Source organism: Pseudomonas sp. UBA6753 (assembly GCF_002453565.1).
In the GTDB taxonomy this organism is placed as follows: Bacteria; Pseudomonadota; Gammaproteobacteria; order Pseudomonadales; family Pseudomonadaceae; genus Aquipseudomonas; species Aquipseudomonas putida_Z.
The window spans coordinates 37,239-146,255 of sequence record NZ_DKHD01000023.1; the positions used below are offsets into that span (position 1 = coordinate 37,239).

The 109,017-nt window shown below is 61.9% G+C and carries 124 protein-coding genes, 1 tRNA gene and 1 pseudogene; 87 read left to right on the top strand and 39 right to left on the bottom strand.

The annotated features are described in order from the left end of the window. Positions 1-41 precede the first annotated feature (41 nt). Complete coding sequence (locus tag B2790_RS08590) at positions 42-1,334, bottom strand: virulence factor family protein (RefSeq protein ID WP_025340272.1); 1,293 nt, start codon at positions 1,332-1,334, stop codon at positions 42-44. Next, positions 1,334-3,976, bottom strand: a complete 2,643-nt coding sequence (mprF, locus tag B2790_RS08595) for a bifunctional lysylphosphatidylglycerol flippase/synthetase MprF (RefSeq protein WP_286918633.1) — start codon at positions 3,974-3,976, stop codon at positions 1,334-1,336. The genes B2790_RS08590 and mprF overlap by 1 nt, the downstream gene beginning before the upstream one ends. A 706-nt stretch (positions 3,977-4,682) precedes the next feature. Here mprF and dinB point away from each other — a divergent pair. Continuing rightward, positions 4,683-5,741, top strand: coding sequence for a DNA polymerase IV (dinB, locus tag B2790_RS08600; protein WP_286918685.1), 1,059 nt, complete (start codon positions 4,683-4,685; stop codon positions 5,739-5,741). A 168-nt stretch (positions 5,742-5,909) separates the two neighbouring features. On the opposite strand, the gene B2790_RS08605 is transcribed toward dinB, so the two are convergent. The 3 genes from B2790_RS08605 to B2790_RS08615 form a co-directional block, all read right to left on the bottom strand. Next, positions 5,910-6,863: a hypothetical protein gene (locus tag B2790_RS08605; RefSeq protein ID WP_084785247.1), complete on the bottom strand. Its 954-nt coding sequence runs from the start codon at positions 6,861-6,863 to the stop codon at positions 5,910-5,912. A 20-nt stretch (positions 6,864-6,883) separates the two neighbouring features. After that, positions 6,884-8,599: a proline--tRNA ligase gene (locus B2790_RS08610; protein WP_286918634.1), complete on the bottom strand. Its 1,716-nt coding sequence runs from the start codon at positions 8,597-8,599 to the stop codon at positions 6,884-6,886. A gap of 160 nt (positions 8,600-8,759) precedes the next feature. Beyond that, complete coding sequence (locus tag B2790_RS08615) at positions 8,760-10,025, bottom strand: OprD family porin (RefSeq protein ID WP_075046061.1); 1,266 nt, start codon at positions 10,023-10,025, stop codon at positions 8,760-8,762. A 692-nt stretch (positions 10,026-10,717) separates the two neighbouring features. Between B2790_RS08615 and B2790_RS08620 the strand changes: the two genes are divergently transcribed. Beyond that, positions 10,718-11,137, top strand: a complete 420-nt coding sequence (locus B2790_RS08620) for an HIT family protein (RefSeq protein ID WP_025340267.1) — start codon at positions 10,718-10,720, stop codon at positions 11,135-11,137. Between the two features lies 1 nt (position 11,138). Continuing rightward, complete coding sequence (locus B2790_RS08625; protein WP_025340266.1) at positions 11,139-11,345, top strand: SlyX family protein; 207 nt, start codon at positions 11,139-11,141, stop codon at positions 11,343-11,345. Positions 11,346-11,408: 63 nt separating this feature from the next. On the opposite strand, the gene B2790_RS08630 is transcribed toward B2790_RS08625, so the two are convergent. Next, a complete protein-coding gene (locus B2790_RS08630) occupies positions 11,409-12,002 on the bottom strand; it encodes a cold-shock protein (protein ID WP_286918635.1) in 594 nt (197 codons plus the stop codon). 279 nt (positions 12,003-12,281) lie between these two features. On the opposite strand from B2790_RS08630, the gene B2790_RS08635 reads away from it, so the two are divergent. The 17 genes from B2790_RS08635 to queC all read left to right on the top strand — a co-directional run bounded on the left by B2790_RS08635 (position 12,282) and on the right by queC (position 25,897). Continuing rightward, the gene (locus B2790_RS08635; protein ID WP_025340264.1) at positions 12,282-12,755 is read left to right on the top strand and encodes a Dps family protein; all 474 of its coding nucleotides are present in this window, start codon (positions 12,282-12,284) and stop codon (positions 12,753-12,755) included. 273 nt (positions 12,756-13,028) lie between these two features. After that, positions 13,029-13,358, top strand: coding sequence for a ribbon-helix-helix domain-containing protein (locus tag B2790_RS08640; RefSeq protein WP_024087590.1), 330 nt, complete (start codon positions 13,029-13,031; stop codon positions 13,356-13,358). Between the two features lie 92 nt (positions 13,359-13,450). After that, positions 13,451-13,672 carry an FmdB family zinc ribbon protein gene (locus tag B2790_RS08645; protein ID WP_003254776.1) on the top strand — a complete coding sequence of 74 codons (222 nt, stop codon included), beginning with the start codon at positions 13,451-13,453 and terminating at the stop codon, positions 13,670-13,672. A gap of 95 nt (positions 13,673-13,767) precedes the next feature. Continuing rightward, entirely contained in the window at positions 13,768-15,543 is a 1,776-nt protein-coding gene (gene aspS, locus B2790_RS08650) for an aspartate--tRNA ligase (protein ID WP_025340263.1), read from the top strand. Between the two features lie 114 nt (positions 15,544-15,657). Then, positions 15,658-16,404: a YebC/PmpR family DNA-binding transcriptional regulator gene (locus tag B2790_RS08655; RefSeq protein WP_013973810.1), complete on the top strand. Its 747-nt coding sequence runs from the start codon at positions 15,658-15,660 to the stop codon at positions 16,402-16,404. A gap of 193 nt (positions 16,405-16,597) precedes the next feature. Beyond that, a complete protein-coding gene (ruvC, locus tag B2790_RS08660; RefSeq protein WP_004375291.1) occupies positions 16,598-17,122 on the top strand; it encodes a crossover junction endodeoxyribonuclease RuvC in 525 nt (174 codons plus the stop codon). Between the two features lie 109 nt (positions 17,123-17,231). Further along, positions 17,232-17,849 carry a Holliday junction branch migration protein RuvA gene (gene ruvA, locus B2790_RS08665; RefSeq protein ID WP_015271473.1) on the top strand — a complete coding sequence of 206 codons (618 nt, stop codon included), beginning with the start codon at positions 17,232-17,234 and terminating at the stop codon, positions 17,847-17,849. Next, complete coding sequence (gene ruvB / locus B2790_RS08670; RefSeq protein WP_004375289.1) at positions 17,846-18,892, top strand: Holliday junction branch migration DNA helicase RuvB; 1,047 nt, start codon at positions 17,846-17,848, stop codon at positions 18,890-18,892. Before ruvA ends, ruvB begins: the two co-directional genes overlap by 4 nt. A gap of 125 nt (positions 18,893-19,017) precedes the next feature. Next, the gene (gene ybgC, locus B2790_RS08675; protein ID WP_015271472.1) at positions 19,018-19,470 is read left to right on the top strand and encodes a tol-pal system-associated acyl-CoA thioesterase; all 453 of its coding nucleotides are present in this window, start codon (positions 19,018-19,020) and stop codon (positions 19,468-19,470) included. 2 nt (positions 19,471-19,472) lie between these two features. Then, entirely contained in the window at positions 19,473-20,168 is a 696-nt protein-coding gene (tolQ, locus tag B2790_RS08680) for a protein TolQ (RefSeq protein ID WP_015271471.1), read from the top strand. A gap of 14 nt (positions 20,169-20,182) precedes the next feature. Beyond that, positions 20,183-20,635 (top strand): protein TolR, encoded by a 453-nt coding sequence (gene tolR, locus B2790_RS08685; protein WP_003254760.1) that lies wholly within the window; start codon positions 20,183-20,185, stop codon positions 20,633-20,635. After that, complete coding sequence (gene tolA, locus B2790_RS08690; protein ID WP_038408274.1) at positions 20,635-21,732, top strand: cell envelope integrity protein TolA; 1,098 nt, start codon at positions 20,635-20,637, stop codon at positions 21,730-21,732. Before tolR ends, tolA begins: the two co-directional genes overlap by 1 nt. Positions 21,733-21,758: 26 nt before the next feature. Then, positions 21,759-23,030 carry a Tol-Pal system beta propeller repeat protein TolB gene (gene tolB / locus B2790_RS08695; protein WP_038408273.1) on the top strand — a complete coding sequence of 424 codons (1,272 nt, stop codon included), beginning with the start codon at positions 21,759-21,761 and terminating at the stop codon, positions 23,028-23,030. 53 nt (positions 23,031-23,083) lie between these two features. After that, positions 23,084-23,584, top strand: a complete 501-nt coding sequence (pal, locus tag B2790_RS08700; protein WP_003254755.1) for a peptidoglycan-associated lipoprotein Pal — start codon at positions 23,084-23,086, stop codon at positions 23,582-23,584. Positions 23,585-23,590: 6 nt separating this feature from the next. Beyond that, positions 23,591-24,397, top strand: coding sequence for a tol-pal system protein YbgF (ybgF, locus tag B2790_RS08705; RefSeq protein WP_004375252.1), 807 nt, complete (start codon positions 23,591-23,593; stop codon positions 24,395-24,397). 160 nt (positions 24,398-24,557) lie between these two features. Continuing rightward, positions 24,558-25,205 carry a 7-carboxy-7-deazaguanine synthase QueE gene (queE, locus tag B2790_RS08710; protein ID WP_015271468.1) on the top strand — a complete coding sequence of 216 codons (648 nt, stop codon included), beginning with the start codon at positions 24,558-24,560 and terminating at the stop codon, positions 25,203-25,205. Positions 25,206-25,222: 17 nt separating this feature from the next. After that, positions 25,223-25,897, top strand: coding sequence for a 7-cyano-7-deazaguanine synthase QueC (gene queC, locus B2790_RS08715; RefSeq protein WP_013973801.1), 675 nt, complete (start codon positions 25,223-25,225; stop codon positions 25,895-25,897). 280 nt (positions 25,898-26,177) lie between these two features. Here the strand turns inward: queC and B2790_RS08720 are convergent, their stop codons facing one another. The 4 genes and pseudogenes from B2790_RS08720 to B2790_RS08730 all read right to left on the bottom strand — a co-directional run bounded on the left by B2790_RS08720 (position 26,178) and on the right by B2790_RS08730 (position 30,775). Beyond that, on the bottom strand, positions 26,178-27,137 hold the full coding sequence (locus tag B2790_RS08720; protein ID WP_075046059.1) for a cation diffusion facilitator family transporter: 960 nt from the start codon (positions 27,135-27,137) through the stop codon (positions 26,178-26,180). A 155-nt stretch (positions 27,138-27,292) separates the two neighbouring features. Next, complete coding sequence (locus tag B2790_RS24975) at positions 27,293-28,048, bottom strand: methyl-accepting chemotaxis protein (protein ID WP_414708576.1); 756 nt, start codon at positions 28,046-28,048, stop codon at positions 27,293-27,295. Positions 28,049-28,150: 102 nt separating this feature from the next. Then, a pseudogene (locus B2790_RS24980) lies at positions 28,151-29,356 on the bottom strand (HAMP domain-containing protein); the annotation flags it as partial. Positions 29,357-29,422: 66 nt separating this feature from the next. Then, complete coding sequence (locus B2790_RS08730) at positions 29,423-30,775, bottom strand: APC family permease (RefSeq protein WP_075046057.1); 1,353 nt, start codon at positions 30,773-30,775, stop codon at positions 29,423-29,425. A gap of 445 nt (positions 30,776-31,220) precedes the next feature. On the opposite strand from B2790_RS08730, the gene B2790_RS08735 reads away from it, so the two are divergent. Both B2790_RS08735 and nadA read left to right on the top strand, forming a co-directional pair. Continuing rightward, positions 31,221-32,729, top strand: coding sequence for a YdgA family protein (locus B2790_RS08735; RefSeq protein WP_286918637.1), 1,509 nt, complete (start codon positions 31,221-31,223; stop codon positions 32,727-32,729). A gap of 297 nt (positions 32,730-33,026) precedes the next feature. Continuing rightward, positions 33,027-34,085, top strand: coding sequence for a quinolinate synthase NadA (gene nadA, locus B2790_RS08740; RefSeq protein ID WP_003254747.1), 1,059 nt, complete (start codon positions 33,027-33,029; stop codon positions 34,083-34,085). Positions 34,086-34,164: 79 nt separating this feature from the next. On the opposite strand, the gene B2790_RS08745 is transcribed toward nadA, so the two are convergent. After that, positions 34,165-35,601, bottom strand: a complete 1,437-nt coding sequence (locus B2790_RS08745) for a M48 family metalloprotease (RefSeq protein ID WP_025340255.1) — start codon at positions 35,599-35,601, stop codon at positions 34,165-34,167. A gap of 122 nt (positions 35,602-35,723) precedes the next feature. On the opposite strand from B2790_RS08745, the gene B2790_RS08750 reads away from it, so the two are divergent. Further along, a complete protein-coding gene (locus B2790_RS08750) occupies positions 35,724-35,963 on the top strand; it encodes a sulfurtransferase TusA family protein (protein ID WP_004375233.1) in 240 nt (79 codons plus the stop codon). Between the two features lie 19 nt (positions 35,964-35,982). Next, positions 35,983-37,053 carry an AI-2E family transporter gene (locus tag B2790_RS08755; protein ID WP_075046054.1) on the top strand — a complete coding sequence of 357 codons (1,071 nt, stop codon included), beginning with the start codon at positions 35,983-35,985 and terminating at the stop codon, positions 37,051-37,053. Between the two features lie 124 nt (positions 37,054-37,177). Here B2790_RS08755 and B2790_RS08760 read toward each other — a convergent pair whose 3' ends face one another. Both B2790_RS08760 and B2790_RS08765 read right to left on the bottom strand, forming a co-directional pair. Continuing rightward, positions 37,178-37,651 carry a peroxiredoxin gene (locus B2790_RS08760; RefSeq protein ID WP_286918638.1) on the bottom strand — a complete coding sequence of 158 codons (474 nt, stop codon included), beginning with the start codon at positions 37,649-37,651 and terminating at the stop codon, positions 37,178-37,180. 11 nt (positions 37,652-37,662) lie between these two features. Then, on the bottom strand, positions 37,663-38,223 hold the full coding sequence (locus B2790_RS08765; protein WP_013973793.1) for a glycine cleavage system protein R: 561 nt from the start codon (positions 38,221-38,223) through the stop codon (positions 37,663-37,665). A gap of 259 nt (positions 38,224-38,482) precedes the next feature. On the opposite strand from B2790_RS08765, the gene dapA reads away from it, so the two are divergent. The 8 genes from dapA (at position 38,483) to B2790_RS08805 (ending at position 45,322) form a co-directional block, all read left to right on the top strand. Further along, positions 38,483-39,370: a 4-hydroxy-tetrahydrodipicolinate synthase gene (gene dapA / locus B2790_RS08770; protein ID WP_025340253.1), complete on the top strand. Its 888-nt coding sequence runs from the start codon at positions 38,483-38,485 to the stop codon at positions 39,368-39,370. Between the two features lie 15 nt (positions 39,371-39,385). Then, complete coding sequence (gene bamC / locus B2790_RS08775; RefSeq protein ID WP_004375223.1) at positions 39,386-40,507, top strand: outer membrane protein assembly factor BamC; 1,122 nt, start codon at positions 39,386-39,388, stop codon at positions 40,505-40,507. Continuing rightward, a complete protein-coding gene (locus B2790_RS08780; protein WP_012273748.1) occupies positions 40,508-41,266 on the top strand; it encodes an MBL fold metallo-hydrolase in 759 nt (252 codons plus the stop codon). A gap of 30 nt (positions 41,267-41,296) precedes the next feature. Then, positions 41,297-42,007, top strand: a complete 711-nt coding sequence (gene purC / locus B2790_RS08785) for a phosphoribosylaminoimidazolesuccinocarboxamide synthase (protein ID WP_004375217.1) — start codon at positions 41,297-41,299, stop codon at positions 42,005-42,007. A 90-nt stretch (positions 42,008-42,097) separates the two neighbouring features. Next, positions 42,098-42,187, top strand: a tRNA-Ser gene (locus B2790_RS08790). A 110-nt stretch (positions 42,188-42,297) separates the two neighbouring features. Next, positions 42,298-43,275 (top strand): integrase, encoded by a 978-nt coding sequence (locus B2790_RS08795; protein WP_286918640.1) that lies wholly within the window; start codon positions 42,298-42,300, stop codon positions 43,273-43,275. A gap of 138 nt (positions 43,276-43,413) precedes the next feature. Then, positions 43,414-44,688 (top strand): AAA family ATPase, encoded by a 1,275-nt coding sequence (locus tag B2790_RS08800; protein ID WP_286918641.1) that lies wholly within the window; start codon positions 43,414-43,416, stop codon positions 44,686-44,688. A gap of 64 nt (positions 44,689-44,752) precedes the next feature. Then, a complete protein-coding gene (locus tag B2790_RS08805; RefSeq protein WP_286918642.1) occupies positions 44,753-45,322 on the top strand; it encodes an RloB family protein in 570 nt (189 codons plus the stop codon). Here B2790_RS08805 and B2790_RS08810 read toward each other — a convergent pair whose 3' ends face one another. From B2790_RS08810 to B2790_RS08840, 7 genes are all read right to left on the bottom strand, one after another. After that, entirely contained in the window at positions 45,323-45,571 is a 249-nt protein-coding gene (locus tag B2790_RS08810; protein WP_286918643.1) for a helix-turn-helix transcriptional regulator, read from the bottom strand. Next, positions 45,568-45,975 carry a hypothetical protein gene (locus B2790_RS08815; RefSeq protein WP_286918644.1) on the bottom strand — a complete coding sequence of 136 codons (408 nt, stop codon included), beginning with the start codon at positions 45,973-45,975 and terminating at the stop codon, positions 45,568-45,570. Before B2790_RS08815 ends, B2790_RS08810 begins: the two co-directional genes overlap by 4 nt. Further along, a complete protein-coding gene (locus B2790_RS08820; RefSeq protein WP_176393867.1) occupies positions 45,972-46,115 on the bottom strand; it encodes a hypothetical protein in 144 nt (47 codons plus the stop codon). The genes B2790_RS08815 and B2790_RS08820 overlap by 4 nt, the downstream gene beginning before the upstream one ends. Further along, positions 46,112-46,672, bottom strand: coding sequence for a hypothetical protein (locus tag B2790_RS08825; protein WP_286918645.1), 561 nt, complete (start codon positions 46,670-46,672; stop codon positions 46,112-46,114). The genes B2790_RS08820 and B2790_RS08825 overlap by 4 nt, the downstream gene beginning before the upstream one ends. Next, positions 46,659-46,886, bottom strand: a complete 228-nt coding sequence (locus B2790_RS08830; protein WP_286918646.1) for a YlcI/YnfO family protein — start codon at positions 46,884-46,886, stop codon at positions 46,659-46,661. The genes B2790_RS08825 and B2790_RS08830 overlap by 14 nt, the downstream gene beginning before the upstream one ends. Then, positions 46,876-47,067 (bottom strand): carbon storage regulator CsrA, encoded by a 192-nt coding sequence (csrA, locus tag B2790_RS08835; RefSeq protein WP_086976773.1) that lies wholly within the window; start codon positions 47,065-47,067, stop codon positions 46,876-46,878. Before csrA ends, B2790_RS08830 begins: the two co-directional genes overlap by 11 nt. Before the next feature lie 91 nt (positions 47,068-47,158). Continuing rightward, entirely contained in the window at positions 47,159-47,539 is a 381-nt protein-coding gene (locus B2790_RS08840; protein ID WP_019438270.1) for a LuxR C-terminal-related transcriptional regulator, read from the bottom strand. A gap of 158 nt (positions 47,540-47,697) precedes the next feature. Between B2790_RS08840 and B2790_RS08845 the strand changes: the two genes are divergently transcribed. Next, entirely contained in the window at positions 47,698-48,015 is a 318-nt protein-coding gene (locus B2790_RS08845; protein ID WP_019438271.1) for a DUF1654 domain-containing protein, read from the top strand. Between the two features lie 36 nt (positions 48,016-48,051). On the opposite strand, the gene B2790_RS08850 is transcribed toward B2790_RS08845, so the two are convergent. After that, positions 48,052-48,882 carry an XRE family transcriptional regulator gene (locus B2790_RS08850; RefSeq protein ID WP_286918647.1) on the bottom strand — a complete coding sequence of 277 codons (831 nt, stop codon included), beginning with the start codon at positions 48,880-48,882 and terminating at the stop codon, positions 48,052-48,054. Between the two features lie 91 nt (positions 48,883-48,973). Between B2790_RS08850 and B2790_RS08855 the strand changes: the two genes are divergently transcribed. From B2790_RS08855 to B2790_RS08925, 15 genes are all read left to right on the top strand, one after another. Then, on the top strand, positions 48,974-49,273 hold the full coding sequence (locus B2790_RS08855) for a Cro/CI family transcriptional regulator (RefSeq protein WP_019438273.1): 300 nt from the start codon (positions 48,974-48,976) through the stop codon (positions 49,271-49,273). 318 nt (positions 49,274-49,591) lie between these two features. Next, complete coding sequence (locus B2790_RS08860; RefSeq protein WP_019438274.1) at positions 49,592-49,939, top strand: hypothetical protein; 348 nt, start codon at positions 49,592-49,594, stop codon at positions 49,937-49,939. Positions 49,940-49,947: 8 nt separating this feature from the next. Then, positions 49,948-50,181 carry a hypothetical protein gene (locus tag B2790_RS08865; RefSeq protein WP_286918648.1) on the top strand — a complete coding sequence of 78 codons (234 nt, stop codon included), beginning with the start codon at positions 49,948-49,950 and terminating at the stop codon, positions 50,179-50,181. Next, entirely contained in the window at positions 50,178-50,474 is a 297-nt protein-coding gene (locus B2790_RS08870) for a hypothetical protein (RefSeq protein ID WP_019438276.1), read from the top strand. Before B2790_RS08865 ends, B2790_RS08870 begins: the two co-directional genes overlap by 4 nt. Further along, entirely contained in the window at positions 50,471-51,067 is a 597-nt protein-coding gene (locus tag B2790_RS08875) for a hypothetical protein (RefSeq protein ID WP_103469969.1), read from the top strand. Before B2790_RS08870 ends, B2790_RS08875 begins: the two co-directional genes overlap by 4 nt. After that, positions 51,064-51,294 carry a hypothetical protein gene (locus B2790_RS08880; RefSeq protein WP_103469968.1) on the top strand — a complete coding sequence of 77 codons (231 nt, stop codon included), beginning with the start codon at positions 51,064-51,066 and terminating at the stop codon, positions 51,292-51,294. Before B2790_RS08875 ends, B2790_RS08880 begins: the two co-directional genes overlap by 4 nt. Positions 51,295-51,298: 4 nt before the next feature. Further along, positions 51,299-52,096, top strand: coding sequence for a helix-turn-helix domain-containing protein (locus tag B2790_RS08885; RefSeq protein WP_286918649.1), 798 nt, complete (start codon positions 51,299-51,301; stop codon positions 52,094-52,096). Continuing rightward, complete coding sequence (locus tag B2790_RS08890; RefSeq protein WP_286918650.1) at positions 52,077-52,877, top strand: ATP-binding protein; 801 nt, start codon at positions 52,077-52,079, stop codon at positions 52,875-52,877. The genes B2790_RS08885 and B2790_RS08890 overlap by 20 nt, the downstream gene beginning before the upstream one ends. After that, the gene (locus tag B2790_RS08895) at positions 52,874-54,256 is read left to right on the top strand and encodes a replicative DNA helicase (protein ID WP_286918651.1); all 1,383 of its coding nucleotides are present in this window, start codon (positions 52,874-52,876) and stop codon (positions 54,254-54,256) included. The genes B2790_RS08890 and B2790_RS08895 overlap by 4 nt, the downstream gene beginning before the upstream one ends. After that, the gene (locus B2790_RS08900) at positions 54,253-54,597 is read left to right on the top strand and encodes a Lar family restriction alleviation protein (RefSeq protein WP_280093910.1); all 345 of its coding nucleotides are present in this window, start codon (positions 54,253-54,255) and stop codon (positions 54,595-54,597) included. Before B2790_RS08895 ends, B2790_RS08900 begins: the two co-directional genes overlap by 4 nt. Next, positions 54,594-55,928, top strand: coding sequence for a tyrosine-type recombinase/integrase (locus tag B2790_RS08905; RefSeq protein WP_286918652.1), 1,335 nt, complete (start codon positions 54,594-54,596; stop codon positions 55,926-55,928). The genes B2790_RS08900 and B2790_RS08905 overlap by 4 nt, the downstream gene beginning before the upstream one ends. Then, complete coding sequence (locus B2790_RS08910) at positions 55,921-56,208, top strand: hypothetical protein (RefSeq protein ID WP_009685280.1); 288 nt, start codon at positions 55,921-55,923, stop codon at positions 56,206-56,208. Before B2790_RS08905 ends, B2790_RS08910 begins: the two co-directional genes overlap by 8 nt. Continuing rightward, positions 56,205-56,594, top strand: a complete 390-nt coding sequence (locus B2790_RS08915) for an antiterminator Q family protein (RefSeq protein ID WP_161551353.1) — start codon at positions 56,205-56,207, stop codon at positions 56,592-56,594. Before B2790_RS08910 ends, B2790_RS08915 begins: the two co-directional genes overlap by 4 nt. A gap of 225 nt (positions 56,595-56,819) precedes the next feature. After that, positions 56,820-57,329 (top strand): acyloxyacyl hydrolase, encoded by a 510-nt coding sequence (locus B2790_RS08920; protein WP_016489223.1) that lies wholly within the window; start codon positions 56,820-56,822, stop codon positions 57,327-57,329. Between the two features lie 348 nt (positions 57,330-57,677). After that, positions 57,678-57,923 carry a hypothetical protein gene (locus tag B2790_RS08925; protein ID WP_103462085.1) on the top strand — a complete coding sequence of 82 codons (246 nt, stop codon included), beginning with the start codon at positions 57,678-57,680 and terminating at the stop codon, positions 57,921-57,923. Between the two features lie 376 nt (positions 57,924-58,299). On the opposite strand, the gene B2790_RS08930 is transcribed toward B2790_RS08925, so the two are convergent. Continuing rightward, positions 58,300-58,533 carry a DUF6555 family protein gene (locus B2790_RS08930; protein ID WP_103462139.1) on the bottom strand — a complete coding sequence of 78 codons (234 nt, stop codon included), beginning with the start codon at positions 58,531-58,533 and terminating at the stop codon, positions 58,300-58,302. Positions 58,534-58,819: 286 nt separating this feature from the next. Between B2790_RS08930 and B2790_RS08935 the strand changes: the two genes are divergently transcribed. From B2790_RS08935 to B2790_RS09070, 28 genes are all read left to right on the top strand, one after another. Further along, positions 58,820-59,143, top strand: coding sequence for a phage holin, lambda family (locus B2790_RS08935; RefSeq protein ID WP_015271432.1), 324 nt, complete (start codon positions 58,820-58,822; stop codon positions 59,141-59,143). After that, the gene (locus tag B2790_RS08940) at positions 59,143-59,481 is read left to right on the top strand and encodes an HNH endonuclease (protein WP_137109089.1); all 339 of its coding nucleotides are present in this window, start codon (positions 59,143-59,145) and stop codon (positions 59,479-59,481) included. The genes B2790_RS08935 and B2790_RS08940 overlap by 1 nt, the downstream gene beginning before the upstream one ends. 158 nt (positions 59,482-59,639) lie before the next feature. Continuing rightward, positions 59,640-60,131: a terminase small subunit gene (locus tag B2790_RS08945; RefSeq protein ID WP_085600383.1), complete on the top strand. Its 492-nt coding sequence runs from the start codon at positions 59,640-59,642 to the stop codon at positions 60,129-60,131. A 3-nt stretch (positions 60,132-60,134) separates the two neighbouring features. Then, positions 60,135-61,814 (top strand): terminase large subunit, encoded by a 1,680-nt coding sequence (locus B2790_RS08950; protein WP_286918653.1) that lies wholly within the window; start codon positions 60,135-60,137, stop codon positions 61,812-61,814. A gap of 2 nt (positions 61,815-61,816) precedes the next feature. Then, entirely contained in the window at positions 61,817-63,031 is a 1,215-nt protein-coding gene (locus B2790_RS08955; protein WP_137188604.1) for a phage portal protein, read from the top strand. After that, positions 63,018-63,659: an HK97 family phage prohead protease gene (locus B2790_RS08960; RefSeq protein ID WP_102084464.1), complete on the top strand. Its 642-nt coding sequence runs from the start codon at positions 63,018-63,020 to the stop codon at positions 63,657-63,659. The genes B2790_RS08955 and B2790_RS08960 overlap by 14 nt, the downstream gene beginning before the upstream one ends. Next, entirely contained in the window at positions 63,656-64,852 is a 1,197-nt protein-coding gene (locus B2790_RS08965; protein ID WP_102084465.1) for a phage major capsid protein, read from the top strand. Before B2790_RS08960 ends, B2790_RS08965 begins: the two co-directional genes overlap by 4 nt. Before the next feature lie 49 nt (positions 64,853-64,901). Beyond that, positions 64,902-65,120, top strand: coding sequence for a DUF7302 family protein (locus B2790_RS08970; protein WP_236183396.1), 219 nt, complete (start codon positions 64,902-64,904; stop codon positions 65,118-65,120). Further along, positions 65,120-65,419: a head-tail connector protein gene (locus B2790_RS08975; protein ID WP_236183397.1), complete on the top strand. Its 300-nt coding sequence runs from the start codon at positions 65,120-65,122 to the stop codon at positions 65,417-65,419. The genes B2790_RS08970 and B2790_RS08975 overlap by 1 nt, the downstream gene beginning before the upstream one ends. Next, positions 65,419-65,745, top strand: a complete 327-nt coding sequence (locus tag B2790_RS08980) for a phage head closure protein (protein WP_137188607.1) — start codon at positions 65,419-65,421, stop codon at positions 65,743-65,745. The genes B2790_RS08975 and B2790_RS08980 overlap by 1 nt, the downstream gene beginning before the upstream one ends. 8 nt (positions 65,746-65,753) lie before the next feature. Next, on the top strand, positions 65,754-65,924 hold the full coding sequence (locus tag B2790_RS08985; protein WP_173585850.1) for a hypothetical protein: 171 nt from the start codon (positions 65,754-65,756) through the stop codon (positions 65,922-65,924). Positions 65,925-65,927: 3 nt separating this feature from the next. Next, positions 65,928-66,503, top strand: coding sequence for an HK97-gp10 family putative phage morphogenesis protein (locus B2790_RS08990; protein ID WP_102084469.1), 576 nt, complete (start codon positions 65,928-65,930; stop codon positions 66,501-66,503). Continuing rightward, positions 66,496-66,882, top strand: a complete 387-nt coding sequence (locus B2790_RS08995; protein WP_085600399.1) for a DUF3168 domain-containing protein — start codon at positions 66,496-66,498, stop codon at positions 66,880-66,882. Before B2790_RS08990 ends, B2790_RS08995 begins: the two co-directional genes overlap by 8 nt. 55 nt (positions 66,883-66,937) lie before the next feature. Then, positions 66,938-67,438 (top strand): hypothetical protein, encoded by a 501-nt coding sequence (locus B2790_RS09000; RefSeq protein WP_286918654.1) that lies wholly within the window; start codon positions 66,938-66,940, stop codon positions 67,436-67,438. Between the two features lie 40 nt (positions 67,439-67,478). After that, a complete protein-coding gene (locus tag B2790_RS09005; RefSeq protein ID WP_016715881.1) occupies positions 67,479-67,808 on the top strand; it encodes a hypothetical protein in 330 nt (109 codons plus the stop codon). A gap of 284 nt (positions 67,809-68,092) precedes the next feature. Beyond that, positions 68,093-68,599: a hypothetical protein gene (locus B2790_RS09010; protein WP_286918655.1), complete on the top strand. Its 507-nt coding sequence runs from the start codon at positions 68,093-68,095 to the stop codon at positions 68,597-68,599. A gap of 56 nt (positions 68,600-68,655) precedes the next feature. Then, positions 68,656-71,841 (top strand): phage tail tape measure protein, encoded by a 3,186-nt coding sequence (locus tag B2790_RS09015; protein ID WP_102084473.1) that lies wholly within the window; start codon positions 68,656-68,658, stop codon positions 71,839-71,841. 45 nt (positions 71,842-71,886) lie between these two features. Then, positions 71,887-72,471, top strand: coding sequence for a hypothetical protein (locus B2790_RS09020; RefSeq protein ID WP_103462142.1), 585 nt, complete (start codon positions 71,887-71,889; stop codon positions 72,469-72,471). Continuing rightward, positions 72,471-73,076 carry a hypothetical protein gene (locus B2790_RS09025; protein ID WP_286918656.1) on the top strand — a complete coding sequence of 202 codons (606 nt, stop codon included), beginning with the start codon at positions 72,471-72,473 and terminating at the stop codon, positions 73,074-73,076. The genes B2790_RS09020 and B2790_RS09025 overlap by 1 nt, the downstream gene beginning before the upstream one ends. 2 nt (positions 73,077-73,078) lie before the next feature. Continuing rightward, the gene (locus B2790_RS09030) at positions 73,079-73,477 is read left to right on the top strand and encodes a DUF6950 family protein (protein ID WP_286918657.1); all 399 of its coding nucleotides are present in this window, start codon (positions 73,079-73,081) and stop codon (positions 73,475-73,477) included. Beyond that, on the top strand, positions 73,474-77,127 hold the full coding sequence (locus B2790_RS09035) for a phage tail tip fiber protein (RefSeq protein ID WP_286918658.1): 3,654 nt from the start codon (positions 73,474-73,476) through the stop codon (positions 77,125-77,127). The genes B2790_RS09030 and B2790_RS09035 overlap by 4 nt, the downstream gene beginning before the upstream one ends. Continuing rightward, positions 77,127-78,146 carry a hypothetical protein gene (locus B2790_RS09040; RefSeq protein ID WP_286918659.1) on the top strand — a complete coding sequence of 340 codons (1,020 nt, stop codon included), beginning with the start codon at positions 77,127-77,129 and terminating at the stop codon, positions 78,144-78,146. The genes B2790_RS09035 and B2790_RS09040 overlap by 1 nt, the downstream gene beginning before the upstream one ends. Beyond that, a complete protein-coding gene (locus B2790_RS09045; protein ID WP_286918660.1) occupies positions 78,103-78,960 on the top strand; it encodes a hypothetical protein in 858 nt (285 codons plus the stop codon). The genes B2790_RS09040 and B2790_RS09045 overlap by 44 nt, the downstream gene beginning before the upstream one ends. Next, positions 78,960-79,553, top strand: coding sequence for a tail fiber assembly protein (locus tag B2790_RS09050; protein WP_286918661.1), 594 nt, complete (start codon positions 78,960-78,962; stop codon positions 79,551-79,553). Before B2790_RS09045 ends, B2790_RS09050 begins: the two co-directional genes overlap by 1 nt. 57 nt (positions 79,554-79,610) lie before the next feature. After that, positions 79,611-80,042 carry a lysozyme gene (locus B2790_RS09055; protein ID WP_286918662.1) on the top strand — a complete coding sequence of 144 codons (432 nt, stop codon included), beginning with the start codon at positions 79,611-79,613 and terminating at the stop codon, positions 80,040-80,042. Positions 80,043-80,095: 53 nt separating this feature from the next. Beyond that, positions 80,096-80,401 (top strand): hypothetical protein, encoded by a 306-nt coding sequence (locus B2790_RS09060; RefSeq protein ID WP_414708574.1) that lies wholly within the window; start codon positions 80,096-80,098, stop codon positions 80,399-80,401. Further along, positions 80,398-80,739, top strand: a complete 342-nt coding sequence (locus B2790_RS09065; RefSeq protein ID WP_414708575.1) for a hypothetical protein — start codon at positions 80,398-80,400, stop codon at positions 80,737-80,739. Before B2790_RS09060 ends, B2790_RS09065 begins: the two co-directional genes overlap by 4 nt. A 33-nt stretch (positions 80,740-80,772) precedes the next feature. Beyond that, on the top strand, positions 80,773-80,997 hold the full coding sequence (locus B2790_RS09070; protein WP_286918664.1) for a hypothetical protein: 225 nt from the start codon (positions 80,773-80,775) through the stop codon (positions 80,995-80,997). A 39-nt stretch (positions 80,998-81,036) separates the two neighbouring features. Here the strand turns inward: B2790_RS09070 and B2790_RS09075 are convergent, their stop codons facing one another. The 6 genes from B2790_RS09075 to B2790_RS09100 all read right to left on the bottom strand — a co-directional run bounded on the left by B2790_RS09075 (position 81,037) and on the right by B2790_RS09100 (position 84,459). Beyond that, positions 81,037-81,489, bottom strand: coding sequence for a hypothetical protein (locus B2790_RS09075; RefSeq protein ID WP_286918665.1), 453 nt, complete (start codon positions 81,487-81,489; stop codon positions 81,037-81,039). Between the two features lie 353 nt (positions 81,490-81,842). Next, positions 81,843-82,193 carry an addiction module antidote protein gene (locus tag B2790_RS09080; RefSeq protein ID WP_274079744.1) on the bottom strand — a complete coding sequence of 117 codons (351 nt, stop codon included), beginning with the start codon at positions 82,191-82,193 and terminating at the stop codon, positions 81,843-81,845. After that, complete coding sequence (locus tag B2790_RS09085) at positions 82,190-82,498, bottom strand: type II toxin-antitoxin system RelE/ParE family toxin (protein ID WP_274079743.1); 309 nt, start codon at positions 82,496-82,498, stop codon at positions 82,190-82,192. Before B2790_RS09085 ends, B2790_RS09080 begins: the two co-directional genes overlap by 4 nt. A 340-nt stretch (positions 82,499-82,838) precedes the next feature. Then, the gene (locus B2790_RS09090) at positions 82,839-83,111 is read right to left on the bottom strand and encodes a DUF3077 domain-containing protein (protein ID WP_025340252.1); all 273 of its coding nucleotides are present in this window, start codon (positions 83,109-83,111) and stop codon (positions 82,839-82,841) included. A gap of 136 nt (positions 83,112-83,247) precedes the next feature. Beyond that, the gene (locus tag B2790_RS09095) at positions 83,248-83,511 is read right to left on the bottom strand and encodes a hypothetical protein (RefSeq protein WP_025340251.1); all 264 of its coding nucleotides are present in this window, start codon (positions 83,509-83,511) and stop codon (positions 83,248-83,250) included. Between the two features lie 330 nt (positions 83,512-83,841). Next, positions 83,842-84,459, bottom strand: coding sequence for a LysE family transporter (locus B2790_RS09100; protein WP_286918666.1), 618 nt, complete (start codon positions 84,457-84,459; stop codon positions 83,842-83,844). Between the two features lie 257 nt (positions 84,460-84,716). On the opposite strand from B2790_RS09100, the gene B2790_RS09105 reads away from it, so the two are divergent. The 4 genes from B2790_RS09105 (at position 84,717) to B2790_RS09120 (ending at position 88,397) form a co-directional block, all read left to right on the top strand. After that, on the top strand, positions 84,717-84,908 hold the full coding sequence (locus tag B2790_RS09105; protein WP_003254720.1) for a YhfL family protein: 192 nt from the start codon (positions 84,717-84,719) through the stop codon (positions 84,906-84,908). Between the two features lie 329 nt (positions 84,909-85,237). Continuing rightward, positions 85,238-86,875, top strand: coding sequence for a malate dehydrogenase (quinone) (mqo, locus tag B2790_RS09110; RefSeq protein ID WP_075046052.1), 1,638 nt, complete (start codon positions 85,238-85,240; stop codon positions 86,873-86,875). Between the two features lie 260 nt (positions 86,876-87,135). Further along, complete coding sequence (locus B2790_RS09115) at positions 87,136-87,780, top strand: hypothetical protein (RefSeq protein ID WP_286918667.1); 645 nt, start codon at positions 87,136-87,138, stop codon at positions 87,778-87,780. Beyond that, on the top strand, positions 87,780-88,397 hold the full coding sequence (locus tag B2790_RS09120) for a helix-turn-helix transcriptional regulator (RefSeq protein ID WP_286918668.1): 618 nt from the start codon (positions 87,780-87,782) through the stop codon (positions 88,395-88,397). The genes B2790_RS09115 and B2790_RS09120 overlap by 1 nt, the downstream gene beginning before the upstream one ends. A gap of 119 nt (positions 88,398-88,516) precedes the next feature. On the opposite strand, the gene B2790_RS09125 is transcribed toward B2790_RS09120, so the two are convergent. Beyond that, positions 88,517-88,852 carry an ArsR/SmtB family transcription factor gene (locus B2790_RS09125; RefSeq protein WP_085590625.1) on the bottom strand — a complete coding sequence of 112 codons (336 nt, stop codon included), beginning with the start codon at positions 88,850-88,852 and terminating at the stop codon, positions 88,517-88,519. A gap of 50 nt (positions 88,853-88,902) precedes the next feature. On the opposite strand from B2790_RS09125, the gene xenA reads away from it, so the two are divergent. Further along, a complete protein-coding gene (xenA, locus tag B2790_RS09130; RefSeq protein ID WP_286918669.1) occupies positions 88,903-89,994 on the top strand; it encodes a xenobiotic reductase XenA in 1,092 nt (363 codons plus the stop codon). Positions 89,995-90,129: 135 nt separating this feature from the next. Here xenA and B2790_RS09135 read toward each other — a convergent pair whose 3' ends face one another. The 5 genes from B2790_RS09135 to B2790_RS09155 all read right to left on the bottom strand — a co-directional run bounded on the left by B2790_RS09135 (position 90,130) and on the right by B2790_RS09155 (position 96,905). Beyond that, positions 90,130-91,377: an NAD(P)/FAD-dependent oxidoreductase gene (locus B2790_RS09135; protein ID WP_286918670.1), complete on the bottom strand. Its 1,248-nt coding sequence runs from the start codon at positions 91,375-91,377 to the stop codon at positions 90,130-90,132. Between the two features lie 2 nt (positions 91,378-91,379). Then, the gene (locus B2790_RS09140; RefSeq protein WP_286918671.1) at positions 91,380-92,957 is read right to left on the bottom strand and encodes an aldehyde dehydrogenase (NADP(+)); all 1,578 of its coding nucleotides are present in this window, start codon (positions 92,955-92,957) and stop codon (positions 91,380-91,382) included. A 263-nt stretch (positions 92,958-93,220) separates the two neighbouring features. Next, positions 93,221-94,168, bottom strand: a complete 948-nt coding sequence (locus B2790_RS09145) for a dihydrodipicolinate synthase family protein (RefSeq protein WP_013973780.1) — start codon at positions 94,166-94,168, stop codon at positions 93,221-93,223. A 45-nt stretch (positions 94,169-94,213) separates the two neighbouring features. Next, on the bottom strand, positions 94,214-95,140 hold the full coding sequence (locus B2790_RS09150) for a 4-hydroxyproline epimerase (protein ID WP_286918672.1): 927 nt from the start codon (positions 95,138-95,140) through the stop codon (positions 94,214-94,216). A 148-nt stretch (positions 95,141-95,288) separates the two neighbouring features. Then, the gene (locus B2790_RS09155) at positions 95,289-96,905 is read right to left on the bottom strand and encodes an APC family permease (RefSeq protein WP_286918673.1); all 1,617 of its coding nucleotides are present in this window, start codon (positions 96,903-96,905) and stop codon (positions 95,289-95,291) included. A 378-nt stretch (positions 96,906-97,283) separates the two neighbouring features. Between B2790_RS09155 and B2790_RS09160 the strand changes: the two genes are divergently transcribed. Then, positions 97,284-98,066: an AraC family transcriptional regulator gene (locus B2790_RS09160; RefSeq protein WP_286918674.1), complete on the top strand. Its 783-nt coding sequence runs from the start codon at positions 97,284-97,286 to the stop codon at positions 98,064-98,066. Here B2790_RS09160 and B2790_RS09165 read toward each other — a convergent pair. Continuing rightward, a complete protein-coding gene (locus tag B2790_RS09165) occupies positions 98,054-98,941 on the bottom strand; it encodes a LysR family transcriptional regulator (RefSeq protein ID WP_085665272.1) in 888 nt (295 codons plus the stop codon). The two genes, B2790_RS09160 and B2790_RS09165, sit on opposite strands and share 13 nt — an antisense overlap. A 140-nt stretch (positions 98,942-99,081) precedes the next feature. On the opposite strand from B2790_RS09165, the gene moaB reads away from it, so the two are divergent. Next, positions 99,082-99,621, top strand: a complete 540-nt coding sequence (gene moaB / locus B2790_RS09170; RefSeq protein ID WP_003259533.1) for a molybdenum cofactor biosynthesis protein B — start codon at positions 99,082-99,084, stop codon at positions 99,619-99,621. Positions 99,622-99,734: 113 nt separating this feature from the next. Here moaB and B2790_RS09175 read toward each other — a convergent pair whose 3' ends face one another. Both B2790_RS09175 and moaA read right to left on the bottom strand, forming a co-directional pair. Next, positions 99,735-100,634 (bottom strand): bestrophin family protein, encoded by a 900-nt coding sequence (locus B2790_RS09175; protein ID WP_286918675.1) that lies wholly within the window; start codon positions 100,632-100,634, stop codon positions 99,735-99,737. Positions 100,635-100,654: 20 nt separating this feature from the next. Continuing rightward, on the bottom strand, positions 100,655-101,659 hold the full coding sequence (gene moaA / locus B2790_RS09180) for a GTP 3',8-cyclase MoaA (RefSeq protein WP_075046042.1): 1,005 nt from the start codon (positions 101,657-101,659) through the stop codon (positions 100,655-100,657). Between the two features lie 348 nt (positions 101,660-102,007). On the opposite strand from moaA, the gene B2790_RS09185 reads away from it, so the two are divergent. Beyond that, complete coding sequence (locus B2790_RS09185) at positions 102,008-104,338, top strand: FdhF/YdeP family oxidoreductase (protein WP_286918676.1); 2,331 nt, start codon at positions 102,008-102,010, stop codon at positions 104,336-104,338. Between the two features lie 117 nt (positions 104,339-104,455). Here B2790_RS09185 and B2790_RS09190 read toward each other — a convergent pair whose 3' ends face one another. Next, positions 104,456-104,917 carry an Lrp/AsnC family transcriptional regulator gene (locus tag B2790_RS09190; protein ID WP_039613985.1) on the bottom strand — a complete coding sequence of 154 codons (462 nt, stop codon included), beginning with the start codon at positions 104,915-104,917 and terminating at the stop codon, positions 104,456-104,458. A gap of 92 nt (positions 104,918-105,009) precedes the next feature. On the opposite strand from B2790_RS09190, the gene B2790_RS09195 reads away from it, so the two are divergent. Next, positions 105,010-106,191, top strand: coding sequence for a trans-sulfuration enzyme family protein (locus B2790_RS09195; protein WP_085590603.1), 1,182 nt, complete (start codon positions 105,010-105,012; stop codon positions 106,189-106,191). A gap of 123 nt (positions 106,192-106,314) precedes the next feature. Here the strand turns inward: B2790_RS09195 and B2790_RS09200 are convergent, their stop codons facing one another. After that, a complete protein-coding gene (locus tag B2790_RS09200; protein WP_075046038.1) occupies positions 106,315-106,551 on the bottom strand; it encodes a YdcH family protein in 237 nt (78 codons plus the stop codon). A gap of 116 nt (positions 106,552-106,667) precedes the next feature. On the opposite strand from B2790_RS09200, the gene B2790_RS09205 reads away from it, so the two are divergent. Continuing rightward, a complete protein-coding gene (locus B2790_RS09205) occupies positions 106,668-107,033 on the top strand; it encodes a 5-carboxymethyl-2-hydroxymuconate Delta-isomerase (protein WP_286918677.1) in 366 nt (121 codons plus the stop codon). 165 nt (positions 107,034-107,198) lie between these two features. Next, on the top strand, positions 107,199-108,836 hold the full coding sequence (locus B2790_RS09210) for a phosphoethanolamine transferase (protein WP_286918678.1): 1,638 nt from the start codon (positions 107,199-107,201) through the stop codon (positions 108,834-108,836). Positions 108,837-109,017: the final 181 nt, after the last annotated feature.

Sequence of the window (109,017 nt, forward strand, 5' to 3'; positions counted from 1 at the left end):
TGTGGGAGCGGGTTTACCCGCGAATGGGCCGCAAGGTCTTATCAGTTCTGCTCAGCCACGCTGGACTTGCCCTGGCGCGTCTCGATCTCGCCGATCAAGCGCTTGGCCAGTGCCGGGTAGTTTTCGTCGAAGTGGTGGCCCCCCGGCAGTTTCAGGCGTTCACCCACCGCAGTCTTGTCGGTGCAACCGCTCTCGTCGGTTTCTTCCACACCATACACGCACACCACCTTGGAGGCCGGCAGCCTGGCCATTTCCGGCCCGGTTGGCGCTTCCTGGCCTTCCTTGCCCAGCCAGCCCTCGACTTCGATCTCGAAACTGCCGCTGCGGGCAAAGGCCAGCAGCATCACCGCGTCGATACGCTGCTGGTCCTCGGCCGGCAGGCGGTTGTATATCGCCGGCAGCACGTCGGCACCGAACGAATAACCGGTCAGCACGAAGCGCTTGGTGCCCCATTTCTGCCGGTAGTGCTGCATCAGCTCGGACAGGTCGGCGGCGCTTTGTTCCGGGGTCTTGTGCTGCCAGTAGTAGCGCAGCGTATCGATGCCGACCACCGGGTAGCCAAGCTTGGCCATTTCCCCGGCCACGTCGCGGTCCAGGTCCCGCCAGCCGCCATCACCGGAAAGGAACAGGGTGACCGTGTCGGTGGTCTGCCCGGCTGGCACCTCGACCACCGGGATGGCCAGGGCGTTGCCGTCGTGGCCGACCAGGGCCTGGGTCAGCTGGGCCTTGAGCACTTGTGGCAGGTGAATGTCGTAGTCGCTGATACTGGTTTCGGCATTGGCCTGGTCGCGCACGAAGGCGGCGCTGGCGTCATCCGGGTTGTCGTTCCAGGCGACGTTCCAGTGGCCGTGGGCGGCCGACTTCGGCAGCGCTGCCTGGCAGCCGGGCTGTTCCAGGCTGAAGTCCACGGAAATCGCCCGTGCCTTGTCGTTGTTCTGGCTGGCCAGCCAGCGCCACGCCTGAGAGGCGCCAGGGCCGATACCGGCGACCAGGGTCGGTTTCTCCGGCAGCTGGCCCATGGCCTGGTCCAAGGCCTGTTGCTGCTTGCTGCAGTCATTGGGCGGCAGGATCACCTGCACCAGTTGCGCTTCGCCGGCCTGGGCCAGATCCAGCAGCTGCCTGTCGGTCAGCGCCTGGTCCTGGGGTACACCGATGGCCACTCGGGCCTTGGGGTGCACGCCTGGGGTCACACGGGTGATGCGGGTGTCATTGATGCTCAGTTGTTCCAGGCGTGCCTCGGGGGCAGGGCGCGTCCATAGCCAGAACGCCAGCGCCCCTCCCAGGGCGGCCAACAGCAGGGGAACCAGCAGGTACAGCCAAAAGCGTCGGGTCATCAACGTTTCACCAATCCAGTCAGGCCGCCTGCGATCAGGGCGGCGGTGTCGGCCAGTGCCACCAGCGGGTCGAGCCCGGCCGGCACGGCCATGTAGCGGGGTTCCCAGTCCGGTTGGAACTTGTCCTTGAAGCGTCGAAGCCCCTGGAAGTTGTACAGCTGCTCGCCACGGCGGAACACCATCGAGCCCAGGCGCTGGGTCAAGGGCGCGCCACGCCGCGGCTGCAGGCCGGAAAGCGGCACCATGCCCAGGCTGAAGCGGGCGTAGTCATGGCTTTTGTAGTGCAAGATCAGGCCGATCATCATGAATTCCATGGTCAGCTTCGGGGCCTCGGGGTGCGCACGCATCAGGTCGAGGCTGGCCAGTTCGTTGCCATGGGTTTCCAGCAGGTTGGCGAAAGCCACCGGGCGGCCCTGGAAGCGGATCAGGGCAATGCGAAAATGCTGCAGGTATTCAGGGCTGAAGCGCCCCAGCGAGAAGCCTTTCTCGCGCACGTTCTTGCCGCCAAGCCAGGCGTCGGATATTTCCTTCAGCTCTGCCAGCGGGGCATGCCCGGGTTCGTGGATTTCCAGGCTCAAACCGTCACGGCCGCCGCGGTTCCAGGTGTAGCGCAGGTCCTTCATCTCCTTGCCCTTGGCTTCGAGGTCGAAGCGGCGCAAGTCGACCCGGGCTTCTTCGCCCAGCTTCAGCGCGGTCAGGCCGATGTCCATGTAGAACGGCAGGTTCTCGGCGCGCACCTGATAGAACACCGGGCGGGCATGGTGCAGGTCGCACAGGTCGCGGAATTGCCAGATCATCTCGGCGCGCTCCTGGGCCGGGCCGATCGGGTCGTACAGCGCCACCAGGCTGCGGCCGCGACGGGCGTACATGAGGAAGGCGTTGTCGCGAGGGTGGAACAGCAGCGCCTTGTCACCGGTCAGGGCCAGGCCGCCATCGGGCTGGTCGGAGGCCAGCAGAATGCGGTTGGCACGCAGCAACTCCTCCTCGTCAGGCAGGTGAATCACCGGTGGTGCAGTGCGCAGCAGCCAGGTCAGGGCCACGGCCGCCAGCAGCACTGCGCTGCCCATGGCGGCGCGCAGGCCACGCGGGGCATCGGCATCGAGGGTGAACTGCCACCACAGCTGATGGCTGTAGGGCACATCCTGGTAGGCGAACAGCAACAACCACACCGATGCGCCTACCACACAGGCGCTGGCCACCAGAAACACCGGCGAGAATGGCAACTCGAGCAAACGGCTGGGGCGGTAGAAGGAACGGCGGAACAAGGCGAGCAGGGCGGCAGTGAGGGTCAGCAGGCAGGCCTCTTCCCAATCGAAGCCCTTGAGCAGTGACAGCAGGGCGCCGACCAGCAACAGCACGGTGGTCAGCAGCCAGGCGGCGGACAGGCGCCGGCGCAGGCCCTGGGCCAGCAGCAGGCACAGCACGCCGATCAGGCTGGCGCCGAAGTGCGAGGCGTCGATCAGGCGGTGCGGTACCAGGAAACCCATGTGCTCCAGGCGGGTGTCGATCTCGGGCGTGGCCCCGGAGAACAGCAGCACCACCCCGGACAGGAACACCAGGATCGACAGGATCGGCGCGGCCAGCCCGGAAGCGGCCTTGATAGCCTGTTGCGCGAACAGCAGGCGCCGGGCCTCGTTGGCCAGCAGCAGCACGCAGGCCAGCAGCAGCGGCAGCACCACGTAGATCAGCCGATACAGCAGCAGGGCCGCTGCCAGCGGCGCGGCGCCGAGTTGGTCGGCAAAAGCCGCCAGCAGGATCGCTTCGAATACCCCGACGCCGCCCGGTACGTGGCTGAGCACACCTGCGGCCAAGGCCAGCAGGTACACCAGGACAAAGGCACCGAACGGCGGTGCTTCGGGCAGCAGCAGATACAGCACGGTGGCGGCAGCGGCGACATCCAGTGCGGTGATCAGCAATTGCAGGGCTGCCAGGCGTGCGCCAGGCAGGCGCAGCGTGCGGCGGCCCAGTTGTACCAGCAGGCTGTTGGCCAGTGGTTGCTCAGCCAGGCGCCGGCGGTACAAGCCGAACACCAGCACGCTGCATACCAGCAGCACGGCTATTGCGACACCCGCCAGCAAGCCAGGCGCCAAACCCAGTGCGGCAGACGCCGCCGGCAGGTCGCTCAAGGTCGCCAAGGCGGCCAGGGGCGGCAGCGCGCAGCCCAGTGACAGGCTGGCAAAAACGGTCATCCGTGCAACTTCACCTGCGCCAACCCCCTGGCGTGCATACAGGCGGTAGCGCACCGAACCGCCCGAAAGCATCGACAGGCCGATGGCGTTGCCGATGGCAAAGGCGCTGAAGCCGCCCAGCACCAGGCTGCTCGCCGGCAGCTTCACGCCGGCATAGCGGCTGGCAGACCACTCGTAGCCCAGCAGGACAACGAAACCGAGCACAGTAGCCAGCAAGGCGCCAAGTAACGACTGGGTCGGCACGCTGAGCATGGCATCGTGCAAGGCATAGATGTCCAATTCGCTCAACAGGTGGCGGCAGGCGACCAAGGCCATGGTGAACAACACCAGGGTCACTACCAGGCCGATGGGCTGGCGGTAGCGGCTCAAGCGTTCGAGCAAGGGCAGGCGTTGCACCGCGCCGGGTAGCGCCGAGGCAAGCGGCACCGGGGGTTCGGGATTGTGCGAAGTCATGGATTGCCCCGGGCTTGCAGCGCGAGGTGAGGGAGAGGTGTGGCCAAGTGAAAGTCCCTTAGGAAAACGTATCCAATGTTACTCCGGCCTCAAGCGTTTTCAGCCGCCTGGCAGGGTTAAAGATAGTTCATGCTGGGAGCGACCTTTCAAGCCTGCGGGTTGGCTGGAGGGCGGGAAAATGGGGGGCAACGAAAATCAGGAGGGGAAAAGCAACAAACCCCGCGCTGCTGTTACACAGGCGGGGTTTGTTCTGACGAATATGGTTGCGGGAGCCGGATTTGANNTACCAGGCTGCTCCATCCCGCGTCAGTGGGGCGCATTCTACAGTTTCCAGAATGGGTGTCAAGCGCTACTCATTGATTTTTTTGAAATTTCTTTCAACGCATTATTTGACGCAAAAGAAAAAGGCCACTGTGTGAACAGTGGCCTTTTCTCGAATCTGGTTGCGGGAGCCGGATTTGANNTACCAGGCTGCTCCATCCCGCGCCTGTGAGATCGAATTCTACGGATTTACCCATGGGTGTCAAGCTTTTTTCTGAAAAAACCTTTCCTGTTCAAACTCTTAGCGTTTGAATATGGCGCGCAGCTCAGGCGCGACGGGGCTTTCAGGCCGATTATCGACCAATGCCGCGCACAGGCTGCATGCCCCGAAGGCACATGCGATACTATCTGTATGAATTTACAGTGCTGACGGTCATCCATGTCCTTGCGCAAGATCATCCACGTCGACTGCGATTGCTTTTATGCCGCGATCGAAATGCGTGACGACCCGCGCCTGGCCGGGCGGCCCATGGCGGTGGGTGGGTCGGCCGACCACCGTGGGGTGATCGCCACCTGCAACTATGAAGCGCGTGCCTACGGCGTGCGTTCGGCCATGTCGTCGCGGCACGCCCTGAAGCTGTGCCCGGACCTGCTGATCGTCAAGCCTCGCTTCGAGGCCTACCGTGAGGCCTCGCGGGAAATCCACACGATCTTCCGCGACTACACCGAGTTGATCGAGCCACTGTCGCTGGACGAGGCCTACCTGGATGTGAGCGACAGCCAGTGGTATTCGGGCAGCGCCACGCGCATTGCCGAGGATATCCGCCGGCGCATCGCCCGCACCCTGCATATCACTGTCTCGGCCGGTGTGGCGCCGAACAAGTTCCTTGCCAAGATCGCCAGTGACTGGCGCAAGCCCAATGGCCTGTTCGTGATTACCCCGGGCGAAGTGGAGGCATTCGTCGCCGCCCTGCCGGTGGCCAGGCTGCACGGGGTGGGCAAGGTAACGGCAGACAAGCTGGCGCGGTTGGGTATCGAAACCTGCCTGGAATTGCGCGAATGGTCGCGCCTGGCGCTGGTGCGCGAGTTCGGCAGCTTTGGCGAGCGTTTGTGGGGGCTGGCGCGGGGTATCGATGAACGTGCGGTGCACAATGACAGTCGCCGGCAGTCGGTCAGCGTGGAAAACACCTACGACACCGATCTGCCGGACCTGGCCAGTTGCCTGGCACGGCTGCCCGAGCTGCTGGAAAGCCTGAACGAGCGTATCGCCCGCATGGACAGCAGTTACCGGCCGGAAAAACCCTTCGTCAAGGTCAAGTTCCATGACTTCAGCCAGACCACCATGGAGCAGGCGGGGGCGGGCAGGGACCTGGAGAGTTATCGACAATTGCTGGGGCAGGCGTTTGCCCGTGGTGGCAAGCCGGTGCGCTTGCTGGGGGTAGGCGTGAGGTTGCGCGACTTGCGCGGGGCGCATGAGCAGCTGGAGCTGTTCCCGCCTCAATAAATGGCCTGGGCCTGGCTGCACGGCCCCCTGTGGGAGCGGCCTTGTGTCGCGAAAGGGCCGCGCAGCGGCCCCAGGATTTCAGCAGTGATGCATCAATTGTCGGGGCTGCTCTGCAGCCCTTTCGCGACACAAGGCCGCTCCCACAGGGGGGATGCGTTGCCGCAGCAGTTACTGCGCGCCCGGGTCGGCCACCAACCGGCCAGTGGCCTTGGTCAGCGACTGCAGAAACTCCTGCTGCAACTCCGGGTCGTTGCGGGTCAGTTCGATCAGGCTCTGTTCCATTTCACTGGCTTCCTCTTCCAGGCCCAGTTCGGACAAGCGCTTGACCCGGTGTACCCATTGGCCGACATCGTCATCTTCGAGGTCATCGAAGATCAGTTCATGGGCTTCGAGCAGCTTGTTGCGCAGGGTTGCGCTGACCAGCAGGCTGGCATCGCCACGTACCGCGTTGTCCTCGTCCAGCACCTGCAGGTGCAGGGTGCCGATGTGGTTGAGGTTCTGCTCGGAGAACGGGCTGTCGAGCAGGTTCAGGCGCAGCACGCCGTTCCTGTCGGTGGTCAGCTCGTGGGTCATCTTGCCGGCCTTGACCTCGACCAGGCGCTCGCTCCAGGGCACGCTGGTAGATTCCTCGCGCTTGCCTTTCTGCACTTCGCTGATCCTGGCCAGGTTCTGCTGGGCACGGCCGTTGGACGGCACGTTCATGAACGGGTTGAGCCCGTCCACGCCATAGCTGAGCCAGTCGTGGGTGATGCTGTCCGGCAGGTTGCCCAGGGCGAAGACATTGACCACGTTGGCACCCACGCCTGCCACCACGGCCACCGCACCCAGCGGGATCTCGTAGATTTCCCGCCAAGGTTGGTAAGGCGTATAGCGGTCATAGCTGCGGGTGACTTCGAATTCGGTGACTTCGAAGCGCTTCTGCTCATGCACGCGCACACGTCGTTGCGGAAGCTCCATCACCTTCGGCTCGCCGACATCGATCTGCAGGGTGTGCTCGAGCAGTTTGCGCTCGACGCGCTCCTCATGGTCGCTGCGCTGGGACATCTGGTTGGCGCAGCCGCTGACGAGCAGGGCGCCGCACAGTGCGGCGCCCCCCAGGGGAAAGGTACTTCGCTTGAACATGATCACTCGTGCATTGGTTATCAGCGGCGAACGCGGGCCTGCAGGAAGGTCAGCACTTCATTGAGCGGCAACGACTGGGCGTCCTGCTCGGTGCGGTGCTTGTACTCCAGGTTGCCTTCGGCCAGGCCGCGATCGCTGACGACGATGCGGTGCGGGATGCCGATCAGCTCCATGTCGGCAAACTTGATGCCTGGGCTGGTCTTCTTGTCACGGTCGTCCAGCAGCACTTCGTAGCCGGCAGCAGTCAGCTCGGCGTACAGCTTGTCGGTCGCCTCGCGAACTACCTCGGTTTCGTAGCGCAGCGGTACCAGGGCGATCTGGAACGGGGCCAGGGCGTCGTTCCAGATGATGCCCTTGTCGTCGTAGCTCTGCTCGATGGCAGCTGCCACCACGCGGGACACACCGATACCGTAGCAGCCCATGGACAGGGTTACCGGCTTGCCGTTCTCGCCCAGTACCTGGCACTTCAGCGCCTCGCTGTACTTGGTGCCGAGCTGGAAGATGTGGCCCACTTCGATGCCGCGCTTGATCACCAGGGTACCCTGGCCGTCCGGGCTCGGGTCGCCTTCGACCACGTTACGCAGGTCGGCGACCTGTGGAACCGGCAGGTCGCGCTCCCAGTTCACGCCGAAGTAGTGCTTGTCGTCGAGGTTGGCGCCAATGCCGAAGTCGCTCATCAGGGCAACCGAGCGGTCGATAACGATTTCCAGCGGCAGGTTCAGCGGGCCGAGCGAGCCGGCGCCGGCACCGATGGCCTCGCGCAGTTCGGCGTCGGTGGCCATGACCAGCGGGTCGGCAACCTGTTCCAGCTTGGCCGCCTTGATTTCGTTGAGCTCATGGTCGCCACGCACGATCAGTGCTACCAGCTTGCCTTCTTCGGCACCGCGCACGATCAGGGTCTTGACGGTCTTTTCGATCGGCAGGCCGAAGTTTTCCACCAGCTGGGCGATGGTCTTGGCGTTTGGCGTGTCGACCAGGCGCAGCTCCTCGGTAGGGGCCGGGCGCACGGTTTCACGCGGGATGGCCTCGGCCTTCTCGATGTTGGCGGCGTAGTCGGAGCTGTCGCTGAAGATCACGTCGTCTTCGCCGGACTCGGCCAGTACGTGGAATTCGTGCGAGTAGCTGCCGCCGATAGAGCCGGTGTCGGCCTGCACTGGGCGGAAGTCCAGGCCCAGGCGGGTGAACACGTTGCTGTACGCCTGGTGCATGCGGTCGTAGGTTTCCTGCAGGGAAGCCTGGTCGGCATGGAATGAGTAGGCGTCCTTCATGATGAACTCGCGGCCGCGCATCAGGCCGAAGCGCGGGCGGATCTCGTCACGGAACTTGGTCTGGATCTGGTACATGTTGAGCGGCAGCTGTTTATAGCTGGACAGCTCGTTGCGGGCCAGGTCGGTGATCACTTCTTCGTGGGTCGGGCCGACGCAGAAGTCGCGCTGGTGGCGGTCCTTCAGGCGCAGCAGTTCGGGGCCGTACTGTTCCCAGCGGCCGGATTCCTGCCACAGTTCGGCGGGCTGGATGCTGGGCATCAGCACTTCCAGGGCGCCGGCGGCGTTCATTTCCTCACGCACCACGGCCTCGACCTTGCGCATCACCCGCAAGCCCATCGGCAGCCAGGTGTACAGGCCGGAGGCCAGTTTGCGGATCATGCCGGCACGCAGCATGAGCTGATGGCTGATGACCACTGCGTCGGCAGGGGTTTCTTTCTGGGTGGCGAGCAAATATTGACTGGTGCGCATGGTGAGCCGTGTCGATTGCCTAAGACATTGAAATGACCCCGCATTGTACGGGGGCGAAACGAAGGCGTACAGGATGCCCCAGGGCGTGACGCTTGTCAGCCAAGAAAAAGCCCGGCGTGATCGCCGGGCTTTTTCAGGTGCGGGGCACTGCAAGCCAGGCTTACAGGATGCTCAGCGGGTACTCCACGATCAGGCGCAGTTCGTCGATCGATGGGGAATCGTAGTAAACGCCATCGGAAGAGCGGTAGGTGGCCTGACGTACGCGGAAGCTCAGGTCTTTCGCCGGGCCGCTCTGCAGTACGTACTTGATATCGACATCGCGTTCCCATTCCTTGCCGTTGCTGGTGCCGGCGACGTTGGCGTCGGTACCGCGTACATAACGGGTCATGAAGGTCAGGCCCGGGATGCCGTATTCGGCGAAGTTCAGGTCGTAGCGAGCCTGCCAGGATTTCTCGTCTTCGGCGTTGAAGTCGGAACGGGCCACGGAGTTGGCCAGGAAGATGGTGCCGCCACCGTCGATGCCATAGCCATAGTCGCCGTCGCCGGTGACTTTCTGGTAGGCCAGGGTGAAGGTGTGAGCGCCGATGTTGTAGGCGCCCGACAGGCTGAACGCGCGGTTGTCCAGCTTGTCGCCATCGAATGCGAGGTAATCGGCCGAGCCTTCGCTCTTGGTGTCATAAATGTTGAAGTCGAACACCAGGCCTTGTTTGTCCGAGATCGGCAGTGCCCAGTTGACGTTGGCGTAGTACTTGCGCCAGTAGTCTTCAACCTTCGAGTAGTACAGGCTGGTGCTGAGGTTGTCGGTGAAGGCGTAGGTACCACCGACCACGTTGGCTTCCTTCAGGCCGAAGCTGTCGCGGTTGGTCTGCTCCTGGGCGGTCAGGCTGGTGAAGTGACCAGCATGCAGGGTCAGGCCCTCGATCTCGTTGCTGGTGATCAGGGTGCCCTGAGCGATTTCTGGCAGCAGGCGGCTGTCGTCAGTGGCGAAGACCGGCAGAGCGGTGAACTGGTCACCCACTTTCAGCACGGTGTCGGAGATGCGGAACTTGACCGCGCCGCCGCCCTTGGAATATTCATCCTGCGCACGACCGTCGGAGTCGTTCGGGAACAGGCCGGTATTGACGCGGCCCCTGCCGCTGTCCAGTTTCAGGCCGAGCATGCCGATGGCATCCACACCCACACCCACGGTGCCCTGGGTGAAGCCGGACTCGAAGGTGCCGAGGAAGCCCAGGCCGGTTTCTTCGCGACGGCTCTGGCCGCCTTCGTTGTTACGGAAGTCACGGCTGAAGTACAGCATGCGGGTCTTGACGTTCAGCTTGCTGTCTTCGATGAAACCTTTGGACTCGTCCTGGGAAGAGGCCAATGCCAACTGCGAGGTCCCTGCCGCAACGGCCAGGGCGATCATGCTCCACTTCATCACGCGCATCGTGATTTGCTCCTTTGGTTTTTAGGAAGAGTACCGCTGCGTCCAAGTGTTTTAGTTATATGGGGCAGCTCTTTCTTGTTATGTCGGCGAAAATGTATAGCACGCTGACTGTTGTTGGCGATATGGGTATAAACATCCTTTTCGGAACTTTTTCACCATGTCGCTTTTAAGTATTTCCATGTCGCAAATCACGCCCCGGTTTAAGGGCCGTACAACACCAGCGCTGTTTCTTTCACCGTAACGAACCTGTAACTACCGATTCCGGTTGGGGAAACTCCCTGGTAACCAATGCCGCTGTTGTTATTTGTCGCGTACACCTGTCGATGCAGATGTCGTGCCGACTTGGCGTGAAAGGAATGCAACAAGCGTGCTCAAAATTCGCAACGCTTCATGAAATTTTCACAAAACCTGCTACCGGGGGTCGGAAAGTGCCGTAAACACGGGGCGGGAGCCGCCTGGCGGGGTGTCACAGTCAAGAATCATTAAAATTTGAAAAGCTGTCATGAAAGTCAATGTGTTACCGCAACTTGTTCATGCAGCGTCACCTTTGGGGTGGCAAGTGTGGTGCGAGGTGTACGGGCGGCCTCATTTTGGTGCGAAAAGTAGCGCTGTGTTACCGGGAACGTGCAGGGTATCCTTGCAGGCCTGTTTTCCGCGTGACGCGGGTTGGTTCTGCCTGAAGGAGATTTGCCGTGTTCGTCCTCGATTCGCGTTTGCAGCAGGATTCGCTGGTGCTGGGGGAGTTTGCGCTGTGCCAGTTGCTGCTGAGCAAGGATGCCAACTATCCATGGTTCATCCTGGTGCCCAAGCGCGCCGGTATCAGCGAACTGTTCGAGCTCGATGCTGCGGAGCAGCAGCAGTTGTGGCAGGAAACCACCAGCTTGGCCGAAGCGCTGAAAGCCAGCTACAGCGCCGACAAGATGAACGTGGCCACCCTGGGCAATGTGGTCAGCCAGTTGCACATGCACGTGATCGTGCGCCAGCGCGACGACGCCGCCTGGCCGGCACCGGTGTGGGGCAAGTGCCCGGCGGTGGCCTACACCGACGACCAGGTGCAAGCCATTCGCCAGCGCCTGCGCGGGCTGCAGCTCGCCGGTTACCAGGAGGCCTGACATGTCGCTTGAATCGCGAGTGGTCGAACTGGAAACACGCCAGGCGTTCCAGGATGACACCATCCAGGCGCTGAATGACGTGGTGGTCGAGCAGGGGCGGGTGATCGAGCGGCTACAGTTGCAGATGGCCGAGCTGATCAAGCGTTACGAAGAGATGGTTGGCCAGTACGGCAGCGAAGGGGACGAGGCGCCACCGCCTCATTATTGATACCTGAACCCCTGCAGGAGCGGGCATGCCTGCTCCTGCAGGGGGTGGTTTCTGCAAGTTGGATCAGCGGCGGGTTACCGCAACCACATCCTCGGCCTGCAGGCCCTTGTCGCGGTGCATCACGGAAAACTCCACGCGCTGGCCTTCCACCAGGATGCGGTGGCCTTCGCCGCGAATGGCGCGAAAGTGCACGAAGATATCATCGCCCGAGTCGCGGGAGATGAAGCCGAAGCCTTTGGACGTGTTGAACCACTTCACGGTACCGGTATCACGATTGCCGGCATCCTGCGCCGCGTGCTGGTTGGCGCGTGCCTTGCGCGGGCTGCGGGCAAAGCCCACGGCCAGGTGCACGGCCACGGCCAGCGCAGCGCAGACCAGTGCGACCAGGTTGCCCATTTCCGGGCGGGCCAGTAGTGTCAGGGTCTGCAGCACCACGGCCACCACCAGCAGGGCACAGGCCAGGTGCTGCAACTGCTGCCGCGCGCCGCGGTAGTACAGTGGCACGACCGGGGCCAGCACCAGGTTGAGCAGGCCGAGCAGGGCAAGGTAGACCGCGTCGGGTTGTTGCAGGAAGGGTGTCGCATCGGTTTTCAGGCTGGGTATGAGCGATAGCAGCAAGGCTGCCACGCCCGTCACCAGATGGACGATCTTGAACATGGGGTTGGCTCACAGTTGATAAGGCCGATCACAGGAAGAGCTGGCAGCACGGTGCGCATGAGGTGTAGAGCGCGAACACGTGGCAGGCCAGCCTATGCACCCGGCAATGACAATCCGCACGGGTGGCACCATGCCTATTTAACAGTAAAGCCGCAGGCTACTCAAACCGCAGGCCGCGACGGGCGATGTGTTGCGCCATGTCACATGCGGCGTGTACCAAGTGTTGCTACAGTGGTCGTCACCTGCTTGGGTCTCAAGCCTTATGGAAAGGGGAACTTCATGGCAATCGATATCGGTATCAGTGAAGAAGATCGCAAGTCCATCGTCGATGGGCTGTCCCGCCTGTTGTCGGATACCTACGTGCTGTATCTGAAAACCCATAACTTCCACTGGAACGTCACCGGTCCGTCGTTCCGCACCCTGCACCTGATGTTCGAAGAGCAGTACAACGAACTGGCGCTGGCGGTCGACTCGATCGCCGAGCGCATTCGCGCCCTGGGCTTTCCGGCGCCGGGGGCTTATGCATTCTATGCGCGGCACTCCTCGATCAAGGAGGAAGAAGGGGTGCCGCCTGCCGACGAGATGATCCGCCAGCTGGTCCAGGGCCAGGAAGCCGTGGTGCGTACCGCGCGCAGCATCTTCCCGGTGGTGGACAAGGTCAGTGACGAGCCGACCGCCGACCTGCTGACCCAGCGCATGCAGGTGCACGAGAAAACCGCCTGGATGCTGCGGGTGCTGCTCGACGGCAAGTAATTGACCAGGGCTGTCACATGGCAATTTGAATGCAGCTTTCTTGTTCAAAATCCGAAAGCTTGCACAAACCTTGTGGGAGCGGGCATGCCCGCGAACACCGGCAAGGCCGGTGCCATCCACCGCGTCGCCTGCTTCGCGGGCTCGCCCGCTCCCACAGGTTTTCCGTCACGCTTACCCATCGAGTGTTTGTGCGGGAAGATTTTGCCGCTGCTTTAAGCTCGTCCATCAGCGCTTCATAGGCCACCTGGTACCTGTGACGAGGAAGTGTGGCGCATGATGCAAGCAAGCAAACGTGTGGCTGGCCAGGGGCGTTGGCCGGGTAAACAGTGCATCGACCCGTTCAAGGCGGATTTCGACATGTTGCAGACCCAGCCGGTGTCACGCTCGGTGCGGCTCAACGGCTTTTCCACCTGCCTGCGGCTGGAGGCCGTCTACTGGGGCATCCTGGAGCGCATCGCCGCGGCCAATCGCTGCTCGGTCAGCGCGGTGCTGTCCTACGTCGACCGCGAGGTACACCTGCGCCAAGGTGGGGTGCGCAACTTCAGTGGGCTGATCAGGGTGATCTGCGTCGCCTGGCTGCTGGACCCGCCAAGTGTGCGCTGATCGCCTGGCGGGCTGCGCAGTGCTTGCTAACCATATATAATCCCGCTTTTTGCTGCCCCGGCAGCCAGCGTTGTGGTTGACGAGAGACACCCATGCCCCTTTATGACTATCAATGTGCATCCTGCGAGCACCGCATGGAAGTGCTGCAGAAGATCAGCGCCGCGCCGCTGACCGATTGCCCGGCCTGCCAGGCGCCGGCGCTGAAGAAGCTGCTGTCGGTGCCAGGCTTCCGCCTGAGCGGTAACGGTTGGTACGAAACCGACTTCAAGACCGGGGCGAAAAAGAATCTGGCAGGCGGCGACAAGGCCGACTGAGTTGAATGCTGTGACCGGGTCTTGCAGTATTAGCCCTCTCCGGGCGGCCAAGGCCTCCACCGAATACACGAATCACGAGAAGCGAAACCACCATCATGATGCGCAGCCATTATTGCGGCCAACTGAACGAGAGCCTGGACGGCCAGGAAGTCACCCTTTGCGGCTGGGTCCATCGTCGCCGCGACCACGGCGGGGTGATCTTCCTCGACATCCGTGACCGCGAAGGCATGGCCCAGGTCGTGTTCGACCCGGATCGCGCCGAAACCTTCGCCGCTGCCGACCGCGTGCGCAGCGAATACGTCGTGCAGATCACCGGCAAGGTCCGCAAGCGCCCTGAAGGTGCGGTGAATGCCAACATGGCTTCCGGCGCCATCGAGATCCTCGGCTACCAGCTGAACGTGCTCAACGAAGCGGAAACCCCGCCGTTCCCGCTGAACGAATACTCCGACGTCGGCGAGGAAACCCGCCTGCGCTACCGCTTCATCGACCTGCGTCGCCCGGAAATGGCCGACAAGCTGCGCCTGCGTTCGCGCATCACCAGCAGCATCCGTCGCTTCCTCGACGAGAACGGCTTCCTCGACGTCGAGACGCCGATCCTGACCCGTGCCACCCCGGAAGGCGCGCGTGACTACCTGGTGCCTAGCCGTACCCACGCCGGCAGCTTCTTCGCCCTGCCGCAGTCGCCGCAGCTGTTCAAGCAGCTGTTGATGGTCGCCGGCTTCGACCGCTACTACCAGATCGCCAAGTGCTTCCGTGACGAAGACCTGCGCGCCGACCGCCAGCCGGAATTCACCCAGATCGACATCGAGACCAGCTTCCTCGATGAAAGCGAGATCATGGGCCTGACCGAAAGCATGATCCGCAAGCTGTTCAAGGAAGTGCTGGATCTGGAATTCGGCGAATTCCCGCACATGACCTTCGAAGAGGCCATGCGCCGCTACGGTTCCGACAAGCCGGACCTGCGTATTCCGCTGGAACTGGTCGACGTTGCCGACCAGCTCAAGGATGTCGACTTCAAGGTGTTCGCCGGCCCGGCCAACGATCCGAAGTGCCGCGTTACCGCCCTGCGCCTGCCAGGCGGCGCCAGCATGCCGCGCAGCAAGATCGACGAGTACACCAAGTTCGTCGGCATCTACGGTGCCAAGGGCCTGGCCTACATCAAGGTCAACGAGCGCGCCAAGGGCGTCGAAGGCCTGCAGTCGCCGATCGTCAAGAACATCCCCGAGGCCAACCTCAACACCATCCTCGACCGCGTTGGCGCCGTTGACGGCGACATCGTGTTCTTCGGTGCCGACAAGTTCAAGGTGGTCAGCGAAGCCCTGGGCGCGCTGCGTATCCGCCTGGGTCACGACTTCGAGCTGCTGACCTGCGAGTGGGCACCGATGTGGGTGGTCGACTTCCCGATGTTCGAAGAGAACGAGGACGGCAGCTTCACCGCGCTGCACCACCCGTTCACCGCGCCGAAGTGCACCCCGGAAGAGCTCGAGGCCAACCCGGCCGTGGCCCTGTCCCGTGCCTACGACATGGTCCTGAACGGTACCGAACTGGGTGGTGGTTCGATCCGTATCCACCGTAAAGAGATGCAGCAGGCCGTGTTCCGCCTGCTGGGCATCGAGGCGGCAGAACAGGAAGAGAAGTTCGGCTTCCTGCTCGACGCCCTGAAGTTCGGTGCACCGCCTCACGGTGGCCTGGCCTTCGGCCTGGACCGCCTGGTCATGCTGATGACCGGCGCCCAGTCGATCCGTGAAGTGATCGCCTTCCCGAAAACCCAGAGCGCCGCGTGCGTCATGACCCAGGCCCCTGGCATGGTCGACGCCAAGGCCCTGCGCGAGCTGCACATCCGACTGCGCGAACAGACCAAGGTCGAGTAAGCAGTCCCCGGGCGCATCCACATGGATGCGCCTTTGCGTTTCGGCGCAGGCAATTTCCCGTCCCGCCCCGTACAGGGGCGGGGCTGTTTGTGATTCAAAGGATTCGGAGTCGTTATGGCTGGTCATTCCAAGTGGGCGAACATCAAGCACCGCAAAGAGCGCCAGGATGCCAAGAGAGGCAAGATCTTCACCAAGTGGATCCGCGAACTGACGGTCGCTGCCAAGCAGGGTGGTGCTGACCCGGCATCCAACCCGCGCCTGCGTTTGGCGCTGGACAAGGCCCTGGGCGCCAACATGAGCCGCGACATCATCGATCGTGCCGTGGCCCGTGGTGCCGGCACCAACGAAAGCGACAACGTCGAAGAGCTCAGCTACGAAGGTTACGGCCCGGGTGGCGTGGCGATCATGGTCGAGGCCATGACCGACAACCGCAACCGTACCGCCGCTGCCGTGCGTCATGCCTTCACCAAGTGTGGTGGCAACCTGGGTACCGACGGTTCGGTGGCCTACCTGTTCGAGCGCAAGGGGCAGATCAGCTTTGCCCCGGGCGTGGAAGAAGACGCGCTGATGGAAGCGGCGATGGAAGCCGATGCCGATGACGTGGTGGCCAACGACGACGGCTCGTTCGACGTGTTCACCTCGTTCAACAGCTTCTACGCCGTGCGCAATGCCCTGGAAGAGGCGGGCTTCAAGGCCGCTGACGCGGAAATCGTCATGCAGCCGACCACCAGCGCCGAACTCGACCAGGACGGTGCCGAGAAAGTACTCAAGCTGATCGACATGCTCGAAGACCTGGATGACGTGCAGAACGTCTACTCCAATGCCCAGATTTCCGATGAGATCATGGAAAACCTCGGCTAAGGTGTCCTGAGCATTCGGGCCAGGCAGGTAGCTTTATTGGGGCTGCTGTGCAGCCCATCGCCGGCAAGCCAGCTCCCACAGGTACAGTGCCACCCTCAAGTCTTGCACTGTACCTGTGGGAGCTGGCTTGCCGGCGATGGGCCGCGCAGCGGCCCCAATGGTGTTAAAACATGAGCTTTGTACGACGGGCACTATGACTCTGATTCTTGGTATCGACCCCGGCTCGCGCATCACCGGCTATGGCGTGGTACGCCAGACCGCCCGTGGTTGCGAGTACGTGGCGTCGGGCTGCATCCGCACCGGCAGCGGCGAGCTGCACGAGCGGTTGCAGATCGTTTTTCGTGGCGTGGGTGAAATCATCGCCCAGCACGGCCCGGTAACCATGGGCATCGAACGGGTGTTCATGGCCCGTAACGCCGACTCGGCGCTCAAGCTCGGCCAGGCCCGTGGCGCGGCCATCGTCGCCGCCGCCGAAGCCGGCCTGGAAATCGCCGAATACAGCGCCACCCAGGTCAAGCAGGCGGTAGCCGGTACCGGTGGGGCCAACAAGGAGCAGGTGATGATGATGGTCATGCACCTGCTGAAACTGACGCAAAAGCCGCAGATCGACGCCTCCGACGCCCTGGCCATCGCCCTGTGCCATGCCCATACCCGCTCCAGCCTGGTGCCGCATGGCCTGGCCACGGCAAGGCGACGCGGCGGGCGCTTGCGTCTGTAGGCGCTTCATGCGCTGATACACATTTTGTTCGGGTGATGCGTTCACCCGCTGCATTTGCTGATAGGGTTGAGCGGTCTTTGACCGGCTCCCCGAGAGGAAGGATCGGAACGTGATTGGACGTTTGCGCGGCACCCTGGCGGAAAAACAGCCGCCGCACCTGATTATCGACGTCAACGGCGTAGGTTACGAACTGGAAGTTCCCATGACCACGCTGTACCGTCTGCCCAAGGTGGGCGAACCCGTAACCGTGCACACCCACCTGGTGGTGCGCGAGGATGCTCACTTGCTCTACGGTTTTGCCGAAAAGCGCGAGCGCGAACTGTTCCGCGAACTCATCCGCCTGAATGGCGTAGGGCCGAAGCTGGCCCTGGCGCTGATGTCCGGGCTGGAAGTGGACGAGCTGGTGCGCTGCGTGCAGGCTCAGGACACCTCGGCCCTGGTGCGTGTGCCCGGTGTTGGCAAGAAAACCGCCGAACGCCTGCTGGTCGAGCTCAAGGACCGCTTCAAGGCTTGGGAAACGTCCCCGGCCATGTTCACCCTGGTCTCCGACGGGCCGCTGCCGGTCGCCAGCGCATCCACGGCCGAAGCCGATGCCGTCAGCGCCCTGGTTTCGCTGGGCTACAAGCCGCAGGAAGCCAGCAAGGCGATCGCCGCGATCAAGGACAAGGCCGGCCTGAGCAGTGAGGAGCTGATCCGCCGCAGCCTGAAAGGGATGATTACCAAGTGATCGAAGCCGACCGCCTGATCGCCGCCAGTGGCCGCGACCGTGAAGAAGTCCAGGACCGTGCGATCCGTCCGCTGCGGCTGGACGAGTACATCGGCCAGCCGGTGGTGCGCGAGCAGATGGCGCTGTTCATCCAGGCCGCCCGTGGCCGCAGCGAGTCGCTCGACCATACGCTGATCTTCGGCCCGCCCGGCCTGGGCAAGACCACCCTGGCCAACATCATCGCCCAGGAAATGGGCGTGTCGGTCAAGAGTACCTCGGGGCCCATCCTCGAGCGCCCGGGCGACCTCGCGGCCATGCTGACCAACCTCGAACCGCACGATGTGCTGTTCATCGACGAGATCCATCGGTTGTCACCGGTCGTCGAAGAGGTGCTGTACCCGGCGATGGAGGACTTCCAGCTCGACATCATGATCGGTGAAGGGCCAGCGGCGCGTTCGATCAAGCTCGACCTGCCGCCGTTCACCCTGGTCGGTGCCACCACCCGTGCCGGCATGCTCACCAACCCGCTGCGGGACCGTTTCGGTATCGTCCAGCGCCTGGAGTTCTACAGCGACAAGGACCTGGCCACCATCGTCAGCCGTTCGGCCGGCATCCTCGGCCTGGCCATCGAAGACCAGGGTGCCTACGAGATCGCCCGCCGCGCCCGTGGCACGCCACGTATCGCCAACCGCCTGCTGCGCCGCGTGCGCGACTACGCCGAAGTGCGCGGCAAGGGCCAGATCACCAAGGCTGTGGCCGACATGGCGCTCAACCTGCTGGACGTCGACGAGCGCGGTTTCGACCACTCCGACCGCCGCCTGCTGCTGACCATGATCGAGAAGTTCGACGGTGGCCCGGTCGGCGTGGACAACCTGGCCGCGGCCATCAGTGAAGAGCGTCACACCATCGAGGACGTGCTCGAGCCGTACCTGATCCAGCAAGGCTACATCATGCGCACGCCGCGCGGCCGCGTGGTCACCCGGCATGCCTACCTGCACTTTGGCTTGAACGTGCCCGGGCGCCTGGGGGAGGGTGGGGATTTTTCCGAAACGGGCGATGAGTGACAGATCGAAAACGGCTTTTCGTGGTCCTACCGCTGGCATGCCGAGGGTGCGCTGGCAATAAGACATTAATGAAGAAAAAACAGTTGCCACAGCGGATTGGCAAGCTGAGGAGTAAGCACTAGAGTATGCGCGCGCAAAATGGCCTGGAACCGTTCGCACACCGTTGTCGCGTCTATTACGAAGATACCGATGCCGGTGGCGTGGTGTATTACGTCAATTACCTGAAATTCATGGAGCGCGCGCGTACCGAGCGGCTGCGGCACCTGGGCTTTTCCCAGGCGCAGCTGGCCGAAGACAACCTGCTGTTCGTGGTCCACTCCAGCGAAGCGCGCTATCACGCGCCGGCGCGGCTGGACGACGAGCTGCGGGTCACCGCGCAAGTACTTGAACTCAATCGCGCCAGCCTGCGCTTCGTGCAGCAGGTCTGGCGGGAAAAGGATGAAACGCTGCTCTGCGAAGGGCAGTTCCTGGTGGCTGCCGTGCGCGCCGACACTTTCAAACCCCGAGCCATACCCCCGGAGCTGCGTGACGCCTTTGCGGCGGACGGCTCGGGTACTCAATCGAATGCAGGAGAATAAGCGTGGAAGCTAACGTCGTCGACCATACCTCCATGTGGAGTCTGGTCAGCAATGCCAGTGTGCTGGTACAGCTGGTAATGCTGACCCTGGTGGCCGCCTCGGTCACCTCTTGGGTCATGATCTTCCAGCGCAGCACCATGCTGCGCGCCGGTCGTCGTGCGCTGGATGCCTTCGAGGAGCGCTTCTGGTCGGGCATCGACCTTTCCAAGCTGTACCGCCAGGCAGGCAGCAACCCAGACCCGGATTCCGGTGTCGAGCAGGTCTTCCGTGCCGGCTTCAAGGAATTCTCGCGCCTGCGCCAGCAGCCGGGCGTTGACCCGGACGCGGTCATGGAGGGTGTTGCCCGTGCCATGCGCGTAGCCATCTCGCGCGAGGAAGAAAAACTCGAGCAAAGCCTGCCGTTCCTGGCCACCGTCGGTTCGACCAGCCCCTACATCGGCCTGTTCGGTACCGTATGGGGCATCATGAACTCCTTCCGCGGCCTGGCCAGCGCCCAGCAGGCCACCCTGGCCACGGTTGCCCCGGGTATTGCCGAAGCGCTGATCGCCACCGCCATCGGCCTGTTCGCGGCAATCCCGGCGGTTATCGCCTACAACCGCTTCTCGGCCCGCAGCGAAGTGCTGATCGGCCGTTACTACACCTTCGCCGACGAGTTCCAGGCGATCCTGCACCGCAAAGTGCACACCAGCGAAGAGTAATCAGGTAGAAGCCCATGGCCCGAGTTCGCCACAAACGCAAGCCCGTCGCCGAGATGAACGTGGTGCCCTACATCGACGTGATGCTGGTACTGCTGGTCATCTTCATGGTGACGGCGCCCATGCTCAACCAGGGCGTGAAGGTAGACCTGCCCAAGGTTTCCAGTGAAGCCTTGCCGCAGGACAACAACGTCCAGATCCTCACCATCTCCATCAAGGCCGACAAGACCTACTACTGGAACCTCGGCAGCGAAGTCGATACCGACAAGCAGATGGACAAGGCCATGACCTTGCCTGCCATGACCGACGCGGTGACCAAGATCATTGCCGCCGGCCGTGACCAGGGCAAGCAGACCCAGGTGTTCATTCGTGGCGACAAGGCTGTCGACTATGGCGCGGTCATGGGTGCCATGGGCGGGTTGCAGAAGGCCGGTGTCGGTAACGTTGGCCTGATTACCGAGGCGCCCTGATGCAACAGCGAGAGCCATCCGCCTCGGAAAGCTACTTCTGGCCCAGTATCTGGGCCATCGGCCTGCATGTGCTGGTGTTCGCCCTGCTGTTCGTCAGTTTTGCCATGACGCCTGAGCTGCCGCCATCCAAGCCGATCGTCCAGGCTACCCTGTACCAGCTCAAGTCCAAGAGCCAGGCGACCACCCAGACCAATCAGAAGATTGCCGGGGAAGCGAAGAAAACCGCTTCGCGCCAGACCGAGGTCGAGCAGCTGGAACAGAAGAAGGTCGAGCAGGAGGCCGTGAAGGCCGCGGAACAAAAGAAAGCCGACGCCGCTCAAAAGGCCGAAGAGGCTCGCGAGGCCGCCGAAGCCAAGAAAGCCGAGGCAGCTGCCGAAGCCGCCGAGGCCAAGAAAGCCGCCGAAGCCAAGAAGGCCGAAGAGGCGAAGAAGGCTGCCGAGAAGCAGCAGGCCGACATCGCCAAGAAGAAGGCCGAGGAAGAAAAGAAAAAAGCCGAAGAAGAGGCCAAGAAAGAGGCCGCTGAAGAGGCGAAGAAACAAGCCGCCGAGGACGCCAAGAAAAAGGCGGCCGAAGAGGCCAAGAAGAAAGCAGCCGAGGACGCCAAGAAGAAGGCGGTAGCCGAGGAAGCGAAGAAGAAGGCAGCTGAAGAGGCCAAGAAAAAGGCCGCTGCAGATGCCCAGAAGAAAAAGGCACAGGAAGCGGCCCGCAAGGCGGCGGAAGACAAGAAAGCCCAGGCCCTGGCCGAGCTGTTGTCCGACACTACCGAACGGCAGCAGGCGCTGGCCGACGAGCAGGGTGACCAGGTGGCCGGCGACTTCGACGACCTGATCCGCATGCGCGCGGCCGAGGGCTGGGCACGTCCGCCTTCCGCGCGCAAGGGCATGACGGTGGTCCTGCAGATCAACATGTTGCCGGACGGTACCATCACCAGCGTCAGCGTGGCCCGGTCCAGTGGTGACGGCCCGTACGACAGCTCGGCGGTGGCAGCAGTGAAGAACATCGGTCGTCTGACCGAGATGCAGGGTATGAAGCCGAGCGATTTCAACCAATATCGTTCGTTCAAGATGACATTTACACCTGAGGATCTAGCGTTGTGATTAAACGTCTGAGAGGACTGCTGGTCATGCTGTGCTGCGTGGCAGGCATGGCCGTGGCAGAGGAAAAGAACATCCTGGTCACCAGCGGCAGCGACCGGGCCACGCCCATCGCGGTAGTGCCGTTCGGTCTGCAGGGCGGCAGCGTGCTGCCGGAAGACATGGCCGACATCATCGGCAACGACCTGCGCAACTCCGGCTACTACTCGCCGATTCCGCGGCAGAACATGATCAGCCAGCCGTCGCAGGCCAGCGAAGTGATCTTCCGTGACTGGAAAGCGCTGGGCGCGCAGTACGTGATGGTCGGCAGCATCGTGCCGTCGGGCGGTCGCCTGCAGGTACAGTACGCGCTGTTCAACGTCGCCACCGAGCAGCAAGTGCTGACCGGTAGCGTGGCGGGCAGCGTCGACCAGCTGCGCGACATGGCGCACTACATTGCCGACCAGTCGTTCGAGAAGCTCACCGGCATCAAGGGTGCGTTCTCCACCCGCATGCTGTACGTGACGGCCGAGCGCTTCTCCACCAACAACACCCGCTATACCCTGCAGCGTTCGGACTACGACGGTGCACGTGCGGTTACCCTGCTGCAATCGCGTGAACCGATCCTGTCGCCACGCTTTGCTCCGGATGGCAAGCGCATCGCCTATGTTTCGTTCGAGCAGAAGCGCCCGCGCATCTTCGTCCAGCACATCGATACCGGTCGCCGCGAGCAGGTCACCAACTTCGAAGGCCTGAACGGTGCGCCAGCCTGGTCGCCGGACGGTACGCGCCTGGCGTTCGTGCTGTCGAAGGACGGCAACCCGGACATCTACGTGATGAACGTGGCTTCGCGCCAGATCAGCCGTGTCACCGCCGGCCCGGGCATCAACACCGAGCCGTTCTGGGGCAAGGATGGCAACACCCTGTACTTCACCTCCGACCGTGGCGGCAAGCCGCAGATCTACAAGCAGTCGGTCGGTGGCGGTGGTGCCGAGCGTGTAACTTTCGTGGGTAACTACAACGCCAACCCGAAACTGTCGGCGGACGAAAAGACCCTGGTGATGATCCATCGCCAGCAGGGCTTCACCAACTTCAAAGTTGCGGCCCAGGATTTGCAACGCGGAAGTGTAAAGATTCTCTCGGAAACGAGTCTTGATGAGTCTCCCACTGTTGCGCCAAACGGCACCATGCTAATCTACGCCACCCGCCAGCAGGGCCGGGGAGTCTTGATGCTCGTGTCGCTTAATGGCCGCGTGAGGCTCCCACTTCCTACCGCTCAAGGCGAAGTCAGAGAACCGTCCTGGTCCCCTTACCTGAACTGATTGCGGCGTAATACTTTTGCTTAACACACTGGGGTTTCATTAGGAGTTTCACGATGGAAATGCTGAAGTTTGGTAAATTTGCTGCGCTGGCTCTGGCCATGGCCGTAGCTGTAGGTTGCTCCTCGAAGGGCGGTGACAACGCAGGCGAAGGCGCTGCCGTAGATCCGAACGCTGGCTACGGTGCCAACACTGGCGCTGTTGACGGCTCCCTGAGCGAAGAAGCTGCCCTGCGCGCAATCACCACCTTCTACTTCGAATACGACAGCTCGGACCTGAAGCCAGAAGCCATGCGCGCTCTGGACGTTCACGCCAAGGACCTGAAAGCCAACGGCAACCGCGTTGTCCTGGAAGGCAACACCGACGAGCGCGGCACCCGCGAGTACAACATGGCTCTGGGTGAGCGTCGTGCCAAGGCCGTTCAGCGCTACCTGGTTCTGCAGGGCGTTTCCCCTGCTCAGCTGGAACTGGTCTCCTACGGTGAAGAGCGTCCGGTTGCCACTGGCAACGACGAGCAGTCCTGGGCTCAGAACCGTCGCGTAGAACTGCGTAAGTAAGTTCTTATGCGTATGTGCCGCCGTGTAGTAACCGTCCTCGCACTCAGCCTGCCGCTCGCGGCCTGGGCTGAGGTCCCTGTAGTTGATGACAACGCAGGCAGCTATCCGCCTGCGGGTTATGGCACGAGCGGCGCCTATGCCGGGTCAGGGGCTTCGGCCCCTGCCTCTGCACAGGGCCAGCTGTTCATGCAGCTGCAACAGATGCAGGATCAGCTTTCCCGTCAGCAAGGCATCATCGAAGAGCTGCAGAACGATGTGTCGCGCATGAAGCAGGAAAACCTGGAGCGTTACCAGGACCTGGACCGTCGCATCAACAGTGGCGCCGCGCCTGCCGCGACCCCTGACAATTCCTCCGGTGGTGGTGCATCCAATGCCGCCCCCGATGCAGCAGCAGGTGCTGCTGCGCAACAACCGGCCGCCAGTAGCGAGCCCGGTGATCCGGCGAAAGAAAAGCTCTACTACGATGCCGCTTTCGACCTGATCAAGCAGAAAGACTTCGACAAGGCCAGCCAGGCGTTCAACGCCTTCCTGCGCAAGTACCCCAACAGCCAGTACGCCGGCAATGCCCAGTACTGGTTGGGTGAAGTGAACCTGGCCAAGGGCGACCTGCCGGCTGCCAGCCAGGCCTTCGCCCAGGTCAGCCAGAAGTATCCGAAGCACAGCAAGGTGCCGGATTCGCTGTACAAGCTGGCCGACGTCGAGCGCCGCATGGGCCACACCGACAAGGTCAAGGGTATTCTGCAGCAGGTCATCACCCAGTACCCCGGCACCTCGGCCGCGCAACTGGCCCAGCGTGACCTGCAGAAGCTCTAAGCAGTACCGCTTGAAAGAAACCCGCGCTTGTCGCGGGTTTTTTCGTTAGAATCACTGCCCTTTTTTCGTAAACACGCTGCTGCGGATAACGCTATGTCGAGTCCGCGACAGTGCCTGACGGAGGCGGGCAGCCTGTTTAGCTGTCACGCCCGTGGCGAGCATGCAAGACACATTACGCATCACCGAAGTCTTTTACTCCTTGCAGGGTGAAACGCGAACGGCTGGGTTGCCCACGGTATTCGTGCGCCTCACCGGTTGCCCCCTGCGCTGCCAGTACTGTGACAGTGCCTATGCCTTCAGTGGCGGTACCGTCCGCACCCTCGATTCGATCCTTGAGCAGGTCGCCGGCTTCAAGCCGCGCTACGTCTGCGTCACCGGTGGCGAGCCATTGGCCCAGCCCAACGCCTTGCCGTTGTTGCAGCGCCTGTGTGACGCCGGTTACGAGGTGTCGCTGGAAACCAGCGGCGCGCTGGATATTGCCGGCACCGACACCCGCGTCAGCCGCGTGGTCGACCTGAAGACCCCTGGCTCCGAAGAGTCGCACCGTAACCGCTACGAGAACATCGAGCAGCTGACCCGCAACGACCAGGTCAAATTCGTCATCTGTTCCCGCGAGGACTACGACTGGGCGGTCTCCAAGCTGATCCAGTACAACCTGGCCGAGCGTGCCGGCGAGGTGCTGTTCTCGCCCAGCCACCACCAGGTGAACGCCAGCGAGCTGGCGGACTGGATCGTTGCCGACAACCTGCCCGTACGCTTCCAGCTGCAGCTGCACAAGCTGCTGTGGAACGACGAACCCGGACGTTGATTGAGGAGCAAGCACACATGACCGACAAACGCGCAGTAATCCTGTTGTCCGGCGGCCTGGACTCGGCCACCGTGGTCGCCATGGCCAAGGCCGAAGGCTACAGCTGTTACACCATGAGTTTCGACTACGGCCAGCGCCACCGCGCCGAACTGAACGCCGCCGCCCGCGTTGCCCGCGACCTGGGCGTGGTCGAGCACAAGGTTATTGGCCTGAACCTGGATGGCATCGGCGGCTCGGCATTGACCGACAGCAGCATCGACGTGCCGGAAACGCCGGGTGAAGGCATCCCGGTCACCTATGTGCCAGCGCGCAACACCGTGTTCCTGTCCCTGGCCCTGGGCTGGGCAGAGGTGCTGGAAGCCCGTGACATCTTCATTGGTGTGAATGCCGTGGATTACTCCGGCTACCCCGATTGCCGCCCCGAGTTCGTCGAAGCCTTCGAGCGCATGGCCAACCTTGCGACCAAGGCCGGCGTCGAAGGGCAGGGCTTCCGCATCCAGGCGCCGCTGCAGAACATGAGCAAGGCGCAGATCGTGCAGGCCGGTATGGCTCGCGGCGTGGACTACAGCCTGACCGTTTCCTGCTACCAGGCCGACGATGACGGCCGTGCCTGCGGCAAATGCGACAGTTGCCGCCTGCGTGCCGACGGCTTCAAGGCCGCCGGAGTCGAAGATCCGACGCGGTATTTTTGAAAAAAGTTTGATGGGGTATTGATTTCCCGTTAGAAATCAGTATTATACGCGCCATCCAACGGGTCGTTAGCTCAGTTGGTANNAATCCTACACGACCCACCATATGCAGTACGTCAAAGCCCGCTACCGGTAACGGTGGCGGGCTTTTTCGTTTTCGGCTGCTTGTACTGGCCTCATCGCCGGCAAGCCAGCTCCCACAGGGCTTGCGCATGACTCGAGGCTAATGCGGTCGAGGTGGGAGCTGGCTTGCCGGCGAAAGGGGCGCAAAGCGCCCCCAGGCTTATTCAGCCCACTCTGGATCCCCGGTAAATACCACGGTCAGCCAACGGTCCGGCCCTTCACCACCCACGGCATCACCGATCTCGTTACGCCACGCATCCCATTCATCGATGGTTTTCGCGGCCATGGCCTTCGGCACGATGAAATACAGTTCGATCTCCCGCGAGCGCCCGACCTTGGCCACATAGGCGCGGTACGACTGCAACCCATGGCGTGCGACGAAGGCTTTGGCGACTTCATCCACGTGCAGCTTGAGGTCGCCAGGGGTCACCAGGAAAATTTCCGAAAGGGCCTGGCGCACCACCGACATCGGCAACGGCACGATCACCAGGCAGACCAGCGCCAGCACCGCCGGGTCGATATACGGCGACACCCACTCCAACGATGTGCCCTGCACCGCATAGCCAAAGCAGAAGGCGATCAGCAGCGCGGCGGTGATGCTGGCCGACATCACCCAGCCCTTGACGTCCATGCGCACGAAGTCCGAGCCGAGCTTGCGGTTGGCGCGGGCCTCGACAATGGCGATGGTCACGCAGGCGATCACGGTCAGCACCGCGTAGACCATGGCGATGCCGAACTCCAGGTGACGCCCGCCTTGCAGCAGGCTGCTGACGGCGTTGATCAGCGCATAGATGGCCACGCCGCTGAGCAGGATGCCGTTGAGTGCCAGCACCATCGGCTCCAGATGCCAGAAGCCCATGGTGAAGCGCTCGCGCAACTTGCGTGACATCTGCACGCTGGTGGTGTGCGCGGTAATCAGCCTGACCACCACCAGCGACAGCCCGCTCATGCTGGCATCGACCAGCGAATAGACGCCGTCGAACACGATGGAGAACGAGCCGGAGGCCAGGCCGAAGGCGATGCCGATGATGGCGATGAACAGGGTGACGGCGATCGAGGTGCGTAACAGGCCCTGTTCGCTGGTGATGTCGAAGAAGGTGGGGCGGGTTGGGTTTTGCATAGGTTGTGCTCGATAAAATCAATAATGCTGTATTGCCTGTTGGGGCCTCTTCGCGGGCTCGCCCGCTCCCACAGGGTATGGCGCCACCCCGAAGGGCCGGGCATTTCCTGTGGGAGCGGGCATGCCCGCGAAGAAGGCGCACTGGCCCTGACAGGTTAGACGCGGAACTGCTCCATCAGCGCCTGCTGCTGGTTGGCCAGCCGGTTCAGGGCCTGGCTGATCCGCGCTGACTCATCGGCCTGGCCTGCCAGCGATTCGGTCACATCGCGAATGCCGGCCACATTACGGTTCACCTCTTCGGCTACGGCGCTCTGCTCTTCAGCCGCCGAGGCAATCTGCAGGTTCATGTCGCTGATCACCGCCACTGCCTCGCCAATACGTTGTAGCGCCGGCAGCGCCTGTTCCATCCGCGCAGCGCTGTCCTGGGCCTGGCGCTGGCCTTCGTGCATGGCACCCACCACATCCTGGGTGCCTTGCTGCAAGCCTTCGATGACCTGGCGAATTTCCTCCACCGACACCTGGGTGCGCTGGGCCAGGCCACGCACTTCATCGGCCACCACGGCAAAACCACGCCCGGCTTCGCCTGCACGGGCGGCTTCGATGGCGGCGTTGAGTGCCAGCAGGTTGGTTTGCTCGGCAATGGTGCGGATCACTTCCAGCACCGAACCGATCTGCCCGCTGCGGCCTTCCAGCGCGCGTGCCTCGCCCATGGCGGTGTTCATGCCGGCGGCCAGGCGGTCGATGCCCTGGCGGGTGCTGTCGATCAGTTGCAGGCCCTCGCGGCTGGCTTGGTCGGCAGCGCGCGCGGCCTGGGCCGCCTTCGAAGCGTTATGGGCGACATCCAGAGCGGTGGCGCTCATTTCATTGGCGGCGGTGGCCACCTGTTCGATTTCGCGGTGCTGTTGCTGCATGCCGTTGCTGGTCTGGCTGGCGATGGCTGCGGACTGGTCGGCGGTGCCGCGGGCTTCCTGCAGTGAGCCTTTGACCTGGGCTATGACCGGCTGCAGTTTGTCGAGAAAGCGGTTGAACCAACCGGTGAGCTGGCCCAGTTCGTCCTGGCGGGCATACTCCAGGCGGCGGGTGAGGTCGCCTTCGCCGCTGGCGATGTCTTCCAGGCGCGCGGCCACGGCCAGGATTGGCCGGGTCACCCCGCGCGCGGTCAGCCACACCAGCAGCAAACCGACTACCGCAGCGCCCAGGCCAACCAGCAGGCTGGTGAGGTTGGCGCTGTGGTTGTGCGCATCCAGGCGCTGGTTGAGGGCGACGGCAGGCGCCTGCAGCACGCTTTCCGGCAGTTCCAGCAATACCTGCCAAGGGGCGGCATCAGGGATTGGCGTGAACGGGTGGGCAACACGCAGCAGGCCGTCGGCTACCGCCTCGTCCATGGGCTCGCCGAGCTTGCTGTCGTCGCGGCTGTTGCCGGCCAGCAGGCCGGCTGCGCTGGCGATACTGACCTGGCCCTGGCCGTCGAACAGCTCCCGGCGCCCGTCCAGGCTCAGCTGTTGCAGGTTGGCCAGGCCGATGTCCAGGCCGACCACGCCGACCACCTTGCCGTGCTCCAGCAGCGGCAGGGCGATGCTGGTCATCAGCACCTGGCGGCCATTCACTTCGTCGAGGTATGGCTCGAGCATGCAGGTTCTGGCAGTGTCCTGCGGGCAGGTCAGCCAGCGGTTCTTCGCCACGCCGTTGATGCCGATGCTGGCGTCACCGAGCATCGATTCCGGCATGGCTTCAAGCTCCAGGGTGCCGGGGCGGGGTTGTGACCAGTACAGCGAGAAGCGCCCGCTCTCATTGCTGCCCATTGCATCCTGGCCGAGGTACTGGCTGTCCGGGTCCAGGGCGTTGGGCTGGAACACCAGGTACAGGCCGATCACGTCCGGGTTGCCGGCCAGGCTGGCGCGGGCCTGACGCGTCAGTTCGGCGCGCAGGTCGTTGCCGCCACGGGCCTTGAGCACCTGCACCAGGCGGGCAAAGCCATTGCCGTACTGGTAGGCGTCCATGAAATAGCGCTGGATGCGCAGGGCCTGGGTTTCGGCATGGGCCTGCAGGCGCAGGCGTGCGCTGCTGTCGAGCATTTCGGTGTTGGCCTGGTTGACCAATGCCGCGCTGCGCCGCGCCTGGGCCAGCGATGTGGTTACCAGCAGGGCGACAATGGCCAGCAGGCACAGGCCGGCGAGCAGGGTGATCTTCCACTGGATGGAGAGGCGACGCAGCGGCATGAGGGCTTTCCTTTTCGATCAAATGCAACGCCCGCGATCAGGCGCGGGCGTTGTCGGCAGCATGGGTCATTCAGCGATGTAGTTGGGCGGGGAGTCCCTGAAGGCTTTGGTCAGCCAGGCCAGGTACAGCAGGCCGAGCAGTGCCCAGACGCCACCGAACAGCAGCGAGTGTGCGTTCAGGTCCAGCCACAGCGAGACGATGATGCAGAAGCCGATGGTGGGTGCCACCAGGTAGGTCAGCTGGTTGGCCAGGCCCTGGCGCTTGCCTTCGCGCAGGTAGCAGTGGTTGATCACCGACAGGTTGACGAAGCTGAACGCGACCAGCGCACCGAAGTTGATGATCGAGGTGGCGGTGACCAGGTCGAAGAAGATAGCCGACAGCGAAATCAGCCCCACCACCGCGATGTTCAGCACCGGCGTCTTGTAGCGCGAGTGCAGGCGGGCGAACAGGCTGGCCGGGATCACGTTGTCGCGGCCCATCACGTACAGCAGGCGCGACACGCTGGTCTGCGAGGCCAGGCCCGAGGCGATGGTGTTGATCACGGTGCAGGCGATGAAGATCGACTGGAACAGCTTGCCGCCGACGTACAGGGCGATTTCCGGCAGTGCCGCTTCCTGGTCGTGGAAGCGGGACATGGTCGGGAAGTAGGCCTGGATGAAATACGACACGGTGATGAACACCAGGCCGCCAATCAGGGCGGTGAGGAAGATCGCGCGAGGGATGGTCTTGCCCGGGTCGCGGGTTTCTTCGGACAGGCAGGTGACCGCGTCGAAGCCGAGGAACGAGAAGCACAGGATGGTCGCACCGGCGGCCAGGGCGCTGAGCTGGGTCTGGTCGTCGGCGAACGGCAGCAGGCTCCAGGCGGTACCCAGCCCTTCACCCTGGTCCAGGCCGCGCACGCACAGGTAGATGAACACGGCGATGATCGCCACCTGCACAGCCACGAACAGCAGGTTGAAGTGCGCCACCAGGTTCACGCTGCGCATGTTGATCAGGCTGATCAGGGTGACGAAGCCGGCCACCCACATCCACTCCGGTACTTCCGGGAACATGGCCGAAAGGTACAGCTTGGCCAGCAAGGCGTTGACCATTGGCAGCAGCAGGTAGTCCAGCAACGACGACCAGCCGACCAGGAAGCCGACGTGCGGGTTGATCGCGCGCTGGGTGTAGGTATAGGCCGAGCCCGACTGCGGGAAGCGCCTTACCAGGGTGCCGTAGCTCACGGCGGTGAACAGGATCCCGGCCAGTGCCAGGATGTAGGCGCTGGGTACGTGGCCGGCAGTAATCCCGGAAACGATACCGAAGGTGTCGAACACGGTCATCGGGGTCAGGTAGGCCAGACCGATGATGATCACGTGCCAGAGACGCAGGGTTTTACGGAGTTGGCCGTTGCCGGAAGCGCTGTGGTCAGGCTGCATGCTGGCATGGCTCCTGCGGCTGGGCGTAAACGGCGGGCACGGTGTACTGCGCATGCGGCAAGGGCGAGCGGGTGGGCTCCATGTTGTTCACCTTTATTGTTGGAGCAGCGGGGACGCGGGGGAGCGCGCAAAGTGGTGAAAATAAAAAACGATGGGTAGCTTAGTGTCAAGTTAAACATGACAAGATGTTGCTGGATTGAAATATTTATCGATTAAAGTGGGGTTTTGTTCGGTTTTTGCGCGTTTTTTTGCGGTTATGATCAATTCTGGTGTTCGCAAAAATTAACGAATGCCGGTTTCCCTTGGAAGGTCTGTCAGGCGTTTCCCAAAAACCGGATTTCTCGAGCCTGGCCAGCGCCAGGGCTGGGCTGCAGTGGTACTCTTGGCGTCCTGTGTGGCCCTTGGCCGCCTACGAAGCCCATATGGACAGCAATCGGTTCTATTCATGAAGAAATCAGTTGGCATCCTTTCCGGCCTGGCTATCGCCATCGCCGTCGCAACCACCGCTGGCGCCTGGTACACCGGCAAGCAGCTGCCTGCGGAGCTGGACAACGCCCTGGTCCGCAGCAACGCGGAACTCAAGAAGGCCCTGGTGAGTACCGGTGGCAGCATGAGCATCGAACGCGTGTCGCTGGAGCAGCATTTCTTCAGCAGTACCGCCCAGTACCGGCTCAAGGCCCGCGATATCAACCTGGGCGAAGGCGAAGTGTTGAATTTCGACGTTGGCGTGACCGACCAGATCGAGCACGGCCCGTTCCCCTGGTCGCGGGTAAAGGCACTGAAGCTGATGCCGGTGCTGGCAGTCAGCAACAGCACGCTGCAGAAGGACGACGCCACCGCGCCGTGGTTCGCCGCAGCGGGCGAGCAGGCCCCGGTCAGCGCGCAGACCAGCCTGGGCTACGACGGCAATGTGGTCAGCCAGGTGCAGCTGGCACCGGTCAAGCTCGACGAAGCGGATGGCAACAGCCTCGATTTCTCGGGCATGCAACTGCAAGTCAGTGGTGACCAGGAAGGCAAGGCCTCGAGCTTCCACGGCCAGGCCGATCGGTTCGTGATGAAACTGGTACGCGATGACCAGCCGCCTGCTACCTTCGAGCTCAATGGCCTGAAGGTCGGCGGCCAGCTGGCGGCCACCGCGCACCAGGCCATCTACGTAGGCAACGTCGACTTGGCGCTGGCCGAAACCAAGGTCACCCTGGGGCCCAAACAGCAGGTGCTGGTGGTCAAGGGGCTGGAGCAGAACGCCCTGCAAACCCTTGACGGCCCGGATACCGTGGGTGGCCGCGTGGAGTACAAGGTAGGGGATATCACCTGGGATGGTCGTGCGGTGGGCAAGGCGCAGATGGCGGTGAGCATCACGTCGGTCAACGCGCCGGCGCTACAGGCGCTGTCGACGTGGTACCAGGCGCACCTGCCGGAATTCGAGGCCGCGGCTGCCGCTGGCCAGCCGGTGCCGGAAATCCAGATGGATGATGAGGAGAAGGCCAGGTTCCAGGGCGAGCTGCAGAAACTGCTGGCTGCCAAGCCCCGGGTAGCGGTGGAAAACCTGTCGTTCAGGACCGCCAATGGCGAAAGCCGCTTTGACCTGTCGATGGGCTTCTCCGCCCCGGCCAGCTTCGACCTGCCGCCTGACCAGTTGAGCAAGCAACTGATCACCGAGGTGAAGAGCAAGCTGTCGTTGTCCAAGCCGATGATCGGTGACCTGGCAACCTTGCAGGCACTGCTGGATGGCCAGACCGACGCCCAGGCCATTGCCATGCAATCGAGCCAGGCCGGGGAAATGGTCGGCATGATGGCGCTGCAGAGTGGCATGGCCACCGTGCAGGGCAATGATGTGGTGAGCAGCCTGCACTATGCCGACGGCATGGTCGACTTCAACGGCAAGAAGATGACCGTGGAAGAGTTCGCCATGCTCATGGCGGCGCAGCTGGCGGCCCTGTCGCCGCAGGGCTGATCGGCGAAGCCTGTACCGGCCCTATCGCCGGCAAGCCGGCTCCCACAGGATTATTATTGCCAGCAACATTTGTGCAATCCCTGTGGGAGCTGGCTTGCCGGCGATAGGGCCAGCCCAGGCAACACAAAAACCACTTTAGAAATCGCTGGATTGTCTGTAGCCTTCGGCCTCCGATAATAATCCGCGCCCGCAGAGGGCCGTGGCGGCCTTCGTGCCGTCCGGCACCCTTAGCCGATCTGTCAGGGCCGGGTGATACACTCGATTTGACGCGCGCACGCGCCTGCAGGTCCAGCGATCATGACCCAGATTTCCGAACGCCTGTTGGTTCAGGCCCACCTCGACGCCAAGCAGCCAAACCCGCTGACAGCCGAGCAGGAGGCCGAATACCGTGCGGCCATCGCTGCCGAGCTCAAGGCCCAGAACGCCGTGCTGGTCGCCCACTATTACTGCGACCCGGTCATCCAGGCGCTGGCCGAAGAAACCGGCGGCTGCGTGTCCGACTCGCTGGAAATGGCCCGCTTCGGCAAGAACCACCCGGCCGAAACCGTGATCGTTGCCGGTGTGCGCTTCATGGGCGAAACAGCGAAAATCCTCACCCCGGAAAAGCGCGTGCTGATGCCCACCCTGGAGGCCACCTGCTCGCTCGACCTGGGCTGCCCGGTAGAAGAGTTCTCGGCCTTCTGCGACCAGCACCCCGAGCGTACCGTGGTGGTCTACGCCAACACTTCCGCTGCCGTGAAGGCCCGCGCCGACTGGGTGGTGACCTCGAGCTGCGCACTGGAAATCGTCGAAAGCCTGATGGACAACGGCGAAACCATCATCTGGGGCCCGGACCAGCACCTGGGGCGTTACATCCAGAAGCAAACCGGTGCCGACATGCTGCTGTGGGACGGTGCCTGCATCGTTCACGAAGAGTTCAAGTCGCGCCAGTTGGCCGACATGAAGGCGCTGTACCCGGATGCGGCGATTCTGGTGCACCCCGAGTCGCCGGAAGCGGTGATCGAGCTGGCCGATGCGGTGGGCTCCACCAGCCAGCTGATCAAGGCTGCCCAGACCCTGCCGAACAAGACCTTCATCGTCGCCACCGACCGCGGCATCTTCTACAAGATGCAGCAGCTGTGCCCGGACAAGGAGTTCGTCGAAGCCCCCACCGCCGGTAACGGCGCGGCATGCCGCAGCTGTGCGCACTGCCCGTGGATGGCGATGAACACCCTGGAGCGTGTGCTGGATTGCCTGCGTAATGGCACGAACGAGATCTTTGTCGACCCGGCGCTGGTGCCGAAGGCGATCAAGCCGCTGAACCGGATGCTGGACTTTACCCAGGCAGCGCGCCTGAAGTTGTCTGGTAACGCCTGACGATATACCGCGTCGCTTTCTTCGCGGGCACGCCCGCTCCCACAGGTACAGTGGGAGCGGGCGTGCCCGCGAATGGCCCTCAACGCCCCATCATTTCCTGAACCATGCGCTGCTGCTCCATGATCTCGCGCTGGCGCTGGTCAATCTGTGCTGCCAGCGGGAAGTTCCCACCCGACCGGCGCTTGGCGTAATCCAGCTGCTGGATGGCCTGGTCGAAATCGCCCACCAGGGTGAAGTACTCGGCCCGCGCCCGGTGCAAGCCAATGGTATTGCCCGAAAGGCCCCGCACTTCGGCCATGTCGTACCACACGTCCGGGTCATCCGGCCGGCTCTTCACCAGTTCGTTCAGCACCTTTTCCGCCTCGGCGGGCTTGTTCAGCTTCACCAGCAGATCGGCACGCACCTGCTTCAGCGGGTAGTTGCCCGGGTACAACCCCTGCATGCGTTCGGCGCGCTGCTGCGCGTCGGCCAGGCGGTTGTTGGTGATGTCCAGGTCGATCTGCGCCAGGTTGTAGGTAATGTCGTTGGGCGCCTTGGCCAGCAGCGGCTTGAGCAGTTCACGCGCCTCGTTCAGCTGGCCGCCCTTGATCTGCGCCAGGGCCAGGCCGTAACGCGCGGCGTCCAGCTTGGGGTCTTCGTCCAGCTGGGCGCGGAAGCGTTTGGCCGCCAGCCCCGGGGTGCCTTCGTAGGTCAGCGCCACCCGGGCACGGATCAGCTGGTAGCGCATGCTGTCCTCGACGCCGCCCTTGGGGGCCTGCTCGGCGCGGTTGCGGGTGTCGGCGATACGCGATTCGGTTACCGGGTGGGTCAGCAGGAACTCCGGCGGCTTGGCGTCGTAGCGGTACTGCCGGGCCAGGCGCTCGAACATGGTCGGCATGTTGCGCGGGTCGTAGCCGGCCTTTTCCAGGTTCTGGATGCCGATGCGGTCGGCTTCCTGTTCGTTCTGCCGCGAGAAGCGCCGCTGTTCCTGGATCGCCGCTGCCTGGGTGCCGGCGATCACACCGATACCGGCATCACCGCCGCCACCGGCCGCCAGCACGATACCGGCCAGCAGCGCTGCCATCATCGGCAGTTGCATGCGCTGCTGGGCCTCTACGCCGCGGGCGAAGTGGCGTTGCGACAAGTGCGCCAGTTCGTGGGCCAGTACCGAGGCGTACTCGCCTTCGGTCTGGGCGTTGAGGAACAGCCCGCCGTTGACCCCGACGATGCCGCCGGGGGCGGCAAAGGCATTGAGCTCGCGGCTATCGATGAGGATGAATTCCAGGCGGCGGTCCTGCAGCTGGCTGGTTTCTGCCAGGCGGTACACGCTGGTTTCGACGTAGTCCTTCAGCTGCGGGTCGTTGAGCTGGTTGACCTGGCCGCGCAGCAGGCTCAGCCAGGCACGGCCGAGCTGGTGCTCCTGTTGCGGCGAGACGATCGCGGAACTGGCATCACCCAGTGATGGCAGGTCGTCAGCATGGCCGGGAAGGGCCAACAGGCAGGCCAGCGTCAGCAGGGTAGGGCGCAGTAGATTCATGCATGAAGCTCGCGTCGGTCAAAGATACCTACTGTAGCGGGCTCACACGTTGGCGACCAGTGGCGCTATCCTAGCCGGCCAAATCCAGATACAGCCTGGCAATGCCTTTGGAGAGCCCCGCAATGAGTGAAACCCTGACCTGTGACGCCGAACTGGACGCCAGCGGGCTGAATTGCCCTTTGCCGCTGCTGAAGGCCAAGATGGAGCTCAACCGCCTGGCCAGCGGCGCGGTGCTCAAGGTAATCGCCACCGACGCCGGCTCCCAGCGCGACTTCCGCACTTTCGCCCAGTTGGCCGGTCATACCCTGCTGCGGGAAACGGCCGAGGCCGGTACCTACACTTACTGGCTGCGCAAGGCCTGAGTCTTTCCAAGGATCGTCAATGTTCAAAGTGCTTCGCGACTGGATGCAGCGCTACTTCTCCGATGAGGAAGCGGTGGTGCTGGCGGTCCTGTTGTTCCTGGCTTTTAGTGCGGTACTCACCCTGGGTGGCATGCTTGCGCCGGTGCTGGCGGGCATGGTGCTAGCGTTTCTGATGCAGGGGCTGGTCAATGCCCTGGAGCGCTTGCGGGTACCCACCCGGTTGGCGGTGATGCTGGTGTTCGCCCTGTTCATGGGCGCGCTGGCGGTGTTCATGCTGGTGCTGGTGCCGCTGCTGTGGCACCAGTTGATCACCCTGTTCAACGAACTGCCGGGCATGCTCGGCAAGTGGCAGTCGCTACTGTTGCTGTTGCCCGAGCGCTACCCGCACCTGGTGTCGGACGAGCAGGTGCTGCATGCCATCGAGTCGGTGCGCGGGGAAATCGGCAAGTTCGGCCAGTGGGCGCTGACCTTCTCGCTATCGAGCCTGCCGCTGCTGGTCAACGCCATGATCTACCTGGTGCTGGTGCCGATCCTGGTGTTTTTCTTTCTCAAGGACCGCGAACTGATCGGCCGTTGGGTCAGCGGCTACCTGCCACGCCAACGCAGCCTGCTGAACCGGGTGGGCAGCGAGATGAACCGGCAGATCGCCAACTACATCCGCGGCAAGGGCATCGAGATCCTGATCTGCGGCATCGCTACCTACATCGCCTTCATCAGCCTGGGGCTCAACTACGCCGCGTTGCTGGCATTGCTGGTGGGGCTGTCGGTGGTGGTGCCTTACGTGGGCGCGGTGGTGGTGACCGTGCCGGTGACGTTGATCGCATTGTTCCAGTGGGGCTGGGGTGACCAGTTCATCTACCTGATGACGGTGTACGCGATCATCCAGGCGCTGGATGGCAACGTGCTGGTGCCGCTGCTGTTCTCCGAGGCGGTGAGCCTGCACCCGGTGGCGATCATCTGCGCGGTGTTGCTGTTTGGCGGGTTGTGGGGGTTCTGGGGGATCTTCTTTGCCATCCCGCTGGCGACGCTGATCAAGGCTGTGCTGGATGCCTGGCCGCGGCAGGAGCCTAGCGTTTCGCCGATGCTCTGAGTGCAATAGGGGCCGCTTTGCGGCCCATTCGCGGGCGCGCCCGCTCCCACATTGATCGGTGTACGCGGGACCTTGTGGGAGCGGCCTTGTGTCGCGAAAGGGGCGCAAAGCGCCCCCAACGATCTCAAGCCTTGTTCAGGGCCTGGGCAGCAGCCAGTACTGCATCTACATGCCCGGGCACCTTCACCCCGCGCCATTCCTGGCGCAGCACACCGTCCTTGTCGATCAGGAAGGTGCTGCGGTCAACGCCCATGTATTCCTTGCCATACAGCTTCTTCAGCTTGATCACATCGAACAGCTGGCACAGGGCCTCGTCCTTGTCGCTGATCAGCTCGAACGGGAAGCCTTGCTTGGCCTTGAAGTTCTCGTGCGACTTGATGCCATCGCGCGACACGCCGAACACCACGGTGTTGGCTGCGGCAAAGGCATCGTGCTGGTCACGGAAACCCTGGCCTTCGGTGGTGCAGCCTGGCGTGCTGTCCTTCGGGTAGAAGTACACCACCACTTGCTGGCCCTTGAGCTCGGCCAGGCTGACGGTTTGCCCGCTGGTGGCCTGGGCCTGGAAGTCGGCAATGGGTTGGTCGAGTGCTACGGCCATGGTCGGTTTCCTTACATTGGGTTCTGTGGACGCCATGGCTCGATCAGCGCATCGAGGTTCAGGGCATCGGCAAAGTCCAGGAACTGGTCACGCAGCCAGCTGATCTGGGTGCCGGCCGGCAGAATCACGGTGAACTGGGCATTGAGCATGCTGCTGCCGGTCTGCGGTGCCAGGTAGGTATCGCAGGTCATGGCTTCCAGCTCGACGCGGTGGTCGAGGAAGAACTGGCACAGCTCGTTGATGATGTCCGGCCGGTAGGCGGCGCTGACGTAGGCCACGTAGGGCAGGGCCTGCGGGCGCACTTCCTGGTCGGCGCTGCGCACCACGTCCAGGGTCAGGCCGTGCTTCTTGCCCAGGCCCGGTAGCATGGCTTCGAGGCGCGCCAGGGCGTCCCAGCTGCCGCCTACCTGCAGTACCAGGGCGCTGGTCTCGCCGTGGCGGCTCAGGCGCGAGGTGACCACCGCGCAGCGGTTTTCGAAGGCAGCGCGGCTGAGGACGTTGGCCAGCTCCATGGGGTTGGGGCCCAGGGCACTGATGACAAGGAATTGTTCGCGGACGGTGGGGGTGGACATGCAGCATTCCTAAAGCGATGAGCGGTCGGCACAGGACGGGCGAAAGCCTCCTGTCGGCAGGGCCCGGGGCTCGCATGCGAGGTCGTGGACGCTGGCGGGGAGCAAGGTCGACGGCCCGGCGGGCCGCGCTGCACCGATCAAAGCATCAAGGGTAGCGAAATAAGGCGCCGAGGGGAATGCTCCGCCCGCCTGCTTCGCTTGTGCAAGGCCGATGCCCCCAGTACCATTACCGCTCTCTTTTTCCGGCAGGAGCAGTTACATGATTGCGGGCAGTATGGTGGCATTGGTCACTCCCATGGATGCACAAGGGCGTCTCGACTGGGAAAGCCTCGACAAACTTGTAGACTTCCACCTGGAAAACGGCACCCATGCGATCGTCGCTGTCGGCACCACCGGTGAGTCCGCCACGCTGGATGTCGAAGAACACATCCTGGTCATCAAGCACGTGGTCGAGCGCGTCAAGCGCAGCACCCGCCGCATCCCGGTCATCGCCGGTACCGGTGCCAACTCCACTGCCGAAGCCGTGCACCTGACCCAGAACGCCAAGAGCGCCGGCGCCGACGCCTGCCTGCTGGTAGTGCCGTACTACAACAAGCCGACGCAAGAAGGCCTGTACCAGCACTTCAAGCACATCGCGGAAGCCGTCGACATCCCGCAGATCCTCTACAACGTACCCGGCCGTACCTCCTGCGACATGCAGGCCGATACCGTGATCCGCCTGTCGAAGGTCAAGAACATCATCGGTATCAAGGAAGCCACCGGCGACCTGGTACGCGCCAAGGCCATCCTCGATGGCGTCGACAAAGACTTCATCGTCATGTCCGGCGACGACCCGACCGCCGTCGAGCTGATCCTGATGGGCGGCAAGGGCAACATTTCCGTCACCGCCAACGTCGCCCCGCGCGAAATGGCCGACCTGTGCGAGGCCGCCCTTGAGGGCAATGCCGAGAAGGCCCGCGCAATCAACGAAAAACTCATGCCGCTGCACAAAGACCTGTTCTGCGAGTCCAACCCGATCCCGGTGAAATGGGCTCTCGTCGAAATGGGCCTGATGCACAAAGGCATTCGCCTGCCGCTGACCTGGCTGAGCGAAGGCTGCCACGAAAAAGTCCGTACTGCCTTGCGCCAGTCCGGCGTACTGGTTTAAGAGGAAGTACACCGCATGAAGCGACTGGCTGGTCTTTCCGCCCTTGCCCTGATCATCTCCAGCACCAGTGGGTGTGGCTGGCTGTGGGGCGAGGATGGCTATTTCCGCGACCGCGGCAGCGATTACCTGCAGGCGCGCCCGACTGCGCCGATGCAGCTGCCGCCGGACGCCAGCAACGTCAAGCGCCTTGACCCGCTGCTGCCGATCCCGCGCAACGTCGCCGACGACAGCGCCACCGGCGAGTTCGAGGTGCCGCGCCCGCAACCGATGACCGGTGGCGCCGCCCAGGTTACCGACTACAGCCTGCAGCGCAGCGGCAGCAGCCGTTGGGTGCTGGCCCAGCATTCGCCGGCCGAGGTATGGCCGGTGGCTCGCCAGTTCTTCGAGGACAACGGTTTCCGCATCGCCGAAGAGCGCCCGCAGACCGGTGAATTCAACACCACCTGGCAGCGTTTCGACGAACTGTCGGCTTCGCTCGGCCAGCGCCTGGCCAGCACTGCCAGCAGCGCTGACAGCGAAGTGCGCGTGCGTGTACGCATGGAGCCTGGCGTGCAGCGCAACACCTCCGAGGTGTATGTGGTCAGCGTCGAGCGCCCGGCCGGCAGCACAGCCGAGCCCGATTTCCCGTCCACCTCCAGCAACACCGGTGCCGATGCCCTGCTGGTCGACGAAATGCTTGCCAGCATGAACCGCAGCGCCGAGAAGGGCGGTTCGGTATCGCTGCTGGCCGCGCGCGATTTCGACGCGCCAAGCCGCGTCAGCCTGAGCGAAGACGGCAGCGGCAACCCGGTGCTGTACCTGGGCGCCGACCTGGACCGCGCCTGGTCCAGCGTGGGCCGTGCCCTGGAGCAGGGTGGCGAGTGGCGTGTCGAGGACATCAACCGCAGCCTGGGCCTGTACTACATCAACCTGTCTGAAAAGCCTGAAGACAAGCAGAACCAGCCTGGCTTCTTCGGCCGCATGTTCGGCAGCGAGCCTACCAAGGAAGAGCGTGAAGCCCGTGCCGAGCGCTACCAGGTTCGCCTGAGCAAGGTGGGTGAGAGCGTGCAGGTCACGGTCGAGAAGAACATCAACACCGTGGCCCCGGCCGATGTCGCCCGCCGCGTGCTGAGCGCCATTCAGGACCACCTGGGCTAAGTGCGCTTCGCGGTACTCGGAAGCGGCAGCCAGGGAAACGGCACGCTGATCGCCAGTGGTGACACGTTCATCCTGGTCGATTGCGGGTTTTCCCTGCGCGAGACCGAGCGGCGCCTGGCGCTGCTCGGCGTGTCGGCGGCCCAGCTCAGTGCGGTACTGGTCACCCACGAACATGCGGACCACGTGCATGGAGTCGGCTTGCTGTCACGGCGCTACAATGTACCGGTCTACCTCAGCCAGGGGACCTTGCGCGGCATGCGCAAGCCGGTGGAGGTGGCCGGTTTTCTCGCTTGTGGCGAAAGCCTGCGTATCGGCAGCCTGGAAGTGACCGCGGCGCGGGTCGAGCACGACGCCTACGAGCCGCTGCAGTACGTGGTCAGCGACGGCCAGCGGCGCTTCGGCATGCTGACCGACCTGGGCTCGTACGACGCGCTGCTGCTGGAGCGTTACCAGGGCCTGGATGCACTGCTGATCGAGGCCAACCACTGCCGCGACCTGCTGGCACGCGGTCACTACCCGGCCTTCCTGAAGCAGCGGGTGGGTGGCATGCAAGGGCATTTGAACAATCACCAGGCCGCGCGCCTGGTGCACGAGTTGGGCTGGAGCAACCTGCAACACCTGGTGCTGGCCCACCTCAGCAGCAAGAACAACCTGCCACACTTGGCTCGCCAGTGCTTCGTCGACACCCTTGGGTGCGACCCGGACTGGCTCCAGGTGGCGAATCAGGAACACGGGCTCGACTGGCGCGAAATCGCCTAGCCCAACACCTCAAGCAAGCGGAGCCCAATCATGGAAAAACGCGACGAACTCTACCGCGGCAAGGCCAAATCGGTTTACAAGACCGACGACGCCGACCGCTTGATCCTGCTGTTCCGTAACGACACTTCGGCGTTCGACGGCAAGCGTATCGAACAGCTCGACCGCAAAGGCATGGTGAACAACAAGTTCAACGCCTTCATCATGCAGAAACTGGAAGAAGCCGGCGTGCCAACCCAGTTCGACAAGCTGCTGGGCGACAACGAGTGCCTGGTGAAGAAGCTGGACATGATCCCGGTCGAGTGCGTGGTGCGCAACTACGCCGCCGGCAGCCTGGTCAAGCGCCTGGGCGTGGAGGAGGGCATCAAGCTGGAGCCGTCCACCTTCGAGCTGTTCCTGAAGAACGACGAGAAGGGCGACCCCTTCATCAACGAATCCCACGTTGTCGCGTTCGGCTGGGGCACCGCCGAGCAGCTGGCCGAAATGAAAAAGCTGTCGCTGAAGGTCAACGAAGTGCTGAGCAAGCTGTTCGATGACGCCGGCCTGCTGCTGGTCGACTTCAAGCTGGAGTTCGGCGTATTCCACGGCCAGATCGTGTTGGGCGACGAGTTCAGCCCGGACGGCTGCCGCCTGTGGGACAAAGAGACCCGCAAGAAAATGGACAAGGACCGCTTCCGCCAGGGCCTGGGCGACGTGATCGAAGCCTACGAAGAAGTTGCCAAGCGCCTGGGCGTGCCGCTGTAAGCGGTACGTTCACGCAAGCGCCTGATACCACGCGATTTTTTTTAAAAAAGGTTTGCGTTTTAAAAGAACGCTGGTATGATGCGCGGCATTGGAGAGATGCCGGAGTGGTCGAACGGGACGGATTCGAAATCCGTTGTACTGGCAACAGTACCTAGGGTTCAAATCCCTATCTCTCCGCCATATTAAAGGCCCCGAGCGCTGTATAGCCCTCGGGGCTTTTTTCGTTTGGGGGAATTTTGGGGGAATGGGGGAGCGTGTAATTCCCCCATGCGTTCGCTATCATTTCCCCCATGGCCTACTACGAGAAGCGCGGGGACGCCTGGCGCGCCCAGATCCGCCGCAAAGGATATCCAACACTTTCCGCCACCTTTGACACAAAGGCAGAAGCCCAGCGATGGGCCGCCGAGATCGAAGGCGATATGTCGCGTGCTCGATTCGTCGACATGCGCGAGGCCGAGAGCACCACGCTGGCCGAGGCCCTGGACCGCTACCTGTCAGAGGTAACTTCCACCAAGAAGGGCGCCAAGCAGGAACAGGTCCGCATCAAGAAGTGGAAAGATCACAAGCTGGCCAGCAAGGGCCTCGCAGCGATCCGCTCGAGCGACATGGCCGCGTACCGCGATGCTGAGATCAAAGAGGGCAAGGCAACGGCGACGGTCCGCCTCAACCTGGCGGTGATCAGCCATCTCTACACGGTGGCCACCAAGGAATGGGGAATTGAAGGGTTGACCAACCCTTGCCGGGCGATCCGTATGCCGAAGGGCAGCAAGGAGAGAGATCGGCGCCCGACGCCTGCAGAGCTGACCGCGCTGTACAAGGCAGCCGGGCAGATGAATGCCCAACTTCCGGTGTTCATTGAGCTGGCGGTGGAGACGGCGATGCGTCGGTCTGAGCTGTTGATGCTGCGCCGCGACCAAGTGCGCGGCAAGGTGGCCTATCTGGAAGACACCAAGAACGGCGAGCGGCGCGCTGTGCCGTTGTCCTCCCGGGCAATCGCCTTGTTGGAGGGGCTGCCCACGCCGATCGGTGGCGGCCGGTACTTTAGCCTGGCGCTCAACACGATCAGCAACTACTTCCCGCGGGCCTGTGTCGCCGCAGGGATTGAAGGCCTACGCCTTCACGACCTTCGCCATGAGGCGACCAGTCGTTTTTTCGAGCGTGGCTTCACCATGATGGAAGTCGCGAGTATCACTGGGCACAAGACCCTGGCGATGCTGAAGCGCTACACGCACCTCAGCCCGCAAGACCTCGCAGAAAAGCTCGGCTAGACAGCGGTCTAAATTCTCTACAGGTTACTCATCCTGCTCCCCTTGAAAAAAATGACTCCATAGCGTAAAAACCCCCGCTAAGCTTAGTTTTTGCGGAAAGTCTGCAAAAATAGCCAGTTTGAGAGGGTCAGGAGCAAAATGCTCATCGAGTTCAGCGTCACCAACTTCAAGTCCATCCGTGAGCGTCAAACGCTTAGCATGGTTGCTTCCAACTACTACAAGGAATTAGTAGATGAAAATACATTTGAAGTTGAGTCTGAGGAGAGCTTTCCTCGGTTGCTGAAAAGTGCTGTTATCTACGGGCCTAACGCTTCGGGCAAATCGACGCTCGTTGAGGCTATGGAATTTGTTGATAACTTTGTTTGCACCTCTTCCAATGAAAGCCAATCTGGCGATCGAGTAGCGGTGGTACCATTCAAGCTATCTGCTGAAACTCGAAATGGAGATTCCCAATTTGATGTCGCATTCTTTGAGGAGGGCGTGCGCTATGAGTTTGGGTTTTGTGCTAACTCAGAACGTGTGACAGCTGAATGGCTTTATGCCTACCCCAAAGGTAGGGCTCAGCGTATGTACACTCGTTACTACAATGATGATGTAGACTCTTATCATTACGTTTGGGGAAAGAATTTTCTCGGAGGAAGACGTCGTACCGACTGGAAGAATAGCACTAGACAAAATGCTCTTTTCCTATCCACGGCTGTGCAGCTTAATTGCGAGCAATTGCAGTCGCCTTTTAACTGGTTTAAAAGTCGTATCGCTACGCTTGACCCGAGTGTTCTTTCTGCCAGTTATACCATGAAGCACTTCGAAGAAAGGAAATCAGCGATTTTAGAATTTCTTTCTGCTGCAGACTTGTTTATTGCAGACATTAAGATTGATAAAATCAAATTTGATCCTTCATTGGTCCCCTCCGATATGCCGCCAGGGCTCAAAGAGGAGGTCATCAAAAATATGTCCGGAAAAGAATTCGCTGAGGCAAAATTCTACTTGAAGTCTGTTGATGATGGAGAGTTGATTGAGTTCGCTGACGATGAAATCTCTGCGGGTACAAAAGCGTTGTTCAACTTCTCAGGGCCTTGGATCGATGTGGTAAGTAGGTCCCGCGTACTTTTTGTCGATGAGTTGGATAGCAGCCTGCATCCCCTTGTAGTTCATCAGCTAATTCGCATCCTTCACAATGCCGGCAGACCTGTTCAGATGGTGTTCACTACTCATGACACTTCCATTCTCGGCCACAAAGGAATCTTGCGCCGTGATCAGGTATGGATGATTGAAAAAAGTGATCAGCAAGCCAGCATTTTGACTCCTTTATCTGATTACTCTGTACGTGATGACGAAGCCTTGGAGAAGGGATATCTTGGTGGTCGTTATGGTGGAATTCCATTTGTAAAGGACCTATCAATTGGGAACTGATAATCTTCACCATAAGCGTAAAGCGAAGTCTTACGAGCGAAAGCTAGGCAAAAAGCCCCCGGGAATGAGGTTGTTGATTGTTTGTGAGGGGTCTAAGACGGAGCCCCACTATTTCACAGAGCTTAGACAGGATCAGCGTTTGAAGACTGCAAATATCCGGATTTGCGGTAAAGAATGTGGTTCTGATCCTGTCTCTGTTGTCAAATACGCCGAAAAAATATTTGATGATGAAGCCGGAGCTTACGACAGGGTTTATTGCGTAATGGACACTGATACCCACGCTAATTTAGATCGTGCGTTAAAGTTGATAGAAACGCGAGGAAACCCATTTATAGCCATTGTCTCATCGCCGTGTTTCGAGTTTTGGCTTATGTTGCATCATCTCCTGCATCAAACCTCCTTCCGTGCCACCTCCACCAAATCTATTGGTGAAGTCGTTGAAAGCGCATTGCGCAAGCTGGATAAGGCTTACACGAAAGGCAAGCCCGGGGTTTGGGCTAGGTATAAAGATAAGCTGACAACGGCTCTTGATAACTCGAAAAAGGTTCATAAAGTCGCGCAGGCTACCGGCAACACCAATCCGTCTACTGAGGTGCACGTGGTCGTTGAAGCGATGATGACCCTGAAGGCGTGATCAGGCGATGCGGAGGGAAGGAGGGGCTTTTCGCTTGCGTCCCGCCTTCGGCTTTTTGTGCTCTCCATCCCGAAACTCGCGAAGAAATCTGCGCACGTCCTCTTTCAGCCAGCAGTGCCGGTTGCCCATCTTAAAGCTCTTGGGCAGCCACGGCACGCCGCGGCGAATCCCCTCCCTGATAGAAGCCTCGGTGCGGCCCAGCAGCTTGGCCAGGCCTTCTACCGTCAACACCTCGGTTTCTTCACTCATACCTTACTCCCGACCTGACGCGTCAGGTTTTGGCTGTCACGCTGACCTGTCGCGGCAGCTGACTTCAGTTCCGTGATCACTGACTGTACGCCCGCCACATAGCTGCCTGGTCGGCCTACAATCGGGCCGGTCAACCGCTCGACTACCACTTCGACCGGTGAACCTCGCAGCGAGGCGACTAGGTCAACGGCCCAGCTCCGCGCCTCCAAGTACATGAGCCGGTTGATTGGCCCGGATGCGGGCACAGCTACGACTGATGTCTTGATACCCTCGGTGATGGTGTGCGTAGCCGGTACCTTGGCGGCAGATCTCGATACGACCGAGTTGACCCGGCCGCGACCCCGCTTGAGCCCCATCGATTCGATGATCTCCATTGCTGCCTGGCTGACATCGCGATGGCTCATGAGCACCCCCGGAAGTGGTCGGCCAGCACTCGGCGCCCGTCCAGGCCGCAGGCGGCGGACAGGTCTAGAACCTGTCCAAAGGTGGTGTCACGCTGCTGCAGGGCATCCCACAGCAGCAGAAGCAGGCCGGCCTGGGTCATGGCTGCCGCTCCTGCACCACCTGCTGCTGCATGGCCTGCACGCGCAGTGCGGTGTCAATCTCATGATCCAGCTCTTCGCCGGATAGCCAGTTATCGCCACGCACCACCAGCAGGTCTTCATCGGGGTCTTCGATGCGCTCGCGGTCACGCAGCAAGCGGTACCGGCGTGCATCGGCCACCAGTTTGACGTGCTCGTCGATGCTGAACTCCTTGCAGAATGCCGGCTGGCCCTTCTCCGCCATGTAGCGCATCGCTTCGTTGATGTCGCTGTATTGCAGGTCTCCCTCGACCACGACGTTCCGCAGTGCTACCGATAGGAAGTCCAGCACCTGCGCGTCACTCCAAGGCGCATACACGTACGCAGACCCTTGCGAGCTCGCACCTATCAGAGATTGCTCAAGCTCGGCCTGCAGGTCGCCACCGCTGGCTCCGGCGATCACCGCCAGGCCGCGGCCGATAGATACGTGGGCGCCGAGGAGGGCGAACGGTAGGACCTGCTCAAGGCTTCCACCCTCGGGCGCTTTCAAGACCAAGGTGATACGGTCAGGCGCCTGCATGTTGAACCCCCTTGACTTCTGCTGCCTGGGCGAGCGCATCGAGGAGTGCATTGGCGCGTGCGCGGCCTTCCAGTTCGTTACGAATCGCGGTGACGATCAGCGAATTCATGCTGCGATCGTCCGCGTCTGCTGCCGCTGCTACCCGATCGCGCATACCATCAGGCAGGCGGACGACAAATTTGTCGGCGGTGCGGCTGTCGTAATCAAACGCCATGGGGCACCTCCTGCGCCTGGCCGGCCTGGATGCGTTCGTAGATCTCCTGGCGGTGAACGGCGACCTCCTCGGGCGCTTCGACACCCAGTCGAACCTGCATCCCCTGTACGCCCAGGACGGTGACGGTGATGTCGTCGTTGATACGGATGGATTCGCCTACGCGGCGGGTCAAGATGAGCATGTTCAAACTCCATTTTTTGGGCAAGCCGGGGGCCTGCCGCGTTTGTTGGCTTTCGCAAAATTCAGGGTTGGATCAGGTCAGGCGGGCTGCGTTATGCCACCGCCAAGGCGCACTCTGCGCGCCGGGTTGTTATGCGGGTTTCAATTTTTCGTTCGCCTTGACGGCGCACGCGGGTGAATTCGTCAGTACTGGATACGGAATGTCCAACCAACACCGCGCAGATAGTCATCACCATCGGAGATATCAGGCCCCTTCGCATTGCTTCTGCCACGAGTTGTGCGCGCTTGATCACACCGAGCTTGGTGCTGGCTGCAAGCAAGCGCTTGTCGATGGTGTCCTTGGCTACACCTAGCTCACGAGCGGCTTCTTTGCTGGTCAGTCCGCATGCCACAGCCATTACGCACTGGAGCTCACGCTCCGCCAGTCCCAGCCCAAGGCTGCCAGTCCAGTTACCGAAAGTCAGTGCGTTCATGTGCTTCGCTCCGTGCGAGTAAGTTGATGAGGCAAATAATGGTTTCCCTTTATTCCGCTGTCAACAGGTATGCCTTTATTTTTTCGCAGCACTTCCCTCCGATAGTACCGGTTGAGTACCCTTTTTCTGTATGGATATACAGTAATCAGGAGAAGGTTGTGGCCAAGCAAAAAAAACAAGTGGCAGAGCAGCGCACGGAGATGACAGGCATGGAACGCTTGGTCTTGAGGGTTTCTTCGATGATCAACCATCCAATAGCTCAGACCCAGAGGTGGGTGACAATTCACCAGCTTGATACTGATAGCGATCAGAATTGGGAGGAGGTCATGAGCATGATTGCTGAAACCCCAGGAATAGAAATGACCTTCAGCGATGATGGAAGCGTGACGCTTCAGTGGGAGGCCGATGAAGAGCAGACCTCCACCTTGGCGATGGAGGGGGCAGAAGCCGAAGAGGAGGTCGCCGCCCCGTTTTAAGGGCGGAAATTGCGCGCTGCGCCCTTGCTCGGCGCGCTACAGAAGGTTGCCATTCCAGACGTATAGGACTTTTGCCTGGATGTAGGTTTCCTCTTTACGGATCATCCGATCCTTGTGTTTAGGGTTGTCGGAGATCATCTCGTAATGCTCATCGTCCGCGACCTGGAGGCGCTTGATGTACTCATGCCCACCCCAAGAGATGAAATACACTCCATCGCCGATGAAGTCGCGAACAGTCACGTCGACAATCAATGGATCGCGATCCTTGATGGTTGGAGCCATTGATTGACCCCAGCCAGTGACGAGCTTCAGGTGATGTGGCTCTTTGAAGTCAAGCCCCAGTTCCCGTAGGTGGCTCAAGCTGACGCGAACGTCTCTAAGCATCTCCGGGTAGTCGTGCGTTACTTGGCCTCCACCCATTGCTCCTCGCACGTCATAGTGTGCAATTCGGATCATATCGCCAGCGGAGCCACGAGTAGCGCCCACCTTTGCAGAGCCGTCGTCAGGGTGTGAATCGGTCTCTTCGGCAGCTTGGAGTAGACGATTGCGCGCCTCTTCCGACAGGCCCGAGCCCGTTTTTGCCAGCATCTGCCTGACCATGTCAGCAGCCGAGAGCTTCTGTATCTCCTCACCGACGAGAGCGGAGCCAGGCTCGGTTGGGGCGGGGATGCTACCCACTCCCTCCGCCAACCATAGCGCATCAACCCCGCAGATCTGGGCGATCTTCACCAGGTGGCTACTGGATCGGGAGAGCCCTCTCTCGATTTCCGAGATCGAGGCTTGCGCGATGCCAGCCCTTTCGGCCAGCTCGGTCTGGGTAAGCCCTTTCAGGCGTCGGGCGTGTTTGAGTCGATCTTTGAGTTCCATAACGCACCAATCTAATGGTTAGCCTTTTTCCTTGCAAAAAGGTATGCCTCTAAAATACAGTAAAGGCATACCTCTATTCGGCGTTAAGCCCATGAATGAAATCTTCAATGACTTGGTCAAGTTTTTTGGCGGCCAGGTGGCAACAGCGAAAGCGCTCGGCGTGACGCAAGGCACAGTCAGCGGCTGGGTGCGCGGCGTCCATGGCTGTTCTGCTGATATGGCTTTGATCATTCAGGCCAAAACTCATGGGCGTTTCGCCGCTTCAAGCATTCGTCCCTCGCTGGCGGAATCGCTCCCGACCTTGGATCAAAAGGTACCAGCCAAAAGCCATCAAGCGCAGACCAACGAATCTGCTGTTAATTCATCCAGTGCCGTGCAGGCCTCCCAATGAATGCCCCCATGCCATATCGATACCTCAGGGAAAGCTGTCATGGGCGAGAAAATCATAGCGCGGAAAGGCAGGGCAAAATTGATTTCAAGCCAGATCAGTCGCCAGGCCTTGATTCCGACTTTTTCTGTGAGAGCTTGGAGGGCAGGGGGAAATTTCAATGACTAGCACAGACACCGGAAAGCCGCCTTAACCGAGCGGCCCCACCAGTTTCTGCATTTGGCTTAGCCCATAAAGCAGAAAACCCGGCTTCGCAGGCCGGGCTTCTTAACCAGTCCCCTGGCAGGGACTTTTTGAATCTTCGTTCTGTAGGAGGACGAGATGCACCCGAAAAATACCACCGAGGCACCGCCAACGCAAGCGGGCTTGCTCGTGACCATGGCGACAAAATTCAACCAGAACGGCGATGAGTTCTTCTTCTCGACGGTGCCTGGGATCAGCTGCTCTGAGGCGTTCAACTTTGCAAGTGCCAATCTGAGCGCAGCAGAAGACCTGCTCGGCCAGCTCGTCCAGGTCAATGCAAGCTGTAACTTGGCTTTTGCGATCCGCGCATTGGTTGGCCAAGCGAGAGCGCTAATCGACTCCGGGGTTGGATCTGTCGAGCAGGCCGAAGACTTCGCGCCACAAAACCTTGTATCTCCGGTTCGTGGCGCGGGGGTGTCGGAATGAGCCATCCCATGACCAAGTTTTCTTCCCCCGCCAAGCGCGTAGAGGAGGGGCTTGAGCTGCTGGCGATCCTCGCCGAGGTGCTTGAGCACATCGGCGGCTTCAAGGACAGCGGCCCAGGCGAACACCCAGCAATGATCGGCGAACGCGGCGAGGACGGCATCATCCGTTCCATGCGAGTAATCGCCTGGGCGGCTCACCGTGAGTTTTGTCGGATGGCTACGGACTTGGAGATCCCCCAATGAACCAGATTGTCCCGGTGTGGCAGCCAGATGGCTTGCATGGTGAGATCGTCCACGACGTGACCCTCACCGCAGCGGATATCGCGCGTTTCAACGAAGCGCGCGAATCATTCAAGTTGATCAAAGCCTTGTACTGGGCGCATGTCGTGCCCTCGCTCGGCGGATTCGACAATCCTGTAGCCGGCGAACTTGAGCGCCTGTTCGAGCGCGTCGTTTTCGACACGCGAAACTTTATGTGGCCTCACCGAAACGCGGCTGCCTTCCATGATGCAAAGGATGTGGGAGGTGCTGCATGAGCAGCGTTATCAATTTCCCCGCAGCCCCCGCAGCTGAGGTGATCGACGAAGCCTTCTTCGAGAAGTTCGCCGATGCTGCCCTGCTGATGACGTGCTTCGAGACCGTCGCCAACGCCATCGAGGTGGTGGAGGAGGGCGCCAAGATCCATGAGCGCGACGAAACGCACGTCAGCCTCATTGAGGCATGCATGGCGCTGGCGGTGCTCTTCCGTAGGCGAACTGGCTATGCCGTGCAGACTGTTTCTGCTGATCACCTGGAGAAGCAGCGCCAGGCGCTGTTGGCGGGAGAGGTGATCAGTTCGCTACCAATCCCTATCCGCCCGCCTGAGCTCAAGCCGTTGGCCGCGTCTGCTTTTGCCGGCCTGGCGGACCTGGAGCTGGCGCAGGCTGGATTCAACTACATCAGGCGTGTCGGTGAGCTCATCAACGGAAATTGCCCTCAGCTGGTTGAGCTGGACCTGGCGAGAGCCCACTCGGTTGACGCCTTGAACGCATACAGCCAACTGATTTCCCGGCTTGCTGGCAGTGCTGCGCAGGATGTGAGTGCTTCTCTTCCGACAATCACCGGTCCCTCATCGGAGACCCTCCAATGACCACGACCCCAAACCATGCCCAGGTGCTCCCGCAGCGCGCTGGCGCGTCGATCATCACCGGCCCTTGGCCAAGCTACGCCGCTTTCCGGGACCTACCAGAGCGCGAGCGTTGGGTGCTGTACGGAAGCGCGAAGGCTTATCGCGAGGCGCTGGAGCTTCAGGGGTTCCAGATGGCCGAGAGCTACGACCAGTTTGTCCGGCGGGTGACCGCTGAGTTGGAGATTTGAACCGATGAGCGTTCAAGCAATGACCTGGGCCCTAGAACAGCAGGAGGTTGGCGAACCGCATGCCCGGCACGTCCTGCTGTGCCTGGCCAACTATGCCGATCAGGATGGGCGCGCCGCGTTCCCATCGGTCGCTCGCCTTGCAGTCGATACCGGCCTGAGCCCTCGCACTGTCCAGTATCGACTTCGAGACCTGGAGCGGAAGGGAGCGATCCGCCGGGGCAACCAAGCAATTCCCGCTGCCTACATCACCCAGCGAGATCGCATTCCGGTGTGCTACGACATCGCCATGGAGCGGGGTGCACAGCATGCACCCGGTGCACGCCAAGACGTACCGGGGTGCACGCCAGAACATAACGGGGTGCACGCCACGACAGAACGGGGTGCACAGCATGCACCCGAACCATCAATTAACCACCAATTAACCACCCATAACCGTAAAGAAGGCGCAGGCGCCTCTGGTGATGGCAAAGGGAAGCGGAAGGCAAAGGAATCCTTTGACCCTCTGATGGCCAAGCCGGAGAACTGCTCTGATCGCGCTTGGGCCGATTTCTGCGAGATGCGCAAGGCAAAGCGTGCACCGCTGACCAAGCGCGCTTGTGACCTGATTGCCAAGAAGCTGGAAGGGCACCAGAACGCTGATGTGATCCTCGACAAGTCCACCGTCAGCTGCTGGACCGATGTTTACCCAGAGGCGACGGCAAACGCTGGCGCACGGCCAGGCCGGCCTGGCGCATTCAACAACCTCCCTCAGCACACCGATGACATGTACCAGGAGAGCCACGATGGCCGCCCGAATTTCTGATCTGTTCCACCGTACCCCGGCCAAGCGCATCTTCTCCGGCGAGTGCCCGGTGCATGGCCGCGTCGATATGAGTGAGGTCGAGCAGCTGGACGGCTCGATGCTGGCGCGTGGCTGCAAGCGCTGCGCTTGGGAGGCCCTGCATACCAGCCCCCGCGACTCGGCAGAACGCGCCCTGGCCAATGCCCAGCACAAGGTCGAGAAAGCCAGCGAGGCGCTGATCGCTGCCGGGATCACCCCGCGCTTTGCTGGCGCCACCTTCGACAGCTACCACGCCGAGACGGAGCCGCAGCACAGGGCTCTGGCCAAGTGCCAGGCCTATGCCGAGCAGTTCCCGGCCAACTTCCGGGCTGGCCGCTCCCTGCTGCTGACCGGCAATGTCGGTTGCGGAAAGACCCACTTGGCCAGTGCGATTGTCCGCACTGTGGTGGCCGATCAATGCCGTGCGCTGATCATTCCGGCCGGTGACATTGTGAGCATTGCCCGCGCCTCGATGGCGCCCGGATCGGGTTACACCGATCGTGACGTGGCAGTCCATCTTGGCGGCTTGGATCTGCTGGTGATCGATGAGGTCGGCGCACAGAAGGGCAGCGAGTATGAACTGGGGCTGCTGCACAGCATCATTGACCGTCGGTACCAGGCGGTGTTGCCGACCGTGATGATCAGCAACTTGAGCGCCGATGGCCTCAAGTCCTACATCGGTGACCGCGCCCTTGACCGCTTGCGGCAGAACGGCGGGCAGCAGGTTGGCTTCACTTGGTCCTCGATGAGGGCGGTGGCATGAGAGCGCTCTACAGCGACGAGGCCGAGCACGGCGTGCTTGGCGCAGTCATCCACGCTTCGCTGCAGCAGGACGTAGGCCTGGTCGAGGACATGCTCGGCCAGATGACCTCGGCCGACTTCTATCATGCCGACAATGCGGCACTGTTCGAAGCCATGCTCGAGTGCCGCGAGCAAGCCATGCCCATCGATCCGGTGACCTTGGGCGCGGTGCAGCGCCTGCTCCCAGGTGGCGACAACGTCATGGCCTATGCCGCTGAGTTGGCCAGCAAGGTGCCTTCGCTGGCCAACTGGAAGGCCTACGCCAAGCACGTCAAGGAGTGGGGCGTGATCCGCCGCATTTTGGACGTGGCGGGCGGCGCGCAGGAAATGGTGCAGGCCGGCGCACCTACAGGCGAAGTAATTGCTGCAGCTCAGCAGGCCATGGCAGACCTGCGCAACCTTGATGGGGAGGCAAAGGGTTACAAGCGCTTGGACCAATGGATGGGAGACGCCGCCGACCTGGTGGACGAGAAGCACCGAGGCGTGGCGCCGAAGTGGCCATCCACGGGGCTCGAAAAGTTGGATGAGCTGGCCCAGGGGCTTCGCCCGAAGAAGGTGACCGTAATCGCCGGCCTGCCGGGCAGTGGCAAGACCACCTTGGCCCTGCAGATCGCCCAGCACAACGCCGTCAAGGAGCGGAAGCCGTGGCTGGTGTTCTCCATCGAAATGCCTGGTGAAGAGCTAGGGCTGCGCGCTATCGCCTCGCTGGGAGGGGTGGCTCTGCACAAGCTGGACAACCCAGCCCAGATGCGCGAAGACGACTGGGCCAGGATGAGCGGTGCCGTAGGAATGGCCCTGGAAGCCCCGCTATTCGTCTGTGACGACCCGGTGCAGACGCCGTCCACCATTCGCGCCACGGCTCGGCAGTGCCAGCGCGAGCACGGACTGTCCGGCATCGTGGTCGACTACTTGACCCTAGTGCGCAGCGAGCGTGGTGGCCGATCTCGTTCCGAGGAGGTGGGAAAGATCAGCAAGGCCCTGCTGCAGCTGGCCAAGGAAATGGCTATCCCGGTCATTGAGTTGGCCCAGCTGAACCGTGACTCGACCAAGCGCCCCGGCAAGAAGCCACAATCCAGCGACCTGCGCGACTCCGGTGAGATCGAGGCCGACGCCAGCTGCATCCTGATGGTGCACCGGGACATGGATACGGAGGAGGGCCAGAACGGCCTCACCGAGATCCTGATGACCAAGTGTCGCCACGCGCGGGTTGGCAGCTGCATCGTCCAGCAGGAAGGGCAGTATGGCCGGTTCGCCACCTACGCCGGATCGCTGCCCAGTGATGATGAGGTCGAGGCTGGGCGTGGCAGCTACGCCCAGCGCTACAAGGGGGCTGGCCTGTGACTAAGCCAATCAAGATGGCGCCCTGCCCATTCTGCGAAGGGCCGCCCTGCATCACCGCCAAGGATGAAGCCGGTACCGAAATCTCCGAGGGTCACACCTTCGACCACTCTGACGAGTTCCCGATGGTTTCGGCGCACGTCTGGTGCCACGACTGCGGCGCTCAGGGGCCGAGTATAGACACGCTGACCCTGGGCACGTTCGACCACCTGTATGACCTGCAGGTGGTGGATGTGATGCGGATCGCTGTCGAGAGCTGGAACAACCGCCACGCGAACGCCCGCGCCTGCTACGACGCTGGCGATCAGAAAGGCCTGAACCTGTGGCCGAGGAGGGACGCATGAGCGACACCAAGACCCTCACCGTCACCCTCAGTGACGCGGAGATACGCCGGCACGCTGCCGGCCAGGTCTTCCAGCTGCGCGATACCCGTCACCGGGAGCTGCGGTTCCGGTTCTCGACGGTTGACCGCTCCCGTGGCGCCTGGCACGTCGTGGTGCGCGGGCGCTGGGGCAAGGCGGGTGATTACCCGGGAATCAACACCAAGACCATGCTGGCCACGCTGCCAGCGATCCTGGCCCGCCGTGCCGCCGATGCCGACGCCAAGTCCACCACCACCAGCTGGGCCACGGTGGGCGACGTGCTGGCATGGTACCGCGACCGGATGAACCGTGATCGAGGCCTGTCCGCCAAGCGCAAGGCCAGTGCCAAGTCGGCGTTGGATCGCCACCTGGTGCCGCGCCTGGGTGACCTGCTGCTGGCCGAGACCAACAAGCAGGCGATTGACCAGCGCCTGATGTGGCCGCTACAGGAGCGTTATGCTCTGTCATTCGTGCGTTCGGTATATGGCGTGCTTTCGGTCGCGTTCCGCCAGGCCCTGCGTCTGGACATGCTGCCCGCCAACCCGATGGCCTCGCTGAAGTTCACCGACTTCGTGCGGACCCGGATCAGGCCGCGACCGGCGCGACTGCGTGGGGATGATGTACCGGGCCTGCTGATGGTGGTGGCCGAGCGCTTCGAGGTGGAGCCAGCGGGCTGCATGCTGGCCCTGATGATGCTGTGCCACGGTTCGCGGCTGGGCGAGACCCGGCTGGCGCGCTGGCGCAACGTCAACCTTGAAGCGGGGCGCTGGTTCATTCCGGCGGGTGACACGAAGACGAAGGCCGAGCACACGCTGCCGCTAACCACCCAGGCCTGCGCCCTGCTGCGCCGGTACCAGCGCCTGCAGGCCGCCCAGGGTTACACCGGCCTGCTGCTGTTTCCGGGCAGTCACGGAGCTCCGCTGAGCCCGAGCAAGGCCAACACCTTGTTCACCGACCTGGCCAAGGGCGAGTGGTCGAGCCACGACCTGCGCAAGGTGGCGCGCACGGCATGGACCGACCTTGGCGTGGATTACATGGTCGGCGAACTGCTGCTGAACCACGCCATGAAGGACCTCGACGCCACCTACATCCACACCACGGCCGAAGGGCTGAAACGTCAGGCGCTGGAGGCCTGGCACAAGCACCTCGACGGGCAGGGATTCGCCGCCATTCACACCGAGACATTGCCGGGACAGAAAACCGGGCCTGTAGCCGTTGACGCCACTATCAGCGCGGGTTGCAGCACCTCACAGCATCCATCCCAAGGGAGGATGCACGACCAAGAATTCAACCCAGGAGTTGGCCATGAGTGACGCTATCGCGGTCATGCCGCGCAAGAATCTGACCCCCGTAGAGCGAGAGTTCCTGAAGAAGGGCAACCGCATGATGCTGGACAAGCCCAATGGACGCATGGGGTCGGCCGCCCTGATGGACATCGTGGCTGACTGGCACGGATCGAGAGCCGTGCAGGGCTTTGAGCAATATGCCAAGGCCTGGATCATCCAGGGCGGCGCCAAGAGTAAAGCGGCCCACCAACTCCTATGCGAGCTGTTCGGCCTGGACACCGACCCAACGCCCCGGAGGGCTGCATGAAGAAACGAACCTACGTGGACAAGGCGCTGGGCGATACCGAGTACCTGCTGGAGCAGTGGGGCTGGTGGCGGATGAGTGAGATGGGTGTGCCCCGGTACGTGTCGCCGCTTTACGCGCTCATGCGTGACAACGTGCCTAGTGAAGGAGGTGCCCGGCAGCATGTGATCACTGACGACCTGGCCCTGATCATCGACGGCGCTGTGGCCAGGCTGACGAAGCGCAACCAGCAGATGGGGGATTTCGTGTGGGCCTACTACGGATCGAAGCACCCGGCCATGCGAGTTGGAAGGGAGGCAGGCATGTCCGAGCGCAAGGCGCGGGAGATCATCAAGGCCGGCGTTGCATGGATCGATTGTGCGCTCGAAGAAATTCGAGAGGCGGCGTAAAAAGTTCTATGCGGGCGGATAAACACCTGTTTTCATAGCAGCGTGTCCAGCTTGCAACGTTACGCGACACAGACAAACTCCGGCCATCGTGTCGGGGTTTTGTGTTTTTGAGGGGCTTAGATTCAGGTAGCCCTCCAGAAAAAGCATTTTTCTTGTATGAGGGAACGATTTGATAGCGCTATGATTCTGATAGGTTGCTACTCAATAACATGGAAGACCGTGAGTATGAAAAACGTTCTCGCCGTTGTGGCGCTTTCCCTTTTCGCTGCGTCCGCCGGAGCGGCTGAGCTATCCGGAGCGCTTGGCGCGACAGGCCAAGGTGGTCTTACAGCGCGCGTCGGCATTGGCTTTAACTGGGACAAAAGCTGGTTTGAATCCAGTACTGGCCGTCTAACCGGTTACTGGGATGCTGGGTATACCTATTGGGAAGCAGGAGATGCTTCCGGTGGCGCTCACTCGCTGTCCTTTGCGCCAGTTTTCGTTTACGAGTTCGGCAGCGGTAACGTGAAGCCATTCGTTGAGGCTGGCATCGGCCTGGCGGTCTTCTCTGGTACGTCCGCAGGTGACCAGGACTTTGGTTCGGCCTTCAACTTCGAAGACCGCATCGGTGCGGGCTTGAAGATCGGCGAGACGCAGAAGGTTGGCATCCGAGCGATTCACTACTCCAACGCTGGCATTAAGCAGCCCAACGACGGTATCGAGTCGTACTCGCTGTTCTACAGCCACCAGATTTAAAAAAGCACGATCCCTCTTTGCCCGCCCTGTGCGGGCTTTTTTATGCGGATGACACGCTCAGGCAGCTGGGCTAAGTCGGTAGTGGCGTCGATCAAAGCCGTGCGCTCCCTGATCGGCTACGCGATGAGAGTCTGGGGTATGTGACCCAGCGATCCAGGCCACCAAGCCGGGTATGCACCGGCCCTCCGCAACTTATTCCAAGGCCTCGCCATTTCGCGGGCGCCTTTAATTTCTGACGATCTCCCGATGCCAGTTATCCATTCTCGATTTTTTGCGATAAGCCTAAAATTGTGAGTGGCCATGCCGATACCCTAGGCTCGAATAACCGTTAGGCGTGAAAAAGAGACAATGCGCGACCAGTTTGAGGCTTCCAGGCCTGAACATTTGCTTGCCCGGTTGAATGAAGGCTATTTGGATGCGTCTACCAACCTCGAATGGACTATCTGGCAGCAGGCATGGCAAGCCGCACTAGAACATAAATCATCAATGCTCGCGGAGCATTCCCCGAAACGAGGTCTGACTGCTGATGAGTTTGAATTTATCAGGCAGTTGTTCGATGTTTCCGAAGCGCAAGGACATGCGAAACTACTTTAGGGTTTGGGCGTGAAGATCGAGCGAACTATTTCAAGCCTCGGCATTTGCCGGGGCTTTTCGTTTCTGGAGCATCACCTATGGCCGAGCCGAGTACCGGCGCCCTTGCAGTGACCGGCGTACTTGCCAGCGTTGGCCTGGGTATCCCGATATAGCTATTTATCCCCCTCAATGCGTACATCCGAGATGCCCAAATCGGCGATCGCAATGCGGAGATCATCATGTGATAAGCGGCACGGCGCGCGCGCCTCAGACAAGGGGTCAGCGGGGGCATGCAGACGGAGGAGAGCGGTCAGCACATTGTCTTCGTTCGGCGTGCTAGGCCAATCGCATATCCAGAATCTGGTATGGCCTTTGAGGTTGTAGTCGATGCGGTATTTCATAGGTTGCCGGACCTCCGCCATTGGACGTCAGTTATGCCGAAGCGCTCAGCAGCAGGCCGAGAGACTTTTCTGATATCCGAAGCAGTGAACTTAGGGATGACTCCAACGCCGGCTTCGCAGGCAGCCCAGTGCCAAGCCTCAGCGTTATTCATTCGCTCGGCGCGGACGATGAATTCGCGAGCCTCCCCGTGGAGCTTGTAAGCGATTACAAAAATGTCACTGATCGGCATTTATTAGTTCCCTCTAGTGAGGCCAGATCGGGCAACATTCCTTTTAGCCTCTAGGGGATTCCTAGGCAAGCATCCGACCGGTTTTACGTCGGTGCACGAATTTTCATTTACGGAGCAAGCAATGGCCCGACCGACCTCGGCCCAGGCGCAGCCACCTCGCTGGGCATAAGGCTCCTCTACTGTTCTCGCTGGGTGGTTGGTCGCCCCAGCCTTCCGCACCCACTCCTGGGCTCGCCACAACGGCGGGCCTTTTCTATTTCCGCTCCCCGCAACGGGAGGAATCGAGATGGACCATATGCCAGAGAAAGATCCCGGCCTGTGGGCCGCCCTGATTGCTTGGGTGCTTGCCCACCAGCCTCAGCTGTACGCCGCTGGCCTTTCCGTCGCGATCGCCGTCCTTCGGGTGGTTTATGGCGGCGGCACCCGTAGGCAGATGTTCTTGGAGGGCGCCCTGTGTGGCCTCATCACCCTGGCCCTAGTACCGCTGCTCGAATGGATGGGCCTGCCACAGGGCATGGCCACCTTCGCCGGCGGCATGGTCGGCTTCATGGGGGTGGAGAAGCTGCGCGGCTACTCCGATTTGTTCCTGTCCCGAAAGGCTCAAGGCTGATGGCCAGGCTCAAGACACTCGGCTCACGCATCAAGGAGAGCGCAGGGTCGCGGGTCAAGGTGGTCACACCTGGCAGCTGGCGGAGCGGCATGACCAGCTCCCAGCGTGGCTACGACTACCGGTGGCAGAAGGCGCGAGAGCAATACCTGCGTGACAACCCGCTGTGCGCTTACTGCGCCCGGCAGGGGCGAACGGCAGCGGCCAGCGTCGTTGACCACATCGTGGCTCATCGAGGCGACAAGGATCTCTTCTGGAATCAGACCAACTGGCAGCCGCTCTGCAAGCCCTGCCACGACTCGGTCAAGCAGGCCGAGGAGGCTGCTGGCCTGACGGGCTGACCGTCAGCGGACTGGCGCGCGGTCACCCGAGGCGCCTTCGAAGCACGTCAGTGGCGTGCCGCGAGGGTGGGGGGAGGTCAAAATATAGCGATTCGCATCTAGCTAGACCGCCACCGACCCCACGTACACATTTTTTCCCGTTTCAGGAAAAGTTAACCATGGCTTTAACCGACAAGAAGCGGCGGTTTGTTGACGCTTTGCTGTCGGGGGCCACAAATCGCGAATCAGCGATCGCTGCCGGGTATTCAGAGAAAACCGCGTCACAAGCGGGCTCCAAGCTGGCGAAGGATGAGGATGTGCTGACCGAAGTCGGTCGTCGCCTCAAGCAGAAACAGGCTACCAGCTCTGAGGTTAAACCTGGGCGAAAAGTTAAAGGTGAGGATATCGCGGAGGAGGAGCCGGCTGAGGTCGCGCTCACCCACACAGACGACCCGCGTGTGTTCCTTACAGAGCTCATGAACGCAAATGGGGCGGATATGCGCATGCGCCTGGAGGCAGCCAAAACGCTGATGCCCTACGCGCACGGCAAGGTCGCTGATCAGGGCAAGAAAGAGCAGAAAGCCGAAGCCGCCAAAGAGGCAGGCAAAGGCAAGTACTCACAGGGCAAGCCGCCCCCCGGCAAGCCGTCCCTCAGTATGGTCAAGGGGTAAGTCATGCAATGGACTACTGCCTGCCCGGACTGGTGGCGGTTATTGGCTGCAGGGGAGTCAATCATCCCGGAGCCACTGTTCCCGGATGAAGCGAAAGCCAGCCTTGAGGTGTTCAAGGGGCTGAAGATTGTCGACGCGCCTGGTAGCCCCACGATTGAAGCGTCATGTGCGCCCTGGGTGTTGGCCTTCGCCGGCGCGGTGTTCGGGAGCTACAACAGCGAAACCGGCGAGCGTCTGATCCGGGAAGTGATGTTGTGCATCCCGAAAAAGAACAGTAAATCGACGATCGCTGCCGGCATCATGCTGACCGCGCTGATTCGGAACTGGCGGCTCTCTGCAGAGTTCATCATCTTGGCTCCGACCAAGGAAATCGCCGACAACTCGTTCATCCCGGCCAAGGACATGGTCAACAACGATGAAGAGCTGAAAGCCCTGCTGCATGTGCAGCCGCATCTGCGGTTGATCACCCATCGCGAGACGGGAGCCACGTTGAAGGTGGTGGCGGCGGACAGCGATGTGGTGGGCGGCAAGAAAGCCGTCGGCGTGCTGATCGATGAAGCCTGGCTGTTCGGCAAGAATCCCAAGGCTGCGGACATGATCCGCGAAGCCACGGGCGGTCTGCTGTCTCGTCCGGAAGGCTTCATCATCTGGCTGACGACTCAATCGAACGAACCGCCGGCTGGGGTGTTCAGGTCGAAACTGAACTATGCCCGCGGCGTACGAGATGGTCGCATCGACGACAACCGCTTCCTCCCGATCATCTACGAGTTCTCACAGGAGATGATCAAGAGCGGTGAGGCCCGGAAGCCTGAAAACTTCCACCTGGTCAACCCGAACATCAACTACTCCGTTGACCGGCCCACGCTGGAGCGCCTGCATATGCAGGCCGAGATCGATGGCGAGGCGGAGATGCGCGGCTTCCTGGCCAAGCACCTCAACATCGAGATCGGCCTTGCTCTGATGTCCGACAGCTGGGTCGGTGCCGCTTTCTGGGAGCCCCAGGCCAAGGAAGGCATGACGCTGGACGACTTGCTCGAGCAGTGCGAGGTCATCGACGTTGGCGTCGATGGCGGTGGCCTTGATGACTTGCTCGGCCTGGCGGTGATTGGCCGGGTACGAGAATCCCGCACCTGGTTGCACTGGGCGCACGCTTGGGCCCACCCCTCGGTGCTTGAACGCCGCAAGTCAGAAGCTCCCAGGCTCAGAGACTTGGAAGCGACCGGTGACCTGACCATCGTCGACAAGATTGGCGACGACGTTGATCAGCTGGCGGCCATCGTTTCGCGGATCAACCAGGCGGGATTGCTCGACAAGGTCGGACTTGACCCCGCCGGCATCGGTGCCGTGCTTGATGCGCTGGCTGATGTCGAGATTGATGAAGAGCAGGTGGTCGGCATCTCGCAGGGTTGGAAGCTCACCGGCGCGATCAAGACGACCGAGCGCCGGCTCGCAGAGGGCTCGTTCATCCACTGTGGACAGCCGCTCATGGCCTGGTCGTGCGGCAACGCCAAAGGTGTGCCCTCGGCCAACGCCTTCCTGATCACCAAGCAAGCATCGGGAACCGCAAAAATTGACCCGCTCATGGCGACCTTCAACGCCGTGTCGCTGATGGCCCTCAATCCCGAGGCCCGCGGCGGTCTCGACGACTACCTCAACCACGGCTTTTTCGGATTAGTAGGCTGACCATGGCATTCAAATGGTACAACCCCTCGACCTGGGGTTTCTTCGGCTACACCGACCCGACCACGGGCGACTATGTCGAGGTTGACCTTGAGGTCGGCGGCAAGCGCACCAAGGCGGGGGTGCGCGTCACCGCCAAGACTGCACTTTCCGTCAGCATGATTTGGTCCTGCGTCAAGATCCTCTCCGAGTCGCTGAGCGGCCTGCCGTTCAAACTATATGAAGACACCGGCGGCAAGCGCGCAATGGTCGGGAGCACTGACCGATACGCGAAGCTGCTGCGCAAGCCCAACCCCTACATGACGATGCTGAACTTTCTCAAGTTCGTGGTCGTGAACATGGCGCTGCGCGGCAATGCCTTCGCCCTGATCGAGCGCAACCGAAACGGCGACGTTGTTGGCCTGGTTCCTCTGGATGGCAAGACGGTCACCATCGACACGGACGAGGACCTGCTCTATCTGGTCACCCCCAGCGAGGGGAAGCCGTTCCCCGTATCACCGGAGAACATGCTGCACTTCAAGCTGTTCAGTCTGGACGGCATCGTCGGTCTTTCGCCTATTGAGCACCAGGCCGAAACCATGGGGCTGGCCAAGGCCGGCCAGCAGTGGTCAGCGCGCTTCATGCGCAAGGGCGGCTTCACCGGCGGCTATGTCATCTACGAACAGTTCCTCACCAAGGCCCAGCAGGCCCAGGTGATGGAGAAATTCCCCGATGTGCGCAAGGCCGACGCCGACGATATAGGCAAGATGGCCATTCTGCAGGGCAACCCCAAGATCGTGCCGGCGGGCATCACCCAGAAGGATGCTCAGTTCATCGAGTCGCAGCAGTTTCAGGAAGAAGCCCTGGCGGGCATATACGGCGTACCGCTGTGGCTGGCCAACCGAGCGGGCAAGACCTCCATCATGGGCTCCAACCTCGAGCAGCAGCTCACGGGCTACATCACCTTCGGCCTCAAGCCCTTCATCGATGCGGTGGAGGACGAGTTCAACGACAAGATTTTCACGGCCTATTCGCGGTTCGCAGAGTTCGCCGTCGAGGGTCTGCTGCGGGCCGATAGTGCTGGAAGGGCCACGTACTACGGCAGCGCACTGGGCGGCTCCGGCGGTTCTGGCTGGATGAGCATTAACGAAGTCCGCGCCAAGGAAAACCTGCCTCCCCTGGAAGGCGACGAATACAACCGGGTCACCCGGTGGGAGATGCAAACCAATGGCGAACCTTGAAGTCCCGTTCGAACTCAAGGCCGTAGACGAAGCCGGCAACTTCGAAGGCTACGCCGCGGTGTTCAACAACGTCGACCTGGGCGACGACGTAATCATGCCCGGCGCCTTTACCCGGGTGAAGGCGACCCGCAACGGCAAATTGAAGCTGGCCCTGTACCACGACCTGACCCGTCTGGTGGGGGCCGCCGACTACACCCAAGACGACCACGGCCTGCTGCTGAAGGGCCAGGTCAACCTCAATGTCAGCTACGCCCGCGACGCCTACGAGCTCATGAAGGCCGACATCCTCGACAGCATGTCGATCGGCTTCAACACCATCAAGGCAGATTTCGAGGACCGCGCCGGCCGGCGCGTGCGCCTCATCAAGGAGGCCGAACTCTGGGAGGCGTCCTTCGTACCGTTCGGCATGAACCCGGAGGCCCAGGTTCTCAGCGTCAAGTCGGACATCAGGCTTTTCGAGAAGGCCCTGCGCGAACGCATGGGCCTCTCGCAGAAGGAAGCGGCGGCAGTCGCTTCGCTCGGCTACACCGCGCTACGCCGTGATGGCGGGAGCGAGGCCACGGCGATCGTGGATGAGCTGAAAGATATTTCCACCCTGTTCACCCACCATTTTGGAGTAGCACCATGAGCGAAGTAAAAGAACTGAAGGACTCCCTGGAGCTCCAGCTGAAGAAAGGTTTCGACGGCCTACAGACCAAGTACGATCAAGCCATGAGCGAGATCGAGAAGGGCAACCAGGTCGCCGGTGATCTCAAGAAGCAGATCGAAGACCAGAAGGGCGAGCTGCAGAAGGTCATCGACCAGGTGGTCGATCTGGAGCAGAAAGGCGTCAAGTTGCGTGGCCAGCCAGGCGAGGGCAAGAGCTTTATCGACCTCATCCAGGGCGATGAAGGCTACAAGTCGCTGAAGAAAGGCGGGGCTCTGGCTGAACTCGATGTGACCAAGTCCGACATGGCCAGCATGAAGGAAATGAAGGTCACCAGCGCCGGCATCGTCGTTCCGCAGTATGACCCGGTAATTCAACCCGGCATCCGTCAGGAGCTGCGCATCCGCGATCTGCTGACCGCCGTGCCCGTCGCGGGGCAGAACTACACCTACTTCCGCGAGAACCTGCACACCCGCGGCGCCGCGCCGGTCGCCGAGGGCGGGCTGAAACCAACCAGCAACGTGACCTTCACCACCGAGACCGATCGCGTGAAGAAGATCGCGGTCTGGATGCCGGTCACCGATGAAGCGCTGGACGACGTCCCGCAGCTGTTCGCCTATCTCCAGCAGTTGCTGCGCTACGACCTCAAGCTCGAGGAGGAGGCTCAGATCCTTAAGGGCGACGGTACCGGCGAGAACCTCAATGGCCTGATGACCCAGGCCACCAACTACAACACTGCCCTCAGCAAGGCCAGTGACACCGCCATCGACCTGGTCCGCCGATCCATCTATCAGGTGCGCAAGCAATCCCAGATGTCGGCTGATGGCGTGGTGATGACCGAACTGGACTGGATGAATATCGAGCTGCAGAAGGACGGCGAGAACCGTTACCTGTTCGCCAACCTGCAAGGTCTGGTCACTCCAATCCTCTGGGGTCGCCCCGTGATCACCTCGGACAGCATGGACGAGGGCGACGGCACCAACGGTGGCGAGTTCCTGACCGCCAACTTCGCTCGTTCCACCACGCTGTTCGACCGCATGTCGTTCCTGTTCAAGATGGGCTTGATCAACGATCAGTTCATCAAGAACGAACGTGCTCTGCTGGTCGAGGAGCGCCTGGGCCTTGGCGTGCGCCGTAAGGAAGCCTTGGTGAAAGGGCGCTTCCCGACCGCCTAACCCCACCGAAGGCCGGCATATCGCCGGCCTCTTCATTTATGGATGCAGCATGAAAATCAAGATTCTGTGGGGCTTCGTCGGCAACGGGGCGCTGTTGGGCGGAACTTCGAACAAGGTCAAGGCCGGTGAAACCTTCGATGAGGCTGATGACGAATACGCTCACGCCTTGATCGGCAAGGGGTTAGCCGAAGAAGTCGATGGCGACGGTAAGGCGAAGGCGGTGAAACCCAAGGAAACCAAGCCTACCGCGCCGAAAGAGAGCAAGTGATGATCGACCTGGCCACCGTGAAGATGCACCTGCGGCTCGACGGCGATGAGGAAGACGCCTTGATCAGCGGCTACATCGCAGCGGCCAAGGCCCATGTCGAGCAGCACTGCGACCGCAAGCTAGTAGAGACTGACCCAGTTGAGCCCGAGGAGATGGGATTGACCGGCGATGTCGAGCAGGCGGTCCTACTGCTGGTCGGCCACTGGTACGCCAACCGCGAGGCTGTTGCCGTTGGCACCATCGCCACTGAGATGCCGCTCGCCGTTGAAAGGCTGCTCTGGTACAGGAAGCGCTTCTGATGAAAGCCGGACCAATGCGGCATCGCTGCCGGATCTTCGAACCCCGTCGCGAGCAGAACCGCTCCGGCGGGGCCACTGAGACCTGGCTGGAGGTCGGCGAAGTCTGGGCAGAGGTCACCACGCCCACTGGCAGGGTTTCACCTGTGGCCGAGCAACTTCAGGCGGTGATCAGTGCCGAGATCCGTATACGACCACGCTCGGACATTGTCGCCGGCTGGCGGCTGACCGAAAAGCGCACGGGCATGACCTACCAGGTCGAGGCGCCGCTGCTCAATAACGAACGGGATATGCTGAGGCTGCTGTGCTCCAGCGTCCCAAACCCATGAGGTGAACCGTGAAAATTCAAGCACTGGGACCGCTGACTGGCGCTTCTGGCGAGCGTGAAAAGGGCGAAGTCTTCGATGTAGAGGATGAGTACGGCAAGGGCCTGATCACGCGCGGTTATGCCGTCGAAATCATCGAGAAGGCCGAGAAGCCAGCGAAGGCCGCCCAGGCGAAGGAGTAGGTCATGGCGCGCCGGTCCAGTATCCGCGGCGATATCCGGCTGCGCCGGACGCTGCGCAACATACACAAGACGATGGACAACGAACTGCAGCCGGCCATGGCCAAAGCGGCTGCCCGCGTGCTGGCCACGCAGCAGCAGCTGATCCCGAAGGACACTGGCGCTGCGTCGGCGGCCCTGCGGGTCTACGTCGCCCCAAGCGGGCTGGACGCCCAGGTCGGCATCAGAGGCAAGCGGGACAACCGCCGATTCTTCTACCTGCGGTTCCTCGAGTATGGCACCAAGGGCTATTCCGGCAGCATGTACCAGCGGGCCGACCGCAACGCGGTTGGCGGTGTGCACACCAACAACCGCGACAAGTCGAAGCTGAAAGGCCGCCGCAATGCGTTCCGTCAGCGCGACACCAAGAACAAGTCGGATGGGCAGCACTTCTTCGGTAAGTACCCGGACATACCCGCCAGGCCGGCTCACCCGTGGCTGCGGCCGTCGTTGGACGTCAACCGCGAATACGTGATGGCCGACCTTCAGGAAGCTGTCCGGCGCACGCTGCGCAAGGCGAGCCAGGGGGTAGGCAATGGCTGATCCGTCGCTGGCCTTGCAGGAGGCTATCTTCGCCAGGCTTCAGACCGAGGTCAGCTGCCCGATCTACGACGGAGCGCCGCTGAATGCGGCGATGCCGTACGTGTCGATTGACCGGGAGGTCTCGGTCAACAGCAGCCCGATCTCTGGCCGAAAGCGCGAAACGCGCCTGCTGTACCTGTCTGTCTGGTCCGATGCCGTGGGCCAGGCCGAGGTGAAGCGCATCAACGGTGAGGTCATCGCCGCCCTGGACGAGCGACGGCTGCCGCTGGAGGTGGGGCGTGCCGTTTCCGTCCGGGTCGAGCAGGCCGATGCCCAGCGCGACGCTGACGGCATCACTTACCAGGGTTCGATCACCGTCCGCGTGATCACCACCCACTGAATCATCCACCGGCCGCGCCGCGGCTTTTATCCAATGTGCCTTTGGAGGAACCCTCATGGCCGACGACAACCTCAACACAGCCGCCGGCTGCCGCTTCTTCATCGGCGGCAAGACCGGCGCGGACACCGAAACCGAGTACAAGGCCGACACCTACGTCGAAGTTGGCGAGATCGAGGACCTGGGCGAGTTCGGTGACACCTTCAGCAGCGTGAGCTTCACCTCGCTCAAGGATGGCCGGGTGCGCAAGTACAAGGGAACCGCCGATGCTGGCGACCTGACCCTGACCGTAGGTCTCGACAACGGCGACGCTGGTCAGAATGCCGTCAAGACTGCGCACAAGGATCGCAGCAAGGGCGACTACAACATCAAGATCACCCTCAACGACGGCGATCCAGATGCCTCGCCGGTGGTGAATCCAACCACGTTCTACTTCCGTGGCAAGGTGATGAACAACACTGTGGCGCCTGGAGCCGCTGACAACGTGGTCCGCCGAAATGTCACGATCGGCATCAACTCCGACATCCTCGAGTTGCTGCCGGCACCGGTCACCCCATAACCGAACCGGGGCTCCGGCCCCGTCCTCACTGGACTGAGCTATGAACAACACTCTGCACGGCACCATGACCGTGAAGTTGGGCGATGAAGAATTTACCCTGCGGCCCACTCTCAAGGCGGTGAGGGCGATCGAGAGCCGCTTCGGCGGTCTGCGCGGCGCATCTGGAGCCCTGCATGCAGTCGGCGTGGATGCGGTGGCCTTCATCATTGCCGCCGGCGCCGGCCTGGAAGGGAAGGCTGCCGAAGCGTTGCCCGAGAAGGTCTGGCAGGAAGGCGTGGCCGGGCTGACGCCTCTAGTCACCAAGTACCTTGGCGCTCTTTACAATCCGCGGGGCGTTGACCCGGGAAACGACCAGGCCGGGACGGCGTAAGCGCTGTCGAGGACGGTAGCTACGTCGACCGGCTGTACTCAATAGCAACTGGATGGCTGGGCTGGGCTCCGAGCGTGGCTTGGTCAACGCCGCTGCCAGAGCTGTTTATGGCCATGGATGCCAGGATCGAGTGGGCGCAGATGACTAACCCGTTCGGCAGCGGGAAGAAGCAGGGAGCGAAGGAGAAGCCAGCTGCATCGAATGTCGCTGACAAGCTGAGGATGGCACTGACAGGAAGACGAGGTTAGGTGCTATGGTGCCTCCTTCAATCAAGGAGGGTTATCGTGAAAGTTCTTCTGGTTATCTTTGGATCTCTGTGCGCGGTGCTTGCTGCTGTTGTTGGACTAGGACTGATGGTAGATAACAACGCTGCCGCCTCATCTCGGCTGATGAAACAATGCATAGGGCAAATCAAGGAAAGTGCTCCGGATACAAAGGATCTGGCCGTGCAGAAAATCCTTTCCGGGGCGATACCGGACCAAGATAAGAAGTCTGATCCAACTGCTCCTCACCACAGAAGTTACGTTGAAGGTTGGCTTGAGCCCGTCACGGTTATTGTTCAGTTCTCATATAGGGCAAGCGGCAGGTTGCATGAAGCAAATTGCTTTTATGAAGCGCAGAGAGTGACTGATGGCGGAAGTATTGATTACGTGCATGCAAAGTCATTTTATGTAGATCAGAGGCAAGTGGCTAGGGATTCTCTATATTTCCCTAGCTTAAAGTTTAGCTTAATAGATAAGTACAGATTCTATCTTCCAGTAGATGCAGATGATGTGCATCACGGCATCTAGAGACTTGCAATGACAAAGCCCGCTTCGGCGGGTTTTTTTATGATACGGGGAAAATCATGGCCGACACCGACATTCAGGGCATGCTTGTACGGATTGAGGCAACTACCGCTCAGCTGAGACAAGAGATGGCGAGAGCTGACTCAGCAGTCTCCAAGACTGGTGGCAGCATTGATAAAAGCCTCAAGCAGGTCGACGATGCCTTTGACCGAGTTGAATCGCACTCCGTCGCGCTGCGCGAAGCGGTAGGGAGTGCTTTCACGGGCATTGGGCTTGCAGCAGCTGGTGCGGTTGCTGGCTTGGTTGCGCTGACCACTTCGACCCTCAGCTACGCCCAAGAAGTTCAAACTCTGGCTCTTCTGTCTAACACATCTGTAGAAGATTTCCAGCGGTTGGCGGTAGGCGCAAAGTCTGTAGGTGTAGAGCAGGATAAGCTTGCCGACATTTTCAAAGACACCACCGACAGGGTTGGGGAGTTCATCTCCCGCGGCGGCGGTGAGCTACAGGACTTCTTCAAGGAGATCGCCCCTCAGGTAGGAGTAACAGCTGAAAGCTTCAAGGGCTTATCCGGTCCGGAAGCATTACAGCTCTACTACACCTCGCTCGAGAAGGCCGGTGCCAGCCAGCAGCAGATAACCAGCTATATGGAGCAGATGGCTGATGAAGCCACTGCCCTTGTTCCGCTGCTCAAAAACGCGGGGCAGGGGTTCAAGGAGGCGGGTGAGCGAGCCGATGAATCCGGAGCAATCATCTCGGCGTTCGATATTGGCCAGATGGTCAAGCTGAACAAGTCAGTTCAAGACCTCGAAAACTCATGGGATGGCGCGACCCGCCAGTTGGTCGTAGGGCTGCTTCCTGGTATCGAGAGCGTAACCAGGAAGCTCCAAGGGATGACCGACAATGGCGCCTCAGAAGCCCTGGGCACCGCTATCGCGTTCCTGGCGGATAACGTGAATATTCTGCTGGGTGCGATCGGCACCAAGCTGACAGCCAGCTTCATCGGGTACGTCGCAGCTCTCGGCAAGGGGCTCGTTTCCACCGTCGAAAGCACCCGAGCCACCAACGCTCAGGCGCAAGCGGCGTTGATGGCAGCGAAGGCCGATCAGATCGCTGCGACTTCGGCAGTATTTCGAGCTCAGAAGGAGGCCGATGCCGCTCGGGGAACTGCCGTTCAGACTGCAATGTCGCTTGAGCTAGCCCAAGCCAGGATGGCTGAAACAGCCGCAACCGCTCGACTTGGAGTAGCCCAGGCCGCAGTGAAAGCCTCCTCAGGGGTACTCATGACCGTCCTCGGCGGGCCAGCAGGTCTGGCGGCCTTGGCTGTCGGGGCGGGCATTGCCTTCCTGACCATGGGAAGTAATGCTCAGTCGGCCAGGGAGGATTTGGAGGGGCTGAAGAGGCCGATAGAAGAGCTTCGCAAGGCATTCAAGGAGTTGGATAAAGACCAGCGCGGCGCCATGTTGGTGGGCGCGATGCGGCAGCAGGAGCAGGCCGCTGCTGATGCAGAGCAATCCTACAAAGATTTTCTCTCCACCGTGAGACAGGGCGTCGGCTCTACGGTTGCAGCTCGAATCTCTGGAGAGGCAGATGAAGCCCGCAATGCCGGCAAGGGTCTGTCCGACTGGTTGGACGATCTCAGTACGCGCTTTAACATCCCGCAAGAAGCGTTGCGCAATATGCGCGAGGCTGCCGGTAGTTACTCCAAGACTAGCGAGACCGCGAAGAAAGCTGCTGACGTCGTGGCTCTTTATACCAAGGAGCAGAACAGCAAAACCGTCTCGACCAACGCTGCCTCCGATGCTGACGCGAAAGCCACCTCTGCCGGACAGACGTATCTCGATACACTGGACAAGCAGCTTGCCACGCTCAAGGACAAGACGGCGGCCGAGGCTGCTGAGCGCTTCATCACGGACAACAAGATCAAGTCCGAGAGTGACCTGGCGAAGCAGATCCGTGATCGCGCAAAAGCCGTCGACGCCCAGAAGGAGGCCGACAAATCGGCCAAGGCCGAAACGAAGGATGCCACCTCGGCGCAGTCAAAACTGACCCAGCAGTTGAAAGAGGCGGAAACCGCCTACCAGCAGCTGAAGAAGGTCTACGACCCGGTTGGTGCGGCCGCTGATGAATTCAAGAAGCAGACCCAAGGCTTGGACCTGCTACTGACCCAGAAAAAGATCACCACCGAAGAGTATGGTCGTGCGATTGCTGCGTTGGCTGCCCAGTTCAACCAGGCCGTCCAGGCATCCACTGGCTTGTCCCAGGCGATGAAGTACCAGGCCGATCTAGAACGTCAACTGGCGATTGCGCAGGAGCAGGGTGATGCCGCCGCCGCGTCGGTTGGGATGGGCGACAAACGGGCAAGTCGTACCCAGTCTCGACTTGCGCTCGAGCAGGAGAACAACAACAAGATCCTGGCGCTGCGCGACGAGCTGGCCACAGCTTCGAACGAGAAGCAGCGGCAGGAACTGGAGAAGCAGATCGCCCTGCGCCAGGAGTATGGCGCAAAGCTGGTGCAGGTTCAGGAAGACACCTTCACCAAAATCGATGCGGCTCAGGCCGACTGGAGCAATGGAGCATCGGCTGCCTTCGAGAACTATCTCGACAGCGCTGCCGATGTCGCTGGCCAGACTCAGGAACTATTCACCAATGCGTTCAGCAACCTTGAGGATGGCATTGTCCAGTTCATCAAGACTGGCAAAGCGTCGTTCAAGGACTTCGCGGACGCGATCATCGAGGACCTGATTCGCATCCAGGTGCGCCAGGCGGCCGCGGGTTTTCTAAGCTCGGCGTTCGGCTTCTTGGGCGGCGGTGGGGCGGCGCTGGGGAAGGGCACCATGACCGGATTCAGCGAAGGTTCGTTCGTCGCGAATGCAAAGGGCGGGGTCTACGACTCGCCCAGCCTGTCTGCCTTCTCCGGCGGGGTGTACGACAGCCCTCAGATGTTCGCCTTTGCCAAGGGGGCGGGCATCTTCGCTGAGGCCGGGCCTGAAGCAATTTTGCCGCTTCACCGGGGGCCGGATGGCTCCCTTGGCGTCATGGCTGCTGGTGCTGGCGGAGGTGGCGGAGAATCCTCGATTACCTTTGGCGGCATCACCCAGCACATCCAGGTGTCAGGGCAGGCCAACGCTGCCACCCTGGCCGATGTTCGGCGTGCCGCCGAGCAGGGGGCGCGGGATGGCTACGAGCTCATGTTGCGAGACTTCAAAACCAACGGCGCCGGGCGGCAGATGCTGCAGCGGCGGTAACTATGCTCGGCCCGCTTCGGCGGGCTTTCTTTTTGGAGTGACCCAATGGCGGAGGAATGGCCCGAGGACCTGGAGCCCACTGAGGTCACCTGGGGTGTCGTCTACAACAACCGGGGCTTCAGTTCTTCGCTGTCAAATTCGCAGCAGATCGTGGCTCAGCCTGGCTCCTACTGGAAATGCACCATGAATTTCGGCGTTCTGTATGAGGAGGACGAACGCGAACTGACCTCGCTGCTGGGCCGCCTGCACGGGATGTTCGGCACGGTAAACATCCCGTACCTCACCCGAGCGCGGGTGGACAACATCGGCACGCCGACGGTAGCAGTCGCCAATGCCCAGGCCAGCGTCATGCAGCTGCAAGGCATGCTGGCCAGCCGGCCGGTATTCAGCCGCGGCGATCTCATCACCATCAGCGGGGAGATGTTCGAGGTGGTGGAGCACGCATCCTCCGACGCCGCTGGCAAAGCCGTGATTGCGGTGAACAAGCGCATCCGAAAGCTGATCCCGGTCGGCAGTGTAGTGGAGTACAAGAATCCCTACTGCGAGATGCGCCGCATGGATGACACCAACGAATGGACCACCCAGCCGGTGGTTTCGAACTCGACTCTGCAATTTCGAGAGGCATTCTGATGGCCACCGGTGTTTTTCCGTTCAGCCAGACAGTCGTCGATATCATCGCCAAGGGCAATTTCATGGCGGTATACGCCTGCCAGCTGGACTTCCCCGACGGGATGGTCTTCGCGCATACCGGTACCGGCGACCTGGTAATCGGTGGCATTACCTATCAGGGCGTCGGCACCTTCGGCGCGGTCGGACAGTCGCAGGAGAGCAGCAACTCTGGCTCGCCCATGTCCGTGGAACTCACGCTCAACGGCCTGGACACACAGATCATCACTGAAACCTCGCTGAAGGGGTGCCGGGGGCGCAACGGCAAGCTGATGTTCGTCGTGTTCGACCAGGACGGCAGCTATGCCGCCGATATTCTGTTCAGCGGGCGCATGGATGCCGCCAAGTTCTCCTATGCGGGCAATGGCGAGGAGGGCAACAGCATCACGGTTCCCCTAATCGACCGCATGGCCGAGTGGAACCGGACCGGTACCGAGCGGTGGACCGATGAGAACCACCGGGCTCGCCGGCAGGACGACCGCTTCTTCTTCGCCATCGCCCAAATAGCCGACTGGCCCATCTACTGGGGCGCCTCCAAGGACGCACCGAAGTTCACCTACGAGACATAGCCATGCGAAAGCGCGATTGGACGACACAGCTTGCCAACACGATCAAGGCCGCCACCGAGCGGCCTTTTTCATGGGGCGAATTTGACTGCTGCCTGTTTGCTGCCGACTGCGCCCAGGCGGTGTGCGGTGTCGACCCTGCCGAAGCCTACCGGGGCCGCTACTCCTCCGAGGCCGGAGCCAAGCGTCTGCTGAAGAAGTTGCACGGCTCACTGGAGGCCGCCTGGGATGCCTGCTTTGTCCGCATCCAACCAGGCCTGCTGCAGCGGGGCGACATCGCCCTGTACGACGGGCCCAACGGGCGAGGCGTGGCGGTGTTCTGGGCGGATGAGTTCTGGTCGGTGTCCCCCGATGGGGTCGGGCGTATTGAGTGTGAACCGTTGATGGTGTGGAGAGTTGAATGAGTTCAGCAGTCAAGAAGGTGGCCCAGATCGCGGTCGGCGCGGCCATTGGCTTCATCCAGGGCGGGCCTTGGGGCGCGCTGGCGGGCGCAGCGATGGCGTTCTACGTTGCGTCGCAGCAGGACAAGCTCGATACCGGCTCGCTGCGCACCAGTGAACCGTCCAGCCAGACCCTGCGCTCGTCCAAGGCGGCTGCACGCTACGTGCTGGGCCGGGTGAGCACTGGTGGCGTTCTGGCCTGGGGGCAGGAGCAGGCCGGCGACCAGACAGACGGCGAATGGTTGCACATGGTCTACGTGCTGTCGGAGGGGGAAATCGATGGCTTGGAAGACATCTTCCTGGGGGAGGAGGTCATTCAGGCCTACGGCCAGTACGCCTCCTATGAACTGGTTACCAACCCGACTCAGGTGAACTCATACCTGAAAGCCAACAGCCGGGACTGGCGCGATACCCAGATCGGCCGGGGCCTGTCCTTCGTGCGGGTATCGTTCAAATACAGCGCCGAGAAGTATCCCTCTGGCATTCCGGATGTGCGCTTCGTGATTCGCGGGCGCCGAGACATCTACGACCCACGCACCCAAACCACCGGCTACAGCGAAAACACTGCCCTTCACATCCTCTGGTTCCTGCGCAACCGTTGCGGTGTGCCGGATGATGAGATTGTGTTCTCCAGCTTCGCCAACAGTGCCAGCGTGTGCGATGAAATGCTGGCCAACGCAGATGGCAGCACCTCGGCACGATACCGCTCAGGCTGTGTCATCGGCGCCGACGAGTCACGCACCCAGGTGATGCAGAAGCTGGAGACGGCGTGCGGAGGCAAGCTGATCCGTGTCGGCGGCCGCTGGATGCTGCAGGTCGGGGCCTACTACGGCCCGTATGACTTCGAGATCACTGAGGACATGGTGATCGGTACCGTCACCGGCAGCACTGAGCCGACCAACGACTCGGCGATCAACACCGTGCGCGGCACCTTCGTTGACCCGGCGCAAGCCTGGGCCGAGACGGACTATCCCGAGGTGGCGGTGAGCGAATGGGTGGTGGCTGACGGCGGTGAGGCAGCAGAAACTCTGTCGTTCTCCTACGTCAGCAACCCGTACCAGGCCCAGCGCTTGGCCAACATCGAACTGCGCCGCCGACGCGCCGGCGGAACCTTGTCGATCCCCATGAACTTCATGGGCTACAACTGCCGCCCTGGCCGCTCGGTGAAGGTCAACCTGCCATCCCTGAATATCGTGGGCGAATTCATCGTCACCGACTGGTCGATGAGCACCGACAGCGGCTGTAATGTCTCGGTCGCGCAGAATGAACCGGCGATCTTTGACGATGCCGTGGGGCAGCCATACAACCCGATCGGGTTCATCAGCCTGCCCACTGGCGGTCTGGGCAGCCCAACCGGGCTCACCTGGTCGACTGACGACAATGCTGAGGTGACCCAAGGGACGTTGTCGTGGGACGCCCCCTATGGCGTAGTTACTGGTTACGCTATTACGGTAAGGCAGGGCACGGCCGCTGTGCAGGCGCAGCAGGTGCCGGCGACAACGCGCAAACTGCCGCTTTCTGGTCTTCCATCTGGCACCTACACCATGAGTGTTGCTGCCACCGGCCCGTTAACTCGTTCCGGAGAGGCCAGCATCACCGTGAACATCGATGGGCCACCCGTTCCTGAAGCATGCCGGGTGCAGTCCACCATCGATACCATCACGCTATTCCCAAGCAACGTGCAGCACGGGCTAAACGGCGGTACCTACGAGTATTTTTACAGCATGGATCCGCTCGCGACTGCGGAACAGGCTGAGTACCTGGGACGGGGCATGAGCCTTACCCACACAGGGCTGGCTTTCTTCACGAACTACTTCTACTTCATCCGCTCTCGGAACGCATATGGGCTGAGTGGCTTCTTGAAGGTCCCAGCATCGACATCGACGGATGTCAGCACCTTTCTTGATGCCCTGGCAGGTCAGATCAGCGAGACGCAGCTGGGCCAGAACCTGTTGGAAGAAATCGAGAAGATTTCCGGCGAGGGCCCGGAGTCGGTGAATGGCCGTATCGAGGCGGCCAAGCAGGAGCTGGAGGGCCTGATCACTGACTTGACCGACCCGCTCGAGTACGTCGCCACCAACGCCTACGCCAAGGACGACGCCGTGCGCAGCGGACAGCGTCTGTACATGGCCATTGCGCCGGTACCGGCGGCAGCCAACGGCAGCAACGCCCCGCCGAACCCGACTTACTGGGTCGATATCGGCAGCATTGCCTCGACGGCAAATGGCCTGGCGCAGGCGGTGGCCAAGAACACCACCGACATCGCGACAGTCGACGGGAAGGTCACGGTAAGCGCGGCCATGCTCCAGGCCGTGCAGTCGGCCTACCGCGATGACAACGGGGAAGGGGCCCTCAACGATGCATTGCGGGGCTGGGACACCTTGGCCAAGGTCTCGGAAGAGACGCGCACGCGCGCAACGCAGAACGAAGCCATGGCCACCAGGCTGGTGGTGGTGGAGTCGCGCGTCGATGACAACATCGCAAGCGTCCGGTCCCTGGAGCGCACGGTGGCTACCAACGAGAGCGCGACGGCCAGCCGACTCACCGAGGTAAATACCAAAGTGGCCGGCAACACCGCGAGCATTTCGCAGCTGGAGACCACGGTCACCAACAACGAAAGCTCGACTGCCTCGCGCCTCCAATCGGTCAGTGCCCGGGTCGATGCCGCTAATCAGACACTCGATCAGGAGAAGCTTGACCGTGACAGCGCGGTGACAGGCGAGCGTCAGGCGCGGGAAGCGGCTGTAGAGAACGAGGCGACTGTTCGGGCTGATGCGGACGAGGCGTTGGGCCTATTGGTCGAAACCGTCAGCGCCCAGGTGGACGAGAACACCGGCAAGATCCAGACCGTGGAGCAGGCCCAGGCGGACACCAATCAGGCGGTTGCCTCGATGCGCACCAATATTGAGGCGGTGTACACGGCTGGGCGGGACGACAATGCCGAGGGTGAGCTTGCCGGCGCTCTGAAGGCCTGGGAAAGCACGGCCAAGATTGCCGAGGAAGCGAAGACCCGGGCCACCGCAATCGATGCCCAGGCGAAGAAAACCGAGACGTTGGAAGTGTCGTTCAACTCGGGGCTGGACAAAGCCAACGGCGAGATTGGAAAAACCAACACCGAAGTCCAAAAGACCAGCGCTGCGGTGCAGGTTACCAGTCAGGCCCTGGCGGCACTCGACGACAAGGCCAGCACCATGTGGTCGGTCAAGATGCAGGTCAACGCCCAAGGCCAGTATGTGGCCGCTGGCATCGGCCTTGGCATCGAAAACGGACCGGCCGGCCTACAGAGCCAGTTTCTGGTGTCGGCGGACCGCTTCGCTGTGGTCAATGGTATCAACGGTACCTTGGCGTCACCGTTCGTGGTGCAAAACGGCCAGGTGTTCATCAACACGGCGCTTATCAACACGGCGTTCATCCAGAACATCATTCTCGGCATGACCCTGCGTTCGCAGGCCGTGGATTCGCAGGGGCGCCCGCTCATCGAGCTGAACATGGTAAGCGGCGCAGTGACGATCCGCGGCCAGACCGCTGACGGATCGATCCTGCTCAACAACGGTGGGCTCTATGTGTACGACGCCAACGGGGTTGAGCGGACAGCGGTGGGGAGATTGACCTGATGGCGATATATGGAACCCGAACGAGAAATGCGTCCGGAGTTATCACGCTCGATACATCTGTCACGGCGCTAAGGTCGATTTATACCCTGCAGGTTACCGGCAATGGGGCTTGGGATCAGTATTTCTCAATTCCTCAGATAAAGGCTAATTCATTTGTTGTAGTGCAGTCGTCTACCCCAAATTCGGCTGGCGGCATAGAGGCTTGGTGGAGCACAGGTACGCTTCATTTGCGCCGAGCTTACAGCCTAAAGTGGATTGTCAAAGTGCTTTCCTTCGGTGACGCCCAAGATGCTACTGCTGATTACGGGATTAGGGCCAGGAATGACAGTAATTTAGTCCAGATCGACAATAGCAATAAGGCGATCAGAGTTGCGAGTAGTGGCTCTTTTGCAATAGGACGGAGGGGGGCTGGAGATTACATTACGAGTGGGGGAGGCACCTTTAGTCCTGCTATTACAACCACTGAAGAACCGATGGTCTTCCTGCGCTCCGATACGGGCATGATGGTTTGTAACTACAGGGTGCGCGGCTCACCTGGGGCGTGGACTGGATTCACAGTGGATGGCTGGTTCGGAGGGGCGTTCAATACTTTGTACTATACCGTCAAGTGGATGGTAGGAACTAGCGTAGCCACAAGCCCGCCGTCAGGTGATTATGGAATTCGGATAAAGAACGAACTGTCAGAAGCTACGTTTAATAGCAATGATAACTTGATACTGTTGAGCGGTGGCGCACCTTCTTCTGATCGATTCAAGGTTGCAGGTTCTGACATTGCTATCGGTTCAACGCTGTGGTCGAGTTTTCAAATGCCTTGGACTGGTAGTTTTGATGACTACTTCCTGGCTTCAAGTTTATTGCCGCAGTTCTACGACGGGTACACCATCTACGAGAACCCGGCAGGTTTTCACGTAGGAAACAGAAGTGTTCTCCAAGCGTATTCCGGAGCTAACGCCGGCACGAACGCGTCTGGTGTAAATGGACGGACGGTTTTTGCCGGTCGCCCTATGCGCGCACTTTGAATTAAAACGGGAATTCATTATGGCTTGGTACAGAATTGGCACCGTGGCGATCACGGCTGGCCAAACAACGGTGACCGGTGCCGGCACCAACTTCTCCGCGAACGCCCGGGTGGGCGATGCGCTGCTGGGCCCCGACGGCAACTGGTATGAGGTGACCAACATTGCCAGCGCTACGGTGCTGAGCATCTTGCCGGCATATAAAGGGGTAACGGTAGCCGGCGGCACCTATGCGATCGCACCGGTTCAGGGTTACACCAAGACCCTGGCCGACAAGTTCAACGATATCGCCAACACCTGGGGCTCGACGCTGGCCGGCCTGGGGGCTGTCTCCACCGAGAACGTTGTGCCGGTGGCCAAGGGTGGTACTGGCGGCAACACCGCTGCGTTGGGGCGCTCCGGTCTTGGCCTGAAAGCGGCCGCTGTAGCTGACATTGTGGGTACTGTCAGCCAGAGCGGCGGCACCCCTACTGGGACCATCTTCGAGCGCGGCAGCAATGCAAATGGCGAGTACACGAAGTATGCCGACGGCACCATGGAATGCTGGCTGAGTATCAGTGTTACTGACCAGGCAATCGATACCGTATACACCGGCGGCGTTTATCAAGGCACGCGGTTGTGGTCCTTCCCTGCATCGTTCATTGGAATTCCGGTTGTAACACCTGGCTCGTTCCGCTGGGGGTCCGCTGCCAACTGGACTGCCATTGCAGGCACTCCCAGCGGATCTACGGTCACACTGCGCGGGTTCGACATGGTGTCCAGGGCTGCGGGTACCGCCGTCCAGATTTCTGCTCATGCCATCGGGAGGTGGTTCTAATGATTATCAAGCTTTCCCCGGTTCGTTCTGACATCCACCTTTCGGTTGTGAAGGCCGGCGACTTGCTGGAGGTGAACGGCATAGCTCTGGACTTTTCGCGCCTGGCTGATGGGTCGACCTTGCCGGCCGAGGCCGTGGGCTGTGATTTCGTGATTGCCCCGGTCGAGCGCATCGACGGCGCCCTGGTGCTAACCCTGATGCTGCCTCATGACGCCGACGCGCCAGAGGGTGCACGCTTCCCGGTCGACCTGTATCCGGCTGACGGCCAAGTGCAGTTGCCCGGCCTGGACCTGGGCGAACGTCTGGCCGCGACTCCCGGCGTGATTGACTGGTCGCAGGTGGTCACTGCTGAAGCCAAGGCCCAAGCCGCTGCCGAGCAGCTGTTGGCCGCTGTGGTTGCCGAACAGGCGCAGCGCCGCGCCGTGGCCGATGCCGCGATTGCCCCGCTGCAGGATGCCGTCGAGCTGGACGAGGCCACCGAGGCAGAGGCCGCGCTACTCAAGGAATGGAAGCGCTACCGCGTTGCGCTCAGCCGCCTGCCTGAGCAGGAAGGCTACCCCAGCGAGATCGACTGGCCCGCGCCGCCGGCCTGATCCGCACCGAAACCACCGACCGCCACCTGGCGGTATTTTTTTGCCTGGAGAAAACCCATGCGTACATCGCAACGCGGCTTGAGCCTCATCAAGTCGTTCGAGGGCCTGCGCCTGCAGGCCTATCAGGACTCAGTCGGGGTCTGGACTATCGGCTACGGCACAACCCGTGGCGTGAAGGCTGGCATGTCGATCACCAAGGAGCAGGCCGAGCGCATGCTACTGAACGACGTGCAGCGTTTCGAGCCAGAAGTGCAGCGCCTGGTCACCTCCCAGCTGAACCAAAACCAATGGGACGCCCTGATGAGCTTCACCTACAACCTTGGCGCGGCCAATCTCGAATCATCCACGCTCCGCCGACTGCTCAACGCCGGCAACTACCCAGCCGCTGCCGAGCAGTTCCCGCGTTGGAACAAGGCTGGCGGGAAGGTGCTCGATGGCTTGGTCCGCCGGCGAGCCGCTGAGCGGGATCTTTTCTTAGGTGCGGCGTGAACGGCTGGGTGACGCGGCTTGCCGGCGCTGGGCTGTTGATCCTGATCGGAATTATGGCGGGCACCTGGGCGGCCACCGGGCACTTCCGGCCGCTGCTCGATGCGCAGCACGACAAGGCCGCTCAGTGCATCGCCGCGCGCGACAACCTGGCTGGCTTGGCGCAGGAGCAGGGTAAGGCACTGGGCGACCTGGCCCTGGCCGCTAACGCACGCCAGGCCGGCGCCGAGAAGGCAGTGGGTGAGGCCAAGGCCAGCGCGGATGTCGACTACGCCGCGGCGAACCGCCTGCAGCAGGAGCGGACCGGTGGTGACCAGTGCGCTGCCGCTACCTCGATCATCGACAAGGAGCTGGGGTTATGAGCCTGGGCCTGAACTCGCGCTCCTGTGGGAGCGGAACAGGGTGGTTTCGATCTGCAGGCCGCGTAATCCGTGGCCTTTCCTGTGGGAGCGGATTGGTGCTAACCCTGGGCCTAGCCGGGTGCGCCGGCAAGGTAGAGCCGCAGATCCAGTACGTCCGCGTTGAGGTGCCGGTGCAGGTGCCGTGCCGCGCGCCGGAGGTGGCTATACCGTCGTGGGCAGCTGCCGGCTTGCGAAAGACCGACAGCCTGGAAGTTAAGGTGCGTGCGCTGCTGGCTGAGCGAAGACAGCGGATTGGCTACGAGAAGCAGCTTGAGGCGGCGGCAGGGGCTTGTCGCTGACTATACTGCTCCGACTGAGCATCGGAGTGGGACATGGACAAGCGCACCTTCATTGGCCTGGTCGAGGCTGGCGAGCCGCTGATTCAGCAGGCTATCGATGCCATGCGTGATTATCACCAGGCTCAGGACCGTTGCGCGCCACCTGAGGAGGTCGAGCGCTTGCGCTTGCTGGCCGAGTCATTGTTCCAGGCCGTTTCCGATTATCAGCTTCGTGTGGTGGCCAAGGCACGCGGTAAGGATCTGCCGCCACTACACTGACCTTCCGGGCCTAGCGTGCATCAGTTTTACACCGGGACGTCAATCCCACAGGTGGATGGTTTCCTTGCTGTCCTCATCAAGAAGCTTAGACAACCGATTAATGATCAGGTCCTCGGTGAGCTCAGAGACTTCGTCCGAAGAAACCTCTGCTGTCCATGCCTCGTTGTCCGTAGGGAGAAACAAAAGATCTGAATAGTCCAGATTCCTCGCCCGTACTCCATACTCTCCATTCTTGCTAATCGGGTCGAACCGGATTTCGCTGCCTAGGAACTCTATGATCAGGCTAGGATAATGTCTGTCCATGTCTGCGCTATGGTCTTGGTGGGAAACCTCAACTCCCGGCACGCCGTCGACGGCGCCCTCCAGGAGCTTGTATAGATCTGGCAGCTTTTCGACGAATAGGGCGTGCTGCTCAGCCAGAAGCCTATCCTTGAGTCTTTCGGCGTTTGCTCGCTGCTGTAGCTTCTTGATCAGGTCTTCCTTGGCGCCCATGTGGTTGCTCCGCATAGTTTATGGTGGCTAGATGCTAGCCTAAACGTAAAGCTCGCGACTACTCAAAACCTTGGGGGAATTTTGGGGGAATTAATCCCCCGAAAGTTGTGGAATGCTGTTGTGTCACGTTGCGTTGAACTGATTGATTTTATTGAGATTTATAAATTTCTATCAAAAAAATATGAGGCCAGAAACGGATTCGAAATCCGTTGTACTGGCAACAGTACCTAGGGTTCAAATCCCTATCTCTCCGCCATACAAGATGAAGCCCCTGGGAGCGAAAGTTTCCAGGGGCTTTTTCGTTGTGTGGCGCGAAGTTGTTTGTAGCGAACATCCCAATTGCGCGGGCGAGCCTATGAAGACGCGGGGAGCTTCTTGAGCGGCCTGACGGTGAGTTCTACGCCCAAGGCAAGCATCAGCTTCTGAATTGTAGAAAATCGGGTTTTATCGCCGCCCTTCAAAGTTTTGTAGAGAGACTCGCGATTGACGCCAGCGTCTTGCGCAAACTGGTTCACGCCCTTGGCTTTTGCCACTTCACCCAGGGCATGCATCAGGATTTGAGCATCGTTAGCCTTCATAGCCTCTGCCAGAAATGCTGCGATGGTTTCTGGGCTGTCGAGAAACCGGGATGCCTCGAATCGTTTGGTATTGCTCAAGTCCAGATCAAGGATTGGCATGTCTTCAGGGGTGGACTTGTAGCTCATCGTTTTTTACCTCGTATTGCATCAAGGATTTCCTTGGCTCGTTTGATGGCTCTGTGTTGATCCGTTTTATCGCTGCCATAGAGCATCAGGTAGCGGGTTGGGCCCGTTCGTACGAAGTAGATTCGATATCCGGGGCCGACAAACACGCGCATCTCACTGACACCATCGCCAACCGATTCGGTATCACCGAAGCTGCCATTTTCGGCTCTGGCAATCCTTGAGGTGACAGCACCTCTGCCGATTGGGTCTTTTACGCCATCCAGCCAATCTTCAAATTCAGACGTTGTGTCGATCTGATTCGGCATGCATTAAATGTAGCCTAGTGGCTACTCCTTGTCGATGAATGAGTGACCGAGTGGTCCTGCGGAAACGAGGTGGAGGCCATTACGCAATGGTTGGTTGCGCCTAGCCCGACGATCGCCTTCCTGCGTTGGTCTGAATGGCGATGAAGAGACGAGGCTAAGGTGTGGGCTGTGCACTGGCAACGAATACAGCGGGTTTGCTGTTTGTTTGGGAAATGGACTACATCGCGATGGAAGAGGTCGTATTACCGCATGGGGCCGGAGCGTATTTGGGTGTGATCGCGACGAGATGCGATGAATGAAGCCCCTGGGTGTTTTGCGTTTCCAAGGGCTTCTTTATTTCTTATTTTTTCATCATCCCCAATTCAGCATCATCCAGCAGCGCCTTAGCCATGGCACTTAGGTAATGCGAGGCCCAGATCAGCTTCTGGTCGCCATCCATCAAACCGGTGATGATCAGGTCGCGGACGTAGCCCATCAGTTCGGATGCCTGTTCGCGGGCGTCCTGGCAGGGGATGCCGGGTTCGATGCGGAACAGCGGGTGGGTGTTGTTTTCGCCTTGGTAGAAGCAGGTCTTGCCGACTGTGGTGGGTTGCTTTGTGTCGTCGGTGGGCATTGTTTTTCTCCCTGGAATCTTGGGTGTCTGGGCCGGCCTCTTCGCGGGCGCGCCCGCTCCCACAGGTACGGCGCAGTACTTGAGGGCAATGATTACCCTTGTGGGAGCGGGCGTGCCCGCGAAGAGGCCAGGCCTGCTAGTGCAAAGTTCGTGGCTCAGCCGGTAAATGGGCCTGCATCTGCAATTGCATCAATGCCGACTCGACCAGGCCCTGTACCGCCTCCATTTCATGGATCACGGCCTGCATCACGATCGAACTCGGGGCTGTGGGTTTGAGTTGCACGGATTGGCGGGCCACGAACAGGGCGCAGAGTACGTACTCTGAGGACTGGACCAGGGTGTCTTGCAGAGCCTGGGTGGAATCGAGGGAGTGGGGTGGATCGGGGACCATCTTGCGCATGTAAAGCTCCTTGGGTAAGTGGAGCCGCCTGGCAACGCTGTCAAACGAATGGGGGCAGCTATACATGGGTTGACAGACCGGTTACCCAAGACCCGGCGCACACGAATGTGCCCCATGCACAGCTGCCATAACGCTGCAACGGAAACTTGAGTAGTCGGCCTGTCAAAGCCGGTCGTTGATTTTGCAACGACAAGCCGAGACTAGAGCGCGACCCAATCCGTCGCAACAGTTTGAGCGGGTTGGCAGTATGTTTGGGAAATGGCCTACAGGGAAGGGGATAATTCTGAGTTTCAGCTGTAGGACTGGGGGCGCAATGCGCCCCCAGGGCCTTCAGCGCATTGCCGCCAGTTTGATGCCGAACCCCACCAGGCAAGCCCCCGCCAACCGCTCGAACATATTGGCAATCCGCGGATTGGCGCGCATGCGCTCGGCCAACTGGTGCGTCAGCACCACGGCAATCAACCCGTACAGGAAGGTCACCACCGCCACTGTCGCCGCGAGGAAGCCGAAGGTCACCAGCCCCTGGTGCTTCACCGGGTCGACGAACAGCGGGAAGAACGCCATGTAGAACATGATCGCCTTGGGGTTGAGCAGGGTGATCATCATGGTCTGGCGCAGGTACTGGCCGTTTTCCATGCGGCTGGCCCGCGGCGCGCCACCGGGTTTGCTCAGCAGCATGCGCAGGCCCAGGTAGGCCAGGTACGCAGCACCGGCCCACTGCACCACGTGGAAGGCGGCAGGGTAGGCCGCCAGCAGGGTGGCAACACCCGCCACCGCCAGCCACAGCAGCACCTGGTCACCCAGGATCACCCCGCAGGTCGCGGCCATGCCGGCCTTGATCCCGCCCTTGCCGGTGGCGGTGATCAGGGCGAAGTTGCCCGGGCCGGGGATGGCCAGGACGATGATGAAGGCGATGACGAACGCGCCGTAGTCGGTGACGCCGAGCATGGGGAACTCCTGTTGGTGGTGCGTAGGCAGAGTTCAAGACTATCGTCGCCACCGGCCCGCTTTTCAACCGTCTACCAGGAAATTGGAAGCAAGCTCTGATTTTTCAGAAGTGCGAGAAATTTCTTACAAAGGCAACTTGTTGTTGCACACGTGCAACCAGCCAGTGCACTTTGCGGCTTGGATCCAATGCCTAGGTTCTGTATCATCCCGCCGCCATCAGAATGATGGCCGAAGATGATTCATTTAAAGGACTTAGTATGAAAAAGCTGTTCAAGGCTACCGTAGCCGTTGCTGTCGTTTCGGGTGTCGCCCTGCTGTCGGGTTGCACTGGCCAGGTTTACAACCAGCCGAAAAACTGCACCTACGACTACCTGTTCCACCCTTCGGTTTCCATCTCCAAGATCATCGGTGGCTGCGGCCCGATCGATAAACTGCCTCAGCAGCAGTAATCTTGGCGGTACCCTGATCGCGACGCTTGCGGCGTGATCCAAGGCCCCCGGTCATTTTACGTGATCGGGGGTTTTTGTTTTTCCGCGTGACAATCTGCCACTGAGGCAACCCGTCGCCTTGACGCTCTGGGTGGCAATTTGTTTGTGCTGGCATTTGAGCTACAATCGGAAAAACGATTCAGCCTTGTCGGTCAATTCGACAAAAGGCCGAGTCGTTTTCTGGTTCTCTGGCTGCTGAACAATGATCAACAACAAGCCTGCGCTGCAGAACATGCTTTACTTGGGCCAGCCACAGGCCCACCCCCTGTTCTCCTGACTGGAATCGATCAATGTTCAAGAAAGCTGGCAAGACCTTGCTGGGTCTGGCTGTCGCTGCAAGCGTCATGCAAGCGCACGCCGCAGAAACCAAGAAAGTAGATGTGCTGCTGGTCGGCGGCGGCATCATGAGCTCGACCCTGGCCGTGTGGTTGCACGAGCTGGAGCCAAGCTGGTCGATGGAAATGGTCGAGCGCCTGGATGGCGTGGCCGAAGAAAGCTCCAACGGCTGGAACAACGCCGGTACCGGCCACTCCGCGCTGGCCGAGCTGAACTACACCCCGGAAGACAAGGACGGCAACGTCAATATCACCAAGGCCATCGAAATCAACGAGGCCTTCCAGATCTCCCGCCAGTTCTGGTCGTGGCAGGTCCGCCAGGGCGTGCTGAAGAACCCGCATTCGTTCATCAACACCACGCCGCACATGAGCTTCGTGTGGGGCGATGACAACATCAAGTTCCTGAAAAAGCGTTACGACGCGCTGCAGGCCAGCCCGCTGTTCCGCCCGATGCAGTACTCCGAGGACCACGCGCAGATCGCCAAGTGGGTCCCGCTGATGATGGAAGGCCGCGACCCTAACCAGAAGCTGGCCGTGACCTGGACGCCAATCGGCACCGACGTCAACTTCGGCGAGATCACCCGCCAGTTCGTCGGCCACCTGAAAACCCAGGAAAACTTCGACCTGAAGCTGTCCAGCGAAGTGCAGGACATCACCCGCAACAAGGACGGCTCGTGGCACGTCGAGTACAAGAACCTGAAGGACGGTAGCGAATCGGCCACCGACGCCAAGTTCCTGTTCATCGGTGCCGGTGGCGGCGCACTGAAGCTGCTGCAGAAGTCGGGCATTCCTGAAGCCAAGGAATACGCAGGCTTCCCGGTGGGCGGCTCGTTCCTGGTGACCGAGAACCCGACCGTGGCCATGCAGCACATGGCCAAGGCCTACGGCATCGCCTCGACCGGCGCGCCACCCATGTCGGTTCCGCACCTGGACACCCGCGTGCTGGATGGCAAGCGCGTGATCCTGTTCGGCCCATTCGCCACCTTCTCGACCAAGTTCCTGAAGAACGGCTCGTACCTGGACCTGCTGAGCAGCACCACCACCCACAACGTGTGGCCGATGACCAAGGTCGGCATCGATCAGTACCCGCTGGTGGAATACCTCGCTGGCCAGCTGATGCTGTCTGACGACGACCGTTTCGAAGCCCTGCGCACCTACTTCCCGAACGCCAAGAAGGAAGACTGGCGCCTGTGGCAGGCCGGTCAGCGCGTGCAGATCATCAAGCGTGATGCCGAGAAGGGCGGCGTGCTGAAGCTGGGCACCGAAGTGGTCGCTTCCGAAGACCGCACCATCGCCGGCCTGCTGGGTGCATCGCCAGGTGCTTCGACTGCGGCACCGATCATGCTGAACGTGCTGGAAACCGTGTTCAAGGAGAAGGTCGCTACCCCTGAGTGGCAGGCCAAGATCAAGCAGATCGTGCCGAGCTACGGCACCAAGCTGAACGACTCGGCGGCGGCCACCCAGAAAGAGTGGAACTACACCGCTGAAGTGCTGCAGCTCGAGAAGCCACCGGTGATCGATGAGAGCGTCGGCACCACGGTTGCACCGAGCCAGCCGGTCGAGAGCAAGCCTGAGAATGACATGGCGCTGTAATCGGCCATTGTTGTGACAGAAGCCACGGGGGAGACCTCGTGGCTTTTTTGTTGCCTGTTCCGGCCCTTTCGCGGGCTCGCCCGCTCCCACAGGTACATCACAGTTCTCGAAAGCTGTGGTGTACCTGTGGGAGCGGGCAAGCCCGCGAAGAGGCCGGTACAGGAGAACCACTGATCTGAAATCTGGGCTGAACCCAATAAAAACATATTTTGATGCTTAAATTAATCTTGTCAGTCGATCCCCTCCAGGAGGGTGCCGTCATGAACATCAAGATTGCCGCCTTACTGCTGCTCGCCCTGTGTACCCAGCCGGCATGGAGCCAAAGCTACTCCTACTCCAGCGACTCCCCCGCCGCCAAACCCGCCGAATCTGCTGCAATGACCACGCGCATGGCCCTGCGCGACCTTTGGGTCGAGCACATCTTCTGGGTGCGCAACTATGCTGTCGCCAACCAGGCCGGCAACGCCAAGGAGGCTGAAGTCGCTGCCAAGGAAGTGGTTACCGACGCTACCAGGATCGCCAACAGCATTGCCCCGCTGTACGGCCAGCCCGCCGCCGATCAGTTGCTGAAACTGCTGGCCGGCCACTGGGGCGCCATCAAGCACTACAGCGACGCCACCGTGGCCAAGGACAAAAAAGGCCAGCAAGCCGCAGTCAATGAGCTGACCAGCAATGCCAAGGCCATCGCTGCGTTCCTGGCCAAGGCCAACCCGAACCTGCCCGAGCCGACCCTGCTGACGCTGCTCAGCGCCCACGGCGGGCACCACGTGGCCCAGATCGACCAGCTGGCGGCCGCTGACTACGTGGGCGAGGCGCGCACCTGGGCGATGATGCGCGAGCATATCCTGACCCTGTCCGACGCCCTGGCTGCGGCGTTGGTCAAACAGTTCCCGGACAAATTCTGATGCTCGAAGGCTTGGGCCGTACCCAACAGGACCTGCTCCATGCGTTGCTGCTCCAGTCGGCCGGCATGAGCATCGACGACCTGGCGCAGGCCCTGGCCATCACCCGCACGGCGGTGCGCCAGCACCTGGCGGCGCTGGAGCGCGACGGCCTGGTCAAGCGTGGCGCTACCCGGCCCACCGGGCGCCGCCCGGAGCAGTTGCACGAGCTGACCGAACAGGCCCGCGAACTGTTCCCGCGGCAGTATCCGTTGCTGGCCAACCTGCTGATTGCGGAAGTGGCCGGCTTGCTGGGGCAGGAGGCGTTGCTGGCGCTGATGCGCCAGCTGGGGCGCAAGCTGGCGGCGGACCTGGAGCATCAAGTGGTGGATGAAGCACGTATCGTCGAGCACATGAACAATGCCGGGTACGAGGCGCAGGTGTTCTTCCGCTCGGGGGGCGAGCCGCAGATCGTTGCGCACAATTGCGTATTCCATCACCTGGCCAAGGCGCACCCGGTGGTGTGCGAGCTGGACCTGGCGCTGATCGGGGCCTTGGGTGGGGCCGAGGTCAGCCATGAGGAGTGCATGCTCAGGGGAGGGCAGGTGTGCCGGTTTGCCCTGGGCAAGAAAGAGAACTGATGTTGCCTGTTCTGGCCTTATCGCCGGCAAGCCAGCTCCCACAGGTACTCCACAGGTCTCAGGAACTGTGGAGTACCTGTGGGAGCTGGCTTGCCGGCGATAGGGCCGGGGCAGGAAAATCAGCTCTGCCGCAGAATGCAGTCCAGCAACCCGGGAAACCGCTCCCCCAGCATCTCGCTACGCAACGAATTCATATGGGTGGTTCCCACATTGCGGGTATGCACCAACCCCGCATCACGCAGCACGCGAAAATGGTGGGACATGCTCGACTTCGGCCGGCCACCGTCCAGCTCGCCGCAGCTGGCTTCGGCCACGCCCGCCAGGTGGCGCACGATACCCAGGCGCACCGGGTCGCTCAGGGCATAGAGCAGGCGTTCCAGGGTAAGGTCTTCAGAATTGGGATGTTGATAGGCTCGCATGGTCGTCATGATAACGGGGCTATCATTAATTGCCATAGTTCGATTATGATCGAACTATCGTAATCAGACAGCCCGGGAGCTTGCTCATGTCCGCTTTGTTCGAACCCTATACCCTCAAGGACGTCACCCTGCGCAACCGCATTGCCATTCCGCCGATGTGCCAGTACATGGCCGAGGACGGCATGATCAACGACTGGCACCACGTGCACCTGGCCGGCCTGGCCCGTGGCGGTGCCGGCCTGTTGGTGGTCGAGGCCACTGCCGTGGCACCGGAAGGGCGCATCACCCCCGGTTGCGCCGGTATCTGGAGCGATGCCCACGCCCAGGCTTTCGTGCCGGTGGTGCAGGCAATCAAGGCCGCCGGTTCCGTGCCGGGTATTCAGATTGCCCACGCCGGGCGCAAGGCCAGCGCCAACCGCCCGTGGGAGGGTGACGACCACATTGCCGCCGACGACGCCCGCGGCTGGGAAACCATCGCCCCGTCCGCCATCGCCTTCGGTGCGCACCTGCCACAAGTGCCGCGCGAGATGACCCTGGACGACATCGCCCGGGTCAAGCAGGACTTCGTCGATGCCGCCCGCCGTGCGCGCGATGCCGGTTTCGAGTGGATCGAACTGCACTTTGCCCATGGCTACCTGGGCCAGAGCTTCTTCTCCGAACACTCCAACAAGCGTACCGACGCCTACGGTGGCAGCTTCGACAACCGCAGCCGCTTCCTGCTGGAAACCCTGGCAGCGGTGCGTGAGGTATGGCCAGAGAATCTGCCCCTGACCGCGCGTTTTGGTGTGCTGGAATACGACGGCCGCGATGAGCAGACCCTGGAAGAGTCGATCGAACTGGCGCGCCGCTTCAAGGCTGGCGGCCTCGACCTGCTGAGCGTGAGTGTCGGCTTCACCATTCCCGTCACCAAGATCCCATGGGGCCCGGCGTTCATGGGGCCGATTGCCGAGCGCGTGCGTCGTGAGGCGAAGCTGCCGGTGACCTCGGCGTGGGGGTTTGGTACGCCGCAACTGGCGGAAGCGGCGCTGCAGGCCAACCAGCTGGACCTGGTATCGGTAGGGCGTGCGCACCTGGCAGACCCGCACTGGGCTTACTTTGCGGCCAAGGAGTTGGGCGTGGAGAAAGCCTCCTGGACCTTGCCGGCACCGTATGCGCACTGGCTCGAGCGTTATCGCTGAGGCATGAAAGGGGCTGCTTTGCAGCCCAATCGCCGGCAAGCCAGCTCCCACAGGTACGGCACAGGGCTTGAGGTCTATGCGGTACCTGTGGGAGCTGGCTTGCCGGCGAATGGGCCGCACAGCGGCCCCACGAATCTAGAACCGATCCAACCGGTAGGCCGCCATATCAGCCCCACTCTCCCTGTCAGCCAACCGCCCCACCCATTCCGCAGTCACCGCCGCCTGGGTCAACCCCAGGTGCTGATGCCCGAACGCCAACAGCACCCGCCCATCACACACCCGGTCGATCACCGGCAACGAATCTGGCAACGAAGGCCGGAAGCCCATCCACGGCGTCGCTCCCTCAACACTCAGGTCCCTCCGGAACAACCCCTTGCTCAAGCGGTGCAACTGCCACGCCCGCTGCATGCTCGGCGGCGCGTCCAGCCCGGCGAATTCCACCGTGCCGGCCAGGCGCAAGCCCTCGGCCATGGGCGTCATGATGAACTTGCGCTCCAGCGATGTGACTGCAAACGGCAAACGCTGATGCTCGCCAGGCAACATCAGGTGGTAGCCGCGCTCGGTGTCCAGCGGCACCTGCTTGCCGGTCAGCACGCCGGTCAACCGCGCAGAATGCGCGCCACAACTGATCAGCACCTGGCGGGCCTCGAGCGTGCCCTGGTCGCTGGCCAGGCTGACCCCGCCGCTGTGCAGCCGCCCGCCATCGACCTGCGCCTGTACAAAGCGCACGCCACTGGCCTTGGCCGCTTCGAACAGTTCGCACACCACCCGGTAAGGGTCGATGAAGTGCCCGGTACGTGGGAAGAACAGCCCACCCTGCAACGACGGGCTCAGTTGCGGCGCCGCCTCGCGCACGGTGTCGGCCGACCAGAAGTCCACCGGCACCGCCTGCTGTTGCATGCGTGCGCGCAAGGCCTCCAGGGCCTGGCGCGACTCCGGCCGCTCGAACACCAGCAACGAGCCATCTTCCTGGAACAGTTCGCTGCGCCCGATCGAACCCAGCAGCCGCTGCCAGGCACCCAGGCTGCCTTCGTTCAACGTGCGGATGCCGGCCACGCTGCGCTGAAACGGGCCCGGGCGCAGGTTGAGCAGCAGACGGGTGAACCACGGCATGGCCTTGGGCAGGTACTTCCAGTCAAGGCGCAGCGGGCCCATCGGGTCCAGCAGCATGCGCGGCAGGCGTTTGAGAATCGACAGGTCGGCAATCGGGAATACCTGCTCGGTGGCCAGGTGCCCGGCGTTGCCGTAGGACGCGCCCTGGCCGGGTGCCTGGCGGTCCACCAGGGTTACCCGGCGGCCCTGGCGGGCCAGTTGCAGGGCACAGGCGACGCCGACAATGCCGGCGCCGACCACGGCGATATCGGTTTCAGCGGTTTCGACCATGCTCAGCCTTCCCGTTTACCGTCGAGCAGGCGCCGCAGTTGCAGCGGGTTGCCGTGTTTCAGCGCCTGCGGCAGCAGGGCATCGGGGAAGTCCTGGTAGCACACCGGGCGCAGGAAGCGCAGGATCGCCGCCGTGCCCACCGAAGTGGTGCGGGCGTCGGAGGTGGCCGGGAACGGCCCGCCGTGGACCATCGCGTCGCATACCTCTACACCGGTCGGCCAGCCATTGACCAGGATGCGGCCAGCCTTGCGCTCAAGGGTTGGCAGCAGGGCGCGGGCGCTGGCGATGTCTGCTTCGTCCAGTTGCAGGGTGGCGGTCAGTTGGCCTTCCAGATGCTCGGCCACCTGGCGCACTTGCTCAGCGTTGGCGCAGGCCACCACCAGCGACGCCGCACCGAAGACTTCGGCCTGCAACGCCGGGTCGGCGAGGAACGCTTCGGCCTGGGTCACGAACAGCTGCGCCTGGCACTGGTTGGGGCCTTGCCCGGCCTGGCCACTGGCGGCGGCCTGGGCATTGGCGTTTGCGGCCAGGGCGCCGACACCGGCCTGGTAGGCACTGAAGATGCCCGGGGTAAGCATGGTCTGCGCCGTAGCCTGGCGCACGTGTTCGCTGGCGGCGTCGATGAAACGCTGCAACGCCGGCCCCTGGCGGGCAATCACCAGGCCGGGGTTGGTGCAGAACTGGCCGGCGCCCTGGGTCAGCGAGGCGACGAAGCCTTGTGCCAGTGCCTCGGCGCGGGTCTGCAGAGCGGTGTCGAACAGGAACACCGGGTTGATCGAGCTCATTTCGGCGTACACCGGGATCGGCTCCGGGCGGGCCTGGGCCGCCTGGCACAGCGCAATGCCGCCGCTGCGCGAGCCGGTAAAGCCAACGGCCTTGATGCGCGGGTCGCTGACCAGCGCAATGCCCACTTCACGACCTGAGCCGTACAACAGCGAAAACACACCGGCCGGCAAGCCGCACTGCTTCACGGCCTTTGCCACTGCCTGGCCGACCAGCTCGCTGGTGCCCGGGTGGGCACCGTGGGCCTTGACCACCACCGGGCAACCGGCGGCCAGGGCAGAGGCGGTGTCGCCACCGGCCACCGAGAAGGCCAATGGGAAATTGCTGGCGCCGAATACCGCCACCGGCCCCAGGGCCACCTGGCGCTGGCGCAGGTCGGCACGCGGCAGGGGCTGGCGCTCGGGCAGGGCGTTGTCGACCCGCACATCCAGCCATTCGCCGGCCCGCACCACACGGGCGAAGGTGCGCAGCTGGGTGCAGGTGCGGCCACGTTCGCCCTGGATGCGCGCCTTGGGCAGGCCGCTTTCGGCCACGGCGCGATCGATCAGGGCATCGCCCAGCGCTTCGATCTGCGTGGCGATGGTTTCGAGGAATTGTGCCCGTTGCTCGAGCGAGGTTTCGCGGTAGGCATCGAACGCCGCCCAGGCCAGGGCGCAGGCCTGGGCCACATGTTCGCCGGTGCCGCCGAGGTAGGCCGGTTCCAGCGCCTGGCCGGTGGCCGGGTCGATGGCACGGATGGCGTCGCGGCTGCCGGTTACCGGCGTCTGGCCGATCAGCAGGTTGCCTGTGAGGGTCATGGAGCCTCCTTTGGAAATTACATGCAGTTGCAAGGGTGTACTGCTTACCCTGTGGGAGCGGGCACTTTCTGAGCCTCGCACCAAACCTGTGGGAGCGGGCGAGCCCGCGAACACCGGCGGAGCCGGTGCCATACACCGCGTTGGCCGCTTCGCGGGCACGCCCGCTCCCACAAGGGAAGGTGACACGCTCTCGAACATTGTTCCCTGTGCGAACGCGCAGCCCCAAGGGCTGGGCAATCTCCCACAGAGAAAGCAGTGGCTGCTTAGGCCAGGTTCTGCTCAGCCGACCAACTGGCGTACCAGCTGCGGAACAGCGCGTACTGCTGCTCGGCATAGTTGCGCTGGGCGTCGGTCAGCACGTCGGTCTCGTTGAAGTGCAGGCTGTATTCGCTGTCACCGTTCAGCACCATCAGGTGCTTGTAGTAGAGCACCAGGTCGCAGCCTTCATCGAACGACGACAGCACCGCCAGCGCCGCCTCCAGCTCACGCGCCAGGCGGCGGGCCTTGGCATCACCCTTGGCCGCCTGTTTGCTCAGGCTCACCAGGTGCAGCACCTCACGCGGCAGGGCGTTGCCGATGCCGGTGATGGCGCCGGTGGCGTTGCAATTGACGAATCCATGCACCACCTGGGTGTCGACGCCGACCATCAGGGTCACGTCGTCATCCTTGGAGGTGATGTGCTCGGCGGCGTAGCGCAGGTCGGCGCCACCGCCGAACTCCTTGAAGCCGATCAGGTTGGGGAACTCGCTGCGCAGTTCGAAGAACAGGTCGGCGCGGGTGGCGAAGCCGTAGTACGGGCTGTTGTAGATAACCGCCGGCAGCTTCGGCGCGGCTGCAAGGATGGCCGAGAAGTGGTGCTTCTGGGCAATCAGCGAGGCGCCGCGGCTGAGCACGCGGGGGATGACCATCAGGCCGGCGGCGCCAACCTTGGCCGCATGAGCGGCGTGGGATACCGCCTCACGGGTGTTCACCGCGCCGGTACCGACGATGGTCGGGATGCCGGCGGCCACCAGGCGCGCTACACCTTCCTGGCGCTCGGCTTCGGTCAGCAGCGGCCAGTCGCCCATCGAGCCGCAGTACACCACGGCGCTCATGCCGGCCTCGATCAGCTCGCGGCCCTTGCGCACCAGGGCGTCGAAGTCCGGCTTGCGCTCGGCGGTGCAGGGGGTCATCAGGGCGGGCATGGTGCCGGTGAAGATGTTGTTGGTCATTGTTGTCACTCCTCGCGATATTCGATTTTTTGGAAAAAGCCGGGGTCAGATGCCCCAGGCGAACGGGTCCTGTTCGTCGATCAGCAGGGTGCTGTCGGCGGTCATGTAGGCGCGGCCGGTGATGAACGGGCGAATGCGTTCGCCGTCGCGCTCGTAGCGGCCCTGGAACTGGCTGCCGGTGATACTGGCCTGTACCCAGGTCTGGCCTTCGTCGAGCTTGCCGTCGGCGGCCAGGCAGGCCAGCTTGGCGCTGGTGCCCGTGCCGCAGGGCGAGCGGTCGTAGGCCTTGCCGGGGCACATCACGAAGTTGCGGCTGTTGGCGTTGGCGTCGTCGGCGAACAGTTCGACGTGGTCGATGGGGGCACCGTTTTCACCGGTGATGCCCTGGGCTTCGAGGGCCTTGAGCATCGCCCAGGTGTACTCGGTCAGCGCCTCGCGGTTGCCCAGCTCTATGCGCTGGCCGTGTTCGGAGACGAGGAAAAACCAGTTGCCACCCCAGGCGATGTCGCCGCGCACCGGACCATGGCCGGGCACGTCCACCAGCACTTGCTGGCGGTAGCGGTAGGACGGCACGTTGCCAACGGTTATGGCGCCGTCTTCATGCAGGGTGGCGCTGACCTGGCCGACCGGGGTATCGATCTTGTGCACGCCCGGTGCGATCAGGCCCAGGTGCTGCAGCGAGGCGACCAGGCCGATGGTGCCGTGGCCGCACATGTTCAGGTAGCCAGCGTTGTTGAAGAAGATCACCCCGCAAGTGGCGTCGGCCGATACCGGTGGGCAGTACAGCGCACCGACCAGCACATCATTGCCACGTGGTTCCAGCAGGCAGGCGCGGCGCCACTGGTCGTGCAGCTCGCGCAGCTCGTCGCGCTGCTCGGCCATGCTGCGGCCATGCAGTTGCGGGAAGCCTTTCATCACCAGGCGAGTCGGTTCCCCGCCAGTGTGCGAGTCGATGACGTGAATCTGTTTCATGAGCTTGTCCATTCTTTGATCAGCCAAGTCTTGTGCTGTTTGTGCGGGCCTCATCGCCGGCAAGCCAGCTCCCACAGGTATTGCATCGGCCTCTGGGGCAGCGCGGCCCCTGTGGGAGCCGGCTTGCCGGCGATAGGGCCAGTAGCCGTTACGGAGCCAGTGCAGCCGGACGCTGGCCTACCAGAGGTTCATGGCTGGCTTCGCTTTCGTCCTCACCTTCCAGGCGCACCAGGTGGGCAGGCACGCCGGTGGCAGCGCCCCAGTAGTAGATGCCCAGCGCACAAGCGGCCACGACCACGGTGTCGAACGGGTGGCCGAGTACTCCCATGCCGCCGAAGCTGCCCAGCCACGACAGCAGGATGGTCACCGCGTAGAAGCCGATCAGCCACGCCGATGAGCGCACTTGCTGGGCCAGCGACAGGTGCTGGGTCGGCACGAAGCGGCCGCACAGCAGGTACAGCACGAACATCACGATCTGCAGGGCCAGCAGCCACGACACGGTTTTCCAGCCCGACCAGTACACGATCAGCGCGGCGATGATGAACGACAGCGGGCCGAGCACGCCCATGCCCTTGACCCGGAACGGGCGCGGCATGTCGGGGGTGTTGCGGCGCAGGGCGGCGACGGTGACCGGGGCCACGGCGTAGCTCAGTACCAGGGCGGCGGAAACCACGTTGATCAGCGCTTCCCAGGACGGGAACGGCAGGGTCCAGAACACCGACAGGCCAAAGGTCAGCCACAGCGCCGGGCGCGGGATGCCGGACTCGGCGTCGATACGGGTGAAGTACTTGAAGAAGGTGCCGGTCTGCGCCCAGCCATAGACCACGCGCGGGGTGGCGTTCATGTAGATGTTGCCGCAGCCGCTGGGCGAGATCACCGCGTCGGCCACCACCAGATAGGCCAGCCAGCCCACACCCAGGGCCAGGGCGATGTCGCGGTAGGGCAGGGCCAGTTCCTTGGTCACTGCGGCCCAGCCGTTGCTCAGCATTTCGGTCGGCACGCTGCCGAGGAAGGCCAGTTGCAGCAGGGCGTAGATCGCGGTGGACAGCAGTACCGAGAGGATCAGCGCGATGGGGATGGTGCGTTGCGGGTTCTTCACCTCGCTGGCCACCGAAATGATTGGCGTCAGGCCCAGGTAGGCGAAGATGATGCCACCGGCCGATACCGCCATTTCAACGCCGGACAGACCGAACGGGGCAAAGCCCTGGACCTCGAAGTTTTCCGGCTTGAAGAAGGTGAACAGCACGCCGATCACCAGCAGCGGCACGATGAACTTGAACACGCTGACCAGGTTGTTGGCCTTGGCGAAGGTTTTCACGCTGCGGTAGTTGAGGAAGAAGAACAGCCCCAACAGGGCGAACTGCACCAGCCAGCCGAGTACCGTCGGGTCGCTGGAGCCGGCCTTGGTCAGCCCGGGGAACCAGGCGGCGGCGTATTGGCGCGAAGCGACCACTTCGATGGCGATCAGGCTGGAAAAGGCGATCAGGGTGATGAAGCCCATCAAGTAGCCCAGCAGCGGGCCGTGGGAGTACACCGGGTAGCGCACCACGCCCCCGGCACGTGGCAGGGCGGCGCCCAGTTCGCAATAGACGATGCCCAGCAACAGTACGGCGAAGCCGCCAAGGAACCAGGACAGGATGCCGGCCGGGCCGGCGATGGCCGAGACGTGGCTGGCGGCGAACAGCCAGCCGGAGCCGAAGATGGCGCCTAGGCCGATGAAGGTGAGGTCCAGCAATGACAACTGTTTTTTGAATTTGCCTGACATGGGTTCGCCTTTTTGTTGGTTATTGGATAGGCAGGTCTGATGTCACGAGATGCGGCTTTTTGGGCCGCGCTCTTGTAGGACTTGGGGCGGCTTGCGTGGGGCATAGAGTGGACCGATCGGGGCGGCGGTTCTTGATGGTTTTCTGCAGGGGGGATGACGAAATCGGCACAGTTGCAAAAAAGAAATGGCGGGATGGCAAGGTGGTGGATAGGCTGTAAGCCATACCGAGCAAGGGCTGTAGAGGTATGTGGGTATCGTTGGCCTCTTCGCGGGCGCGCCCGCTCCCACAGGTACAGCACAGGATTCAAAATTTGTGGGGGACCTGTGGGAGCGGGCGTGCCCGCGAAAGGGCCGGCACAGCCAACAGAGAACCGACAGATGACCGACACCCCCCTGGCAACCCTGTACCAGTCCCTCGACCAACACCGCCCCGCCAACCTCGAGGCCCTGCTCGCCGGTGTGTCCCTGCTGCTGCCGATCCTCGACGCCATCCCCAACGCCGCGATCTTCATCAAGGACCCGGCCGCCCGCTATGTGCTGGCCAACAACACCCTGGTCCAGCGCTGTGGCCTCAAGCGCCTGCAACCGCTGCTGGGCAAGACCAGCGCCGAAGTGTTCCCGGCACAGCTGGGCCCCGGCTACACCGAGCAGGACCGTCGCGTTCTCAAGGAGGGCCTGGTGCTGGAAGACCAGCTGGAGCTGCACCTATACGGCAGCCGAGAGCCTGGCTGGTGCCTTACCCACAAGCGCCCGCTGTACAACCGTGCCTGCGAGATCATTGGCCTGGTCGGCATCTCGGTCGACTTGCAATCAGCCGCCGACAGCCATCCCGCCTACCAGCGCCTGGCAGCGGTGGACGAGCATATCCGTCGGCATTTCCACCAGCCGATCAGCATGGGCGAGCTGACCCGTATCGCTGGCATTTCCGTGGCCCAGCTGGAGCGCTACTGCAAGCGGGTGTTCCACCTCACGCCACGGCAGATGATCCACAAGGCACGCCTGGAGCACGCCCACCGTTTGCTGCATTCGGAACTGCCGATCACTGAAGTGGCGATGTGCTGCGGCTATACCGACCACAGCGCCTTCAGCCGCCAGTTCAAGCAACTGACCGGCTTCACCCCGCGCCAGTACCGCCAGGCAACCAGCGTTCAGTTGGCCTGAAACAGCGCCCGCGCCTCATCGAAGCACTGCTCGGCAATTGCCGAACGCGGCTCGCTGCGGCGCAGCAGCAGGCCGACCGGGCTGTGGATGGCGGCGTCGGCCACCGGCAGGATGCGCAGGTGCTCGCTCAGGTCTTCCAGGCCGCAGCCCAGCGGCATGACCGCGCAGCACATGCCGGTGTTGATGGCCTGGATCAGCTGGAAGCTCGAGTCGCTTTCCAGTACTGCATTCGGCTCCAGGCCACGGCTGCGGAAACTCAGGTCCAGCGACTGGCGGTAGTGCATGCCCTTGCTCAGCAGGCCCAGCGGAATGTCGCCCAGCTCGTCCCAGCGCAGGGTGTCGCTGGTGAACTTGAAGTGCCGGGTATCGTGCAGCAGGCCCATGGTGGTGGTGCCAAGTTCGATCACTTCGAAGAAGCTGGTGTTGACCTGGTCCAGGTAGCAGATGCCCAGGTCGAGCTGGTTGCGGCTGAGCCCGTCGATGACCTGTTCCGAGCTGAGCGAGCTGATCTGGAAGTGCAGCTCGGGGTATTTTTCACGCAGCGGCAGCAGCAGGTGCATGGGGTTGAAGCTGGCCAGCGGCACCGTGCCAAGGCGCAGGCTGCCGACCACCTGGCCGCGGCAGCTGGCGGCCTCGGCCTGCAGGCCGTCGTGGGCGGCGAGCAGCGTACGGGCCCAGGCCAGGATGCGCTCGCCGGCCTCGGTGAAGCCTTCGAAGCGCTGGCCGCGCTTGACCAGCACCAGGTCCAGTTCGTCTTCCAGGTTGCGCAGGCGCATGGACAGCGTCGGCTGGGTGATATGGCATAGCGCCGCCGCCTGGCCGAAGTGGCGTGTCTGGTCGAGCGCGATGAGGAATTTGAGCTGCTTGATGTCCATGGAAGTGCCTGGTATCGGGTTATGCAGACCTTAACCCACGTCTGCGATAGATGTCATTGATCAGTCGGTACGCCATATCGATTGGACGCCCCCGGGCCATGCCACTAGCGTGGCGGCACTGCCACTCGAGGAGCCCCACCGTGCGCGTCCAACCCGACGCGGTCTTCGTACCGCTCAACATCGCCGTGCTGACTGTCAGCGACACCCGTACCTACGACAACGACACCTCCGGTGAGCTGCTGGCCAGCCGCTCGGTGGAGATCGGCCACCGCCTGGTGGCGCGGGCGTTGCTCAAGGACGACCTTTACAAGATCCGCGCCCAGGTCGCCACCTGGATTGCCGACGAGCAGGTGCAGGTGGTGTTGATCACCGGCGGTACCGGTTTTACCGGGCGTGACAGCACGCCGGAAGCGGTCGAGTGCCTGCTGGACAAGCGCATCGATGGCTTTGGCGAACTGTTCCGGGCCCTGTCGATTCTCGATATCGGCACCTCGACCGTGCAGAGCCGGGCGCTGGCCGGGCTGTCCAACCGCACGTTGGTGTGCTGCCTGCCGGGCTCCACCGGGGCCTGCCGTACGGCGTGGGAGGGCATCCTGGCGGAGCAGCTGGATGCGCGGCACCGGCCGTGCAACTTCGTCAAGCACCTGAAGCCGATCGAGGCCTGTGCAAGCCGGGGCTGAGTTTTCGCCTGTACCGGCCTCTTCGCGGGCTTGCCCGCTCCCACAGGTACTCCACAGGTCCCTGTGGGAGCGGGCAAGCCCGCGAAGAGGCCAGGACAGGCAACAACAATCGCTCAGCTCAATACATGGTCCACCGGCAACAACGCCGGCGGTAGCTGTTGTTCCCCCAACCCCGCCAGCACATCGCGCTCCACGGTCCGCACCATGGCATCGGTCGGCAGGTCGTTCTCATCGCGCCCGAATGGGTCTTCCAGTTCGTTGCCAATCGCGTCCAGCCCGAAGAATGTGTACCCCACGATGGTGGTGAACAGCGGCGCCAGCCAGCCCAGCGGCTCGGCCAGGGCAAACGGCAGCAGCAGGCAGAAGATGTAGATGGTGCGGTGCAGCAACAGCGTGTAGGGGAACGGCAACGGTGTGCCCTTGATCCGCTCGCAGGTGGCCTGCACTTCGGTCAGGCCCACCAGCCGCTGCTCCAGCAGGCTGTAGCGCCAGTCACTGATCTGCTGCTGTGTTGCCAGCCGCGAGCAGTGCCCGCCGATTTCGCGCAGGATGGCGTCGCACACGTTGTGCGGGCTGATCGCTTCGGGCCGGGCCAGCCAGGGCCGGGCGGCGGCCAGTTCGTCCTCGCTGCGCAGCCGTGCATTCAGCGCATGGGCAAAGCCGCACAGGCTGCGCAACAGTTCGGCACGCAGGGTTTCGTCGGTAATCACCAGGCTTTCGCGCACGAACGAACGGGTTTCGATGATCAGCTTGCCCCAGGCCTTGCGCCCCTCCCACCAGCGGTCATAGCAGGCGTTGTTGCGAAAACTCATGAAAATCGACAGCGACAGGCCCAGCAAGGTAAACGGGGTGGCGCTGACCGGGTAGAAAAACGCCGGGAAATGCCGCTCGACCAACACGATCAGCGCGGCCAGCAGGGTGACCGTCAGGCAGCGCAGGGCAATGCGTTTGACGATCGAACCCTTGAGGGTGAACAGCACACGCAGCACATCGGGGGTGGGGTGGACGATCATGGAAATCCAGAGACGGCTGCCTAGCCGCCGGTCATGTTCATGAAGCGCAGGATCTGCACGTCGCCACCGACTTCGAAATGATGGCGGTAGGGCTTGAGGTGCAGCGAGTCACGAATGGCCTTTTCCAGGCGTTCAGGGTTGCCGGGGTGGGCGCGCAGCACCTGCTTCAGGTCTACCGAGTGTTCATTGCCCAGGCACAGCAGCAGGCGGCCTTCGACGGTGAGGCGTACGCGGTTGCAGGTGGCGCAGAAGTTGTGGCTGTGTGGCGAAATGAAGCCGACCCGAGTGTTGGCGGCTTCGGCCAGGCGCCAGTAGCGGGCCGGGCCCTGGGACGACTCGGTCGATTCGACCAGGGTGAACTGCTCGGCCAGCAGCGCACGTACTTCATCGCTGGAGCAGAACGACTCGCCGCGTTCATGTTCGCTGATCACGCCCAAGGGCATTTCTTCGATGAAGGTGATGTCCAGCTCGCGGTCGATGGCAAAGCGTACCAGGTCGACCAGTTCATGATCGTTGCGGCCCTTGAGGACCACGCAGTTGAGCTTGGTGCGCTTGAAGCCGGCCTGGCGGGCGGCGTCGATGCCGGCGATGACCTGGTGCAGGTCGCCGGTGCGGGTCAGTTGCTTGAAGCGCTCGGCGTCCAGGCTGTCGAGGCTGATGTTCAGGCGCGTGACCCCGGCGTCGAACAGCGGCTGGGCCAGGCGCCCGAGTTGCGAGCCGTTGCTGGTCAGGCACAATTCGCGCAGGCCGGGTAGGGCGGCGATGCGCCCGCACAGGTCGACGATGCCCTGGCGCACCAGCGGCTCGCCGCCGGTCAGGCGGATCTTGCGGGTGCCGAGGGCGACGAAGCGCTCGGCCACCTGGAACAGTTCCTCGAGGCTGAGGATTTGCTGGCGCGGCAGGAACTGCATGTCTTCGGCCATGCAGTACACGCAACGGAAGTCGCAGCGGTCGGTGACCGACATCCGCAGGTAGTCGATTTTCCGGTTGAAGCCGTCGATCAGGGCCCGGCTGTTCTGTTCCACGTTCGCGCTCGAATGGGTAGGGACTCGATTCAAGCTATAACTTGGGCGCAGGGCCGTCAAATTGCTTTGTCCGACCGATTGATCGATGGCCTCTATCATGGCTGCAGGCCACGTATTTCAAAGTGTTGACCGCGTCGCCCAATTCGCGGGCATGCCCGCTCCCACAGGGTTACCGCTGCTCTCGGGAACTGCACTGTACCTGTGGGAGCGGGCGCGCCCGCGAAGGCCGCGGCGCGGTTCCAGCCCGTGATCGATACCACCTATCACCCCGTAAGATCTTTCGATTGGACGGCTCTACCCCACGCTCCATAGGCTGAAAAAAAGCATCGACGCGTGAGGATTCATCGCATGAGCCAGGACCAACACATCAGGGACTACAAGGGCGCCGCCGCCGGCTGGGGGGCGCTCAAGAGCGTGACCAAGAGCTGGCTGGGCAGCGACAATGCCTTCAAGAACCTGCGGGCCATGCTCAAGACCAACCAGAACGGCGGCTTCGACTGCCCAGGCTGCGCCTGGGGCGAGTCGCCGGAAAACGACATGGTCAAGTTCTGCGAGAACGGCGCCAAGGCAGTCAACTGGGAAGCTACCGGCCGCTCGGTGGACCCGGCGTTCTTCGCCAGGTACAGCGTCAGTGCGCTGGCCGAGCAGACCGACTACTGGCTGGAGTACCAGGGCCGCCTGACCCACCCGATGCGCTACGACGCGGCCACCGACCACTATGTGGAAACCAGCTGGGAAGAAGCCTTTGCGCTGGTTGCCCAACACTTGCGCGCACTCGAATCGCCCGACCAGGCCGAGTTCTACACCTCGGGCCGGGCCAGCAACGAGGCGGCGTTCCTCTACCAGCTGTTCGTCCGCGCCTACGGCACCAACAACTTCCCCGACTGCTCGAACATGTGCCATGAAGCCAGCGGCGTGGGCATGTCGGAAACCCTCGGCGTGGGCAAGGGCACCGTGGTGTTCCACGACCTGGAGCTGGCCGACGCCATCTTCGTCATCGGCCAGAACCCCGGCACCAACCACCCGCGCATGCTCGAGCCGCTGCGTGAAGCGGTGAAGCGTGGTGCCCAGGTGGTCTGCTTCAACCCGCTCAAGGAGCGCGGCCTGGAGCGCTTCCAGCACCCGCAGCACCCGTTCGAGATGCTCAGCAATGGCTCCGAACCAACCAACACGGCCTACTTCCGCCCGGCCCTGGGCGGCGACATGGCAGTGATGCGCGGCATTGCCAAGTACCTGCTGCAGTGGGAACGCGAAGCCCTGGCCAATGGCGAACCGGCGGTGTTCGACCATGCCTTCATCGCCGAGCACACCAGTGGCATCGACGCATACCTGGAAACCGTGGATGCCACGCCCTGGGCGCACATCGTCGAGCAATCGGGCCTGACCCAGGCCGAGATCGAACTGGCCGCGCGCATGTACCGCAAGGCCGAACGGGTAATCATGTGCTGGGCCATGGGCGTCACCCAGCACCGCCACTCGGTGCCGACCGTTCAGGAAATCGTCAACCTGCAGCTGCTGCGCGGTAACGTCGGCAAGCCCGGTGCCGGCCTGTCACCGGTGCGTGGCCACAGCAACGTGCAGGGCGACCGCACCATGGGCATCGACGAGAACCCCGGGGCGGCGCTGCTGGATGCCATCGAAAAACGCTTCCGGTTCCGCGTGCCGCGTGCCCACGGGCACAACGCCGTGCTGGCGATCAAGGCCATGGAAGAGGGGCGGGCCAAGGTGTTCATCGGCCTGGGTGGCAACTTTGCCCAGGCCACGCCGGATACGCCGCGCACCCATGCGGCCATGCGCAATTGCGCGCTGACCGTGCAGATTTCCACCAAGCTCAACCGCTCGCACCTGGTCACCGGCCGCGATGCGTTGATCCTGCCGTGCCTGGGCCGTACCGAAATCGACATGCAGGCCAGCGGGCCGCAAGGCGTGACGGTGGAGGACACCTTCAGCATGGTGCACATCTCCCACGGCCAGCTGCGCCCGCGCTCGCCGCACCTGCGCTCGGAGCCATGGATCATCGCCGGCATGGCCCAGGCGACCCTGGGCAAGCAGCCGATCGACTGGGAATACGCAGTTGCCGACTATGGCCGTATCCGCAGCATGATTGCCGATGTGATCCCCGGCTTTACCGATTTCAACGAGCGCCTGCAGCACCCCGGCGGCTTCCACCTGGGCAACAATGCCGCCGACCGTACCTGGCGCACGGCCACAGGCAAGGCGCGCTTCAGCCCGCACCAGCTGCCGGAGCAACTGGTGAATGCCAAGGTGCTGGCGCGCGGTGACAAGCCCGACCTGATCCTGCAGACCCTGCGCTCGCACGACCAGTACAACACCACCCTGTATGGCCTGGATGACCGTTATCGCGGGGTGTTCGGCCTGCGTGAAGTGGTGTTCGTCAACGAGGTGGACATCCGCCGGATGGGCTTCGAGCCGGGCGAGCATGTGGACCTGGTGTCGCTGTGGGAGGATGGCGTGGAGCGGCGCGTGTCAGGCTTCCGCCTGGTGGCGTATGACGTGCCCGAGGGGCAGGCGGCGGCCTATTACCCGGAGACCAACCCGCTGGTGCCGCTGGAAAGCTATGGCGAGGGGACCTATACCCCGACCTCGAAGTTCGTGGCGATCAAGGTCGAGAAAGCCAAGGCCGGGAACCGGATTGCGGCGGTGCTGGCCGCGGATTGATCGGTTGCCTGTGCTGGCCTCTTCGCGGGCTTGCCCGCTCCCACAGGGACCCCACAGTTTTCAGCACCTGTGGTACTCCTGTGGGAGCGGGCAAGCCCGCGAAGAATCCAGCACCGATCAGGAACGATGCACCGGGTAGGCCGTGGTGTACTTCATCTGCTCCATGGCAAAACTGGAAGTGATGTTCGACAGCCCGTCAGTACTGGTGATCAGCTTTTTGTAAAACCGGTCATACGCCGCAATATCCCCCACCACCACCCGCAGCATGTAATCCCAGTCCCCCGACATGCGGTAGAACTCCATCACTTCCTCGAACCCGGTCACGGTCGCGGCAAACTGCTCCAGCCAGGCGCTGTCGTGGCGCTGGGTCTTGAGCTGGACGAACACCGTCAGCCCCAACCCCAGCCGTTCCGGGTCGAGCAGGGCGACACGGCCGACAATGTAGCCGTCTTCCTCCAGGCGCTTGACCCGCTTCCAGCACGGCGTGGTAGACAGGTTTACGGCCTCGGCCAGGTCCTTGAGCGAGATCGAGGCGTCGCGCTGAAGCAGGGTGAGAATGTGCTGGTCGAAGCTATCCATATCGCGCGTGGGCCGTGGAGAAAAATATTTCACAGATTACCCCAAGGCCAGAAGATTTGGGTTGTGCGATAGTTGCAGCTTTCACTCTGCCAATGGGCCTGACCATGTCCGACAAGCCGCGCAATTTCGCCACCCGTACCATTCACGCCGGTGAGCAGTTCAGCGTCGCCGATAACGCTATTTTCCCGGCGATCGTCACCGCCAGCTCGTTCACCAAGCGCAGCCTGGACGACAAGCCGGAATACTCCTACAGCCGCGTCGGCAACCCCACCCGGCATGCCTATGAAACCTGTGTCGCCGCCTTGGAAGAGGGCGTTGGCGCGGTCGCCTGCGCCTCGGGTGTGAACGCCACCGCCACCGTGCTGGAGCTGCTGCCCAAGGATGCCCACGTGGTGGTTATGAACGGCGTGTACGGCGGCACCTTCCGCATCATGGAAGACTACCGCAGCCGCACCTCGGGCCTGACCACCACCTACGTCGACCTCAACGACCTTGAGGCGGTGGCCGCCGCCATCAAGCCGGAAACCCAGCTGATCTGGATCGAATCGCCGACCAACCCGTTGCTGCACCTGGTCGACATCAAGGCGGTGTGCGACCTGGCCAAGGCGCGGGGCATCCTCACTTGCATCGACAACACCTTCTGCTCGCCGTGGAACCAGCGCCCGATCACCCTGGGCGTGGACCTGGTGATGCACTCGGCCAGCAAGTACATCGGCGGCCACTCCGACCTCACCGGTGGCGTGGTGGTAGCTGCCAATGATGCGCTGTTGGCGCGCCTGCGCCGCATCAGCATGGCGATTGGCGCGGTGCAGGGGCCGTTCGACTGCTACCTGGCCCTGCGCGGTCTGAAGACCCTGGATGTGCGCATGGAGCGCCAGTGTGCCAATGCCCTGCAGGTGGCGCGCTTCCTCGAAAGCCACGCGCAGATCGAGCAGGTGTATTACCCGGGGCTGGAGAGCCACCCGCAGCATGAGCTGTGCAAACGGCAGATGCGCAGTGGCGGGGCGGTGGTGGCGATGAAGGTCAAGGGCGACCGCGCCGCGCTCAACCGCCTGGTGGAGGCGCTGCAGATCTTCGTGCTGGCCGACTCGCTGGGCGGGGTGGAAAGCATGATCAACCACTCCTGGAGCATGTCGCACTGCTCGCTGAGTCCGGAGCAGAAGGGCGTCATGGGGATCAGCGAGAACCTGCTGCGGTTGTCGGTGGGGATCGAGGATTACCGCGACCTGGTCGAGGACCTGGATGGGGCGTTGAAGGCTGCGGCTGGTATGTGAAGGCTGCTGGCCTCTTCGCGGGTAAACCCGCTCCCACAGGAACTCCGCTGCCTTCAGGTCTGGCGCTGTACCTGTGGGAGCGGGCTCACCCGCGAAGAGGCCGGTGGATTCAATGAATTCCTGTCAGGATTTGGGCGGATGAATGATCCGTTCGATCTTGTCCTTGATCAGCAACCGTTCCTTGCGCAGGCGGTTGACGGCTTCGTCGTTGGTGCCGTTGCCTTCGGCGGCGACCACCTCTTTGTCTTTGGCGTTGTATTCCTTGTGCAGTGAGTGCAGCGTCTGGTCCTTGTCCATGAGCGCCTGGAATGCATCAGCGGTAACGTGCAGGTCAGCGAGCAGATCATGCGGAACTGGCATTTCTTCACCTCTGTCGGGGGTTGGCGGATGGTTCTGACCTTTGAGGATAGTCGTCTTTGCGCAGGTAGGGGACTGGGGTAGGCTGTCGCATCTCCCCGTGACCCGGAACCTGCGCCATGCCTCACCTGAACCTGGAATACAGCGAAAACCTGCGCGAGCTGAACGTCGACGTCCTGCTGCTGCGCCTGAACCATGCCCTGGTCGGCAGTGGCCAGTTCGCCGACGAGGCCGACATCAAGAGCCGCGCCAAAGCCTTCAAGCACTATCGGGTGGGTACCGCGCCCGGCGAGCGTGCCTTTGCCCATGTGCGCCTGGCCATCCTCAGCGGGCGCTCACCCGAGGTGAAGACGCAACTGTCCGCCAGTCTGCTGGATGTGCTGCGTGAGGCCATCCCCGAGCAACCGGGGCTGGATATCCAGCTGTGCGTGGAAGTGCTGGACATCGACCGCGAGCCGTATGCCAAGGCACGCCTGCGAGGCTGAACAAGCGCTGAATGAACTTCTTTTAATGTAGAAAAGGCGCCTGCTCACGAATTTGTTGGCGTCTTTTTCACAAAATATTGATGGCACGCTTTCTAGAGTTCAGCCAAGTTTCCCCGGTGCCGCGCAGGCCCTCGGGCTGATAATCACTCTTGATTGCGAACACTGATGCTCAACTTCAAATCCCTGCGGACTGAATGGGTCACGCTGCTGGCCAGCCTTTACCTGCTGATCGGCTTCAATGTCTTCCTCTGGCAGCATCTTGAACAGGTCGTGCCGCCCGGTTTGCCGGGGCTTTGGCTGAGCCTGGCGTTTGCCGTGCTGATGCTGTTCGCGTTCAACCTGATCCTTACATTGTTCGCCTTCCGTTATGTATTGAAGCCAATACTTGTCGTGTTGTTCATGAGCGGCGCGGGCGTGGCTTACTTCATGAACCAGTACGGCGTACTTATTGACGCGGGCATGTTCCGCAATATCGCGGAAACCAACGTGGCGGAAGTGCGTGACCTGCTTTCGTTGAAGTTTGCCTTGTATATCCTGGGCCTCGGTGTAGTGCCTTCGGTGCTGTTGTGGAAGGCGCCGATCGCCTATCGCGCCTGGCACCGTGAACTGCTCGGCAAGCTGGTGGTTGGCGGTGCCTGCGTGGTGGCCCTGGGCTCGGTGGCACTGGTCAACTACCAAGGCCTGTCGTCGCTGTTTCGCAACCACCACGAACTGCGCCTGATGCTCACCCCCAGCAACATCGTGGGTGCCTCCATCGGTTATGTCAGCGAGCGCGTCGGTACCGCATCACGGCCCTTCCAGCATTATGGCGAAGATGCCAAGCGTGATGCTGCCTGGCAAAAGCACGAACGCAAGTCGCTGACCGTGCTGGTGGTGGGCGAAAGTGCGCGGGCAGACCACTTCGGCGTGCTTGGCTACAACCGCGATACCACACCGAACCTTGCCAGGGAACAGGGCCTGCTGGCGTTCTCCGATGTGCACTCCTGCGGCACGGAAACCGCCGTTTCGGTGCCGTGCATGTTCTCTGGCATGAAGCGCAAGGACTACGATGCCCGCGTGGCGAAGAACCGCGAAGGGTTGCTGGACATCCTCCAGCGTACCGGCCTGGCGGTGCAGTGGCGTGACAACCAGTCGGGCTGCAAGGGTACCTGCGACCGCGTGCAGTTCATCGATGTCAGCAAACTCCAGGACCCGCAGTTGTGCGCTGATGGTGAATGCCATGACCAGATCCTGCTGCAGGGCCTGGGTGAGCTGATCGACAACCTCGACAAGGACACCGTGCTGGTGCTGCACCAGATGGGCAGCCACGGGCCTGAATACTTCAAGCGCTACCCCGGCGCCGATCAGCGCTTTGCCCCGGTTTGCCAGAGCAACGCGCTGGACCAGTGCAGCGAGCAGGAAATCGTCAACGGCTACGACAACACCCTGGCCTATACCGACAAGGTGCTGGCCTCGCTGATCGACACCCTGCGCAGCAAGCAGGACAAGGTCGACACGGCGATGATCTACCTGTCCGACCATGGCGAGTCGCTGGGGGAGTACAACTTGTTCCTGCACGGCACGCCTTACGCCATCGCCCCCGAGCAGCAGAAGCACGTGCCGCTGCTGACCTGGTTCTCCGACAGCTACAAGGAGGACTTCGGCGTCGACACCGACTGCCTGGCCAAGCTCAGCGATGCACCGCTGTCGCAGGACAACCTGTTCCACTCGATGCTCGGCCTGTTGCAGGTACACACCGAGGTCTACCAGCAGTCGCTGGACATGTTCGCCAGCTGCCGGCCATGGCTGGCGGCCAAGCGCTGAGGCGAAGCGCATTCAAAAAGCGCTAGCTTGCGCGGACTGTGTGGGAGCGGGCATGCCCGCGAAGCAGGCGACGCGGTGGATGGCANNCGCCCGTGTTCGCGGGCATGCCCGCTCCCACAGGGATCGCGAAGCTTGCGGATTTTGCGCACGAGAGTTGCTGCTGCCTGAACACGCGCAACAG

What these genes read in the sequence shown, in the direction of transcription:
- B2790_RS08590 (WP_025340272.1), bottom strand. Translation starts at nt 1,334, where the DNA reads ATGACCCGACGCTTTTGGCTGTACCTGCTGGTTCCCCTGCTGTTGGCC.
- mprF (WP_286918633.1), bottom strand. Translation starts at nt 3,976, where the DNA reads ATGACTTCGCACAATCCCGAACCCCCGGTGCCGCTTGCCTCGGCGCTA.
- B2790_RS08605 (WP_084785247.1), bottom strand. Translation starts at nt 6,863, where the DNA reads ATGTTCAAGCGAAGTACCTTTCCCCTGGGGGGCGCCGCACTGTGCGGC.
- B2790_RS08610 (WP_286918634.1), bottom strand. Translation starts at nt 8,599, where the DNA reads ATGCGCACCAGTCAATATTTGCTCGCCACCCAGAAAGAAACCCCTGCC.
- B2790_RS08615 (WP_075046061.1), bottom strand. Translation starts at nt 10,025, where the DNA reads ATGCGCGTGATGAAGTGGAGCATGATCGCCCTGGCCGTTGCGGCAGGG.
- B2790_RS08625 (WP_025340266.1), top strand. Translation starts at nt 11,139, where the DNA reads ATGTCGCTTGAATCGCGAGTGGTCGAACTGGAAACACGCCAGGCGTTC.
- B2790_RS08630 (WP_286918635.1), bottom strand. Translation starts at nt 12,002, where the DNA reads ATGTTCAAGATCGTCCATCTGGTGACGGGCGTGGCAGCCTTGCTGCTA.
- B2790_RS08635 (WP_025340264.1), top strand. Translation starts at nt 12,282, where the DNA reads ATGGCAATCGATATCGGTATCAGTGAAGAAGATCGCAAGTCCATCGTC.
- B2790_RS08640 (WP_024087590.1), top strand. Translation starts at nt 13,029, where the DNA reads ATGATGCAAGCAAGCAAACGTGTGGCTGGCCAGGGGCGTTGGCCGGGT.
- B2790_RS08645 (WP_003254776.1), top strand. Translation starts at nt 13,451, where the DNA reads ATGCCCCTTTATGACTATCAATGTGCATCCTGCGAGCACCGCATGGAA.
- aspS (WP_025340263.1), top strand. Translation starts at nt 13,768, where the DNA reads ATGATGCGCAGCCATTATTGCGGCCAACTGAACGAGAGCCTGGACGGC.
- B2790_RS08655 (WP_013973810.1), top strand. Translation starts at nt 15,658, where the DNA reads ATGGCTGGTCATTCCAAGTGGGCGAACATCAAGCACCGCAAAGAGCGC.
- ruvC (WP_004375291.1), top strand. Translation starts at nt 16,598, where the DNA reads ATGACTCTGATTCTTGGTATCGACCCCGGCTCGCGCATCACCGGCTAT.
- ybgC (WP_015271472.1), top strand. Translation starts at nt 19,018, where the DNA reads ATGCGCGCGCAAAATGGCCTGGAACCGTTCGCACACCGTTGTCGCGTC.
- tolR (WP_003254760.1), top strand. Translation starts at nt 20,183, where the DNA reads ATGGCCCGAGTTCGCCACAAACGCAAGCCCGTCGCCGAGATGAACGTG.
- tolA (WP_038408274.1), top strand. Translation starts at nt 20,635, where the DNA reads ATGCAACAGCGAGAGCCATCCGCCTCGGAAAGCTACTTCTGGCCCAGT.
- tolB (WP_038408273.1), top strand. Translation starts at nt 21,759, where the DNA reads ATGCTGTGCTGCGTGGCAGGCATGGCCGTGGCAGAGGAAAAGAACATC.
- pal (WP_003254755.1), top strand. Translation starts at nt 23,084, where the DNA reads ATGGAAATGCTGAAGTTTGGTAAATTTGCTGCGCTGGCTCTGGCCATG.
- ybgF (WP_004375252.1), top strand. Translation starts at nt 23,591, where the DNA reads ATGCGTATGTGCCGCCGTGTAGTAACCGTCCTCGCACTCAGCCTGCCG.
- queE (WP_015271468.1), top strand. Translation starts at nt 24,558, where the DNA reads ATGCAAGACACATTACGCATCACCGAAGTCTTTTACTCCTTGCAGGGT.
- queC (WP_013973801.1), top strand. Translation starts at nt 25,223, where the DNA reads ATGACCGACAAACGCGCAGTAATCCTGTTGTCCGGCGGCCTGGACTCG.
- B2790_RS08720 (WP_075046059.1), bottom strand. Translation starts at nt 27,137, where the DNA reads ATGCAAAACCCAACCCGCCCCACCTTCTTCGACATCACCAGCGAACAG.
- B2790_RS24975 (WP_414708576.1), bottom strand. Translation starts at nt 28,048, where the DNA reads ATGCAGCAACAGCACCGCGAAATCGAACAGGTGGCCACCGCCGCCAAT.
- B2790_RS08730 (WP_075046057.1), bottom strand. Translation starts at nt 30,775, where the DNA reads ATGCAGCCTGACCACAGCGCTTCCGGCAACGGCCAACTCCGTAAAACC.
- B2790_RS08735 (WP_286918637.1), top strand. Translation starts at nt 31,221, where the DNA reads ATGAAGAAATCAGTTGGCATCCTTTCCGGCCTGGCTATCGCCATCGCC.
- nadA (WP_003254747.1), top strand. Translation starts at nt 33,027, where the DNA reads ATGACCCAGATTTCCGAACGCCTGTTGGTTCAGGCCCACCTCGACGCC.
- B2790_RS08745 (WP_025340255.1), bottom strand. Translation starts at nt 35,601, where the DNA reads ATGAATCTACTGCGCCCTACCCTGCTGACGCTGGCCTGCCTGTTGGCC.
- B2790_RS08750 (WP_004375233.1), top strand. Translation starts at nt 35,724, where the DNA reads ATGAGTGAAACCCTGACCTGTGACGCCGAACTGGACGCCAGCGGGCTG.
- B2790_RS08755 (WP_075046054.1), top strand. Translation starts at nt 35,983, where the DNA reads ATGTTCAAAGTGCTTCGCGACTGGATGCAGCGCTACTTCTCCGATGAG.
- B2790_RS08760 (WP_286918638.1), bottom strand. Translation starts at nt 37,651, where the DNA reads ATGGCCGTAGCACTCGACCAACCCATTGCCGACTTCCAGGCCCAGGCC.
- B2790_RS08765 (WP_013973793.1), bottom strand. Translation starts at nt 38,223, where the DNA reads ATGTCCACCCCCACCGTCCGCGAACAATTCCTTGTCATCAGTGCCCTG.
- dapA (WP_025340253.1), top strand. Translation starts at nt 38,483, where the DNA reads ATGATTGCGGGCAGTATGGTGGCATTGGTCACTCCCATGGATGCACAA.
- bamC (WP_004375223.1), top strand. Translation starts at nt 39,386, where the DNA reads ATGAAGCGACTGGCTGGTCTTTCCGCCCTTGCCCTGATCATCTCCAGC.
- purC (WP_004375217.1), top strand. Translation starts at nt 41,297, where the DNA reads ATGGAAAAACGCGACGAACTCTACCGCGGCAAGGCCAAATCGGTTTAC.
- B2790_RS08795 (WP_286918640.1), top strand. Translation starts at nt 42,298, where the DNA reads ATGGCCTACTACGAGAAGCGCGGGGACGCCTGGCGCGCCCAGATCCGC.
- B2790_RS08800 (WP_286918641.1), top strand. Translation starts at nt 43,414, where the DNA reads ATGCTCATCGAGTTCAGCGTCACCAACTTCAAGTCCATCCGTGAGCGT.
- B2790_RS08805 (WP_286918642.1), top strand. Translation starts at nt 44,753, where the DNA reads ATGAGGTTGTTGATTGTTTGTGAGGGGTCTAAGACGGAGCCCCACTAT.
- B2790_RS08810 (WP_286918643.1), bottom strand. Translation starts at nt 45,571, where the DNA reads ATGAGTGAAGAAACCGAGGTGTTGACGGTAGAAGGCCTGGCCAAGCTG.
- B2790_RS08815 (WP_286918644.1), bottom strand. Translation starts at nt 45,975, where the DNA reads ATGAGCCATCGCGATGTCAGCCAGGCAGCAATGGAGATCATCGAATCG.
- B2790_RS08820 (WP_176393867.1), bottom strand. Translation starts at nt 46,115, where the DNA reads ATGACCCAGGCCGGCCTGCTTCTGCTGCTGTGGGATGCCCTGCAGCAG.
- B2790_RS08825 (WP_286918645.1), bottom strand. Translation starts at nt 46,672, where the DNA reads ATGCAGGCGCCTGACCGTATCACCTTGGTCTTGAAAGCGCCCGAGGGT.
- B2790_RS08830 (WP_286918646.1), bottom strand. Translation starts at nt 46,886, where the DNA reads ATGGCGTTTGATTACGACAGCCGCACCGCCGACAAATTTGTCGTCCGC.
- csrA (WP_086976773.1), bottom strand. Translation starts at nt 47,067, where the DNA reads ATGCTCATCTTGACCCGCCGCGTAGGCGAATCCATCCGTATCAACGAC.
- B2790_RS08840 (WP_019438270.1), bottom strand. Translation starts at nt 47,539, where the DNA reads ATGAACGCACTGACTTTCGGTAACTGGACTGGCAGCCTTGGGCTGGGA.
- B2790_RS08850 (WP_286918647.1), bottom strand. Translation starts at nt 48,882, where the DNA reads ATGGAACTCAAAGATCGACTCAAACACGCCCGACGCCTGAAAGGGCTT.
- B2790_RS08855 (WP_019438273.1), top strand. Translation starts at nt 48,974, where the DNA reads ATGAATGAAATCTTCAATGACTTGGTCAAGTTTTTTGGCGGCCAGGTG.
- B2790_RS08860 (WP_019438274.1), top strand. Translation starts at nt 49,592, where the DNA reads ATGCACCCGAAAAATACCACCGAGGCACCGCCAACGCAAGCGGGCTTG.
- B2790_RS08865 (WP_286918648.1), top strand. Translation starts at nt 49,948, where the DNA reads ATGACCAAGTTTTCTTCCCCCGCCAAGCGCGTAGAGGAGGGGCTTGAG.
- B2790_RS08870 (WP_019438276.1), top strand. Translation starts at nt 50,178, where the DNA reads ATGAACCAGATTGTCCCGGTGTGGCAGCCAGATGGCTTGCATGGTGAG.
- B2790_RS08875 (WP_103469969.1), top strand. Translation starts at nt 50,471, where the DNA reads ATGAGCAGCGTTATCAATTTCCCCGCAGCCCCCGCAGCTGAGGTGATC.
- B2790_RS08880 (WP_103469968.1), top strand. Translation starts at nt 51,064, where the DNA reads ATGACCACGACCCCAAACCATGCCCAGGTGCTCCCGCAGCGCGCTGGC.
- B2790_RS08885 (WP_286918649.1), top strand. Translation starts at nt 51,299, where the DNA reads ATGAGCGTTCAAGCAATGACCTGGGCCCTAGAACAGCAGGAGGTTGGC.
- B2790_RS08890 (WP_286918650.1), top strand. Translation starts at nt 52,077, where the DNA reads ATGGCCGCCCGAATTTCTGATCTGTTCCACCGTACCCCGGCCAAGCGC.
- B2790_RS08895 (WP_286918651.1), top strand. Translation starts at nt 52,874, where the DNA reads ATGAGAGCGCTCTACAGCGACGAGGCCGAGCACGGCGTGCTTGGCGCA.
- B2790_RS08905 (WP_286918652.1), top strand. Translation starts at nt 54,594, where the DNA reads ATGAGCGACACCAAGACCCTCACCGTCACCCTCAGTGACGCGGAGATA.
- B2790_RS08910 (WP_009685280.1), top strand. Translation starts at nt 55,921, where the DNA reads ATGAGTGACGCTATCGCGGTCATGCCGCGCAAGAATCTGACCCCCGTA.
- B2790_RS08915 (WP_161551353.1), top strand. Translation starts at nt 56,205, where the DNA reads ATGAAGAAACGAACCTACGTGGACAAGGCGCTGGGCGATACCGAGTAC.
- B2790_RS08920 (WP_016489223.1), top strand. Translation starts at nt 56,820, where the DNA reads ATGAAAAACGTTCTCGCCGTTGTGGCGCTTTCCCTTTTCGCTGCGTCC.
- B2790_RS08925 (WP_103462085.1), top strand. Translation starts at nt 57,678, where the DNA reads ATGCGCGACCAGTTTGAGGCTTCCAGGCCTGAACATTTGCTTGCCCGG.
- B2790_RS08930 (WP_103462139.1), bottom strand. Translation starts at nt 58,533, where the DNA reads ATGCCGATCAGTGACATTTTTGTAATCGCTTACAAGCTCCACGGGGAG.
- B2790_RS08935 (WP_015271432.1), top strand. Translation starts at nt 58,820, where the DNA reads ATGGACCATATGCCAGAGAAAGATCCCGGCCTGTGGGCCGCCCTGATT.
- B2790_RS08940 (WP_137109089.1), top strand. Translation starts at nt 59,143, where the DNA reads ATGGCCAGGCTCAAGACACTCGGCTCACGCATCAAGGAGAGCGCAGGG.
- B2790_RS08945 (WP_085600383.1), top strand. Translation starts at nt 59,640, where the DNA reads ATGGCTTTAACCGACAAGAAGCGGCGGTTTGTTGACGCTTTGCTGTCG.
- B2790_RS08950 (WP_286918653.1), top strand. Translation starts at nt 60,135, where the DNA reads ATGCAATGGACTACTGCCTGCCCGGACTGGTGGCGGTTATTGGCTGCA.
- B2790_RS08955 (WP_137188604.1), top strand. Translation starts at nt 61,817, where the DNA reads ATGGCATTCAAATGGTACAACCCCTCGACCTGGGGTTTCTTCGGCTAC.
- B2790_RS08960 (WP_102084464.1), top strand. Translation starts at nt 63,018, where the DNA reads ATGGCGAACCTTGAAGTCCCGTTCGAACTCAAGGCCGTAGACGAAGCC.
- B2790_RS08965 (WP_102084465.1), top strand. Translation starts at nt 63,656, where the DNA reads ATGAGCGAAGTAAAAGAACTGAAGGACTCCCTGGAGCTCCAGCTGAAG.
- B2790_RS08970 (WP_236183396.1), top strand. Translation starts at nt 64,902, where the DNA reads ATGAAAATCAAGATTCTGTGGGGCTTCGTCGGCAACGGGGCGCTGTTG.
- B2790_RS08975 (WP_236183397.1), top strand. Translation starts at nt 65,120, where the DNA reads ATGATCGACCTGGCCACCGTGAAGATGCACCTGCGGCTCGACGGCGAT.
- B2790_RS08980 (WP_137188607.1), top strand. Translation starts at nt 65,419, where the DNA reads ATGAAAGCCGGACCAATGCGGCATCGCTGCCGGATCTTCGAACCCCGT.
- B2790_RS08990 (WP_102084469.1), top strand. Translation starts at nt 65,928, where the DNA reads ATGGCGCGCCGGTCCAGTATCCGCGGCGATATCCGGCTGCGCCGGACG.
- B2790_RS08995 (WP_085600399.1), top strand. Translation starts at nt 66,496, where the DNA reads ATGGCTGATCCGTCGCTGGCCTTGCAGGAGGCTATCTTCGCCAGGCTT.
- B2790_RS09000 (WP_286918654.1), top strand. Translation starts at nt 66,938, where the DNA reads ATGGCCGACGACAACCTCAACACAGCCGCCGGCTGCCGCTTCTTCATC.
- B2790_RS09005 (WP_016715881.1), top strand. Translation starts at nt 67,479, where the DNA reads ATGAACAACACTCTGCACGGCACCATGACCGTGAAGTTGGGCGATGAA.
- B2790_RS09015 (WP_102084473.1), top strand. Translation starts at nt 68,656, where the DNA reads ATGGCCGACACCGACATTCAGGGCATGCTTGTACGGATTGAGGCAACT.
- B2790_RS09020 (WP_103462142.1), top strand. Translation starts at nt 71,887, where the DNA reads ATGGCGGAGGAATGGCCCGAGGACCTGGAGCCCACTGAGGTCACCTGG.
- B2790_RS09025 (WP_286918656.1), top strand. Translation starts at nt 72,471, where the DNA reads ATGGCCACCGGTGTTTTTCCGTTCAGCCAGACAGTCGTCGATATCATC.
- B2790_RS09030 (WP_286918657.1), top strand. Translation starts at nt 73,079, where the DNA reads ATGCGAAAGCGCGATTGGACGACACAGCTTGCCAACACGATCAAGGCC.
- B2790_RS09035 (WP_286918658.1), top strand. Translation starts at nt 73,474, where the DNA reads ATGAGTTCAGCAGTCAAGAAGGTGGCCCAGATCGCGGTCGGCGCGGCC.
- B2790_RS09040 (WP_286918659.1), top strand. Translation starts at nt 77,127, where the DNA reads ATGGCGATATATGGAACCCGAACGAGAAATGCGTCCGGAGTTATCACG.
- B2790_RS09045 (WP_286918660.1), top strand. Translation starts at nt 78,103, where the DNA reads ATGGACGGACGGTTTTTGCCGGTCGCCCTATGCGCGCACTTTGAATTA.
- B2790_RS09050 (WP_286918661.1), top strand. Translation starts at nt 78,960, where the DNA reads ATGATTATCAAGCTTTCCCCGGTTCGTTCTGACATCCACCTTTCGGTT.
- B2790_RS09055 (WP_286918662.1), top strand. Translation starts at nt 79,611, where the DNA reads ATGCGTACATCGCAACGCGGCTTGAGCCTCATCAAGTCGTTCGAGGGC.
- B2790_RS09060 (WP_414708574.1), top strand. Translation starts at nt 80,096, where the DNA reads ATGGCGGGCACCTGGGCGGCCACCGGGCACTTCCGGCCGCTGCTCGAT.
- B2790_RS09065 (WP_414708575.1), top strand. Translation starts at nt 80,398, where the DNA reads ATGAGCCTGGGCCTGAACTCGCGCTCCTGTGGGAGCGGAACAGGGTGG.
- B2790_RS09070 (WP_286918664.1), top strand. Translation starts at nt 80,773, where the DNA reads ATGGACAAGCGCACCTTCATTGGCCTGGTCGAGGCTGGCGAGCCGCTG.
- B2790_RS09075 (WP_286918665.1), bottom strand. Translation starts at nt 81,489, where the DNA reads ATGGGCGCCAAGGAAGACCTGATCAAGAAGCTACAGCAGCGAGCAAAC.
- B2790_RS09080 (WP_274079744.1), bottom strand. Translation starts at nt 82,193, where the DNA reads ATGAGCTACAAGTCCACCCCTGAAGACATGCCAATCCTTGATCTGGAC.
- B2790_RS09085 (WP_274079743.1), bottom strand. Translation starts at nt 82,498, where the DNA reads ATGCCGAATCAGATCGACACAACGTCTGAATTTGAAGATTGGCTGGAT.
- B2790_RS09090 (WP_025340252.1), bottom strand. Translation starts at nt 83,111, where the DNA reads ATGCCCACCGACGACACAAAGCAACCCACCACAGTCGGCAAGACCTGC.
- B2790_RS09095 (WP_025340251.1), bottom strand. Translation starts at nt 83,511, where the DNA reads ATGCGCAAGATGGTCCCCGATCCACCCCACTCCCTCGATTCCACCCAG.
- B2790_RS09100 (WP_286918666.1), bottom strand. Translation starts at nt 84,459, where the DNA reads ATGCTCGGCGTCACCGACTACGGCGCGTTCGTCATCGCCTTCATCATC.
- B2790_RS09105 (WP_003254720.1), top strand. Translation starts at nt 84,717, where the DNA reads ATGAAAAAGCTGTTCAAGGCTACCGTAGCCGTTGCTGTCGTTTCGGGT.
- mqo (WP_075046052.1), top strand. Translation starts at nt 85,238, where the DNA reads ATGTTCAAGAAAGCTGGCAAGACCTTGCTGGGTCTGGCTGTCGCTGCA.
- B2790_RS09115 (WP_286918667.1), top strand. Translation starts at nt 87,136, where the DNA reads ATGAACATCAAGATTGCCGCCTTACTGCTGCTCGCCCTGTGTACCCAG.
- B2790_RS09120 (WP_286918668.1), top strand. Translation starts at nt 87,780, where the DNA reads ATGCTCGAAGGCTTGGGCCGTACCCAACAGGACCTGCTCCATGCGTTG.
- B2790_RS09125 (WP_085590625.1), bottom strand. Translation starts at nt 88,852, where the DNA reads ATGGCAATTAATGATAGCCCCGTTATCATGACGACCATGCGAGCCTAT.
- xenA (WP_286918669.1), top strand. Translation starts at nt 88,903, where the DNA reads ATGTCCGCTTTGTTCGAACCCTATACCCTCAAGGACGTCACCCTGCGC.
- B2790_RS09135 (WP_286918670.1), bottom strand. Translation starts at nt 91,377, where the DNA reads ATGGTCGAAACCGCTGAAACCGATATCGCCGTGGTCGGCGCCGGCATT.
- B2790_RS09140 (WP_286918671.1), bottom strand. Translation starts at nt 92,957, where the DNA reads ATGACCCTCACAGGCAACCTGCTGATCGGCCAGACGCCGGTAACCGGC.
- B2790_RS09145 (WP_013973780.1), bottom strand. Translation starts at nt 94,168, where the DNA reads ATGACCAACAACATCTTCACCGGCACCATGCCCGCCCTGATGACCCCC.
- B2790_RS09150 (WP_286918672.1), bottom strand. Translation starts at nt 95,140, where the DNA reads ATGAAACAGATTCACGTCATCGACTCGCACACTGGCGGGGAACCGACT.
- B2790_RS09155 (WP_286918673.1), bottom strand. Translation starts at nt 96,905, where the DNA reads ATGTCAGGCAAATTCAAAAAACAGTTGTCATTGCTGGACCTCACCTTC.
- B2790_RS09160 (WP_286918674.1), top strand. Translation starts at nt 97,284, where the DNA reads ATGACCGACACCCCCCTGGCAACCCTGTACCAGTCCCTCGACCAACAC.
- B2790_RS09165 (WP_085665272.1), bottom strand. Translation starts at nt 98,941, where the DNA reads ATGGACATCAAGCAGCTCAAATTCCTCATCGCGCTCGACCAGACACGC.
- B2790_RS09175 (WP_286918675.1), bottom strand. Translation starts at nt 100,634, where the DNA reads ATGATCGTCCACCCCACCCCCGATGTGCTGCGTGTGCTGTTCACCCTC.
- B2790_RS09185 (WP_286918676.1), top strand. Translation starts at nt 102,008, where the DNA reads ATGAGCCAGGACCAACACATCAGGGACTACAAGGGCGCCGCCGCCGGC.
- B2790_RS09190 (WP_039613985.1), bottom strand. Translation starts at nt 104,917, where the DNA reads ATGGATAGCTTCGACCAGCACATTCTCACCCTGCTTCAGCGCGACGCC.
- B2790_RS09195 (WP_085590603.1), top strand. Translation starts at nt 105,010, where the DNA reads ATGGGCCTGACCATGTCCGACAAGCCGCGCAATTTCGCCACCCGTACC.
- B2790_RS09200 (WP_075046038.1), bottom strand. Translation starts at nt 106,551, where the DNA reads ATGCCAGTTCCGCATGATCTGCTCGCTGACCTGCACGTTACCGCTGAT.
- B2790_RS09205 (WP_286918677.1), top strand. Translation starts at nt 106,668, where the DNA reads ATGCCTCACCTGAACCTGGAATACAGCGAAAACCTGCGCGAGCTGAAC.
- B2790_RS09210 (WP_286918678.1), top strand. Translation starts at nt 107,199, where the DNA reads ATGCTCAACTTCAAATCCCTGCGGACTGAATGGGTCACGCTGCTGGCC.